The organism is Chitinophagales bacterium (genome assembly GCA_041392475.1).
GTDB lineage: Bacteria > Bacteroidota > Bacteroidia > Chitinophagales > UBA2359 > JAUHXA01.
In genome coordinates this window covers 784,212-899,554 of the sequence record JAWKLZ010000003.1, presented here as the reverse complement: position 1 = coordinate 899,554, position 115,343 = coordinate 784,212, and the positions used below count along the sequence as shown (strand labels likewise).

The window sequence follows — 115,343 nt, the reverse complement described above, 5'->3', positions numbered from 1 at the left end:
AAAGACAAGTATGGCTACGTCAAAGGTTTTACCATTGCAGCGAAAGACAAAGCCTTTGTTTGGGCAAAAGCACGCATTGAAGGAAATGAAATTGTGGTTTGGAGTGATTCCATTGAAGCTCCTGTTTCAGTTCGCTATGCTTGGGCAGACAATCCCGATGATGCCAATTTATACAACCAAGAGGATTTACCTGCTTGCCCGTTTAGAACAGATGATTGGGAGAAATAGCTTAAATTGCTCATTATGAATCATTCAGGACAAAGACTTCGGTAGTTTCGTTTCATAAAAAAATTAATGTACAACAAAATGTCTATGTAATCTCCTCAAAAGATAGACTACCGAAGTCTCATTTCACATGATTTTATCAAAAAACCAACTTTCTTCAAAAAAAATTATCCTCAAGCAACCTTTCCCTTCAACCCTGCACCACTATCAGTGAAAGCCAACAAAAAGGACGCAAATAATTTTTTTTTTGAAGAAAAAAATAAATCCAAAGCAACCTTTCGCTTTATAAACGCACCACGATTAGTGTAAGCCCAACAACGAACATTTTGAAGAAAAACCAATTTAATTCAAACATTATCAAAAGTTTGAACTCACTAAAAATATATCTATAGGCTTCAAAAGTACATTTCAAATTTAATCATGTTGCAACCTCGTTTAAATAAATAATTTTTATTTTTTATCAATAACAAATTAACAATGAAGAAGTATATTTTTATCTTAATCAGTATTTTGACAACAGGATTTTTCACAGCTTGTCAGCAAGATGAAATCCTCTCAGAAGAAGCAACTTTGACAGCAGAAGTGTATGAAGCTTCCAAAACAGGTGATGATGTGGCAGATACAGATTTGCCAGAAGCAATCACTGCCTACGTTGCAGCTAATTACCCTGAATCGACCATTGAAGGCGCAAAAGCTACTGACAAAGGTTATGGAGTAAAATTGGATACGGGGGAATTTTTGGTATTCGACTTAGAAGGCAATTTTGTAGGAGAACACACAGGTAACGGTCATGGCGGACATGGAAAGCCCAATGGCCACGGCAAGCCCGATGGTCACGGAAAACCCAATGTAACAGAAATTGACCCAAGTGAACTTCCTACGGCTGTAACCGACTATATAACAGCTAACTATCCTGACGCAACCATTGAAGGGGCAGGTCAAAGTGACAAAGGATTTGGCGTAAAATTGGACGATGGAACATTGGTGATTTTTGACACTGATGGAAACTTTATCAAAGAAGGTGACGGACACGGCAAACCTAATGTGACAGAAATCGACCCAAGCGAATTACCAACGGTTATAACCGACTATATAACAGCCAACTATCCTGACGCAACCATTGAAGGGGCAGGTCAAGGTGACAAGGGATTTGGCGTAAAATTGGACAATGGAACATTTGTGATTTTTGATACTGATGGAAACTTTATCAAAGAAGGCAACGGACACGGTAAACCTGATGGAGATGTTCATAATCACGGAACAGAAATTGACCCAAGTGAGCTACCAACGGTTATCACCGACTATATAATAGCAAACTATCCTGATGCAACAATCGAAAGCGCACGTCAAGGTGACAAAGGATTTGGCGTAAAATTGGACAGTGGCGTGATAGTTATTTTTGATGCAGACGGAAATTTTGTAACCGAAAGAGAAGGTCACGGAGGTTAATCACCGTCTTTCATAACAAAGTAATTAACATTAACATTTTATAGCATAGCGAGGAACTAAACTCTACATTACTCTAATTGGGTTGTGGAGTTTTTTTTATTTTGAAACCTATTTGATGCCAAAATTCTCTCTAAAATCCGCTTCAATATTTGTTTCCCTACGCATTTCTTCAATAATCGTGCTTACCTTATCAAAAGCATCATCTCCTTTGACCACATAATTGTATGCTCCACTATACAAAACCTTGGCAAGTGTACTTGTATCGTCTTCACCCGAAAGCATAATCACAGGAATATTCGGTTTCAAGCGTTTGATGATCTTCAAAGTGGTCAAACCATTTGCAGCTTGGCGGTTGAAGCTATCCATATTGTAGTCCATTATAATCAAATGTGGCTCGACTTCCAAGTTGGCAATACATTCTTCTCCACAAGAAACCATCATCACATCGTATTCGGGATTCTGCGAAAGATGGTCTTCGAGCATCGTCCGAAACAATAAATCGTCTTCTACCAATAAAATTTTAAATGTATTCATAGCCTTTGAGTTGATTGGAAAGGATTGTATTTGATAGGCTGCTTTTGCGTTTCCAAAGTTAAACATCTTTTTTTAAATTTTGGTTTGAAAATGTGGGTTGCTTGTTAATAATGTCTAAAAAGGAATTGTAAACCATCTGCAAAGATTAACATATAAATAGTTAAAAAATAGCTTTACAAAATCAATTTTCTAGCTATATTCCCAACTTTGAATTTGTATTTGAAACTCATATTTGAGTTTTTTCATTTTCATTCTAATTTTAATTTTCACTATCCATGACCGTTTACACCATTCTCTCCATTTACCTCCTCCTCACCCTACTCAGCGGCTTCATCGGCTACCGAAAAAGTGCCGCAACGCCTGAAGATTATTTTTTGGCAAACAGAGGATTGGGCAGCATTGTGGTATTTTTCACCTTCATTGCTACCAATTTTAGTGCCTTTTTCTTTTTGGGATTTGCAGGAGAAGGTTATCGGACGGGATACAGCTATTATGCCTTGATGGGATTCGGAACTGCTTTTGCAGCATTGTCTTTCTACCTAATTGGCTTCAAAGCATGGCAAGAAGGCAAGCGAAACCGCTACATTACCCCCGCCGAAATGATGGGCGACAAAACAGGCAGTAGTTCACTCAAACTTTTGTATTTGTTGGTGATGGTCTTTTTTACGCTGCCCTATATGGCAGTGCAACCGATTGGCGCAGGCATCATTTTGGAAACGCTCACAGGCGGTCAGATTCCCTACTTTTGGGGTGCAACGGGATTGACCACTTTCGTGGTAGTTTATGTGTTTATTGGTGGAATGAGAACCGTTGCGATTACCGATATGATACAAGGAGTGTTGATGTTCGGATTGATGTTTGGGGCGGTTTGGGTGGTTGCAGACAGTTTGGGCGGCATCACCGCAGCCAACGAACAAGTGTATGCCATCCAACCAGATTTGTTCAGTCGAGCAGGAGGTGGCGGGTATTTTACTTGGCAAAAATGGATGAGTTTGATGTTGTTGTGGGTCTTTTGTGTGCCAATGTTTCCACAGATGTTCATGCGCTTCTATGTGTCCAAAGACCTCAAAGCCTTCAAATTTGCTACGGTAATGTATGCATTCGTTCCTTTGATTTTGTTTATTTGCCCTGTCATGATTGGCGTTTGGGGGCATTTGTCTTTTCCCGATTTGGTGGGTAAGGAAGCCGACAACATCCTACCCATGATGCTCAATCTACACGCTCCGCAATGGTTGGCGGCAATGATTATGACAGGTGCATTGGCGGCTTTTATGTCCACTTTGGATTCGCAATTGTTGGCACTCAGCACCATGCTGACCCGTGACTTATTCGTTTCTTTTGTGCGCCCCAAAGCGAATTTTGCTCTGCAAATTTGGGTCGGGCGTGTATTGATTATTGTTTTGGCAATCATCGGTTTAGCCATCGCTTTTCAACCGCCTGCCACGATTTTTGTGATTGTCAAAAATGCCTTCACAGGATTGTCCATTCTCTTTCCCGCCACTTTTGTTGTCCTACACTTCAAAAACCCCAATCCAACAGCTTGTTTTTTATCCATTGCAGTCGGAGAGGCTTTTTTGTTGGCTTACTTGTTAGGTTGGATTCCTGCAGGGGTTTTGATGGGTTTTGAGCCTGTTTTGCCACTTGTAGCTTTGGCTGGGGTGATTGCTGCTGGGGGGAGTTTGCCGAAGAAGTATGGGAAATAGTAACGGTCAAAAAATAAGTTGTGCATTTGAAAAAAACGATGGCATTTTCCACTCCACCATATTGTCTGACACAATGACTGAATCGAAAATTTCAACCATCCTCAATTTTTTTTCCACAAAATACCACAAAACCGATTTACCTTTTTTTGATTTTGCGTTATACCAACAGATGTTTATTTTTTCAACACAAAATCAACATTGTATGAAAACCTTAACAATACTCTTTTGCCTTATTTTTAGCGTTCAATTGTTCGCACAAGAAGAAACCTACTTCAATGAGTGGATAGATTATGAACAAACCTACTACAAATTTCGCATTGCAGAAGATGGACTCTATCGCATCCCTTACAGCACATTGCAGCAAGCAAATTTAGCCGAAAAAAGTCCCGAAGGTTTTCACCTATTCAGTCGTGGCGAAGAAGTACCCATTTTCCTTTCCTCCAATGAAACATTTGGTAGTGAGGATTTTATCGAGTTTTATGGACAGAAAAATGATGGCAGTTTTGATACCCAACTCTTCCAAAATTCCGACTGGCAATTGACCGACCGCAAAAGTTTATTTACCGATTCAATTGGATATTATTTGATGTGGGATGATGGGTTTGAAGGGGAACGGATTGAAGTGATAGAGAATGATTTGAGTGGTGAATTGCCTGAAAAGGACGAGTTTTTTATGTATGAATCAGCACTTTTCCACCGCAATATTTTTAATGTTGGAGAACCACTCCAAATTACTTCAATAGCATATTGGGATAATGACCCAATGTTTCTAAGACCATTGAATTTTAATTTTGCGGATTTCGAAAAAGGAGAAGGTTTGGTTGGCTCAATTATTTCGGGAGAAAAAAATAAAACCTATAAATTACCTACACTTGGTGTGTATCGAGAAAGTAATACCCCTTCTTCTTTTCTTCAAACAAAAATGGTAGGAAAGTATAGTTCCTCAGAAATAGAAAACATCCATCATTTCAAATTACACATCAATAATGAAACTTACATAGATACTACTTATGAAAAGTATGAAGCCCTTATTTTTGATATAAGTATTTCTACAAGTGACCTCAATGATATAAGAACAGACATTATCTATGAATCTGTAGGAAACTTTTTTGACCCTCCTTCTTTTGATTGGCAATCCGTATCTTATACTTTCTTAACTTACCCTCGCCAATTTGATTTCAGCGTTTACGCAAGTGGAGAAGTCAAAGATGCGACCGAATTTTACTTTGAATTGCAACACCTCGATGAAGCCTATTTTGAAGGTTCTCACTTCAATGGCGGAAGTCAAACCGTCTTATATGATTTGAACAACAATCAGCGAATGGACATTGCAGTAGCAGATACTTTGTACAAAATTCATTTACCTCAAAGTGCTTCAATGGGAAATGAAAACAGAAAATTGTTTTTGGCAAATACGGATGAAGAGTTGATAAGAACAATTGATTCACTGCAATCTATTGAATTTACTGACTATCAAAAACTGGCAAATCAAGGAAATTACATCCTCCTTTCCCATCCTTCTTTGCGAGAAGGAAATACAGATTGGGTAGAAACGTATGGAAATTACAGAAGCACTTCACACGGTGGAAATCATTCCGTAGTCATTGCAGATATTGAAGAACTGTACGACCAATTTGCTCATGGCATTCTCAAACATCCCCTGGCAATTCGCCATTTTGTGAATTTTGCTGTGGACAAATGGGCAGTGAATCCTGAATATTTGTTTTTGATAGGCAAAGGAATTTCTTATAGAACTGCTACTACATCTACGACCTTCAATGACAATTTGATTCCAACTTTTGGGTATCAACCTTCTGATATCATGCTGGCAGTGCGAAATATTTTTGATTTTCGTCCACAATTGGGTGTTGGACGGTTGAGTGCAAGAACGCCTGAAGATGTCAAAAACTACTTCAACAAAATGGTGCAATACGAGAATATTGAAGCTTGTACGATAGCAGATAGGGCTTGGCGAAAACACGCTTTGTTTCAAAACAATGGAGATGATGACTTCCAAGTTATGCAAATCAGTGCTTTTTTAGACGACTATGAAGATGCACTCACTGCAAAGCCTTTTGGAGCAAAAATACTGGACCAACAATCTCATAAAAACTATTCCGAAGATTTCCATACTACTCCATTTATAGAACAAGGAATCAGTGTCTTTCAATTTTCTGGACAGGCTAGTGGCATAAATTGGAAGACCGATATTTTGGAAGACCCAACTAATTACAATCAACCTGCTCCTCGATTTCCCGTCATCTTTTCAGCCGCTGCTTTTGTGGGTAATGTTTTTAAGTCAACTAGTTCCACTAAATCTTTATCAGAATCTTGGGTATCTGCTCCAAATAAAGGTGCGATTGGATTTTTGGGTGAATTGAGCTTTGATTTTTGGGAAGGATCGGATGCCTACTTGACCGAACTTTACAAACAATTCAGTAAAAACAACTACCATCAGCCTATTGGAAAATGCCTAAAGGAAACCATCGAAAATATTTACATCGCCAATCCAAATGACCAAAACCACGATAGAATCAAAGCGGCTATTCAAACATTTGTCTTTGAAGGCGACCCTGCCCTCATCATCGGAGGAGGGTTTGACCGCCCCGAATATGTCATCGACAACAATTACGATTATTCTTTCATAGACAAAGCAAACGGTTATGTCCGCAAAACCGAAAAGCGAGATGATATACAGATTTTCACTACAGACAACCTTTTATTGCAGCCTCAAAACGAAATCATTGAAGTAGAAGACAAGGAAGGAAATCTTCAATTGAAGGTGAGAGTGACAAATCTTGGCAAGGCGATTGAAGAAAATTTTACCCTTCAAGTTTCGAGGCGAATTTTAGGTGAAACCGAAATGGAATTGATTGCAGAAAAGAGTGTGGTCAGTCCATTCTACGAAAAAATTTATATCATTGATTTGCCTTATTTGGAATCAACCATTGAAGGAGAAGTATATGAATATTTTGTACAAATTGACCCCAACAATACCATTGCAGAAGATTGTGAGGACAACAATGAAGTAGTTTTGCAAGTTCGATTTTCGACTTGTTTTGCGATAGCCCCTCTATATGAAAATTTGGAAATCACCAACCTTCAATCCAATTATTGTATCACCGACCCTGCTATTCAGTTTCAAGCAAATATTGGGGGAGGAATGTTTGCGATAGAACAAATTGGAGGGCCAACTTACCATGTCAATGTTTTCCAGCCCTCGCAATTGGGTGGAGGAGATTTTGTGATATATTATACCATTACGGACAACGAAACGGGCTGTGTTTTTACCGTAGAAGTTCCTACAACGATTCATCAACCCATTGCAGCCATCGAAAGCATTGATTTGACAGAAGTTTGTGTAGGAGATGCGATTCAAATAAATGCTGCGCCAACAGAAGGAGATTATATTTGGAATTTTAGCGGCGGCAATTTCAATGGAACGCCTCAAAACCCTATTGTTTCATGGGATACACCAGGTGAGAAGCACATCACATTGAAGGTGTTGGAGGATGGTTGTGCATCCACTACGATTAGTCAATTGATTCGTGTTTATGCACAAATTCCCGAAAATTTTCCTATCAGTTGTGAATCCGATGCAAACAGTATTCGCTTTGATTGGGAAGTGAACGAATCGGATGTGGAGGCTTATTTGATTTATGGCGATGGTGTTTTGTTGCACCAATTGGAGGGCAACGTAAGCGAGTTTACCTTTGAGAATTTGTCGCCCGAACAAGTGGTCAGTATAGAAGTAGTAGTCGTTCCCAAAGGCTCTTGTGAGCAAGTTTCTTCCTCGTTGACTTGCAAAACAGTTTGCGCTGGCGAAATACCTGTTTTGGACATTATTGATACTTATTGTGGAAGCAATCCAATGTTGATTGAAGCCCCTGTTGCGAATGGTAGTTTTACTATCTACAATCCAGATGGAAGTATTACGAATGTTGAAGGCAGCAGCATCTTTAGCTCTATTTTTCAAGACGGAATCAGTACGATTGTCTTTGAATATTCAGACGGTGAATGTACTTACACTTCCAACGAATACGATGTAATTGTAAGCAATCCAGAGGTGCAAATTGAAGGCAATACGGTTTTGTGTCCAGATGATTTATTGGTCTTAGAAGTACCCGAAATTTTTGCAGCTTATCAATGGAACGTTCCGAATGCCAACAGCCATATTTTAGGGGTAAGTGAAGCAGGTGTTTACTCGGTGATAGTGACGGACTACAATGGCTGTACGGCAACGGATGAAATTGAAATCGTGGAAGCCGAAGACCCCAAAGATATTATTTTTACTTCTAGCACCAATACGATACTTTGTGATGGTGAAGATATGATTTTGCTAGCCCCTTCTGGTTATGTGTCTTATATCTGGTCGGGGAATACCTCTATTAAACAGACTTTAACCATTACAGCAGCAGGCAATTATTATGTGGATTATGAAGATGAAAACGGCTGTATTTGGCGAGCCGAAATTGCCATTAAAGCAGCCGAAGTTCCCAAAATTGAAGTAAGTTCCAGTGAAGAAATGGCAGTGTTATCGGTGGCAGGAAATTTTGTGGAATATGCTTGGAACACAGGTGAAAACACTCCTTCTATCACCGTCACTGCAAACGGTACTTACACCGTCACAACTACCGATGAATATGGCTGTATTTCAACAACTTCTACACAAGTGCTTATCACCAACATTGCTTCAAATCCTCAAATTCCAATTATTGAAGTCTATCCCAATCCTTTTGAGGATGAATTGGTGATTGAAGGATTAAAGGGTGGTTTACTGCAATTGTATAACATTCAAGGTAAATTGATTTTTTCTACACTCCTACAAAAAAATACAGAGATATTAGACTGGAAAACCCTACAAAGTGGTGTGTATGTACTGCAATTGAGCGGTAAAAAGGGGGGTTGGACAAGGAAAGTAGTGAAGAAGTAGAACAATAATCGTACTTTTGCAACTCTTAATAAACAATCCACTATTATCAAAATTTTATCTTCTTGATATGTTAAACCTCAATGATTCTGTTCCCTTCAATCCCCCAGTCACCCCTTCCCAACCCATCATTGACGAACTACATGGCACACGACTAACCGATTGTTACCAATGGCTCGAAGACAAAAACGATGAAACGGTTATCGAATGGACTGCCGATCAACACGATGCAACCCTTGATTATTTGGATGCCAATTGTCCACCCATTGAAGGTCTGGAAGAAGAATTGGAGGCATATATCAATCGAGACATAACCAGTTCCGTCTTTTTTCGAGGCGACAAGCAGTTTTTCTACCGCCGCAAAAAAGGAGAAGCCCAACACACGTTGTTTACCATCATTGAAGGAAAAGAAAAGGTATTGTTTGACCCGACCAGCATAGATCCTGAGGGGCAAACCGCCATTTTGAGCCTATCTATCAACCATCAAAACGATACAATAGCGATTGGCTGCCAAACAAAAGGCGCAGAGATTCAGACCTGTTATGTATTAGATATAGAAACAGGCAAACAACTTTTTGACCCCATTCCCAATCTTCGAGGCTTCAATTGGTGCAGAGATGGCAAACACGCCTACATCACAAAAGGTAGCATGGAAATGCTCGAAAAACAAATACCACTCCGAACATACCGCCACCAACTCGGCAGACCTCACAGTGAAGACATTTTCCTCATTGCACCCAAAGATGCCAAAGATTTCACGAGTATTTGGGATGCTAAACACAGCGATGTCAGTTTCATTTCGGAAGCCGACTTCAATTCCAATACCATACGCATGTTACCTTTTCGCAATTCTGCCGAACAAGCAAGCATTGAGTTGTTTAGCAGCAAAGAATCCCAAGCACACCCCAATGCCATTGGCGACAACATTTACTTTTTCACCAATCACGAAGCCCCCAACTTCAAGCTGATGGTGGCCGACAAATCACAGGCTACTTTTGAGCATTGGCGGGAATTGATTGACGAAAAAGCGGACATCGTACTGCAAGGTTATCAAGTCACCAAAGACTTCATCATCACACAAGAAAAAAAGGATGTATTGAGTCGTCTCTTTGTCTATTCCAAAGAGGGAAAGTTGCTGAAAGAATTGCCGTTACCCATTGAAGGAAATGTATCTTCTTTGGGTTATCACCATTACTCCAATACCGTTTTTGTTCATATTTCGAGCTTCACCAATCCAGCAATTATTTACAAATTGGATGGCAGCACTCTGGAGTGGACTTTTTTCCATCAGCAGGAGACACCTATGGATATGAGCAACATAGAATCCAAATTGGTGTTTTATCCTTCAAAGGATGGCACAAAAGTGCCTTTGTTTTTGGTACACCAAAAAGACCTTCAATTGGACGGCAACAATCCTGTTCGACTGACTGCCTACGGCGGCTTCAATGTTGGGCGGTATCCTGTTTTTGTGGGAGCTTATGCGCCATTTATCAATCGAGGAGGCATTTTTGCCTTAGCTTGCATCAGAGGCGGTGATGAATATGGCGAGAATTGGCACAAAGACGGAATGCAGTTCAAAAAACAAAACTGCTTTGATGATTTCATTGCAGCAAGTGAATATTTGATTGAACAACAATACACCAATACCAAAAAATTGGCCATTGAAGGGGGCAGCAATGGCGGTTTGTTGATTGGTGCGGTCATCACCCAACGCCCAGATTTGTTTCAAGCAGCAATATGTTCCGTTCCTTTATTGGATATGATTCGCTACCATAAGTTCTTGATTGCCCGCTATTGGATTCCAGAATATGGAGACCCTGATATAGAGGCCGATTTCCGCTATCTACTCTCCTACTCTCCTTACCACAACATCCGAATGGGAGTGAATTTGCCGACTACTTTATTCAAAGCGGGTGAAAATGATACTCGTGTAGATCCACTTCACGCCAAAAAAATGGTAGCTGCCCTTCAAAACAATACGGGACAAATCAATCCGATTATGCTCTATATCGACTACGATAGCGGTCATGGTTCGGGCAAATCGGTACAACAAACAATTGACGATTTGGACTACGAAATGCGGTTTTTGATGCGGACTTTGGAGATGGAGGTCTAAACCAAATTTCTGTTTGTTTTTTATAAATCGAGTTCTTGTCTTATCTTGGTGAATTTTGCAAACAAGACAAATGGCTACAATATCTATTGACTCGATGGTAGATATTCACCTAAAAGCACCTTTTTTCTTAACTCAAAAAATTCTGCCACTGATGAATGATGGCGGTAGTATTGTCAATATTTCTTCGGGACTTACTCGTTTTTCATTCCCTGGATACGCAGCTTATGCTACTATGAAAGGCGGGCTGGAAGCACTTACCCAATATTAAGCTAAAGAATTGGGAGAAAGGAATATAAGAGCCAATATTGTAGCTCCTGAAACGATAGAAACTGATTTTGGTGGTGGTGCAGTTAGGGACAATCAAGATTTGAACAAAAGAATTGAAGTATTAGGAGGGATATTTGTCTAATGCTCCGTTTTTAAGCTAAAATTTGACTTTTCGCTTGATTTGGCGGTAGTATTGATTCGCTCCCAAGTTTCCGTTTCAAAGTTGTATTGCTTTATGGGTTTGGCAGGATTTCCAGCTACAATCGTATAAAACGGTACATCTTTTGTAACCACACTTCCCGCTGCAACGATAGAGTTTTTACCGATGCGAACCCCTGCTGTAACAATGGCATTTGCCCCAATCCAAACATTGTCTTCTACCACAATTTCGCTGGTTGTGCATTTTTGTTGGCGAATTGGGGTTGTGATGTCTTCATAACCATGATTCAATCCCGACAAAATCACATTTTGGGCAAACATGACATCATTGCCGACTCGAAGCGGGCCAATCAAGGAATTGGACAAACCAATGAGGGTATCTTTGCCGATATGTACATCGCCCAAGCCATTATTGACCACTGCAAAGGATTCAATCAGCGAACGGTCGTCAATGGTGAACTGGTTGAAGGGCAAGACATCTAAACGAGTATCCCTTCTAATGATCACATTCTTACCACGCTTGTGTTTCAATGGATTCCAAAAATTACGCACCCACCAGCGAGGACGAAAATCGTTTTTGGGAATCAACAATCGGAGTAAAAATCTCTTCAATTGGGGGTTGCCTTTCGCCAATGTTTTTATCTTCTGAATCATTATTTGCAGGGTTCAAACAATTAAAAAAAGAGACTGGAGAGGTGGATGTGGTTGAGCCTAAAAAAAAAATGCTCAATAGCGGTGGATTTCGAAACCCACCGCTATTGAGCAATTCCTGCGAATTTTATGCCAAAACCATCCTGTCTTGGTTCTTGCATCTGTCTTCTATATGTCTTACCTCTAACTCAACTCCTTACCGACTCTCTCCAACAAAGCCTTAGTAGCTCTAATCCCATCCTCTGCTGGCATCTCTCTACCTTCATATTCTACTCCAACATAACCTGTATAACCCGCATCCTTCACGATTTGCATCATTTTTTTGTAGTCTGTATGGGTTTCATTGCCGTTTTCGTCAAAATCGTGGGTTTTTGCGCTGACCGCTTTTGCCAACGGCATCATTTCACGCACCCCTTTATAGCGGTCGTATTCGTCCAAACACTTGCGGTCTTGCCAATTTTCTTCTTGTGTTTGCTTCAAGCAGAAATTGCCAAAATCGGGCAATGTGCCGCAGTTTGTTCGGTGAATTTCATTCATAACATTGGTGAGCCACATACCATTAGAAGAATATCCTCCGTGGTTTTCTACAATCACATTCATTCCTGATTTTGCAGCAAATTCAGCCAAACTCCCCAAACCATCTACTGCAGCTTTTGCAACATCAGCAGCCGTTCCTTCCCCATAAGCATTGACCCGAATCGAATGACAGCCCAAAAACTTGGCTGCTTCCACCCATTTGTAGTGATTTTCAACCGCTTGCTTTCGTTTGGCATCATCCGTATCGCCCAATCCCCCTTCTCCGTCAATCATAATCAAAAGGCTTTTTACACCATTATCGGCTGCCCGTTTTTTCATCTCAGCCAAATATGTTTGGTCTTCAGCTTTGTCTTTGAAAAACTGATTGACATACTCAACCGCTTCAATGCCAAAGTCGTTTTTGGCTTTTGCAGCAAAATCAAGGTTGTCCATTTCTCCTGCAAAAAGGCTTTTGTTCAAAGACCACTGTGCCAAGGAAATTTTGAAGAACAATTCTCCAGTACTTGCTTTTTCCACTTCTTTTTCAGCTCCTTTTTCCAACTCTTGATCCACATTTGCAGAAGGACTACCACAACTTGAAATCAATGGAATACCTGATACCAAGCCTAAACCTGCAACAACTTGCCCTGTCTTTTTGATAAAAATGCGTCTTGTTTGTTTCATTGTATTTGTTTGAAATATGAAAGAAGGTCATAAAATTAAAAAAACTAAGCGATGAATGGGATTATTTTTTACCCACAAAAAAAGGTGTTGAACTTCATTAAGCCCAACACCTCACAAATTTTAATTTTCCAATATCAATTCTTACAGCCCAATCTTATCAGCCGTTTCGTCCTCCAATCCCATTTTCTTCGCCATCGCCAACAACTGCTGCAAGATGCCCTTTTGTGATTTGTCGTCCGTCATATTGCTCATTTTGTAAATCAAATTCGCAATACTCAAGTTTTTGATGTCCTCACTGCTCACATTGAACTGCCCCACAAAATTGCGTAACTGCTCGATAATCGGCTCACTGCCATCACCCAACAAGTTGTTTTTCAAGCTCGTCAAGTTTTTGCTATTGTCAATGAATTGGTCAAGCGTTTTGCCACGTCCAATGGCTTTCATCACATTTTCGTAGAACATGGTTTCACCACCCACGATGTCAATTTTCGTAGATTTGAAGGCTTCTGCTAAAGCTTTAGCTTGTGCTTCTGCAACGGCTTTTTGGACTTCAATTGCAGCCAATTCGATGGCTTTTTGTTTCTCCAACTTCAATTTGAATTCCTCATGCTCTTTGCCCACGCCGTCCAATTTTTTCATCGCTTCCGCTTTTTGCTCAATGCCAGCCGCTTCTGCCAATCCCATTTCCTTCACGCCCAATGCCTCTGCCAAACCTTTCTGTTCCAAGCCTTTCGCTTCTGCTAAGGCCTTTCTTTCCATCCCCTTCGCTTCCGCTACTGCCAAACCTTCAATCTTCATTGCTTCAGCTTTACCTTGTTCTTCAATCACCTTTGCCTCTGCCAAGCCCTGTGATTCAAACACTTCGGCTTCAATCATTCCTTGTTTTTTGTGAGCAGCAGCTTTTGATTCAATCGCTTTAGATTCTGCCAATGCTTTTTGCTCAATCAAAATGGCTTCTACCATACCTTGTTTCTCAGCAGCATTTGCCTTCGCTTCAATCACTTGCGCCTCAGACTTGCCAATTGCAGCCTCCTCATGAGCCTTTGCATCCGCCAAAATTTTGATAGCCTCCGCATCTTTCACCGACGCATTTTTTGCAGCCTCGGCATCAATCATTCGTTTTTGAGCCTGCACTTCTGCCGCCAATTTATCCGCTTCTGCTGCTTTCGTTGTGGTCAATAAAGCCTCTTCAGCCAACTCCGATGCCTTGGTCAAAGCCACCTGTTTGCTCCTATCTGCATCTGCAAAAGCTTTGGTATCTTTGATTTTCTCCTCTTCTTCCACCACTGCTCGTTCCACAACTACCCTTTCTCTGATAACATCTTGAATATTTTTACGCTCCTCCTCCACTGCTTTCTCCTTTGCAATTTGTGCCAAAGTCACTACTTTTTCACGCTCAGTCACCTCCAATTCGCGTTCTTTAATGACCTTTTCCGTTTCGATTGCCTCTACTTTTTCTTTCTGCTTCTCTGCTACAATCACCTGGCGTTGTTTGTTTTGTTCTGCAATTGCTACTTCTTCTTCCGTGGCAATCCTTGCACGTTCCGACTTCAATTTTTCCTCTTGTTCTATCTTCTGACGTTCTGCGGTTTCTCTCGCTTGAATCGCTGCAATTTCTCTTTCCTGAACCGCCTCTTTTCCAGCCAATTGTCGCTCTAATTCCAAAATTGCTTCTCTAGCTTCTACATCTTGTTTTTTGATGGTCTTTTCTTCTTCCCTGCGAATCAAGTTGGCTGCAACATGCTCTACGGCAGTTAGATCCGCAATTTTCTTGATACCTTGGGCATCCAAAATATTGTCTGCTTTGAGGTAAGAAACAGGTGTTTGTTCCAAAAAGTCAATTGCAGAATCGTCCAATACATAGCCGTTCAAATCTTCAGGTCCAATCACTTCCACAATTTCTTTACGAAATTCTTCCCTAGAATTGTAGAGTTCTACAAAATCAAACCGCTTACCTACACTCTTCAATGCCTCCGAAAACTTGGCTTCAAAAAGACTAATCAAAGTTTCAGTATCAGAAGCACGTTCACAACCAATGGTTTGTGCTACTTTCACTACATCCTCTTTGGTTGGATTGACCCGCACAAAAAAGACGACCTTGATGTCTGCCCGCATATTGTCCTTACAAATCAAACCCTCCTCGCCTATGCGTTCAATTTCTAATTTCTTCAAAGAAATATCCATCCATTCTTTTTTGTGGAAAATCGGAATGACCCACATGCCGTTGAAGGACACTTCTGTTCCGCCACGTCCTGTTTTGACAAGGGCTTTTCCTTGTGGCACTTTTTGATAAAAAGCTGCTGTTGCAGCAAATACAGTTACCAAAATTAGGATAAATAACACTATTGCAGCAATGACATAAATCATAGTGATTAGGTTTTATAGAATAAAAAAATGTTTTTCGTTTTCAATACAGACATGGGAAGTTTTGGGTTTTCAGTTATTTCACAAGGTACTTTCTTCAAACCTCTTGACGATATAGTAACCTTTTTCTTCCACTTTGTCTATCAAAATCGCCTGTGTTCCTTTCTGTAAATCTTGCCCTTCAATGGCTTTCACATTGATAGTCAAATAGATATTTTCTTTGGTAAAAATTGTGGCTTGTCCAAAACTCGTCTGTGTAGTTCGAACAGTAATTTTACACAATTCTCCAATCAAATCGGCATCTACATGCTTTTTTCGGAGTTCTTTGAAGTAAGAAATAAAAGGAGTTGTGACGATTTTGGTGAGAATCAAACTGACAAAGAAGTTGGGAAAAAGGAAAAGCAATCCCATTCCCAAAGATTGATTGTTCAAGTTGCCATTGACGACCATCGAAATCAACCACATAATCGAAATCAAGAAAAAGAGGTGTATCATCAAAGGTATTTTGCCTACATTTAAGAAGGATAAAAAACCACTAAATCCACCTATTCCTCCAGAAATATCAACATCTGTGTCTATATCCACATCTCCGTCCATATCAATATCTAATGAATCCATGTCTATCGCTCCTGCAATGGTCAGCAGTGCATACAGCAACATAATAATTAATAAAATGGTCATGGGAATATTGGAAGCCCAGAAAGCTTCTTGCAGTAATTGGGTCATAGGGATGGGTAAGTTTACATAACAAAACTTTGACTAAGAATAATTTGCAGTATTCTTTGTATAGTATCAATACATCAAAATAATGCTCATTAGTTCCCGATTACCCAAAAAAACGAATAAATTTTGAATTATGGTAATGTTTGGAACTTAAATGTGGGATTTTTTGTAGGTAGGTCATTTTCAATCTTGGTTAATCAATGCTCCACTACCCTATATCAATAAATCAAATTCGCTTGTTAAAGTACCAAAATATTTTATCATCGTTTGTAATTCGTCGAGAGTCCAAGTATGTTTCATTGAAGCTTTTATTTCCTATCCTTTCAAAAATATCCACATTCTTTTTGTATTGACTATCACATCACATGATTGCTCTCTTAAACTAAGTACAAATTTTTTCCACAGCTATTTTATTTCCTGAATAAAACTCAAAGTCAACAGTTAAAGGTTTTTCCTCATTAAATCCAGAGTTTAACCATAACTTTCAAACTTCTTCGGCATCTTCAGTTAGTTCGGGTCTCTAAATCCGCTGCCATTTCTGTATATTTTTTTGTAACTCATTCAAGGATAGATAATGTATGGCAATTACCAACTTTGTTCTTTCATCAGTCATATCAAATTTTTCATGGTGACGCAATATATCCCAAATCATTGAAGGAGATAAACTTAAAGACAAGTTAAATTTTTCGTAATAGGCATTTACCCACGGTTTGTTCTTTCCAAACTCATGCAAGAATTTGAGATATTTTCCCTTAGAATTCAATTCTATTGCTTCAAATGCGACTGATTTTTTACTATTTTGAAGGCTTTTTGTCCAAATTTGATTGAATGTGGGAGAACCAATTTTTTGAAATAAGTTTTGTTGTCTTTGACCATCTATTCGAATATCAACATTCATGTCTGTAGAAGTTTCATCCATTCTCTTGAAGTATTTCTCGTAGGCTTCCAATACATTACTTTTTTCTACATTCTCAGACTTACAGACAACATCATCAAAGAAATTCAATATTATTCTGAGGTCATTGATTTCGGCTTGATTAAAAACACTTTGAATCTCTCCGTAAGCTCCAATATCTCTATCCATTTTGATAGTTTCACACCCAATCAACAGAACGAAAACTATTAACAACAAACAGCCTTTTTTCATAGTACTCTTGTATTCAATCAGTTTCAACTATTGTTAAAGTTTTAGCCTATCGAAGTGTGCTACATCAAAATCCACTCCAATACCTCCGACATCCTCTCTACGTACTTAAATTCTACCCCTTTGATAAAGTCAGGATTGATTTCTTCCACGTCCTTTTGGTTCATTTTGCAGAGCATCACATGCTTGATACCCGCACGTTTGGCAGCCAAGATTTTCTCCTTGATGCCACCCACAGGAAGCACCTTGCCACGTAGGGTAATCTCCCCTGTCATTGCGGTATAAGGTCTGATTTTTCGGCCAGTGAACGCAGAAGCCAAAGCCGAGAGCATAGCAACACCAGCCGAAGGCCCATCCTTAGGTGTTGCGCCTTCGGGAACATGGATGTGGAAGTCCGTTTCGTCAAAACGTTCGGGGTCAATGCCCAACTTGCTGCCATGCGCTTTCAAGTAGCTCAAAGCCGTTGACACCGATTCCTTCATTACATCCCCCAAATTTCCTGTTAGCAATAACTTGCCTTTACCTTTGCTCAAGCTCGTTTCGATGAACAAAATTTCACCGCCTACCGAAGTCCACGCCAAACCAATCGCTACACCCGCAGGATTGTCACTTTCATACAACCCACGCTCATAAGTATATTTTCCCAAAATACGCTCTACATCCGCTAAACTGACCCGCACATTGTATTCCTCCTCCATTGCCACCGATTTCGCAATCGCTCGCATGACCGAAGCAATTTTGCGCTCCAACTCTCGTACACCCGATTCACGGGTATATTTGTTGATGATACGTTCGAGGATGTTTTTGGAGATTTTCACTTGATCGGCCTTCAAACCATGAACTTCACGCTGTTTGGAGACCAAGTGCTTGCGAGCAATTTCCACTTTTTCTTCCATCGAATAACCGCTGATTTGTACAATTTCCATACGGTCACGCAAGGCAGGCTGAATTGTAGAAAGAGAGTTGGCTGTTGCAATGAACATCACTTTCGACAAATCGTATTCGACCTCCAAATAGTTATCGTGAAAAGTACCGTTTTGCTCAGGATCTAAGACCTCCAACAAGGCCGAAGATGGATCACCTCTATGTCCTTGCCCCACTTTATCTATCTCATCTAAGATAAAAACGGGGTTGTTAGTTTCCGATTTTTTGATGCCCTGAATGATGCGGCCAGGCATTGAACCGATATAGGTTCGCCGATGTCCTCTGATTTCTGATTCATCATGCACACCTCCCAAAGACATGCGTACATATTTGCGTTTCAGTGAATTAGCAATGGAACGCCCAAGTGAGGTTTTACCCACACCTGGAGGGCCTACAAAACATAAGATGGGTGATTTCATGTCTCCTTTGAGCTTCAAAACCGCTAAATATTCCAAAATTCGGTTTTTAACTTTACCCAAACCGTAGTGATCTCTTTCGAGAATTTTTGCAGCACGTTTCAGATTGAAGTCATCCTTTGAAGAATCCATCCAAGGCAAATCCAACAACAAATCTAAGTAGTTGAGCGACATTGAATATTCCCCCACAGCAGGGTTCATTCGTTGGATTTTGTGTATCTCTTTGTCAAAAACCTTCTGTACTTTTTCGGGCCATTGCTTCAATTTTGCCCTCAGTTTGTAGCTTTCAAGTTCGGAAGTTGGAGTTTCACCCCCCAATTCTTCTTGAATGGTTTTGATTTGTTGGTGTAGAAAGTAATCTCGCTGTTGTTTTTCGAGATTGTGGTTGACTTTGGATTGGATTTTGTTTTTCAACTCCAACAATTGAAGTTCTGTATGTAGGTGGTGCAAAACCCTTTCGGCTCGTTTGGTAATATCATTGATTTCGAGAAGTTTTTGCTTTTCTTCTAGGTCTATATTGAGATTGGAGGAAACGAAGTAAATGAGAAATTCGGGATTGTCGATGTTCTTCAACATGATGGTAATCTCCGAAGGAAGGTTAGGGGATATTTTGATAATTTTTGAAGCCATATCTCTAACCGAAGATATTAAGGCTTCAAACTCTTTGTCATCAGGCGTATCTGAATCCTCTAAGATTTCAAAAGTCGCTTCAATAAAAGGTTCTTCCATAAGAAATTCTTGCACTGCAAATCTATCTCTACCATGCAAAATAACCGTTGTATGGTCATCGGGCATTTTCAATACTTTCACAATCCGAGCAATCGTACCCACTAAGTGCAGGTCTTTGCCTTCTGGTTCATCATCTTGAGACATTTTCTGAGCAATCACTCCAATAAACTTATCTCCTGCTGCGGCTTCTTTTATCGCTTTCACCGATTTATCTCGCCCAACAGTCACTGGAACTACTACACCGGGGAACAATACTGTATTTCGTAGGGGAAGTATTGGGATGGTTTTGGGATAATCTGCAACTTGCGCTTCTTCATCTTCTTCAATGGATACCAAGGGTAAAAATTCCACATCTTCATTTAGTAGTCTCAATGGATTGAACTTTTCAAACATATATGTTAGTTGTTTTTTCAGAATCAAGAATAAAAGTCAATGACTGTGCCAATAGTAATGTCAAATACTGTTATCAATAGCCTACAAATTAACAAAAATTAATTTTAGCACCTTCCATCTATCGCAAATAATTTTTGAACAAACATAGTTTTTCTTTGCTTGATTATTAAAACAGCCTAAATGCCTACCTAATTGACAAACAATCAAAGAATAAGCATTTTTTCTTCAAAACTTTTGAAGTCATATCTCCCTTGACAAATTTCTTACGAAACTCCAGTTTTTTCTTTTTTATTATTTTTGTAGTTCTTGACTCTCTTTTTAACCCAACTGACTCATTGGCAGTATTCGGAGAAATTTGCAGTTAATATTTGATAAAACTGTCAGAGAAATCGTCACTAATTTTAGTATAATAACTCAAAATAGTTTCGCCATTTTTGTAATCTGCCCTTGCTTCAATTCAGAAAGATGGTAGAAAAAATAACAGCGAGAATTTTGAAAATTAGTTTAATTCAGAACGTACTTGTCTAAGCCAGGTTATTCCTGTGTAGTTGCTCCCCAGCAGAACTACATTCCGCTTCATCTGACTTGGTTTTTTGTAGCTTAGGGTAAGCTTATTTTAGGACGGTTTTTTGAAGTGTCAACCTTATTTAGGACGCTTTTTTGACCATAAATCTATTTCGGTACATATTTTTTAACTGTAAACTTTTTTCAGGACGGGTCATTGCCTCAGTCCCACTGTCCTCTCAACTTCAATATTTTTTCAATCACATCCCTCACACACCCTTCTCCCCCCTTCAATGGAGAAACATATTTGCTCGCCTTCTTAATTTCAGGAACAGCATCGGCAGGACAAACAGGCATCGCCACTTGTAGCATAACTTCCTGATCGGGAAGGTCATCACCCATATACAAAATTTGAGATTTTTGAAGGTCGTAGGTCAAAATAAACTCATCAAAAGCATCTATTTTGTGCTGAATACCTGCATAAATATCTACGACTCCCAAACCCTTCAAACGACTGGTCACGCCTTTGGAATTACCGCCTGTGATGATGGCAATCCTCAAACCCGCATCCAAAGCACGTTTCACTGCATAGCCATCACGGGTGTTCATGGTTCGCAGCAGTTCACCTGATTCGGTAATCAACAAATTGCTGTTCGTAAATACCCCATCTACATCAAAAATAAGGGTGTCAATCCCTCGAAAATTCGCCAAAAGATTCATAATGAAATTTGTATTGGAAATAACTCACTAATCATCTTACTATTTATTTTCCTCTCGCCATTCATACACCCATGCTGCCTGTATCTGCTCCAAATGCCCTTCACTACAATCCTCTCTTTCTCCTTCAAAATTTGGAATTTCTAAAACCCATTCTATCAACTCCGTAAAGCGTATTCGATAAATATTGCTTTGTGTAAACTCATCTCCGAAACGCTCATACAGTTTCATTGCAATATCCTCATGGTCTTTCCAAAAAATCGGTAAATTATCTACATCTTCGAATCTCATATTGCTATTATTTTATTTGTTTTTTGATTTTTCAACTTCCGTTATTCTATAAGTGAATAATAGAGTTGAATGATACATTAAAGTTTGATATTAGATATTTTTAATGTTCGTGTCCAATAATATTTCTTTGGTCAGGAATCGTAATTTCAATTTCACCACTTCCTTCTAACAATATACACTGACAACCCAAGCGAGACTCCAATCGTGGCTGAATGGCCCTATCTACATAGTCTTCTTCCTTATCGCTTATTTCCTCCACAAAATCGTCTCCTTTGGTCAAATAAATATGGCAAGTTGTGCAAGCACAAACACCTCCACAATTGTGGTGCAAATCTATATCATTCATCAACACACCTTCCAAAATCGAATAATCAGGTTCCACTTCAATTACTTGAGTTTCTTTATCTGACTCTTCAAACTTAACAGTTATTTTATACATAATTCTATTTTATCTTTCAATAAATTGAAGCCCAAAAGTACGAAATATCAATGGATTATTTCGCAATACTTTCAGAAATCAAACGGTATAACAATTGCCTATCGGGATGGTTTTGAAGCAATGCTAAATGCTTCTGTTGAGTAGCTTTATCACCTCTTATTGCAGGGCCTGTTTGAGCAATTTTTGGAGATATTGATTGAACTTTTTCAAAAGTAGCCCGAATCAAAGGCTGCAATACATCAAAAGGGACACCAAAATCTTGACAGATTTGCTCACCCAAAGTCAAGAGATGATTCGTGAAATTATTGACAAATACCGCTGCAACGTGCAGGGCTTGTCGCTGCTCGTCATTCATCAAATGCATTGTCGGAGAAAGGGTTTGGGCAAGTTCCGAAAGCCTGAGTTTCACCCTTTCCGTATTTCCATCTATACAAAAAGGAATAGATGACCAATCCACTATTTTGGATTGACTGAAAGTTTGAAGGGGATAAAAAATGCCATATTCAGCATGTTGCTTCAAAACCTGTATAGAAGTAGCTCCAGAAGTATGTACTACAATACCTTTCACCCCAATTTGCTGCAATTGAAGGCTTACTTCTTCAATGGCTTGGTCGTTTACTGCAATGATGTAAATATCTGATTGTGTGTTGATTTCATTCCAATCCGTCACACCTTTTTCGGCTAAAGCGGTGGAAAACGCTTCGAAGCGTTGGTCGTTTCTGCTGAACAATTGAAGTATTTGGTGAGGGGTTTGCTGCAAAGCATTTGCCAAATGAAAGCCGACATTGCCTGCGCCTATAATCGTAATGGTCATTTGAAGCAGTTTTTAACTTTGACTACACCCATTGAAGTACAAAAGTTCTGCAAATCAAAATTTTCATCCTTGTTAAAACAAAAAAATGAGGGAGTGTTGTACTCCCTCATTCAATAAAAACAGACCAATATATGATAAGAAATGATTATTTTCTAACCGCTTTAAAAGTCCCACTTACTGCCACTTGCGGACCACTTGGTGTAATTTGCTTGATTGCTTGACCAGTGAATGTACCTCGAATAATATCTCCCACATTCTCGCCAAATTGAGTCACTTCCATTGTGGTCATGGAAGGAACAAGTTCATAGCTTTCTGTTGATTCTTCCCCAAAATATCCATTCACAATGCTATAAGTACCCACACCTGTCACCATATCTGCACTAATATTTGCATAATAGTAACTGCTGACATTTTCATCAAATTCATTTCCACTGATAGACATCATATCTCCTCCAACTTGACCATTTTGATTGCCAAAAAACACATCTACATTCAAAAATAAGTGGAAGGCTGCTCCCTTCACTTTTATTTCAAAGAACATAGGGAGTTCATCACAAGCCTGCAAAATGCCCGAATTTACAGGACTGCTTGTGAGGTCTATGGTTTGCACTGGACTTGCTTTAAAATTGGGAATGTCAATCACATTTATATCCCCTGAAGTATCATCACAAACATTAACCGAAAACTCAAAGGTGCCATCAGCCTCCAATGGATAAACAAAGTGAAGGTCGTCTAGCTCAAAATCAACATATCCTTCTGTTATCGCATTGTCATTGCAGTCAATTCCCGAACCTGTCACTAGCACAAAATCATTGTCATTGGCTTGAACCACAATTGTTGCCAAATCGGTATCATTGGAGTAAGGCCCGTATTGTTGCTCAAAAATCACATTGTCGCATCGGTCTAAGATGGTAATGGTGAATACCTCATTGGCTGGAAAATTGTAAAACTCAAACTCGCCATCGCTACTCAAAAATCCGCCACGAGTCAAGATACCTTCAACAGTGACATACACTTGCAGAAAAGGCACAACTATTTCACTACCAGCATTATTGCGAGAAATAACTTTACCAGACAATTTAATGCGTTCGCCCTTGTAGTCGCAATTCCACGAGCTAAAATGCGCCACATCACCAACATAAAATCCACCTTGCAAAGTAGCTCTTCCTTCTTCAATCCAAATGCCTTTGTCCTCATCATAAGACCAAAGCGGAATCGTGGATGGGGCTTGACTGCGAATTTCGGTAGGAACGGGAAAAGAAAGCGTGGCATGGCTTCCGTCTTTTAGCTGCAATTCATTCCCATTGTCCGCCAATAGTTCAACGTTCAACATTCCGTAAGTTCCTAAATAAACTTCCGTTCCTTGAATGTCGATTCCACTCAAATCTCCCACCATTCGTGCGGGTAAATCGCTGGCAGTTGGGTCTATCCATGACATTGCTACATGTACTTCTCCAGTATATTCACCGCCATTTTCGTAGCGAACACTGTTGGCAGGTAGCTGCAAAGAGGCACTACTCGAATGACTGACTGAGCCACCTGTTGTTGAAGCAACTGTACCAACGATGGTTTTATCCAAGAGTTTGATTTTGGTGTAGTTGTAGCTGTTTGGAGTCACATTCATTTTGCGAAAACCTTCAAATTTCCCTGCTTCTCGTACTTTTAGAAATGCACCCTCTCGCACAACTTGCACATCTAAATAAAGGAAATTTCCATTTTCGTCCGTTGTAGTAACTTCAAAACCTTGGTCGGTTTGCAAAAAGACTTCGCTATTGACTACTGGCAAATCGTTTTCGTCCACAACCAATCCAAAAATATTAGTGCGAATCAATTCTTTGGCATCAGGCAACAAGGTGGTTTCAATTGCAATGTCTTCGTCTTTGACACAAGCATGAAAGAATGTAACTAAGGATAGCATAAACAATAAGGCAAATACTCTTTTTGAGGAAAAATGTGGGATGTTTTTCATACGTTTATTTATTTTGTTGTTTTATGCTATTATAAAAGAGTGGATGAAGAAAACGCTGCATGAAATTATTTTTTTATATTATTGCCCAATCCCAATTCTCAAACAGTTCTTAGCCTATCATCTGATTATTCACTACATTTAACCCTTACAAAAAATGCCTATGATTTGTAGAATAGTTACCCTTTTTGTTTTCCTATTTTCAGTGTTACCTGTGTTCTCACAAAATTGTGGAGTAAGCCACGAAAATCAATTGCAGTGGCTTCCCAAATATCTAAAACACTTAAACAATCCAAATGCCAATTTGCCAAGTCTTTCTATGGCTGAACACAAAGTGCCAATTGTATTCCATTTGGTAGCACGCAATAACGGTGTGGGGCGAGCAAAAGTAGAAACAGCGCTAACAGTGCTTTGTGAGTTGAATGAATTGTTTGCAGCAAGCAATATCTCATTTTACCTTACTCCAAATGGCTTGAATTTTATCAACCATGATGGTATTTTCACCAACAGTCATTTTGTTGTGAATCAATTGGCGATGCAGAGTGAAAGGCGTGATTCGGCTTTGAATATTTTTGTGGTCAATTCAGTTGGAGGCGGCAATGTGGTAGGTTTATATGATGCGAACAAGGATTGGGTGCTTGTTCAAAGAAGTGTTTTTACAGAAGGTAATAAAACTACAGCCCATGAAATCGGGCATTTTTTCTCTTTGTTACACCCTCATTTTGGATGGGATGGCTCGGCTTGGAACCCTGCTATCCATGGAAATCCCGCCCCAATAATTTCACCAGATGGACAAACTCCTACCGAACGCATGGATGGTTCTAACTGTGAAATAGCGGGAGATTTTTTGTGTGATACGGCTCCAGATTATAATTTCGGCATTGGTTGGCAGCAATCTTGTAACTATGATGGAATGGCATTGTCGCCTGATAGCATTGCAGTTAATCCTGATGAAAGTTTAATTATGTCCTACTTCAATGACAACTGCCGTCAAAAATTTTCTGCCGAACAAAGTGTACTCATGTCTTTGGATTTGGAAGATGAATCGAGGGCCTATTTGCACTCAAATTCTATTCCCAACAACGATGCGGTGGCATTTCCGATTGTGTTGACAACTCCTTCAGGTACTACACAAATATCGAGTAATAGTGTGGCTTTTGAATGGGAAAGTGTGGCAAATGCAGCGTACTATTATGTGGAATATGACCGTTCTTCAGCCTTCAATTTAGATCCTAAAGGAGAGGTTGTCACACAAAACTCCGTTTCTATCATACATGATTGGCTACCCAATTTGACGTATTATTGGCGGATTTTTGCATGGAATGAAACTTCATTTTGTAGTCCTCCATCTGCTGTAAATACCTTTTCTTTAGATATTGTTTCTTCAATCAATTCGGTTTTGGTAAATGAACCAAATTGGGTTAGGTTGATCAAAAGTTCTGATAATTATGCGATAGATTATCAACTTACTGAACCTCAAAAAATGAAGTTCGAAATATACAGTTTGACAGGCAAAGTGTGTTTTTCAGAAATTGTGGATTTTTCTGTGGGAAAAGGAGAACGTAGTGTAAATTTGCCTTACTTACAACAAGGAATTTACATCGCTGCTTTTCATGGTCAAACAACTTACACTCAGCGTTTATTGATATACTAAAACGATAGACATCATACTATTTTCATAACCTTAATAACACATTTCAAGATGAAAAAAATTTACTTATTATTCTTACTATCCTCTCTCTTTTGCTTCAATAAAGCACAAGCGCAAATATCGGTACTTTTTGTAGATGACTCAGGTGATGCGTTTGGAAACGCAGAACTCTTTCATTCTGCACTGGAAGCAGTGGGTTTTCCCGCAACTTACTACAATGCAGTAGATAGCGCATCAGGTCCTACGGATTTATACATGAAAGACTTTGACTTGGTTGTTTGGACTACTTCGACTGATGATAATGGATTGCTTTTTTGGAATGGCTTGGAAGAAGACAATGCTTCTATTAAGGCCTACCTTAATGGAGGAGGAAAATTGTGGGTAACGGGGCTTGATTTTCTTTTTGACCGATACGGGGAAGCTCCTGATACCTTTGCTGCGGGAGACTTTGTGTATGACTATTTAGGCATAGCTTCTTATGATGTACAAAGCTATGGGGATGATGGTAATTTAGGAGTTCCAATTCTGAATCCAAGCGAAAATTCAGTCATTGCAGGTTTAACCGATTTGACTTTTATGTTTTCTACCGTTTGGTGGGTAGATGGGGTCACTTTGGTAGAGAATGCTTCTGCTGTATATGAAATGGGAGATGCAAATTATATTTTTGCAGACAGAATCTGTGGTTCTTATTACGATAGTGGTGTATTTCAAACTCTTACCTACTTTTTTGACATGTCACTTGTTGCTGATTTTGACATGTTGAAGGCTAACGTACTACCTGTGATGAGTCATTTTAATGACTTGGTGTCTGGAATTGAAGATGTGGTTGGCTTTGATGTGGAAGCAACATTATTTCCAAATCCAAGTTTGGGTCAAATCAACCTTCAATTGGAGTTGGAAAAACCCGCAGATGTTTCGGTTTCTATATTGGATTTGCAGGGGCGAAATGTTGGTGAAATATTCACAAAAGATACGCTCGGTGAAGGCATTCATACTATTGAGTACAGTTCAACAAATGAGTTGCCTAATGGTTATTATAGCCTAAGAATCAATATAAACGGTGCGCCATTTATGCGTCCTCTACTATTGCAGAGATAAATTTTTGCCGAGAATTTGATTGAAGAATAATAGACTTTGGACGAAAGATTAAACGCATAAGACAAAAGGTTTTAAATCATTAGGAATAATACAATTTAATCATATCCAAATATTTAACTCTTTTGTCTTTCTACTTATGTCTTTTGTCCAAAGTCCAAAAGGCATTGGAATTTTGTTTTTCCAAAAGGTAAATTGATCATTGAACAAATGTCAAGTTTGAAGGAGAAGAAACTTCCAATGTTTCATTTTTTAGCTTCAAAAAAGCTTGTATAACACTTTTTTTTGCAGCACTATTCAAATCCAATGTGAAAAAGAGCATCACCTTGATTGACCATGCAAGCGAGGTTGGAACACAAAACATACCCCTCTTGCGTATTTTTAAATGTTTCTTCAAAATTCCCGAATGGATCGGAAATACTCCCCAATTTTTCACCTTTCATGACCTTTTCCCCTATCTGTACGATAGGGCGATACATTCCCGAATGTTTTGCACGAATCCATTTAGAATTTTTGATAATAACGGGTGAAACATTTACCGTATGATTTGTCATTTCAGAAGAAAAATCCCTCATTCCCAATTCGTGCATTACATTGATAGCCCCTTGAACTCCAGTTTCTGTGATGGTTTTATCCAAAAAAAGTGATTTTCCTCCTTCATATAACAGCACTTTTTTGCCCAATTTAGTCATAGACTCTCTAAAGGTTTTTTCCCTGTTTTTGGCAAACATGATATAGGGCGCACCAAATACCTTTGCCAATTGCAAGTTTTCCTCATCCGTTCCGTTGATTCTCAATTGAGCACAATTGAAGCGTTCTGCTCCACCTGTATGATAGTCAATACAATATTCCACATAGGGTATGACATCTTTCATGAGGTGGTAGGCAAATCTACTCGCAAGTGAACCTGATTTAGCCCCAGGAAATACACGGTTCAAATCTCTTCCATCTGGAAATTCTCGTTTTTGGTTTAAGAATCCAAATACATTGACAAGTGGAATACAAATTACGGTTCCTTTATCTGGCTTGTTCAAACCTTTGGTAATGATTTGGCGTACAATTTCCACTCCATTTACTTCATCTCCATGAATTCCTCCACTCAACAATATACAAGGCCCTTCTTCTTTGCCACGAGCTACAAAAATGGAAACTTCAACGGTCGAACGGGTATATAACTTGGCGATGTCCATTTTAATCTGAACAGATTCACCCAATTTAATTTCTCGACCGAGAATCTCCATCATACTACACATTACGTTCTACATATCGAATAATTTTTTTGGCAATATCACTGCCTGTTGCCTTTTCAATACCCTCCAATCCTGGAGAAGAATTAACCTCCAAAATAAGTGGGCCCCTTGCAGATTGCAGCATATCTACTCCTGCTACACCTAAACCCATGACTTTCGCTGCTTTTATCGCTGCATTTTCCTCATCTTCTGTCAATTGTATAATTTCAGCAGTGCCACCACGATGCAGATTGGAGCGAAATTCTCCTTTCTTACCTTGTCGTTTCATCGATCCAACAACTACACCATCTACCACAAAAGCCCGAATATCGGCGCCCATTGCTTCTTTGATAAACTCTTGTACAATTACCCTCGCTTGTAGGCCATTGAAGGCTTCCAATACAGATTCTGCTGCATTGTCATTTTCCGCTAATACAACTCCCAAACCCTGTGTACCTTCCAATAGTTTGATAACCAATGGCGCACCTCCTACCTGTTTGATTACATCTTCTACGTTTTTCGAATAGTTGGTAAAAACCGTTTTCGGCAAACCCAAGCCTGCTCTTGATAAAACCTGCAAACTTCTCAATTTATCCCTTGAACGCATCAAAGCTTGTGATTCTACGGCTGTAAATACTTTCATCATCTCGAATTGACGCACTACTGCTGTGCCAAAGAAAGTTACCGAAGCCCCGATTCTGGGAATAACCGCATCTACACCTGTCAGAAGTTCATGTTTATAAATAATGGCAGGTTTTTTCTTTTCAATGATAATATCACACTTGGTATGATCCACAATCACCATTTCATGTCCTCTGCTTTCTCCAGCTTCAATAACTCTTTTAGTAGAATATAAATGGGGATTTCTTGATAAAACAACAATCTTCATGTTTGTTTGAGTTTAATTTTTATGTTTTTAAATGATAAATCCTTTTTGGAAGTATCAATGATAAACTTTCTTGTTATGAACTTTCTACCCAATAACACAGGAAACCTCATAGAGCCTCTTTCGGTTAAGGTGAGTTCGATGCGGTAAGTTTTCTTGAAAATTAATATCTCCGTTTTGATGGCAAAACGTTTTTCGGTGATACCATTGGAGCTTTTCACCATCTTAGTGGCAAATTCATTGAAATGCAGAATAATGGGAGGATGTTTGTCGGATTCCGAATCAACAAACTGACATTGCAAAACATTGTCTATTACTTTAATACTGTGACAATGAATACTGGACGTATATGCACCTGTATCTATTTTTACTTCAACCCCAAATAAATCAAGTTTCGGGAAATCCACTATATCTGTTCGCCCCAATAATTTCTTCACCTTACCTATTTTGAAAACCAATTAAAAATTTGACTATAATAACATGGTTCAAAGTACAAATTTATTTATCGGCGACAAAATACAAGGTCATTTACTTCAAATAAACTTCAAATTCACAAATTCTCCCACTTTATAGTACCCAACTTCTTGATAAATTTTGTTGGAAGTTGGGTTTGATAGGTCTGTAAACAAAGCACAAAATTGGTAACCTCTATCCAGCATCATTCGACTAATTTGAGCCACACAGCTACGGGCGTAGCCATTTTTTCGGTATTTGGGCGGCGTGTAAACTACCGAAATGGTCATACAATGATTTGTAGGTCGTGTACCGGATGCCATTGAAACAGGAACTCCGTTTGTTTCCCAAATATACTGCCGTCCACTTTGCAGCTTTACTTTTGCCAGTTTTCGAGCAGATTCGAGCGTTTCCTCTTGAAATGTTTCACTGTCAAAACCCAAAATCCAATCCGTCAACAAATCTTCGTCCGATTCATTCACCAAACGAAGGTTTCCTTCTGCAATGTCCAACTCTGTCACCTTATCCAATTGGAAAACACCCATTTCCATGAGAGATTTGAAGCCTAAATTTTTTCGGCTACACCACTTCTGAGCAAATATATGCCCCAGTGATTTTTCTCCAATAACACCTGGTATTTCCATCTCCTCATCTTCCAAAAGCTTAATGATTGCTTCACTACCCTTGTCCATATATTCCGCTTTTGCAGCTATTATCAGACTATGAGGAGCTGTCTGAATTGCCACAAAAACCACTTCTTTTTTCTCTTCAACAACAATCAGCAAAGCTTTGGCAGCTATTTCCGAATTATCAGGTTGAGCAAGTCGAAACGATGTTCCCAATAAAAGGTTGTTCATTGCCTCATTTCTTTCTAAAAAAGGGCATACCTTTTGGAGAAATTCTTGTGGATTGGAGTATTGAGTTAGGAGCATTTGTAGGTAAAATTGAAGTGAAAGAAAGTATTCACTAAAACTGACTGATAAACCGCACCAAAGACCGCTTAGCAATTGGCAGCAGCGTTTCCTGCAATGGAAAAACCTGTTCACTTTTAACCAAAAAAGTGGCAGGATTGGGTAATGCCTGGTTGTTTTTGATCAAATCCAGTTTGATCGACTCGTAGGTATTTGTGAATCGGCGTACATAGGAGCGCAAATAGTGTGTGCGAATCGCTCTGTATTTTTCCGATGCACTTTCAAAAATAGTTAATTGATAGTTATACACCTGTGTATCTGTTTCACTGCCATTGCTGAGTAACAAATATCCCTCATCTGACTTCAATGGTACAATGCCAATCGGTTCTATTTGTATTTTGGCCTCTACAAAATCATACAGTTCTCGTCCATTTTCCATTTGCACCTTTATTTTTGGAATCGCAAAAGCTAAAATCGTTTCTATTTCATCCATGTATTCATCATCGTGCATGAGTTTTTCATACTCAATTCGGAAATTATCTAAGTCAATTTTTCGGATGCGCTTGGTCAATTGTCCGCTGACCTTTTGTTTTTGCTCTTTAAAAATGACCAAATTCTGATAATGAAAAATCAAATCTGACAGAAAAGGGTACACTTTTTGGTCATCGAAGTTCTTGCTAACGTGCTGTAAATACCCAAGCAATAAATATTTTTTATGTTCAAAATCAATTATGCCTTCTACGACCCAATTTGTGGTTAGTTGATTGCTCATAATAATAATATGTTTTTGTGCTGAATACAAATCTTCTTGATAATTTTGTATTCCTACATTTAAAATGTATGCTAAATTTATCCTAAAGTACCGAAAAAAACCAATACCAAAAAAAATATCTATCTTCAAATATAAATTTTTACACAACATGAAATTAACAGTGCTTTTATCATTTGTTTTACTGATACTTCCTTTTTCAGTGAATTTTTCACAAACGGAAACTCTTACAAACAAAGACGATGCAAGTCGTTTATGCGATGATGTATTGATGCACTTAGAAAAATCTGAAACGCTCCCTGCAATGAAATTATTGAGGGGAAAAACCATAGAAGAAGAAAAAGTGTTAACTGATTTGATTGTTTTTATAGAAACCTCTTCTATCAATTATGGGGCAATACAAGGCAGTAATCTCGCAAAAACGCAAGCAATAGGAGAAGATATTTTTCGATTTACCTATGCTTTGCGGTTCGAAAAACATCCTGTATGGCTTCAATTTTATTTCTACAAGGTCAACGATGTCTATCAATTGCAGAAAATAGATTGGGGTAAAAATATAGAAGAATTATTCTAACCATATACAATATATTTTCTATGCCTTTATACCAAACCATTCATACTCTACAAGCTGCTACTATAGGTATATGGCGCATTGAAGAAAGCGTGGATGATTTGAAGCGGGGGCTTCCGCCAAATCTTTGGCAGCAAAACCTCTATCGCAGCATTACTAGCATTCGTCGACAAAAAGAATGGCTCGCTACAAGGGCTTTGGTACGACAATTGATACCAAACGAGGAATCTGGTGAAATCGTTTACAACTCTTTTGGCAAACCGATTCTTCACCAAAATACCCGCCAACTTTCTATCAGTCATTCCCACCATTTTGCGGCGGTAATAGTTCATTCACATAAAGCCCTTGGAATTGACATAGAACCTATTCACCCGAGAATTTTGCGCTTGCAGCACAAGTTTCTTTCTGAAAAAGAGGCAACTCAAATACCCCAAAATGACTTGTTCATGCTTACCCTTTATTGGAGTGCAAAGGAAACGCTTTACAAGTTGTATAGTAAAAAAGAGCTCCGATTCAAAGAAAACTTACTGATTCACAGGCACTACAAGATTGAAGATTCTACCATTGCAGCAGAAGGTTATTTGGAAGCAAGCATTTGTAAAGATGATTTCCAATGGAATGTAAAGGTTTATTACCAACAAATTGAAGACAATATTTTGACCTATACTTTTGAGAATGTCTAGCAAAATGCTGATTTTTTGTTATATTAGTGCCATCAAAACATTACCTATCCCGCCTCAAAAATTACTTTACCAACCACATCCACCTCCAAATCATTTTTTGTGATTTGAAAAAAAATTATGTGGACCATGAATAGATTATTAAGCTTAGGTATTTATTGTCTATTATTTTCATGCACTCCCCAACTTCATGGTCAAAGTGATCATGGTGTTTTTGAGAAGGCTTATGAACACTATATACATCAAGAATACGAACAGTCCATTTTATTATTGGAAGGTCATTTGCAGCAGTGTAATAAAAGTGGATTAAAAAAATCTTTAAACCCATCGCATTTTCTTCAACTTTCTCAAAGAGATTTCAATCAAGGTTTATTGTTGTTGTTACAATTGAAGCTAAATCCTGATTTGCCTATCTTCAAAAAAATGTTGCTTTTTTCTCCAACTGAATTAAGCCATTGTTTTGGGAATGAATCTCGGACAGCCTTTTGGCAGAAAGCACACAAAACTCTGGTAAATAAAGACTCACTTCCTCTACTGCAAAAGATTATTGCAAAGGGTTTTATGCTTGCAGGAATGACTGCTATTCATATCAACCAAACAGAGCAGGCAAGTTTGTATTTCAAAAAAGCTTTAGAATTTGACCAATACAATCAAGAAACATTGCTTGGCTTGGCATTGGTCAAATTTGACGAGGGGCAAGCAGAAGCAGCATTGCTAATGCTCAAAGAGTTCGCAGACAAGTTTCCTGACAACCATTTGGTCAATCTTTGTGAAGCAGAAATATACCTTTCTCTACAGTATTACGATAGGGCTGCAAAATCATTGGATGTTTTTTTGGGACACCTTCCAAATGAACAGCAACTTTTGACCTTCAATCACTATGACTTGTTGATGAAAAATGGTCAAACCAAAATGTTTTTGCGAAATTATGCTGTGGCAGAAGGATGTTTTAGCCAAGCCATTGAAGTGAATGATGCTTCTGTGGAGGCTTTTATTGCACGGGCAGAGGCACGCGCATATATTTTAAAATTGAAGGAAGCAGAGGAAGACTTATTCATTGCAAGGAGTTTGGATAGTGAAAATTCTCATGTTTTTCACATGCTCGGTTATGTAAAAATGCTGCAATGGCAAAACGAGGAGGCATTGTCTTATTTTTCTAAAGCGATTGATTTACAAGGTGATATTAAAGAGGCTTATATTCACCGAAGTTCTGTAAAATCGGTTTTAGGTGATATTGAAGGAGCTATTGAAGACTTGGATCAAGTGATTCGAATGGATGACAATGCAGACAAATCTTATGCGGTTCGTGCTTATTTGAAATCCCGAAAAGGGGATATTAAGGGCGCATTGAGCGACTACAATCAAGCTATTGTGCTTGCGCCCAACAATGCAAGCCATTTTATCGGACGGGCAGCAGTGAAGGAGCAACTCGAAATGGAGGAAAGTTATTTGGATGATTTGGATAGGGCAATCACTCTAAATCCTAAAAATTACTATCCTTACCATGCAAAAGGTGCTTGGTATCAACGAAAAAAGGAAAATGACAAGGCTCTGGAAGCCTACAATCAAGCCATCAAAGTCGCTCCTGATGTGGCTGATATTTACATAGATAGGGGCAGTATTTATCTCGCAAAGGGCAACCCTAAGGGTGCGCTTCAAGATTTGGATACGGTTATTTCACTCGAACCTAAAAATGGTCAAGCCTATTTTCTGCAAGGGATTCTCTACTTTTTATTAGAAAAAAACTTAAAGGCTTGTGCCAGTATGTATAAAGCCAAAAGTTTGGGTTTTGAAGAAGCGGAGGAGTCTTTGGTGAGTTTATGTGGGAAGTAAACCAACACCTTATACAAATTTATCAAACCCACCTATCTTACTGCAACCTCGAATACTCTCTAGGATCAAACGCCTGACGAACCCCCTCACCAATAAAAGTAATCGTGGTCAGCGTCAAGAAAATCATGAACAAAGGTGTGACAATCAACCACCAATTGCTGATATCCTCCGTTACTCCTTGTCGAATCAATTCCCCCCAACTTGGTGTAGGCGGACGCAAACCGAAGCCCAAGAAATCCAATGCCACCAAAGAGGAAATATTGCCGATGATGGAAAAAGGGGCCAAGGTAATAATAGGTGTAATCGCATTGGGTAGAATGTGCTTGAACATTACCATCCTATCAGAAGCCCCCATTGCAATAGCAGCAGCCGTATAATCACGTGATTTTTCACGGTAGAACTCTCCACGCATATAGTAAGTCGCTCCAATCCAACCTCCCAAAATAATCAACATACCTGCCAACATCCAAAAACTCGGATTGATGAAAGAAGAAAGAATCATCATCACAAACAAGAAAGGAATCATGCTGAAAATCTCAATGAATCGAAGCCCATACAAGTCCAACTTCCCTGCATAAAATCCCAGTGAGCCACCAATCATAATCCCAATCAGGAAAGAGAAAAAGGTGACAACCAATGCAAAAGACAGTGAAATCTGAAAACCATAGACCAATCGAGCAAAAACATCTCGGCCTCGATTATCCGTTCCCATAATATGTTTGGAGTCGGGCGCAGTAGGTGGATTCGACTTCAATTCGCTCAGTAAATTTTCAACAGGGCTGTAATCATACAAAGGCATCAAGACCCAATTGCCTGCATTTTGTTGTTTGAACTGTTTTTTAAGTTCTCGGTAATGTGGCTCACCATAACGTTTTTCGCCAAACACTTCTTCCTGCCCATAAAATATCGCATCTTTATGTTTCACCACACCTTCGCCCAACAAATCACCCATTGCAGGGAAATAATAGGAGCCACTGTATTTCACTACCAACGCTTTGTTGTTGACAAACAAAGGGGCTAAAAAAGATAGAAAATAGGCTATAGTGATGATAATAAGCGAATAATATCCACGCTTAATGCGTTTGAAGTTTTTAATCCGCTTCTGTAATATAGATTCTGATTTAAAAGTTGCTTTAGTATTAGTAGTATCAGACATATTTTGATTAGATTTTCAAACAACCTGATGACAAGGTTATTTTTTTAATTTTCATTGTTATTTTAAATCTTGATTCCTTACTTTTAATCAAACTTGATTCGTGGATCTACTGCAACATAACACATATCCGAAATAAGATTCCCAAACAATCGGACGATGATAAACAGTACCAAGAAACCCAAGAATACAGGATAGTCCACACTCACAATCGCTTCAAAACCCAGCTTACCGATTCCGTCAATATTGAAGACCAGTTCTATCAAGTAAGAACCTGCCAAAAATAAACCGATAATACCTCCAATACCCGTTGCCAATGGAATCAAGGAATTTCTAACTGCGTGCAAATAAATCACCTTCTTCTCGTCCAGTCCTTTCGCAAAGGCTGTTCGGATATAGTCTTGCCCCAAGTTGTCCATCAAAGAGTTTTTCATCAGGATCGTCAAAAACGCAAAACTGCCCAACATATACGACAATACAGGCAAAAATGTGTGGTGCAATTGATCGGCAACCTTTTGAATAAAAGTCATTTTCTCCCAAACTTCGGTAGGTGAATGGAATCCCCCTAAAGGAAAAATATCCATAAATGTACCCCCTCCAAACAATACCAACATCAATGCACCAAAAGCATAACCAGGAACAGCATATCCCATAAATACAATAGCACTCGATACAAAATCAAAGGGCGTATTGTGCCGCACCGCTTTCATAATCCCCAAAGGAATACATATCAGATAAGTCAAGAGAAAACCAATAATCCCAAAATACATAGAAATAGGTAGTCTTTCACGAATCAAACTCAATACAGGTTGATCATATACATAAGAAGTACCAAAATCTCCCGTGAAAATTCCGCTAAACGCCGTTTGTGTAGGATTCGCCAATTTTTCAGTTACTGCAATCTGCCAGTTGTTCGCAGGTTTCCATTCCGTAATGTAATCGTATAATTGTTTATCTCGCTCATAAGGTACTTTTTTAATGCTCCCATCTGACTGTACCAAATGCGTTGATACTTTCTCACCATCTCTACTGATGCGAGAAGTCACCACTCCTTCTTCGGTCTTCAATTTCCCATTCTCACGAGTTACCCTCACCCATGTCACCTTATTGTAGCCTTCTGCCTTTCCGTCTTCTTGAATTTCAAGAGTTTCTGTGGACTTGGTAAAGAAAGACTTTTCAAAATCCTTATTTACTTCAATGTTCTTACTCACATTTACACTCGTATCTTTCACCTCATATACATCCATCACTTCCCTGATTTTCCATTCATCATTTGGATACCAGTTAGGAATAGCATCTGCAAAAGGCAATTCAGGGAACTTACTATAAGGTCCTTCCGATACCTTAAAATCTGTTCCCACACCACTAACTTCTATTATCTCCTTATCACCTTCTTTTCTCACCCGAACCCATCGTTGAAGTTCATAAGTACGGCTGCGCTCACCAGTTTTGAAGTACTCCAAGTTTTCCCGAAAAGGTTTGTTGTAGGCTATTTTCTTGCCTTTGATTTCACGAGGATACAGACCCAACCAAATCAAATAGCGAACCATCAAAGGTTTATCCAAACCATACTGTCGTCGAAGTTGATCCAATACTTCCGTTGAAAGCTGATTGCTCCCTTCCACACTACTCGAACCACCACCACCTTCACCCGACGACATTTGTGCAGCTTGCAATTGAAAAACAGCCTTTTCAAACGGACCACCAGGCACCAACGCCAATATCAAAAATACAAGCAATGTTGCACCAATAAAGGTCGGAATCATCAATAACAAACGCTTGAGTATATATTTGAACATTTTTTTTAATTTTTATTTTAATTTTCGCTTTTGTTTTCATTCATCCATTATGGATTTGGCTGCGAAACAGCCCCACTTTTTCTCCCCCAATAATCCACTTCAACGGGCTTCGTTTCCATTTTAATGCTTTTGTCCTCCATTGCTTGCTTCAATTTTGCAGCCTTCGCCTCGTCAAACCACCACGATGCAAATACATATTCGTAGCTCAAGTTGGCTTGATGAGGTAATCCCCATTCAGGCGTATCAAACTTGTTCCAATAAGCACAACGATAGGTATAAGGCGCTCCCCATCCAAACGCATAATACTGTCCCGCATATGCAATGCTATCAATCTGACGCAAAATTTGTTGGCGTTCAGCAGGATCCCAAGATTCATCATATCGCTCGCAAAGTTTATCCACCTCAGGTACTTTCATCCCTGCAATATTGTTGGTCTGTGGAGGATCGGCATATTTGGAGTGCATTGAAGTTTCGGGATTCGGAATGTTTAATCCTCCCCAATTCATGTAACTCACTTTGAATTGGCGTTCCAACACCTTAGAAAACTGTGTTTGCGGATCCGTAATCACCAAGTTAAACTTGATACCTGCTTTTTCGAGGTCTTGTTGGAAAGGAGTAAAAATACGTTCAAAACTTTGAAGAATGTGCATGTCCACTTCAAAAATTTCTCCTTTTGCATTCGCCAACCATTTACTATCTGACGCTTTTTTCCAGCCTGCTTCCTCCAATAATTTCACCGCTTTGTCTGGGTCATAACTTGGTTTGGGGTTGCTTGGGTTGGCAAAAGGCGTTCCTTCAAAGTAAGACGAACATTTGGCATATTCATTGAAGAATAATTTCTCATTCAGTTCATCAATATTCCACAAATAACCAAAGGCTTGTCGCACACGAAGGTCATTGAAGGGAGCTTCACGGGTATTGAAGCCCAAACCTGAAAAACCAGATGCTTCAAAGTTATAAATTTTGCGTTTTTGAATCAATCCACGTTCTATCTCCTCCAATTTTTCGGCGTTCAATTCTTCTACCCACCACTGAGCTCGTGCAACTGTGTAGAGGTCAAACTCTCCTTTTTTGAATTTTTCAAAACGCAATTTATCATCAGCAACCTTGATAAATTTGATTTCATCAAAATTGTATAAGCCCTCATTTGCAGGATGGGCATAGCCCCAATAATCATCTCTACGTGTCAATAAAACTTGTTCATTACGAGGCGATCGCTCCAAATCCAATTGATAAGGACCAGAACCAGGAATCATCTCCCATTGATATTTTTTGATAAAACCAGCACCACCTTCCACACGCTTCAAATAGTGAGCAGGAAAAATAGGCATTCCACTGAAATACAAAATACTGCGCCAGTTTTCTTTCTTCAATTTCAGCTCCACCATGTACTTACTCAAAGCCTTCGGTTCTTCGTAGTTTTCTTCATACGTCCCATTGGTTGAAGGGGATTCAATACCTGGGTCAATTCTGATTTTCCAACTTTCCACCACATCTTCTGCAACAACTGGCTGTCCATCAGCCCAACGTGCACGAGGATCAATACGGAACCAATAGGTCATTTTATCCTCCGATACCTTCCAATGTGAAGCCAATGCAGGCAAAAATTCTTGTGTTTTGGTATTGTTATTCAACAAACCTTCATATACCAAACTACTCACAATCCAGTTTTCACTTGTATTTGCATCTTTACCAATGTACCGAAGCGTTTTGGGCATATCCACCCAAGCCATTGTAATGTTTCCCCCTTTTTTGGCATCAGGTGAGCCTGTGAGGTTATAATCATCGCTGGTCACAAATCCCAAAGAATCAGCCAATTCACCAAAACCTTTTCCACCTAATTCTGCTGTTACCGAAGGGTCTGCACCACTCTCATCTATTATTGTCGTTTTTTTTGCACCTACTTGATCGGTAGCAACAGGCTCATATTGACTACCTCCACTGCTACAAGCAACAAGCATGGCTATAGATAAAAGTAACATCCCTACAAATTGGATCTGAGTCTTTATTATCTGCATGTTCTTACACTATTTTATTTTGAAACCATCGAGATTAAAGGGCAATAATACAGAAAAAAAATGGAAAATTACCCTGTAAGAAAATTCGCTAAGTAAAAGTATTAAGTACCAAACCCAAATCAAAATTGATTTGGGTTTGGTACTTAGATATTTAAAAATAATTAGGGATTAGGTTGTGAGACCACTCCACTTTTACGCCCCCAATAATCTATTTCGACTGGCTCAATAGGCATGGTCAAACTTTCGTCTTTTCGTGCTTTTTCGAGCATCGCCGCTTTTTCTTCATCAAACCACCAAGAGGCAAAGGCATATTCGTAATTCAAATTTCCTTGGTATGGAAAACCCCATTCTGGCATATCAAATTTGTTCCAATACGCACAACGGAAGGTATAAGGTGCGCCCCATCCAAAAGCATATTCATGCGTATTAACAGCGATGCTGTCAATATCTCGCAAGATTTGTTTGCGCTCTTCTGGATCCCAAGACTCATCATATCGAGCGCAAAGTGCATCAATTTCAGGTGATTTCAAGCCTGTGATGTTGTTGGTTTGTGGAGGGTCAGCATATTTAGAGTGCATTGAAGTTTCGGGATTCGGAATGTTCAAACCACCCCAACTTTGATATCCAAGTTTGAATTGACGTTCCAATACTTTGTTGAAGCGGGTTTGTGGGTCGGTAATAACCAAATTCATTTTGATACCCACTTTTTCCAAATCCTGTTGAAGAGGGGTAAAAATTCGCTCCAAACTTTGAAGAATATCCATGTCCACTTCAAAGATTTCTCCTTTGTTGTTAGACAACCATTTGTCTCCAGCTTTTTTCTTCCAACCAGAAGCTTCCAGTAGTTCTATCGCTTTATCAGGATTGTAAGTAGGTACTGGGTTGTTGGGATTTGCAAAAGGTGTACCTTCAAAATAAGACACACATTGGGCATATTCGTTGAAAAACAATTTTTCGTTCAGTTCGGGTATATTCCAAAGATATCCCATGGCTTGTCGCACACGAATATCATTGAAGGGAGCTTCTCTCATATTAAAGGCCAATCCCGAAAAACCAGAGGCTTCAAAGTTGTAAATTTTGCGTTTTTGAATCAATCCACGTTTGATTTCATCCATTTTTTCAGGGTTCAATTCTTCTACCCACCATTGCGCTCTGCCTACTTGATAGAGGTCAAATTCTCCTTTTTTGAATTTTTCGAACCGCAATTTATCATCAGCAACCTTGATAAATTTGATTTCATCAAAATTGTATAAGCCCTCATTTGAAGGATGGGCATAGCCCCAATAGTTTTCTCTGCGCTTCAATACAACTTGTTCATTGCGAGGAGACCGCTGCAAATCCATTTCATAAGCTCCTGAACCTGGAATCATCTCCCACTGGTATTTTTTGATAAAACCAGCACCACCTTCCACACGCTTCAAATAGTGGGCAGGAAAAATAGGCATTCCACTAAAATAGAGGATACTGCGCCAGTTTTCTTTCTTCAATTTGAGTTCTACCATGTACTTACTCAGTGCTTTTGGCTCTTCATAATTCTCTAAGTATGTTCCATTGGTAGAAGGGGATTCGATACCTGGATCTACCCTGATTTTCCAACTTTCCACCACATCTTCGGCTACTACTGGCTGATCATCTGCCCAACGTGCTCGTGGGTCAATGCGAAACAAATAGGTCATTTTGTCTTCCGACACCTTCCAGTGAGAAGCCAACCCTGGCAAAAACTCCTGAGTTTTGGTATTTTGCCCCAACAAACCTTCATATACCAAACTGCTTACCAGCCAATTATCCAAAGTATTTGCATCCTTTCCTATATATCGTAGTGTTTTGGGCATATCTACCCAAGCCATGGTAAGATTACCTCCTTTTTTGGCTTCTGCTGCTCCTACTTTATTAAAGTCACTGCTTGTCACAAAACCAAGAGAATCTGAGATTGCGCCAAAACCTTTGCCTCCCATTTCTGCTGTTACAGAAGGGTCTGCACCACTTTCATCTACTTCAAAAGATTTTGTAGTTGTTTTGTTATCATCTGTTTCTACTACTTTGTAGTCGTTCGTACCGCCACCACATGCTATCAAAAAGCCAAGTGCGAAGACCGATAAGCACATCAGCCGAAATTTTTTGTTGAATTGTTTCATAAAAGACTCTATTTAGTGAATTATTTTATTGTTTTTGGAGTACAAAAACCTCTACGCTTGTTGCGATAAGGCTTTATTTCAACAGACAATAATACCAAAAGAAATGAGAAAAATGAAAATCGCCCTGTGAAATTAATTTTTTTGACGACATTTTCACACTCTTTAACTCTAATTAGGTATCGTTTGAAGGATGACATTTTATTCGCAATAAAAGAAAAAATTATTTATTTTCCATACAAAACACTCTCCTTCAAGTTTTTTTCTTCCTTCAATGGCATCCTACTTTCTCCCCACCAATGCCGATAACGCCTAAAAATAGGTGCAGATATTCCCTGCAATTTGGTGCGTGTGCCATTTCGCAATACCACCAATTGCATTGAAGTACGAGGGAGTGGGTCGTATAGTTGAGGAAGATAGTCGTTGATGTTGGAGGTTTGGATGGGTGTATTGTCTATGGTTACGATTACATCTCCATCGGCAATGTTGAGTTCGTTTTGAAGCACTTTGTGAAAACGGATTTGCCCTTTTTTGTAGTCGGGAAAAACCGAAAAACGACCAAAAGTTCCCGCTTCTTCAATGTATTCTTCCAAATAGCTCATACCAATACTTGCAGCCAATTGAGAAAAAGGTACTCTTTTTTTTCCTTCAATGTATTGCGCTATAAAATCTGCAATCTGAGGATGAGAAAGACGTACGATTTCGTCAAATAGATTTTCTTCTTCAAAAGATTGATGAACACCGTATTTGGCAGCCAATTGACGAATGATAGCAAGAAGACTGGTTTTACCATTGGTCAACCGTTGAATTTCTATGTCCAACGCAAAGGCAACCAACGCACCTTGCTGGTACAAGTAAGCATGTTTGTTTTGATTTTTTTCAGCAAAAATGTATTCACTCATATTCGTAAGAGAACGCTTGGAAAAGGCATCTGTCATTTTGAGTTTTTTACTGATTTCTGCAAAAAACGTTTGTTCATCCATCAGCTCGCTCCGCAGCATCGAAAGCAAAGTAAAATACTCTGTTACACCTTCATATAGCCAAAGATGTTTGGACATTTCTCGATGCCCAAATCCTGCTAAGTGTACTTTTTCGCTGTGCAGACTGTAAGGAGTCAATAGGTGCAAAAGTTCGTGGCTTGCAATGCGTTGTACGATTTTTTTGAGACTTTTGCCATTTTTGATTTCGGGTAGTAGATAGAAGGAAGAACTTCCGCACATCAACCCGCCATACTGAGCCAATCCACTATTTGCAGCAAGCGAAGGGTCGGCAAAATACAACACAAAGGTGTATTCTGATAAAGGTAAATCACCCATAAAATCGGCTACGGATTGCACCACTTTTTTTAAGTCATAATAAAGCGTGCGGGTAGTAATATTTCCGCTTTCGGAATAAGCTGCAATGTGAATACGGGTATTGCCTTTCAATGAAAAACTAATGGTATCGGGTTTGGCATATAGAATGGGATTTTTGAAGAGGTCGAGGTAATTTTTCACTTCAAAAACATCCACGCTATCAGACTTCGCTTTGGCTTTCAATGAGGTAGCACCATATAGGTGTTTCGGCTTTTCTATACTTACTTCAAAGGGCAACTGATGAAGTCCATGAAAATAAGCATAGAATCCACGGTGACTGATAAGGTAAGCAGGTGTTTTACTTTTAGAAACACTCGGAAAATCGGGTTTTAACCAATAGTCTATTCGCTTCAATTTATGGGCTTTGCTGATTTCAATGCCATCGTTTTGTACATATTTGAAGGGCAGTATTTTACCGTATTCATCTAACGGTTCAAATCGTTCTAAACGGGCTTGTATGGGTACGGATGATTGTGTGCCAAACTCACCACTGGGAAAAACATAGGTGGCAAATTTGGCTTCAATTTTTGGAGGAATTACACTTACTTTTATTGAAGTATTGGGTTGGTCATTGAGGTGAATGGTTATTTGGTATCGTTGCTGGTTAGCAAGCACTTGCATTTCCCCAACAATGACCATTACCCATAAAAATAGTAGCTTTGACCATGTCCTTTTTCGAAGTAAGTTCATGGCATAAAGATAGTGTTTTAATCAGGAAGTACAATATCAGCCACTGAATCAACGATAATGTCTGGAACGAAAGCTGAGTTTTCCAAATCCTTTCGTTTGGATACACCTGTCAAGCACAAAATGGTACGATAACCCATCTGAATACCGCCCAAAATATCCGTGCCCAAAGTATCTCCAATCATTGTTGTTTCTTCTGTGCTTAGTCCCAATTCTTTACGAGCAGCACGCATCATAACAGGGCTGGGTTTTCCTACTGAAAAAGCTTTTCTACCCGTTGCTTCTTCTATCATAGACACTACTGCTTTGATACCCAAGTTATTCCAACCTTTCTTTTTTGGAGAGGGGTCGAGATTGGTTGCTATGAGTTTTGCACCTGCCAAAATCATATCTACGGCATTGTTGACCATTTCGAGGGTGAAATTGCGCCCCTCTCCTACTACTACAAAATCGGGATTCTGCAAAACCAACTCGTAGCCATTTTTATGCAAGCTAGTCAATAATCCACCTTCTCCCAACACATACGCTGTGCCATGTGGTTTTCGATGTGCTAAAAATCTTGCTGTGGCCATTGCACTGTTGAATACATTCTTTTCTTCTACATCAATGCCCAAACGTGCCAACTTATTGACTACATCCCGGCGACTTCTTTGACTGTTGTTGGTCAAAAAAAGATAGGGGATGTTTTTGGCTTCTAGTCGATCAATGAATTCCTTTGCTCCAGGAATAAGTTCTTCTCCACTGTAAATAACGCCGTCCATGTCTATTAAAAAACCTTGTGCCATGTTTAATATTTTTTAGGATTAAAAAAAATCTACTTGTTTCAGGCAGAACAAATTTACGCTACTTTTAGCGTTTCAGGTCATTATTTTGTCTCAAATGCTTTTAAAAATGTTGCTTTTGTAATATTTGGCAGCTATTTTGTGAATGTCTTTGTGTTTTTTTAAAGCTTTAGCATATTATTTCTTCAATTGTGCTTTAAATTGGAAGCTTTCTTTATATCTTGTATTTTTGTTTTTTCAATCACCAAAATATTAAATAGACAATTTAAAAATGACTAGGAGAGTAAAACTCGGTACAGGTATCGGCGACATTAAGTTCGGTATGGTTTCTTCTGACATTGTGAATATATTGGGACAGCCCGATGACACTGAACAAGAAACACACGACGATGGTAGCACTACCCAGACTTTAGTCTATGAGGAATTAGGCTTACTTTTTGATTTCGGTTCTGTCGATAATTTTAAACTAACCAGTGTTTCTATTAACGCAGAAGACATTACAGTAGAAAGACTTATACGTGTTGGCTTAAGCAAGCAAAAAGTCTTTGATTTTGTCGAAAACTTAGAATGGGGAGAACCAGAACTGGAAGACATTAGTCCAGAAGATGACGATGTCGTTATTGAAGTTATCTGGTTCGACAAAGTCAATGTGAGTATTTGGCTCGAAGATGACGAAGTCTATGAAATAGAATTTGGCCCTTTCTGGAAAAACGATGATACTTTTATATGGCCTAAACTGTAAACTCATCCCAACTCGTATGTTCTTGGTTTGAAGAACAGTTAATTAACACTTTGCTGTAAACATAGAATTTTAAAAATATTCTACGCTTAGAGCAAAGTGTTTTTTTTTATCGGAACGCTTCAAAATAAATGCCCAAATCAATTTCATAAAAAACTGATTTTTAAGTACTTTATATGTTTCTTCTTATTTTAGTTTTCATTCCTCACTTATTTCTTTGCAAAATAAAATATCGTAATAAGTGCTAGTACTGTGTGCAATATGCCTGGAGCAAATTCGCTTGCACCACCTCCACTGTATGCAATAAATATGGCCACAGCTACTCCTGTATGAAACAAGATAAAGGTATTCAAGAAAGCTTTCTTCAAATCGTGGCTGTCAAAATTTCGCCATACTTGTACGGCAAAATAGCCGATTGCCAGGGCTGCTGCACCGTACATTCGTGCCATGGTGTAACCCATTGCAGTAGATTCCGCCATAGTTGGAACTATCTGAGGTACAAATAATAGGATAATCCCCGCTAATATTTCTAAGATAGCTGTCAGTAGTACAAAGTTTTTCATAGAATTATCTGATTAAATGATGATGAAAGCAAATGTAAGTTTTAACCTAATATTCTTCAAAAAATTTAGTATTTTTGTACTAAAATAAGAAAGCAAGTATTTGCTTTGCAATATGAGTAGGTTCTTGAATGGCTGACCAATGCAAAAAAGTGGTATGCTTGCACTGAATTCCTTTGTATTTCTCGTTTATCAGTCGCTCGTAATAATTGTGATACATTTGATTCCATTTTTCAATCAACTGTTTTTGAGCGTGAATATCTACAAATTCTTGAGGGCGTTCTTTTGCTTGTTCACTGTGCTGTAAGCGATTCAATGCAACCTCAGTAGGAACATCTAAAAAAATATAATAATCGGGGTCAGGCAATTGAAATTCGTCTGTTTGGTCTAACATACTAAATGCTTCATACGCTGCAATGGTAATGTTGTCTTGCTGGAGATGGTAGTCCATAAACATCCTATCATCCAAATGACAACGTTCAACAATAATGTGATATCCCAATTCTAACCAGCGTTTTATCAAGAGTCTTCGCTGAATCATGAAATTCAGCTGAAGTAGATAAGCGTATTCCTTGGGTTGACGAAATTGAAGTTTCATTAGAGGATGATGCAATACTCTTTCATTGATACACATTAATTGCAGTGAATGATGGCGGCTCAAATGGCGAATGGTATTGAGAATGGTGGATTTTCCTGCGGCAGTATTTCCATTAATAGCTATGTATTTACCCCGTTGTTGATTGATAGGAGGATGAGATTCGGTGTTCCAATAACTATCTATAGATAATGTGTCGTTATAAGTCATATTTACAAACCAGTATGAGAAAAATTATCAATTAATATATTTCACATATTCTAAACTGACAAAATTCGCAAGCAAACAAAATCTTTGGTCAAATTACAAAATATTAATCATCTTGCAATGACTGAGTGTTAAACCTTCCAAAAATTAACGTTATTTAAGCATATAAAATTTTTAAGCGACAAAAATTTCTACATAATTGAAGGGAAATCAAACAATAAACTTCTCTTCTTAAACATAAATTTCACAATGAACAAGCAATTAAAATTAGCAAAACGCCCTGTTGGGCTTCCAGAAGCAGATACGTGGGTCCTGGAAACTTCTCCCATTCCAACGCCCAAAGAAGGGGAAGTTGTAATCAAACAGATGTATATTTCTTTAGACCCTGCTATGCGTGGTTGGCTCAATGATGTGCGTTCTTACATCCCTCCAGTACAAATTGGGGAGGTTATGCGTGCAGGCTCTGTTGGTCAAGTGATTGCATCCAAACATCCTCACTACAAAGAAGGGATGTATCTGGCTGGCTATGGCGGTGTACAACAATACGTTGTGACAGACGGCAGTGGTGGCTGGTATCCTGTTGATCCAAACCTTGCTCCTTTGCCTACTTATATTGGTACTTTAGGAATGCCGGGTATGACTGCTTACTTCGGTATATTAGAAGTAGGTGCTATCAAAGAAGGAGAAATTGTTTTGGTATCTGGAGCAGCAGGTGCTGTTGGCAGTATTGTGGGGCAAATTGCCAAAATCAAGGGCTGTTACGTGGTAGGTATTGCCGGAGGAGCGGATAAATGCAAATACATTATTGACGAATTGGGTTTTGATGGTGCGATTGACTACAAAAATGAAAGCGTTCGTGATGGTTTGAAAAGGGAGTGTCCAAAAGGAATAGATGTGTATTTCGATAATGTTGGTGGGGAAATTTTGGATCTTGCTCTGGCAAAAATTCGCCGTCACGCAAGGATTGTTATTTGTGGCGCAATTTCACAATACAACAATACGGGTGCTCCCAAAGGGCCGAGTAATTACTTGTCCTTGTTAGTGAATCGTGGTCGTATGGAAGGAATGGTTGTGATGGACTATGCCAAAGATTACAAAAAAGCGGCTATGGAAATGGGTACATGGATTGCCCAGGGCAAATTGAAGTCAAAAGAAGATGTTTATGAAGGCATCGAAAATTTCTACGATACTTTTCTACGCCTTTTTAGTGGTGATAAACTTGGGAAATTGGTCTTGAAGGTTGATGAATAAACCTTCATGATTATTCCTAATTACCTTCTAGCCATTTTTTGATTTTAGCCATTTCTATTGCAGTTAGTTTTTTGAATTCACGGTAAAGAGTTGGAATTTTGTCTAAATGCTTCAACTGAAATGTGTATTCATCTATCTGCAAAATAATTACCTCTAAATCTGTTAAGTCAATCAATTGAATGGTTGATTTGATGTTGTGAGCTTCACTATACAAACTATCCCAATCTTCATTGGCGATTGCCTGTTCCATTCTTTGAAATGTAGTGGGAATTTGATTCAAAAAAAGTTGTAAAACTTCCCTTATCGCTATCTGATTTCCTCCCATTCTTTCAGTAATTGTAGAAAGATAGGTATTGGTTTCTTGTTTTATAGGTGTATTTCCCTGAATGTCTTGCTGAAAAATACTTCTAAGATGAGAAACCAATAAATTGGGATTGAATGGTTTACTCATATAGGCATGAATCTTTAAGTTCTTAGCCTCATTTCGTTCTTCTTCGGCGGTAGCTGCTGTAAGTACAATCACTGGCGTATGCTGATTTCGGTGTCCTTCAGTATGTTGAATGGTTTCAACAAAGTCAATACCATTTCCATCTGGCAAACGTACATCTGCTAATAGACAATCAAAGGTTATTTCTTGCATTTTCTGGTGAGCTTCTGCAATGTTATCCGCCAAATCCAATTGAAAACCATATTTGCCCAACAGCTTGATAGCATATAATTGATTGATTTTATTATCTTCAAGAATTAATATCTTCTTATCCCCCCAATTATCTGACATTTCTTTTACTTCAATCGTTTTATTTTTCTCTGCTTGTATATGTTCGTCAGAAGCCAACAAAAATGAAAGTTCAACAATAAAAGTGCTTCCAACTCCTAATTTGCTTTCTACTTTAATATTGCCGTTCATCAACAATACTAATTGTTTTACGATACTCAGCCCAAGGCCTGTTCCTTCATAATGAGAGCCATCCTTGTCAATCACTTGATCAAAACTACTGAAAATTTGCTCAATTTTATTTTCTGCAATCCCAATACCTGTATCTCTGATTTCAAATTGAACTCGTATTTCCTGCTCTGTTTTTTGAAGTAGCTTGGCAACCAGAGATACTTGGCCTTTTGGGGTAAATTTGATGGCGTTGTTCAAAAGGTTTATCAAAACCTGATAAGTTCTAACCTTATCCCCTACTACAAATTCAGAAAGCTGTATCTCAGATTTAAACAGTAGCTTCAATCCTTTTTCTTGTGCCTTTGTTTGCAGCAGCATCTGCAAATCTCTAAGTAATTGGGAAAGAGAAAAAAGTTTGTTGACAATTTTTAATTTCCCAACATTTATTTTGGCAATATCAAGTAAATCATTGATAATAATGAGCAAATTATCAGCAGAATTTTTAACTACTTCAACATAATTTTTCTGTTCTGCATTGAGGTCTGTGTCCAACAATAGGTTAGTCATCCCTGTAATACCGTTCAATGGAGTCCGAAATTCATGACTCACATTGGAAAAGAATTGTTCTTTATTCTCCAAACGCCGCTGAATCAATTGACGTTGTTCTTCAATTTTTACATTCTGTTGCTCAATTGCTGCTTTTTGTTTTTGAATCTCTTGTGTCCGTTCAGTTACTTTCTGCTCCAAGTTGTCGTATAGAATAGCATTATTGAGCGATATTGCTGCCTGATTGGCTAAAAGATTCAACAGGTCTACTCGACTTTTTGTAAATACATTACTTGCCTGATTATTTTCTAAATACAACACTCCCAATAACTTACCTTGATTAAGGATAGGAGTACACAATATAGATTTGGGGTGATTTAACCGTATGTAAATACAATTGGCAAACTCCTCACTCGTGACAGCATCATCTATAACAATAGTTTGATGGCTTCTTGAAACATAGTAGGCTATTTTGTCAGAAAGAATTTGCTTGGAATTGTCTGTATTCTCTACCAAATGAGAGTCAATCAACAAAATACCGTCTTCCATTTCGTAATAATCAGAAGGATTTGAAGGAGGCTGGTAGTTGTAAGCAACTTCAATGTAGAGTGATTTACCCTTTGATAGCATAAAAAATCCTCGCTCCGCACCTGCATTTTCCGTAATGATTTGCATCATTTGCAGCATAAGCCGTTGAAGGTTTACTTCTCTTGAGAGAGTCTGCGATGCTTTCACAAAGCTTTGTATATCAAACGAATCAAAACTGCCCGAAGAAGATGTCGTGATGGTATTTTCGGAAGAAGCGAACAAAGGCATTTTTTCAAAATAATGTGGGAACTCTCTCCTCAAATTAATAGACAAAGCATCTGCTCCCCATCTACGGTAACTTTCATAAGCCCCTTGCATGTACATTCTCAACAAATGTTTCTCTCCTCTCTGTTGGAAATATCTTCCTGCCAATTCATAAGCCAATGCTTCTTCTTGTACATATTGATTTTTGAAGGCTAGGTCAATGGCCAAATCATAATGAATTCGAGCTTTTTCGGTATTTTCCAATATTCTAAAACACTCTGCTTCTACTAAGTAATATTTATGTAGAAAGTTCATTGGAGCAGAATCAGCCCATTTTTTCATTTTTCGCTGATTCATCTCTACTTGCTTGAGTACCTCATTTTGTTTTGACTTTGACAATTGGTGGTAGCATCCCAAATAGGCTAGGGAATTGTAGAAATGATATAGTGGAACAATTGGCGTACTAATTGCAGCCTCCAAATATTCCTTCATCTTATCTGTACTTTCGAGTGCTTGTTCGTATTTTCTAAAATAAAGTGCCAACTGTGCATCGAAAAGATAATGTGTACATAGCGCATTTATATCATTGTTATCTTCAAAAATAGGCAACATTTCATTTTGATGATAAAAAAGCCCTGTCAGTTTTTCTGGACTTTTCAGTGGCATGCTCAAATTTTGAAGTACCTGTTTGAGCATCACAACTAAGTACAAAACTCTTGTTTGCTTGAGTTCTTTTATCCATTCAATATGGTTTTCCGTTTCAATTTGCAATGTCTCAATAGGTGAACCCGCTACAAAACCATGTGATAGGTGAAAAAATGCAATTAGACTTGCCATTTCTACATCACCATCTTTGATAGCTATTTTTGAAGCTTTTTTGAGGGGTTGAATGCTTTTTCTTAGATGCTCTTTCCATGGTATAATCATTTGATTGACAACCATAAGAGTACGCGCCCTATATGCGGGATACTTGTATTTGTCCATTAATTCAAGTGCTAACCGACCAAATTCATATCCTTTTTCAATTTTCCCCAGTACACCACAAAGTATAATACCATAAGCAGAATAAGCAAAAGGGGCAAATCTACTATTTCCATATTTCGTGGATAGATGTACCATTTGCATAATGAGCAAAGGCATCAAATTGGGTTTTGACCAATAAGCTGCCGTTGCAGTAGGTCCCAATACTTCCATTGCGGCCAATAAACGCTGATTTTTCATTTCGGGATGATCGAGGAGAGAGGCAGTTGGATATGACATCAAGCGTATCTGTGACCGAATGACATTAAAAATTATTTGAACTTGATTAGGGTTAGCAGGAAATTTAAACCCCAATTCTTGCAAGACCGTTTCTCCAAGATTTACTGCGTTTATTAGTTGGTTGTCTTTTATATAAGATTGTATCTGAATATTACGTACTCTAATGGTATCTGTTACGATTTCCACTTTGGACAATACCGTAGAAATCAATTTTTGAGCAATCTCACTGTTATTGCTCATATAAGCCGCCTCTGTTGCAGATTCGTAGAGGTCTATTGTCATTTCATAATTGTTCTCAAAAGCATTTGTATCTAAAATATTAACAGCATTTTGTAAGTAAGTATGTGCTGCTTGATAAGCAGCCGAAGCTCTTGCTTTTTTTCCTGCAATGAGGTTCAATTGAGCAAGCTCATCTTTATCATTTCGGTCTATTACAAAGTATTTTCCGATATTTAAGTGCTTAACTATTTCAAAGATTTGCTCGGTAAGAATTTTGTTATTTACCAGTATCTCAGGAGCATTTTGCTTTGCTTTTTTGAGCAGTAAGCTACCAATTCTAAAGTGTGTATGTTGCTTATCACTATTGTCAATAAAGGAGTAGAAAGCATTTTGAATATGATCGTGTGCAAATTGATACACGACTTCCTTTGAAGAAGGTCTATTTACATTGAAATAGAGATACACATTAATTGGTAGAATCAGTCCATCAAGGATGGCTGGCAATAATTTTTCAATAATTACATCGTCTGGTTCATTTTCAGATAGAATTGAAAGCGTGGCAACGTCAAAAGTGCTACCAATACAAGCCGCTAATTGAAGCGTTTCTAAGGTGATTTTTGGCATTTTTTTCACTTTCTTCAACATCAGTTCCACAACATTATCTGTGAAATCCTGCTGATAAATTACCTTTAAATCACCTTCCCACTCCCTTGTATTACTGTTGAATGTTAAAAGTCCCTCTTCATACAGTACCGTCAAAAATTGTCGTACAAAAAAGGCATTACCCCTTGTCTTTTCATACACTAAAATTGCTAACCTCTTAGAAAAATGTTCCTCTGACCTCAAGGTCTCACTGACCAATAACTGAACTTGATCAAGCGTGAGGTTTCTGAGCAAAATGCTGTTAATGGATTTTCGTTCTCGTTGCCCCAATACATCATCTATCTCATTGATTGTAATAGAGAAAGGATGATTTTTTGGTGTTTCATTATTTCGATAAGCACCTATGAAAAGTATATATTGCCCCTTAGAATTGGTCATTATGCTTTTCAATAAATCGAGCGATGCTTCGTCTGCCCATTGCCAATCGTCAATAAACAACACCAATGGATGTTGTTGTTGTGCAATGGCTACTATGAATTTTTGCAGTACATAATTGAAGCGATTCTGGGCTTCAATACCTGTAAGTTTTTGTAGTTCAGGTTGTTCTCCAATAATAAGTTGCAAATTAGGCATCAATCCAATGAGTAATTTACCTAAATCGCCTACTGCTTCTAATATTAGATTTCTCCAATAAATAATGTCCTTCGAATTTTCTGAGAGAAGTAGTTTTACAAAACCATTAAAAGCTTGAATAAAGCCATGGTAAGGTTCATCTCTCTGAAATTGGTCAAATTTTCCTTCAATGAACAATCCTCTTTTTCCTACAATAGATTTGTGAATTTCGTGAATCAAAGCAGATTTTCCGACACCAGAATCACCACCTACTAAGAGTATTTCTTTTTTGCCAGCACAAATTTTCTCAAATGCATAAAGCAATTCTTCTGTTTCTGCTTTCCTGCCATATAATTTTTGAGGTATTTCAAAATTGTAGGAATAATCATTTTGAGCCAATTGAAAAGGTAAAATCATTCCATGCTTTTGATATTCTTCCAAACATATTTTCAAATCTTGCTGCAATCCGTAAGCGGATTGATAGCGATCTTCTGCGTTCTTTGACAATAGTTTAAGAATAATATCTGATATGATTTCTGGAATATCTTCACGAATAAGATGTGGAGCATTAGGGACCTTAGATATGTGAGCATGAATCATTTGCATAGAATCCTCATGATCAAAAGGTAACTCTGATGTAATCAGTCTGTAAAGCGTTACACCCAAAGAATAAATATCTGTCCGATAATCAACAATACGGTTCATCCGTCCTGTTTGTTCGGGAGAAATATAGGCAAGTGTCCCTTCCAGTTTTTCTGGATTTCCTAAGTGTCGGGTTTTTAAATTCACTTTGGTCGAAATACCAAAGTCTATAAGATTCACTTTCTCACATTTATCATCAATCAACACATTGTTATTGTTGATGTCCTTATGAATAATTCCTTTTTGATGAAGTTTTGTGAGGATAGTTGCCAATTGAATAGCAATATCTAAAAAAGAAGCAATGCTGGGACGTTTGTCTTTAAAGGCCTTTTGAAGTGTCTTCCCTTCAATGTACTCCAGTATGATTCCATATTTATTATCAGTTGTAAATAAGTCATAAGCTTTCCTAACACCTTCAATATCAATATTTTTCAGAAAATTATATTCATTCTGAAATTGAGCTATTTTGTCCGCATTAGGATACTCCTCTGTAAGTACCTTCAGTATTGCAGGCGTTGGGTATGCTCCAGTTGTATAAAGGTAAATGTTTGATTTATTACCTTTATGCAGTAACTGTTTGTAAGTATGGGCTTGAATTAAGGTCATCTAACACTGGTTCTATCATCTAAGCTAGCATATATGATGCCAATTTTGCCAAAAGATAAGGATATATTGCCTATTAATAGCGCATAAAACCCCCACAGTTAGTTCGTTTTTATAATGTTAATTTTCTATATTTGATCTTTTTGGTTGCTTTATAGGCAAAGTAATCAAAAAACTAGTTCCATTTCCTATCTCACTCTCCACTTCAATCGTACCGTTATGCTTGTTTATGATGTCTTTGACAATTGACAATCCCAATCCTGTCCCCTTTCCGACATCTTTGGTAGTATAGAAAGGCTCAAATATATGTTCCTGTACACCTGTACCCATTCCCCTTCCCGTATCTTTGATTTTGATTGTGATTACATAGTCCGAACCTTCTACCAACACCGTAGCAGTGTTGATAAATATCTGCCCTTTGCCTTCGATAGCATGAATAGCATTAGACAAAATATTCATAAACACTTGATTGAGTTTTCCAGGATAACACTCTATTTGCCGAATAGCTTGGTAATCTTTGTGTACTTCAATTCGGTACTTGTATTGATCTTTGAGAATAATGAGCGTAGCTTCTAACAATTCATGGACATCTGCAATGTGAAGCACATCTTTATCCAACCGAGAGAATATACGCAAGCCTTTCACGATTTCAGCAGTTCTTTTTGCACCACTTTCAACAGCCTTTAGAAGTTCGGTTGTTTCATCAATTAATTCCTCATAATAAACTTCCTTTTTCAACTCTCGAATTTCTACAAGCTTTTCTGTCACATTGTCACCTGATATTTCATCGTATTTATTGATAACCACTAAAATCTCATCAATATTTTGATTCAAGGCTTCTACCCCCGAAGAAATAAAGGTAATAGGGTTGTTGATTTCATGGGCAATTCCAGCACTCAGTTGCCCCAATGATGCCATTTTTTCTGAATTTATCAATTGTCCTTGTGTCCTTTGCAGCTTAAGTAGCGTATCCTCAAGTTTTTCTTTCTGTGCTTCTAATGCCTGATTTTTAGTCGCTAATCTTTTTTCTTGTTGCACAAGGTCTTGGTTTACCTTTTGGATATACTGCTGCTGTTCTTTGAGTTCTTCAATCGTCTTATTCAAAATCTGAATTGCGATTGTCTTGTCTTTCAGCGTTATATCTAATTGCCTTTCTGCATTAGCGACAATTATATCTACTTCATGAGCCACCTTCACCAACTGCTGTCGGCTGTGCTCATTCATCGGTATATCCGTTAATAATTGTAACAGGGTTTCAATTGGAGAATGCATGGGTTCTTTGGTTAATTAGGCAAGGGGCTTGGTATAAAATTCAAATAATTTGGAAATAAAAATAGTGCTTAATAATAAGATTGCCTAATTTTTCTGTCCAATATCCGTTTTATTTGAATTTCATCAATTACTTAAATTTTGTTAAGTAGTTCTATCTTGTGCCACTAAAACAAAATCAACCGAACTTGGTTGTTTAAATTTACTATTTTTGCACTTATATGGAATTTGTATATCCCACATTTTTATACGCATTGGCTGCATTGGCCATCCCCATCATCATCCACCTTTTCAACTTTCGCAGGTTCAAAAAGGTGTACTTTACCAATGTACGTTTTTTGAAGGAGGTCAAAGAAGAAACTGCTTCCCGCAACAAATTGAAGCATCTATTGATTTTGCTCAGTCGTTTGTTGGCGTTGGCATTTCTCGTATTGGCTTTTGCACAACCTTTTATACCCAATACCAATTCAGAATTTGTACAAGGAACGAAGGCCGTCAGCATTTTTCTCGACAACTCTTACAGCATGGAAGCCGAAAGTAGTGACGTATCACTGTTTGAAAAGGCAAAATTGAAGGCCAGAGAAATCGTAGAGTCTTATGGTGTTGAAGACCGCTTTCAGATCATTACCAACGACTTTGAAGGTAAACACCAAAGGATGTTGAACAAAGACGAATTTTTGAGTTATTTGGAAGAAATTGAAGTTTCGCCCAATGTGCAGAACCTTTCAGAGGTCATTAGCCGACAAAAGCAAGCTATGTCTTTGGAAAGTGCGGCACAAAACAATGTTTTTTTGGTGTCCGATTTTCAGAAAAACATTGTGGACATTGCAGCCGATTCGAGCATCAACACCTATTTAATTCCCCTTCAATCTGCCGAACAGCGCAATGTATATGTGGACTCGATTTGGTTTGAATCGCCGATTCGGATGCTGAATACCGTCAACAAACTCTTGGTTCGCCTCAACAATACAGGAGAAGCAGAGGTAGAAAATTCTCAATTGACCTTGAAAATCAACGACCAAATCAAGGCTCTAAACAACTTCACCATTGGCGCAAAATCGCAGTTGGTGGACACCGTAAGTTTCACCATCACACAAACAGGCTGGCACAATTCCGAGTTGAGTATTTCGGATTATCCTATCAATTTTGACGATACCTATTATTTCACCTTTGATGTTGCAGAAAACATCAAGGTATTGGCAATCAACCAATCAGGAGTCAATCCTTATCTCAATGCTCTATTCAAAGGCAGCAGTGAATTTGATTTTCAAAATCAATCTTATAGCCAATTGGATTATGACAAATTGCCTCAAAATCAACTCATCATCCTCAATCAACTGCAAAGTATTTCTTCGGGTTTGGCTTCAAAATTACAGCAATATGTGGAAGAAGGTGGTAGTATATTGGTATTTCCATCAGATGATATAGATTTGACGAGTTACAATAATTTTTTGAAGGCAGTTGGAGCGAATACTTTTACAGCGGTCAATCGGGAACAACGCCAAATAGATTTTATCAATACACAACAGGAAATCTTCAACGATGTATTTGAAAAAATTCCTCGAAATATAGATTTGCCTTTCGCTCGTTTGAGTTATGATATGACGAGTTTTTCCAATACAGATGAAGAAATTGTATTGAAATTCAAGGGCGGACGCAGTTTTTTGAGCAAATACAATGTGGGGAGCGGCAAAGTGTATGTGGCTTCGGCTTCACTGAATATCAAACAAAACAACCTGCCTTCGCACGCTATTTTTGTGCCAATGCTTTACAAAATCGCCTTGCTCGGTAGCAAATCAATGCAGTTGGCTTATACGATTGGCAAGGATGAAGTCATTGAAGTGGCGACCAAAGTTTCGATTGGGGAAACGCCTTTCAAGCTAAAAGGAGAAACAGAAGAATTCATCCCTGGACAAAGGGTTGTCGGTTCCAACTTGCTATTAACTCTCAACAATGCTTTAAAAAATGCAGGCATTTATGAGATTTATATGCAAGAAAATCAACCACTTTCCTACTTGGGCTTCAACTTCAATAGACAGGAATCTATCTTGGATTATTGGACTGAAAAGGAATTGAAAGACCAATTTACAGGCAAAAACATGCAAGTATTGGATGCCGCTTCAATTGGTACAACCGTAGTGAATCTGGATAAGGGCAAAGAATACTGGAAGATTTGTTTGATGTTGGTCTTGTTGTTTTTGGCGATTGAAATATTGCTATTGAGGTTATGGAAAAGTTGATGGCTCATTATTTCCTCCTTCAATACCGACGACTTTACCGACACCTACAAGCCGCAGGAATTCAACCTTATATCGGTATAATCGGAATCGTTCTCATCTTTTTCGCCCTTTCTGAAATACTGTTTCAAAAGTTGCAATATGCGGCTTATCTCTATCCATTTGTTGCAGTCAGTATGGTCAATTTATTGGGAGGAATAGAGCGGAATGCTTTTTTGAAAAATTGCTTTTCCATTGCAAATTACAAAAAAATCAGACTGGTAGAAAACCTCATTGCAGCCACTCCTTTTTTCATCTTCTTGATTTACAAACAACAATATGTCATTGCATTGAGCATTTACCCTCTTGGAGTTAGTCTTTCTTTCTTCAACCAAATCAACCGTTTTCGCATAGTCATTCCTACACCATTCTACAAATACCCTTTTGAATTTACGGTGGGTTTTCGTCAATACTATTGGCTATTTGGCATAACGTATTTAATTGCAGGCATTTCGGTCATTGTAGGTAATTTCAATATCAGCATTTTCACCCTATTATTTATCTTTCTGAGTTGTTTGAGTTTTTACGGTAAACCAGAACCTGAATTTTATGTATGGATTCATGCAGCGAAACCCACCTCTTTTTTGAAGCAGAAAGTGAAAATTGCAGTCCTATACAGCCTCGTTTTAAGTTTGCCACTTTTCGCTTTGTTGATGTTTTTTTACCCAGAAAATATCCAGATTATCCTGCTCGTTGAAGTGCTCGGAACCATGTATCTGCTCACTTTTCTATTGGGAAAATATGCGTATTATCCCTCCGAAATCAACTTAATTCCAGGTTTTTTGATTACAATAAGTATCTTCATGCCCCCTTTTTTAGTAATCGTCATTCCATTTCTTTACTTTCGAGCCAAACGAAACCTTCAATCTATTTTGACATGATCGAACTCCAATCTCTACGCAAATCTTATGGCAATAAACCTATTTTGAAGGGCATTGACCTCACTTTCCAACGGGGTGAAATCAATGGCATTGTAGGAGAAAATGGAGCGGGGAAAACCACGCTTTTTAAGTGCATTGCAGGTTTAGAAGAGTTTGAAGGAAAGATAAGTTACGACAATGGAATTTTGAAGAACACCTTGGGTTTTCTGCCTACGAATCCGTTTTTTTTGTCCAAAATCACAGGCTATGAATACCTTCAATTGGTCTGCAATGCCAGAAATGTAGTGGTTGAAAATTGGGACAACAACAATATTTTTGACCTACCTCTGAATCAATACGCCGATACCTATTCTACGGGTATGAGGAAAAAACTGGCAATTACAGGCACTTTACTTCAAAAAAATGAGGTCTTTATCCTCGACGAACCCTTCAATGGTGTGGACATTCAAAGCAATATGGTAATTCAGGAAGTTTTGAAGAAATTGAAGGAACTCAACAAAATCGTTCTCCTTTCCTCCCACATTTTCTCAACTTTGAGTGAAACCTGTGATTTTTTACACCACCTAAAAGAAGGAAATATAGTGCGAAGTGTGTCTAAAGATGACTTTAAAATGGTAGAAGAAGGATTGACCGATAGAGGGATTGGAAGTAAAATTGAGAAACTTCAACTTCAATAAACAGGAATTTTCATTTTTAACACACAATGGAGGAACATAAGCAGCTACTGCAAGCGATAGCCAAAGGAGATGACAATGCCTTTCAAAAACTATATTCAGCCTTTAGTTCAAAGATTTACAATACGGCTATTGGTTATGTTCAAAATCAAGAAGATGCCGAAGAAATTTTGCAGGATGTGTTTGTAAAAATCCACCGAAACGCTGCAAAATTTGAAGGCAAATCCGCTGTTAGCACTTGGATTTATAGAATTGCAGTCAATACTTCACTTAATTTTTTGAGGAAAAAAAAATACCTTAAGCTGCTGAGTTTTGCAGAGGTAAAAACGGATGTCCCAGATTTTGAACACCCAGGAATATTGATGGAAAACAAGGAGAAAGCCAAAATACTTTTCAAAGCAATTGACTCATTGCCGACCAATCAAAAAACTGCTTTTATTCTCAGTTTTGTAGAAGGTTTGCCCCGACAAGAAGTGGCAGATATCATGGAAAATTCATTGAAGGCAACTGAATCTTTACTGCAAAGAGCAAAAAAAAATTTGAGGCAAAAACTAGATTCTTTTTACCCAAACCGAAGGAAAAATTAGCAACTGATTGTCTAAAAATAAAACCTATACAACATGAGCAAAGAAAAGGAAAAATGGAAGGATGCGGTTCTCAATAGCCTTGAAGGAATCAAAAGGGCTGAACCCAATGCAGTTCTATTTGAGAAGATAACCCAAAGAATAGAAAGGAACGGTTCTCCAAGCCAAATTGTACCTATGAATAGGGTCAAAATGGCAGCAGCTGCGGCAATACTCCTGCTTGCCTTGAATGTTTTTTCCATCACCAACTACTTCAAAACAAATAAGTCAATCCAAACAGAAAATACTATCTATCAGGACGTTCCAAGTCTTATTTCTAACTACAATCTGTATGATTAACCCATGAGACAACTACAATTCTACAAAATTGCTCTACTTGCGCTTGTTTTCTTAAATATTGGAACCATTGCATTTATGGCCTTAAGCCCCCATCCTCCTCACTCCAACAGAGGCGGAAATCGTCATTCCTTTCTGCAAGAAACCATCCAAATATTGGACTTAGATGCCGAACAAGAAATCCTATTCAAAGAATCGGCCAACGCACACAACCAACAAGTACGGGTGATTGAAAAGCAACAAGCAGAGGCAACAAGGCAATATTTCACCACCATTTTGGAAGCTAATGATACACTCAAAGATTCCTTAATGCTCCAATTGCAGCAATTGGAGCAGAGTAAAATTGTACTGACTTACAAACATTTTGAAGAGGTGAAGTCGATTTTGAAACCCGAGCAACAAAATAACTTTCAAGCTTTTTTAGACAAAGCATTGCAGATACTTCTGATTAAGTAATGGTAAAAAATAACGGTTCACCGAAGACTTTAGAGGTATAAGGTATTTGAAAACCTGTGTTTCCTTGGAAGGAAGCTCCAAAAGTCGTAGCGAAAAGCCTATATGAGCCGTTATTTTTTCACCATTGCTAACTCTATTTTTCGATTTCGTCTAGGTGATAAATTTGCATAATATTTTCTAGTAATTTATCAAAATCAATCTTCAAGTCAATCAGTTTGCCACTATGAATGTCAAACACCCATCCATGAACAGTGATGCCTCGATCTCGGTAAGCAATCTGTACGTCTGCTGTTTTTAGCACATTGATACATTGCTCTTGCACATTCAATTCTACCAATCTTTTATAACGTACTTCTTCGTCTGTAATCGCATTGAGTTCATCTGCGTGTATGCGGTATACATCTCGGATATTTCTCAACCACGGGTTCAAAATACCCAAATCTTTAGACTCCATTGCTGCTTTGACTCCTCCACAGTAGTAATGTCCACAAACGACTACATGATCGACTTTGATGTGCGAAACAGCATAATTGATGACCGACATAGAACTCAAATCCAGATTTGAAACCATGTTGGCAATGTTGCGGTGCACAAAAACTTCTCCAGGGCCTGCGCCCATCAAATCTTCGGCAGTCACTCGGCTATCCGAACAACCAATGTATAATATATCTGGATTTTGACCTTTCGACAAGTCATTGAAGTAATTGGAATCAACTCCTAATTTAGATTTGACCCACGCTTCGTTGTTCTTAAAAATTTGTTGTATGTTCATTTTTTTTAATTGATTATTAGTTAATGAATAATTTATTTTAGGACGAGAGAACTAGGATGTAAGAAACAGGGACTTAGTTTATTGATAGTCAATGATTATTAACTAACCACATCAATGAATTAAAATTTTGATTATCATTTTTTTATATCTTACTCCCTACTTATTTCATACAAAGTTCAAATTTTATTAGATAGTAGGTACATCAACTTCAACAGGCTTGAGGTGATTTTTGATAATAGACGGGCCACCTAATTGCCCTTCGTATGCACCTTTCAGAATATTGATATCAATATTCCTATTGGATGCGTTCTCTCTAAAATCTATGACCATTTCTTTGATGTCTTCGTCTATATAAGTACAATCTCTTACGTCTATTTCTACAGAGGCATTATCAGGAATTCGCTTCAAAGCATCAAGTAGACTGGCTTTGTTCAAGAAAGTCATTTCTTGCGAAAACTTGATGTGAATAACCTCATTCTCTTTGTACTTGGTTTCATCAAAGAAATAAGAACTTCTGAAATTAGCATATAAAATGAACAAAATAGCAACACCCAGGCCTATCGCTATACCCATCAGTAAATCAGTGAGTACAATCGCTAAAATGGTGATAACAAACGGAGCAAACTGTGTGTATCCTTTTGCCCACATTTCTTTGAAGTAAGCTGGTTTCGCCAATTTGTATCCGACCAAAAGAAGTATTGCAGCCAAAGAAGCCAAAGGGATCATATTGAGAACCAAAGGAATAGCAAGTACACAAAGCATAAGGATGATACCGTGATAAATAGCCGCCATTTTGGTTTTACCTCCCGATTGAATATTAGCACTACTTCTCACAATTACCTGAGTGACAGGCAATCCTCCGATAAGTCCACTGACAATATTACCGACTCCTTGCGCCTTCAATTCTCGATTAGTTGGGGTAATGCGTTTGTAAGGGTCGAGTTTATCCGTTGCCTCCACACAAAGCAAGGTTTCGAGGCTGGCAACTACTGCAATCGTTGCACCTACGACCCAAACTTGTGGATTGACAATTGCAGTAAAATCGGGTAAGGTAAACAAGCTAGGCAATGCCGACAGACTTTCAAGAACAGGAATTTGTACCAAATGGTCGGCGTAAATACCCAGCGTTTCATGGTTTCCTAAGAACACCGTGTAAAGAATACCCAATACAACAACTACCAATGGGCCTTGTATGATTTTGAAAATAGGAATTTTCTTAATGAAATTTTGTTCCCAAAGAATCAATATAAACAAAGAAACAGCTGCTACAATAGTTGGCCCAATATTAATATAACCCAAAAAGTGAAACAACTCAGAAATGGTATTTTCACCATCGGGCTGTGTAAAAGTATACGAACCTTCATAATCCAAATCGTAGCCAAAAGCATGTGGTATTTGCTTCAAAATAATCAATACACCGATACCAGCTAACATACCTTTAATCACACTATTAGGAAAATAATACCCAATCAGCCCAGCTCTCAAATATCCCAAAACGACTTGTAAAATACCTCCAATAACCACTGCCAATAAAAACACTTCAAATGCGCCAAGGTCTTGAATAGCAGTCAAAACAATCACTGCGAGCCCCGCAGCGGGACCACTCACACCTAATTGACTCCCACTTAATGAGCCTACAACAATACCACCTACAACACCTGCTATAAGTCCAGAAAATAGCGGTGCACCAGAAGCCAATGCAATTCCCAAACACAAAGGAAGTGCCACAAGGAAAACAATTATACCTGCGGGTAAATCTGATTTCCAAGTTGAAAAAATATGATTAACTTTCATTTTATTTATGATTGATTTTTTTTTTAAAAATATACTAATTTCACAATAAGCGAACAAAATTTAGCATTGCAAATTGTTTAAAATTAAATATGCATCAATATCAGCATGTACGCTAATCAGTAAATCAAAATTTTAATTGTTAAGATAAATAAGAATAACTACTTAAACATCCAATCTTTTAGATTTTTTTAAATTATTACAATGTGATTATTTTGATTAGTCAATGCTTTAAACCATGTAAATGATTTAATTTCGCAAAGTGACATACATACTGTATGTAGTATATCTTATTAGTAGATAAAAAGAATAGAGATCAATAATCAGTCACTAATTTGACCAACTATTATCTATTATAGACTAACAATCCCACAAAATTATGGATATTAATAAAGGATTTTTGCTAAAAACACTATGGTCGATTTCAACAAAAGAAAACAAACATAGGCCGTGGCGGGGGAGTTGCCACTTCTGGATGATGAATAGATATAGTTTTTTCTGATAGTAGAATAGCTAAAATTCGCTTAGAAAGGTTGTACTTAATCGAACTAAAAAGGCAGTATTCCTTCTGATTCGACTTTTCTTTAACCGTTTTTTCTTCTTCTATTTCATTGATTTCATAAAAAGCAAATGACCGAGATGAAGCATAATTATAAATAAGAATTGGACTTACCCACAATAGAGCTATACAAGCTATTGATAAAATAGCTTTCCAGTAAGAAGTATATGTTAGGTCTTGCTTCAAATCGAATATTTGTTCTTTCAATCACTCTCAACAAAGGATCAATAAGAAAGTTTATTTTTATTTAGTTATTTTTTCTTGTTTTTCTTCAAATAAGTATTGATAACCAGCATTTTTTGAAGATACTTGCAGAAATATTTTTTATTAATCCATCACTTTAACTTCTTCGCCTTCCCATTCTTCAACTGCACACTCATGACTTTACTAGACACACTCTCACTGTGTTGCCGATTTACTGCCGTCACTGTATAGGTATAAGTGCGGTTATTGTAGGTTGTTAAATCTTCAAACAACATTTTTTTGTGTGTCTTGCCAAAAGGAGTCAAAGCCAAAATATCCTTTCCGTTCTTCAAATCAGGCTTTCGCTTGCCGTCCACCCGATAAACCACAAAATAATACGGAAGCGGCTCCTTCTTTTTCACCTTGTATTTCCACGACAAAGCTACCGAATTTTTACCACTTCCCTTGATTTTCTTCAAATCAGGCGTTTTCGGTTGGCGAATATTGAGGTAAATCATTTCAGGAATCAGTGTTGGATAATTGTAGTAGCGTTGCCCCAACGAATCCGCTACACCCAAAGGATTTTTCAATAACTGAGAAGAACTAAAGTGAATACTCCCCTTACTCATCACCGATTTTCGGCTCATGCGTATCTGTTTAGGAATCTCATCAGCTTCCAGCCAGTTCTTATCCATATTATCATTCACCTTATACACTCCATGTCCAATATACAAATGTTTGCCATGCGTTCTAAATCGCCACCAATCCAATAATTTTTCGTAATCCGCAGGCGCATAACCGATACTCCAATACAATTGAGGAGCCACATAATCAATCCAACCTTTGTCCAACCAACCCAAAATATCGGCATATAAATCATCATAACTCGTATAACCCGCTCTTGTATCCGAGCCAGCAGGATCATTGCTTTTGTTGCGCCAAACCCCAAACGGACTAATACCAAACTTTACATAAGGCTTCAATGCTTTGATTTGTTTTGACAACTGAGCAATCAACAAATCCACATTATTGCGCCTCCAATCGGCAATATTGGAGAACTTCGTTCCAAAACGGGCAAATTCAGAGGCATCAGGAAACTCCACACCATCCTCTTTGTAGGGATAAAAATAATCGTCAAAATGAATGGCATCCACATCATAATTTTTGACCACCTCCCCCACGACTTCACCCAAATGCTGGCGAACTTGCGGCAATGCAGGATTGAGGTAATACCGTCCACCATATTCCACACACCAATCGGGATGCTGATTCAACACATGATTAAAAGCTAACTTACTCTTATCCAAATCCATAGACAAGCGATAAGGATTCATCCATGCGTGAAATTCCATGTTACGCTTATGCGTTTCTTCAATCATAAACTGCAAAGGATCATAGTTCGGATTCGGGCCTCTACCCTGTTGCCCAGTCAAATATTCGGACCAAGGCACCAGTTTAGAAGGGTAAAAAGAATCACCCGAAGGTCGAATCTGTACAATAACCGCATTCAAACCCATCCGCTGATGTTGGTCCAAAATTGAAGTCCATTCTGCCTTTTGGTAGGTACTCGACATACCCATCCTCGAAGGATAATCAATATTTTTGACCGTTGCCACCCACACCGCCCGAAACTCTCGTTTTGGGGCAATCGTCTGAGATTGAAGAGATAAAGAAAAGAAAAGAAAGAAAAGGGAAATCTGTATGGTTCTTTGAGCTTTCATAGCCGAAAGATAAGGATTTTCAAAAATAAAAATTAAATTTGGTGAATTTTTAGAATTTGTCAACTTGAAAAATCCATAACAAAGAATAATTGTACACACCGATTCAACTTATTTTCTCTATTCAAACAGCCATGAAGTACTAATACCTAACCTCCTCAATCCCAATCACACTCGCATTTGGCACATACAAATTATAATCCGCCACCGTCACCCCTCTATCCATATTGACATCACTCGCAGAATAAGCATTGATACCCGCCAATTCAGAAGTAAACAAATTAAAATCGTCCACATTCACCACCCCATCGCTATTGAAATCCCCTGCAAACAAACCATAAGTGTTGCCGTTCGCCAAAAGCTGCAATTGGTTCGTACCCATCACATTATTAGGCAAAGTAAAATCATAAGGAATCGAGTTTTGGAGGTTGGTGGCAATGGAAGACATGACCGCCAAATGATGCCGGGTTCGCACAACGACAAAGTAATTTTCATTCGCTTCAATGTTGAAAAAATTAATTCCATTCGTCTGACCATCTACATCCACCACCAAACCATTTTGCAGCAAAATACCCGCCCGACTTGCTACAATTTGGTTCTTACTATTGGCATCTCGCAACTCCACCAAAACCCAATCCACTGCATCCGAAGGCAAGGCAGTGAGCGACTCCGAACCATTGTAGTTCCACGGAGTTTGATTGAAAGGTTGTTGAAGCGGAATCAGACTGCGGAAAGCATCGCCTACCTGCATTTGAAGGGTTGAAGAATTGTAAACACCTTCCAGCCAAAGTTTTGCACGAAGGGTAACAGGCGTGACTCCTTGAACCAATATGTTGTCCAAATACAAGGCATTGCCAAAACCTCCCACGTTCTCAAACATCAAATCCACCATCTGCCCATCAAAAGCCGATAAATCCACTGTTTCCATGCGCCAATCATTGCAGTCCAAAGGCACAAAATTTCCCGAATTGTCGTCCGTAACAGTTGCCAAATCCGAACCTGATTTGTTGTAAACCACCGTATTATTACCATTACAATCCACTACATAGACCTTCAAACCATCGTACAAACTGGCATTGAATCGCGCATAAGCTATGTCAAAAGTCAAACTACTACTCGAAAAATCGGTCAAATCCAATTCGTGAATCAATTGATCGCTTGTATTTGTATTCTCTTCAAAACGGTTGTTGATACGCATAACTTGCTCATTGCAAACATCACCCACTGCAATTTTCCACGCCACGCCATCCGCATCACTGTTTACAATCTGCCAATCGTCTGTATTTCCTTCAAAATTTTCACTAAAAAAAGCAGATGGTTCTTCCGTCAAATTGGCATCATAAGGAAACGCATCCTCCAAATCCACCGTACCATCGCCATCACTGTCCACCGTTTTGAGGTGTTGCAGCAAATCGGTGAGGGCATTGGGCGTATTTTGAGGCGAAGGCAAAGCAGCCTGATTTAAGCTGTTTTCGCCATGGCAAGAACTACACACCCGCACCTCCCCTTTTTTGAAACTTAGCCAAACCCGTTCACGCACCACCGCATCGCCTTCCTCATCCGTCAATTGCCAACTCAAAGACCGACCCGCAGGCACCAAAGCCGCTATCGAACCATCATCTGCAACTACTACACTTCCAATTGGTCCCATACTGCTAGGGTTATAGTGTATAGCCGTTGCATCGTGAAGCGGTTGGGCAATCACCCGACGACCAGGATTGGGCGTATTAATGCCACCAATTCCACGCACTTGATCACCTTGAAAAATCTGAAAATACGCCACATCATATATCAAATCCCCTCCCTCAAAATCGCTCGCAGTCGTTTGAGTAGTGCTACCAAACACCTTCAAATTGAAAGGTTGCTGAAGGTCGGCATCGTCACGACTCGTCACATTGCGGCTCACAATCAATGCCAAATTGTTCTTTTCCAAAAAACTTTTGAAATTCGCCACCTCCACATTTTCGGCTGCAAAAACATTGGCTTCAATGCTCGGCAAATTTTCGGCAGTTGCAGTGGGTTTGATACGCACCCGCACTTCCACAGGAAATGTTTCCCACAAGTCACCATTGTATTGTACCAGATTATCGGGGTCATAAAAAGACACCGCTTTGGTAATTGGTTCTGCAAACAAAGCCGTATCTGCCACCCAATACCCATTTTCTTCCTTCAAAACCTTCAATCGAAAATCATAGCGGCTTTCGGTAAAAGGCGCAGTTCCCTCTTCTTCATCATAGCGTGTTTCGGAAGTATGTACTGCAATGAGCGTACCATCAGACAAAACCAAAGGATTACGGTACAAGCCTGAATGATTGTCGGAAGGTGTGTCGCTAGGGCTGCTGGTGTCAGGATGGGTGAGGTCGACCACTTGAATCAAATCGGCTGCCATTGAAGGAGGAGCAGACAATTTCACCAATTGCCCAGCCGCATGGGTGCCAAATTCTCCAGCGTTTGTACCGTAGTAAGTCCCTACGTTGGTTGGGCTTTCGACAATGTGAAACAAATTGATAATCGAATTGGGGTTGGTCGAAATTTGGGTGTAATGATCGCCAAGAGAAGGGTCATTGTTAAAACTCGGTTCAAAATAACTCATCAGTTCGTGTCGCCCAATGTGGTTCAAAGTTTCCAATTCTGTGCCATCTTCGTTCAGTTGCCACGGCTGAAACACATTGATTCGCAAACCATTTTCGTGAGCCTGCAGCAAATCGGTGCGAACAGGGCGAGGTTCTGGAAAATACTCATTCGTGGTATTTATTTTGGTCGCATCTGCACATTCATCGCTATAATCAAACGTCCCATAAGTCGTTCCTTCAACTGCATCACCATCTGCTTGCTGATCTCGCTGCAAATGGTCCCAACGGGTGAATACAATGCGTCCATAACTGTCAATCATGGGCGTAAAATCTCCTGAAGGTGCATGGGTCAATAACTGCAATGTGTTTTCACAACCATAAGGATCGAGTCGCCATAGTCCTGTCACGGTTGGTGAAGATTCGTATTCATCGTGTTGTGGATAAAGATGTCGCTGCCCATTTCGGGTACGATCGGAAGTAAAAATGATGCGGTCGTCTGTTCCATAAATTGGGGTAATGTTGTTGTAGTTCTCAGGTTGATTGGGAACTTTGGTAATTACAGGAGTATCGTTTTTACCGAGTCCCGTAATTTCATAAATTTGCCAATAGTAGGTTTCCCAAACATACCGCTGTGTTGCATGACCCATGACCATGCTAAAAAGAGCTTTTTCGCCATCCCAATGAACGTGTGGATCACGCACTGCAATGGAAGTTGCGCCTTGCTGGAACGCATTCCCAAAACCATCTCCTGCATTGCCGTAGCCTGCTGTTTGGGTCAGGTTTTTCAATGTTCCATCGGGATACCATATCCACAAATCCCCTCCTCTTGGTGCACTTTGTACACTTCCTATGTGATTGCCAAAAGTGGACATGAGTGTCAAAAAATCATCAGGTTGTGGCACTTGCGTACAAAAAATAATAGGATTAAGCAGGCTTGTTTCTTGAGCGGCAACTTTTGAAGGAAATGCAGTGAGTAAAAGCAGACAAATATTTACAAAAGTCAAGACAGTTTTGAAAGGATTTTGAAAGGATTTTATTGAAGTAGCAGATGTTTCCATAGTTGATGGATTGTTTTTGATTCAAAGGTTTCTCAATTTGTTTAATGAATTGAAGGAGGAAATTGTTACCACTTGAGAGGTTTTTTTGTGATTTTTTTGTGGCTCTTTAGATGAAATAGGAAAGTAGATTTGGAAAGTGAGTTGTTAAGGTTTAACAGGATTTGGAAGTGGATTTTCTATCTTTATCCCTACAAACAATTTACGAGCAAAAAGAATACAACAATATGCAAACACGGAGTTTTTGGGGATGGGGCTACGATGAATATGAAATACCCAAAGAAGTTATTGTAGCCACTAAACAAAGCCTACAAATGGCTTTCGACATCCGAGAATTGGAGGAAATCGAACCGCCTAAATTGGAGGATTTACAATTGCGAAAGCCAAGATTTGCGCTGCCCGAAGATTTGCAGGGCATTTGTACGGATGCGACTTACGACCGAGCAGCACACAGTTATGGCAAGTCATTTCGGGATATTTGGCGGGGGCTGCATGGCCAATTTCACAATCCTCCAGATTATGTTGCCTATCCAAAAGACGAAGCAGAATTGAAGGAGGTCATGGATTTTGCGAGCCAAAACGACATCGCTTTGATACCCTTTGGCGGTGGGTCGAGTGTGGTTGGAGGTGTTGAACCTACCGAATCGGAAGATTTTCGTGGAGTGATTACCTTAGATATGAAACACTTCGATCAAGTTTTGGAGATTGACCACCATAGTCGATGCGCTCGGATTCAAGCAGGGATTTTTGGCCCTGCATTGGAGGCGGCTTTGAAGCCACACGGTTTGACGATGCGGCATTATCCCCAAAGTTTTGAGTTTTCGACTTTGGGAGGATGGATTGCTACGAGGTCGGGCGGACATTTCGCCACGCTTTACACCCACATTGACGAGTTTGTGCAAGGCGTGAGAATGTTGACTCCAAATGGGGTTTGGGAAACAAGACGTTTGCCAGGTTCTGGTGCTGGACCGAGTGAGGAACGTTTGATTTGTGGCTCGGAGGGCGTTTTTGGAGTGATTACCGAGGCATGGGTGCGGCTGCAAACGATTCCAACTTTCAAAAAAACTGTAACCGTTCATTTTGATGACTTTATGAAAGCATCGGAGGCTTGTCGTCAGTTGGCTCAAACGGGTTTGAATCCAACGAATGCCCGATTAATTAGCCCTTTTGAAGCCTTCTTCAATGGTTTGGGAAGCGGCAAAGACAGCGTGTTGATTGTGGGTTTTGAGTCGCATCACCACGATGTCAGCGAAAAAATGCAATTGGCTTTGGAGGTTTGCGGAAAATGTGGTGGTAATTGGAAAGATACTCCGAAAAAAACCGAGCTAGCTACTTCAAAATCTGCAACCAATCAAAAGGCCAATGCTTGGAAAGCCTCATTTTTGCGTGCGCCCTATATGCGGGATGAATTGATGCGTTTTGGGTTGATTTTGGAGACTTTTGAAACGGCGGTGACTTGGGATCAGTTTGAAGTTTTTCACAAGGCGGTAGAAAAGGCTGCTCGTGATGCGGTGAAGGAACATTGTGGTGTGGGTCTAGTGACTTGCCGTTTCACACACCTCTACACAGACGGCCCTGCGCCTTATTACACCGTCATGGCGAAAGGCAAAAAAGGGCAGGAAATGGCGCAATGGGATGCCATCAAAGCGGCTGTTTCGCAAGCGATCATTGACAATGGCGGTACAATTACCCACCATCATGCAGTCGGCAAAGACCATGCGCCTTATTACAAGCAGCAACAGAGTGAACCGTTTGAGCGGATTTTGAAGGGCATCAAGGCAGTGGTGGACGAAAAAGGGGTTATGAATCCTGGGGTGTTGTTTGGGGAATAGAATTGAACACAGCGACACAAAGGCACAGAGGTTTTTAAGTAAAAAGACTGACTACTTGCTGCCCTAAAAACCTTTGGGCTTTTCCTGGGTAATCGTTCCATCGGGTAGTTCATAATAGACGATTCCGTTTTTGCCGAATACTTCGGTAATACCTCCGAATCACATCTTCATCTGGAATATGATGTCCGCCCTTCAATACCCTTGCACGAACCCGTTGAATACAAGTTTCTGGGGAATCCAAGAAAATATACACCAAACTGATTTGATACCCTTGTGCTTTCACCCTTTGCACTACCTTCAATAAGCAATTTCCCGACAAAGTAGATTCTACCACAAGGCAGAGATTTGTCTTTGGTGAACTACTCGGCAAAGGTGGTTTTCCCTGCTCCATTTGCGCCTCTGATGATGGTGAGGTGGTTCATAATGGGAATGAATTTACTTCAAAAACCGATAGGTAAACTTCAATAAAAATGTATTCCTTGCACTTACATCGAACAAGTTGCTGGTCAATTTGCCAAAACTTCGATCGGTCAAAGTAGGGTTATCTCCACGGTTTTGTGACCACACCAAAAAGATAGTAGAACCTGGAATGTACTCCCAACGAGCCACAAAATTGGAGCGAAATTCAAGGTAATTGAAGTCAGGATTCCCAAAAGTATAGTCTGTTGTTCCGTCTTGATTTTCATCTACAACAAACTCTTCGTCTTCCGAATTGAAGTTGATTTCAGAAGGCGCAAATGTATAGAATCGGTTGCTGATGTCTGTCGCTAAATTATCGGTAATGCGTTTGAAGTCCGTATATTCTCCTTTTGAAATAAAGGGTTGTCCCCAAAACTGCAAAGTCAGGTTGGGTAAAATCGTGTAGTCCACTCTTGTCGTCAAACTGTAGGTATCTTGATTTACTTTTGCAGTTATGTATCGAACATCATTTCCATAGTCGACATTATCAACGTATTGTGTTTCTCTTACATTTTTGCCATACGAAGGACCTACCGAAATTTTGAGGGCATGAATGGGTTGATAATTCAGGTTCATACTCAATCCTGCACCAGAAATACTGCCATCATAAGAGCCATTTTTGTTCCATTCAATGCTCAGTTGCAGCTTTTTGCGTTGGTTGGTATTCAGATACCCCCACCAATTCATACCTGGTGACATGCGTAGATAAGGCCCTCCACGCAATTGCCTGTCACTTTTCCAATAATTTTCGAGGTAAATGCCCATACCTGCACTCCAAAAGTTTTTGAAGTTGGCGTGTGCATTGATATTGTTTGCTTGATAATTGAAAGTGCCGCCCATGTCCCAACCAAACCAGTGATTGTAGTTGAAGCGGATGTCGTAAAAAATGCCGAAGGGTTCGGTGATGCGGTATCCTGCCCAGAGAAAATGAATAAAATAGTCGCTATTTTGTTGAAAACCTATGTCATTCATCTCCAAAGAGGGCGAACGCCAAGTCAATCCGCCTTCATAAACCAAATCGCCTCCCACTTTTCCGAGCCTCAATGTGCCTGCCGTTCCTGTCATAGAAGTGCGGGTTGTGTCAATTTCAATGTAATCTGCATCAGGACGTTGGAAGTTGTGGATAAAAGATTCTTGAGTTTCTGTAATGGACTCTGTACTGCCATTGACATAACTCCCCAGCAAATTTCCTGAAATATAGCGAGATTGGTCTTTCCATCGGTGAATGAAATCCACTCCTCCTGTGTAGGCATTTTTTCGCAAAAAATTCAACTCGGAGTATTGGTCTATATTACTGCGATTCACTGCCGTAAAAATTCCTCCAATCTGACTGTTGCGCTCATTGAAGTCCTGCGCTACCCGTGCCACAAAATAATTTGTTAGTGGTTCTACCACCGTTTTGGTCTGTTCATCATCATTCGGCAAAGCGATCGTTGCCTCCTCTTTTGAAGTCACGCTCTCCAAAATGCCGATTGAAAGTCCTTTTTTGGTTTTTCCAGACAATTTAGCTGCGCCAATGATGGAAGTTTGCACAGGCTGATTGATATAGGCATCATCGTCCACATCGGGATAGTGATGGGGAGAACGGCCAATTCTGCGAGAATAAAAAAGATTGTCGCTGCTATAAGGGCCATCTGCTTGTGCGGGGGTGAGTTGGTAATCGAAAATGTTTCTACCTTCAATGAAAAAGGGGCGACGCTCTTGAAAAAACACCGCAAAACCGTCAATATTGACCACTGAAGGGTCGGCTTCAACTTGCCCAAAATCGGGATTGACAGTAAAATCAAGGGTCAAATCACTGGTTACTCCAATTTTGCCATTCAAACCCACATCCACATTGGAGTCGCTGCCTGTTGCAAAAGGATTACCCTCTTCTTTTTCAAAAGTTTCTGTTTGTGCGAGGATATACGGTTCGAGTTCGATTTGTTTTTGGGGTTTGATGCCTTCCAAACCGTGTAATTCACCAAAACGATGCACCCAACCCGATTCATTCAGAGGAACATACTGCCATGTTGAGCGTTCTTCTGCCCTGAATACCCGCCGAGTAGATTGCAGACCCCATACTTGTACCTCTTTGTTGGCAAAACGAAGTTGACTCAATGGAATTTTCACCTCTGCTGTCCAGCCTTTGTCGTCTATTGCAGTTTTGGTGTACCATATTGGGTCCCAACTTCCATCCCAATTGTTGCCATTGTTGGTGACGGCTTCATCTCCTTTTACACCTGAAACGCTGATAGTGAACGAAAAAGCCGTTTGTTTATCGAAATAGCTGTCAATGTTGATTTCTACCCAATCTCCTTCAAAACCATCTCGGCGAGACATCCGCCGCACGATTTTTTCGGGGTCGTCAAAACAGCGATAGGCAAAGTAAATGTACTTATCATCGTATAACACTTTGAATTGGGTTTGAGCCGTTGGGGCTTTGGCATTATAGGGTTTCCACTGTACATAATCCCCCGTCCATTCAACGGTTTCCCAACAGGCTTCATCAAATTTTCCATCAATGGTAGGTGATGCTCCTTCAATTCGTTTGGTGGTGTAAATGCGTTTTTCTTCACTTATTTTCGGTAGTGTATCGTTGTCTGATTCTGCAACCGTTTGAGCTTGAATAGTAAATGGTAAGAAAAAGAAGACTGAAAAGAATAATTGTAATGTTCGTTTCATAGCATACCTACTTGTTAATTGATGAAAGGCTTCTGACGTTAAAAATTACCCGCTTATGAGGTATAAGTTCATTTGAGGATTACCTTAGAACTGCTATTTTAGGCAAGATAGTTCACTTTGAAGATACATTAAATGGGCTTTAACTTTTTTTAACGGGATGTAAAAAATTTGGTAAAAATGAAAAGCATGTTTATTTTACAGTTTTGCAGTTTTACACTTTAACACAAAGACAATAATGGCTAAAAATCGAAACAAGAGAAAAAAATCCAGTGGTGGTGCACCTGTGAAGTTGCCTCCTCAAAAATACATTCAAACAAGGGCCAGAAAACTGCCTTTTTACAAATGTTTTGTAAATACAGACTGGGATGATACAGGAATGGCAATAGTAATCGTTTCCCGTCAGCAAGGCGGGGACAAGTTGGTAGTAGGTTTGTATTTGGTAGATACTTGGTGTTTAGGATTGAAGGATACGCATTATCATTTTCGAATGGATAACTTTGAATTTGACAATGACCTTCTGCTTGATATATATAACAGCAAACATTTAGAAGTGAAAGAAATAGATTCAGAGTATGCTCAAAATATAATTTATGGAGCGATTGAATATGCGGAGGATTTGGGCTTTTCACCTCACAAAGACTTCAAACTAACCGAATATATTTTAGACCCTTCGGACAGCATTGAGGTCATAGACTTAGAATTTGGTAAGGATGGAATGCCTCTTTACGTGAATGGGCTTAATGACAATGTGGAAAAAATAATTGCTACTTTGGAACGAAATGTAGGTTTGGGTAATTTCCATTACACCATTGGAGGACAAACTTTTGGAGAATACGACGACGATGATTTTGAAGAAGAAGAAGATTTTGAAGACAACGATGATGACTTTGCAGAAGACATTACTTATGAGGAAGTCTAAAAAAACAAAGGATACTGCTTAGGCAGAACTTCATGCATAATTCCATATACTTTCTCGACTACATCTTCAATGTTTGGTTTGGAGTAATAGTCTCCATCTGAACCATAAGCGGCTCTATGTGCTTTTGCAGTAAGGGTAGCAGGCGCAGAATCAAGCCATTTGAATCCACCTTGTACTTCTATGATTTGCTGCAAAATAAATGCAGAGGCACCGCCAGGTACATCTTCATCTACAATCAATAAGCGATTGGTTTTTTGAAGAGACTTCAAAATGTCATGTTCCAAATCAAAAGGTAGCAAGCTCTGAACATCAATTACTTCACAACTAATTTTCAGGCGTTCTTTTAAGCGTTCTGCTGCTTTTTCTACGATTCTGCAAGTAGAACCATAAGTGACAAGGGTAATATCTTTGCCTGCTTGAAGTACCTCTACCTTACCCAGAGGGGTTTGCATATCAGCGATATTTTCAGGTTTTTTTTCCTTCAAACGGTATCCGTTCAAACATTCTACAACCAAGGCGGGTTCATCCGATTGCAGCAAGGTATTGTAGAAACCTGCTGCTTGGGTCATATTGCGTGGAACCAAAACATGCACACCTCTTATTCCATTCAGAATCATTCCCATAGGAGACCCTGTATGCCATACTCCCTCCAAACGGTGTCCACGGGTACGGATAATCATTGGGGCTTTTTGACGGCCTTTGGTGCGGTAAGCAATGGTAGATAAATCATCTACAATTGGCTGCATTCCGTAGATAAAATAATCTAAGTATTGAATTTCTGCAATAGGTCGTAAACCTCTCATTGCCAACCCTATTCCTTGCCCCATAATGGTGTTTTCTCGAATACCTGTGTCAAAAATTCGCTCGATGCCATACTTTTCTTGAAGCCCTGCAAATGCTTGGTTAACTCCTCCAATATGTCCTACATCTTCACCAAAAGCCATCACTCTTTCGTCCCTTGCAAAAGCTGCATCAAAACACTGATTCAAAATTTCGTAACCACTTATCAATTGAAGAACATCACCGTAAGCAGGTTTTACTTCACGAACATTTAGAGCAGATTCTTCTGTTTGACTAAACAAATAAGAACTGTACGTTTCCTGATTGGCCGCTTGAAATTGGTTTTTCCAGTTACGGAGTTCATTTATCAATGGATGCTGCTCTTGGTACAGTTCCATCAACAAATTTCGAGCAGACTGTGCGATGTCTCTCAATGTTGGGTGAATTTCTGCCAGCAATGATTCTCTTGCATCCATGACCGCCTTTTTGTTGTGCACATTGGGATGCAATCGGTCGTATAAGTTTATCAAATTTGCAATATGTTTCTTCAAAGGCTCATTGAAGTCACTCCATGCCTTTCTCAAACCTGCCCTTGCTTCTGTCTTTGCCTCTCTTTCTTTCTGCAATAATTCTTCCTTCGTTGCCAAGCCATTTTGTAAAATCCACTCCTTCATTTTCTTATTGCAGTCCCATTCCTTTTCCCATGACAAGCGTTCTTTGGTTTTGTAACGCTCATGAGAACCACTGGTCGAATGTCCCTGTTGCTGAGTCACTTCCATCACATGAACGATAGCAGGGATATGCGTTCTACGCACTTTCTCGGCAGCCTCTTGATACACCTTACAGAGATTTGGATAATCCCATGCTTTGACTGTGTAAATATCAAAACCAGCCTTATCTTCCGTTCTCTGGAATCCACTCAAAACCTCCGAAATGCTTTCTTTGGTAGTTTGATACTTCTTAGGAACCGATATACCATAGCCATCGTCCCAAACAGAAATCAACATAGGAACTTGCATCACTCCAACGGCATTGATGCTCTCCCAAAAAGGGCCTTCACTCGTACTCGAATCTCCAATAGTCACAAATACTACTTCATTCCCTTTGTTGCTGAATTGACTCATAGAATGTAAAGCAGGAATCGAACGGTAGGTTTTTGAAGCCAATGCTAAGCCAACTGCTCGGCTCATTTGACCAGCAGTAGGCGCAATATCAGCAGAAGAATTGTACTGCTCCATTAGGTTTTTCCAATCTCCATTCTCGTCTAAACTATGCGTTGCAAAATGGCAATTCATTTGACGACCAGCAGAATGTGGCTCTTCTTCAGGATTGGGATTGGCGTATAACTGTGCGAATAAATGGGAGGGTTCTGACAGTCCTAAAGCAAGCATAATTGTTTGGTCACGGTAATAACCCGACCTAAAATCACCCCTTCGAAAAACTTTTGACAATGCTATCTGTGGTAATTCCTTTCCGTCTCCTAAGATGCCAAATTTTGCCTTTCCTGTAAGCACTTCTCGCCTTGACAATAGACTAATTTCTCTACTGAGTTGGGCAATAAAATAATCGTTTAGAAGGGATTTTTTATCTTTGAAATAAATATTTTCATCACTCGTAATAGGCTGTTTGTTATCTAAGAAAGATGAAACTGTTGGTAGCTCCATAGGTTTTCGGGAATGTGTTTAAGACTGTCTTTACAACTTTTTTGAGAAGGGTTTTGTTCAAAAAAGCAGAAAATTTTGAAGCTGCAAAGGTAGCCATTCTACCTGTTTTATCCTCCTATCAGTCCTAATTTAGTATAGTTTGACTGCTTACTTCACTGCTCACTTTTTTTGATCCTCCTTTTCGGTATTGGAATCGGATTGAAGTGAGCGAACCGATTACAGCAGACATCAAAGGCTACAAGTGGCTGTTTTATGGGAAACCCAAAAAACAGGACAGTGTTTGGCTGTGGAAAAGATCGGGTTTATTTACAAGAGAATTTGACTATTACCAAACCCAAAAACCTGCAAAACGCAACTTCAAGGACAATACTTTTGTGATGATATTGGTTTCCGCATTGATTGTTTATATTACTTAAACCCACCCCTTACCCCTCCCAAGAGGGGAATTTCCCACTTGGCACAAGTATTCCCCTCCTTGGAGGGGCAGGGGTGGGTTGCGATTTATTCCTTTTTAATGTGAAGACCTATAAATGGGCTTTGCTTTGTATGTCCTGTCCTCTTGTGCAGATGTAGCTGCCATCTTGGATTTCAACCAAAAGACAGTTTTTGTGGGAGAAGAAACCGGAGGAGGATATCAAGGAAATACAAGTGGATTGATCCCCGAAGAAGAGTTATCTTCTGGAATTGTGGTGGCCATTTCCCTACTGAAGTATGTCAATGTAGTGGATCAAAAAGCACATTTCGGACATGGAACAATACCCGCTTATCCCATTGTTCCTTCAATCAATATCATATTGAATAAAAAAGATTTAGTGTTGAAGAAATTACATGAGTTGATTGAAAAACAGAACAATTTGTAACTTTCTAAAAAGTCTTTGCGCTGGAGTTGTAAAATCTGTTTTTTTATCACATTTGTGAATATTCGCCCAAGAAGCGATACAACTTACCAACAACAGTATCAAAGACTTTGACCTGCAAATCTATTGAGGTTTTGATTTTGAATAAGTGAGGCGAGGATAAAGACGTGATATAAAATTATATTTTAAAACAAAAAGAAATGGTCTTCAAGTTGTAAATTTGCAGATCAAAAATTTTCCGTTTTTCATATCTAATCTTAAAGCCAAATGACTCAATTCTATCTTCAATTTCATCCAGTACTGAAAATATTTGGTCGTTAATCACCTCACAAAACTCTTCAAATATTGCTACTTGTTCATTGGTAAATGAATGGTTAATAATAGAGCCTTCAACCAAATTGCCTTCTTTTGTAGTAATTATGATTTCTGCTCTTTGAACACCTGTTTTATCTTCAAGTATTTGAATCATTTTTTTGTTTATATTAAAATATTTTAGTTTTTCACAGAGATATTTTTTAGTGACTGAATCCAATGTACCACTTTTTATAGCAAAAATCAAAGTCAGCAATCCCCGAAAGAATTGCTGACTTTGATTTTCGCTTCTTTGAGTTTATCTCGGTCAAATCCTTTCAACAACTCTGTTAATACCAATTTACTTTTTTCTTCTAAACCACTCAAACTCTTATCATCATCAATAATAAGGTAATTTTCGATAGCTTTTTCTACTAAAAAATATTCAATTTCCTCTCTTCTCGAAAGCCTGTATTTGTGAATGGGTAGAAAATCTATTATTTCCCCTTCAATACTGCGATTCTTAAAAATCTGGTTAAATTCTTCCAATGACTTTGTAGTCCTTCTTGCGGAACTCAACCATATTTCAAAATCTGAAAATTGCAGTAATTCATTGAGGTTCTGTACTACTTTCGGGTTGAAATCGGAATATCCATCTGCATGAATCCTATCTTGTTTCCAAGGTGGAGTCGTAATAAGCACACCATCTAAATCCAGTATCAAAATCGTCTTTTCCATTTCAAATTAATTATCAAACTACTGCAACTCCACAATCAACACTTTATTCGCTGCAATATCCCAATTACAACCCGCTTGGAAGTTATTTTAGATGCTTTAGGATTGTCAATAAAACAATGTCCCAATTTAGATTTTGGAAGTTTTTCTTCAATGATATGGCATGTATGAAAATCTGTATGCTTTCAAAAGAAAACTCCCAAAGGCTTCGTGTCATACAAGAAACATATATTCCTTCACCTCATCATTTACTCCACCTCACCCAAAAAATTCCCGCCAAAAAACAAATACTCCACCTTCGCCATTTGGTATTTTGCGGTCAATTCGGTGAGTTTGATACTTGATTCGAGGTATTTTTCCTGTCGTTTATTGAGCAGAAAAACCGAACTTTCGCCAAAAGAAAACTTCGTTCTTTCGGCATTCAAGAGAACTTCATAGTTGCGAACATTTTGGGATTGAAGGTTTACCTGCTGTTCCAATAGGACTTGTTTCGCCAAAGTCGCTTGCAGTTTGTTTTGCAGGGTATTTCGTTTGGCGACAATATCCAGTTCTACTTCCTTAATTTTGAGTTGGTTTTCTTGAACAGCTGCCCTTTCACTCCTCATTAGCAAAGGCATCGAAAAATCAAAACCCCATTTGTAGTTGGAAGTCGAATAATTGGGTGCAAGACTGTTTTCAGAAGTATTCAAAAGCGGATTGTATTTTACCTTCAATTTCGGTCTGAGTTTGTCCCTTTTCACCACTCCTTCAATTTCATATTGGGATATTTTCAGTTCCTTCTCCAAGATTTCGGGATGATTGTCCATCATTTGCATCAAAGGCACTTCTACGGGTAGGGTAAAATCTGTTTCATTGAAGTTTTCGGGGATGGTCGAAGATTGAAGTTCAAGCGGCACTTGGTCGTACCACAAAAAATTCTCCAATTGCTGTTGGGTACTCAACAAGTTTATTTCATTGCTTTGAAGCTGATTCACACGGTCTTGCACAATCAGAAAAGCCTCCAAAGTATCAATTGCAGGTTTGTCGCCATTCCGAAACAGTTGTCGGGTAGCTTCCAAATATTCTTCCGCCAAAACCCTGCCTCCTTCAATAATTTGCTGCGTATTGAAGACCAATTGCCAATTGAAGTAGGCCTGTGAAGCAGCAAACAGCAGCTCGTTGAGCATCATTTTACGCTCATTTTCTGCTGCCTTTTGAAATACTTCGGCTTGCTTCAATGCAGCCCTTCGCTCGTCTATCCGCAGTCCTTGCAGCAAATTGGCTTCAATACCTAGCGCCCAAAGTCCATTTTTATCGGTCTTATTTTCGGGATTCAAAAATACACCTTCCGTGTTCTCATACCCCCCTGCAATGGTCAATCCATACCATGTAGGAATCTGAAACCCCGCTTCAAAAATTTTATAGTAGTGCTTGTCGGCAAAGTATTTTTCGTTCCAATTGGAGGACAACTTGGGGTCAAACTTACCTTTGGCAGACAACCAGGCTGCTTCTGAAAAATCGGATTGAAGGTCTGCTTGTTGAGAGAGCGGATGATGCGCCAAGACATTTTTGAGAAAAACATTGTAGGTCAATACAATCGAATCGTTTTGTGCCGAACTCGAAACACTCCCTATTAAAAAACAGCCTATTGCAGCAATGTGATACAAAAATGATTTCTTCATTCCTAAATTTAGTCTTTCCGTAATTCCATGTTTTCTAATGTCTTGCCATGTGGCGTAGCGACTCCATTTTCATCTACTTTCACAAACACAATGTTGTCAATTGTGATGATGGTTTTCTTGCTGAATACATTTCTGACTTCACACGAGAAGGTGATGGAAGTCCGACCAATCGCCTTGAATGCCAAGCCAATTTCGACCACATCGCCTTGTTTGCCCGAACTTACAAAGTTAATTTCAGACATGTATTTGGTAACGACCTCTTTGGAGTCGAGTTTGGTCATCGCATAGATGCCCGCTTCCTCGTCTATCCATCTGAGGAGTGCGCCGCCAAAAAGGGTGTTTCGGGCATTGAGATCTCCTGGCTTGATAAGTTTTCGGGAATAAAATTGCATTTACTTCACAGATTTTAAGGGTGCCTTGCGTTTGATTTCGGATTCTTTCGCCCCTTTTTCATAAAAATCGGGGGGAAAGCCATTGAGTTGTCGCCACAGTTCGTACCACAAAGGTACATCATTGAGCAGAATAAAAGCCCTTGTGCCAGAGCCAACTCTCAACAAACTCGGCCAAGGCTTTTCAGAATCGTTGGGCGAAATAATCAAACGGTATTTGTTATTATCGCTGATAAATTGGTCAATCGCAAAGACTTCACCAGAGAAAGTGCCAAAAGAGGAATTGGGCCATCCACTGAATACCATTGCAGGCCATCCGTCAAATTGCAGTCGAACATTTTTGCCTTTTTCGAGTAGCGGCAAGTCTTGAGGTTTGACATACATTTCTACCGCTAAGTCATACACATCGGGCATAATCGTCACAATGTCAGTGCCTTCTTTGATGATTTCACCCAGTCCTTTTTTGATGGCTTTGGTGACATAGCCAGCCTGCGGAGCGGTGATGTAGTAGAGTTTTTGACGTTCGCTGTAATTGCTCAGTTGGTTTTGAAGTTTTGAAGTTGTTGCAGTAGCATCGAGTTGATTAGACAATGCCGAAAACTTATCCGATTGCGATTTTGCCAACTTGTCTGCATAGTCACTTTGGACTGCCGAAAGTTCAATTTGAAGGTTTTGCAGTTCATTTTTTTGAGCGAGCAGCTTGTTTTCTTGCACCGTCACTTTGGCTTGTGTTTCCTGCCATTTCAGCTTTTTGGTTTCCAAATCGGTCAAAGATTTCAAGCCCTTTTCGTAGAGTTCATTTGTCCGCACAAACTGCTTTTCGGCAATGTCTTGGTTTGTTTTGAAGGCTACCAAATCCATGCTGTCGCTCGTAATTTTCATGTAAGCCTGCCTGATTTTGTTTTCTGTTTGCTGCAATTTGAACTTACGGGCTTCGAGTAATGCGCCGTATTGTTCCTCCAAAGATTTGACTTTACCCGCATACGACCCCACACTTTCCGATTTTGCATTGACCTGTTCCTGTGTTCGTTCCACCAATTCGGGGTCAAAATACTCACTTTTCACCTCCGACACATACACAATGGTATCGCCAGCCTCAACGAAATCGCCTTCTCGGACAAACCATTTTTCGAGTTTACCTGAAATAACCGACTGAATAGCCTGCGGTTTTTGGGCGGGTGATAAGGTGGTGACATAGCCTTTTCCTTGAATATTTTGAGTCCAAGGAAGAAACAGACAGATGACTGCAATGGCGATGATTCCCAATGCAACGTACAGTGGCAATCTGCTTATTTTCTTCTTACGTAAGAGGTTAAATGCCTTAGAATTCTGCAAATTAACCAATGCGTTTATGCTGTTTTCCGAAATATTTAGCATGGGTTATTTTCTTCTAAGTGAGTTCAATAATTTGTGTACTTTTTTTCCTCCAATAAGGATAATCTCCCACCACCAAAACCGTCCAAGTGTGTCTTGGGTGCATGATATAGTCTATGATTTGGTTCTTTTCGCTATCCTCTACCGACTGCAATGGATCTTCCATAATCACAAGTTTGGGTTTGTGAACAATCGTTCGGGCAATCAAGAGTTTTTGAATGACGCTTCTAGGCAATTGTTTTCCCTCTGGTTTGATAGATGTATCTATACCTTTAGGCTGTTTGCCAATGTATTGCTTCAAACCTAATTGGTTGATGACTTCAAAAAAATCTTCGTTTAAAATAGACCTGCCCATAGTGATATTTTCATAAATCGTTCCTTCAAAAAGTTGATTGGAGGGAAAATAGAATCCAATGTTTTCAAATAATTTTTCCTTTTTGAAGTTGTGAATCGGCATCTCATTCATCAATATTTCTCCTTCGTCAAAATCGAAAAGTCCTGCAATAAGATGCAGCAAGGTAGATTTTCCGCTTCCACTGTTTCCTGCAATCGTCACCTTTGCGCCTGCTTCGATGGAAAAAGAAAGATCTTTGATAAGTTTCTGCTTCATGTCTGGATAACCAAATTCCAAATTGTTCACTTCCAAAGAAATGCCACTTTCGGAAGGTATGGATAGGTCTCCTTCTTGTTGGTCTAAGTCCAAATCGGTTACATAGCCTATTTTCTCCAAGGCGGTCAATACATCATAGATTGTGTCAATAATTCGGATGATTTTTTCGACAGAGTTGATAATCAAAATAATGATGATTTCGGCTGCTACAAATTGACCGATATTCATTTGCTCTTGAAAAACCAAAATACTCCCTAATACCAACAATCCCGCAGCAACAATGATTTTGAAGCCAATGAAATATTGAAACTGCCCCATTAAAACTTTGAAGTGTTTTTCTCTTGCCTCCAAGTAATTGATGGCAATGTCATCGGTTTTCTGCAAATGAAAATTAGTATCCGAAGCGAGTTTGAAGCTCTTATTGGTTCTTGCCGTTTCCTCCAACCAATGCGCCAATTGGTACTTGTATTTGCTTTCTTTCAAGCTCGTTTCCAAACCTTTTGGCCCTGTTATTTTAAAAATCAGCCACAGTATGAAACAAAGAAAAATTCCCAAAATGATGAAATAGGAACTGTAAACCGCTAACAAAAGGAGTCCGAAAATGACCTGAAAGGATGCCAAAGAGAAATCAATCAATATTTTAGGCAGTCCTTTTTGGATGGTTAGTGTATCGAAAAATCTGTTGACCAATTCAGGAGCGTGAATTTGATCCAATTCAGAAAGTTTGATTTTGGGAATTCTAAAGGCGAACTCAAAAGAAGAGCGGGCGAAAATATTTTGTTGAATATCTTCTACAATACGCAGTTGGAGTACCTGCAAAGTACCCGTAATCGCAATGCCAATCAATACAAAACTGACCAATATCATCCAAGAGGTGGAAACTTCACCTCCTTGAATAAGATTAATAATTGCCTGTATTCCAAGCGGGAGCGAAAGATTGACCAAACCATTCAAAACTGCATATAAATAGATTTGATAAATCTCTTTTTGGTAGGGGGTCAGCAGTTTCCAAAATCTCATTACAGGGCTTACACCTTCTCTCATAGTATTAAAAGTCCGTAATTTATGCTGTATATTGTCTTATGTTGATACAATAGAAGCACTAAACAACTTTTACCAAAAAATAGTTTAGCTCCAATAATTGAATAGGAGCTAAACCTAACACGAGTCTTTCTGCTTTCAGCCTATTAGGTTGAAGACAAATAAGTATTTCAATTTCAGAATTTTAGCAAAAATAATCTTATGGATTACTCTCCTTTGCTTTTAATTTGCGTTGCTCCAACATTTTCTTCAAATCATCTTGATTCATTTTGGTATTTCCTCTTGGAGGACTTTGAGGAATAGGAGAATCATAATTTTGAAGGAACTGGGGTAAGGTCATACTTGTATAATGGTTTTCGGCAATAAATCGGGTGATACCATCAAAACCATTTGCATCTTTGTAGCCTGCATAAGCGTCAATGCGTTTGAGGTTTTCGTCCAAAAACGCCACAGTTGGGTAGCCTACTCGACCGCTTGGCTTGTCACCCAAAATCAATTTGTAGGTTAGTTCATTCGTACCTCTCCTTCCTTTAGGTACAAACTTGTATTCTTTGCCACCAAAATTGATGCTCTCTTGTTGTTCGGCATCGAATTTTACTGCATGGAAATTTTCATTGATATATTCGGCTACTTCGGGATAAGAAAACGTGTTTTTATCCATACGTTTACACCATCCACACCAACTTGTGTATAAATCTACCAAGACTTTCTTGGGTTTGGCATCCATTGCAGCAGGCAGATCTTCCATGCTGATCCAATTTACCTTTCCATTCATTTCTACAGAATTAGCAGCCGAAGTAGGCTGAGAATCTGTTTTTTGTGTAGTAGTTTCCGTTTTATCACCATTTGTTTGTTCCGTTTCACCTGTACAGGCAGTTAATAGCCATGCACAACAGACAAACATCACTCCTATTTGACCTATATTTTTCATTGCTTTTATTTTTAGTGTGTTTGAAATAATAACAAAAATACAATGATTTAAGGATTTTACAAAACGAAGTATTGTCTATGCCAATTCATTTTTAAACTATTGGCAAACTCAATTTGTATCACCACATAATAACAATAGCACATCTTTTGCTTGTCCTCCTATAGGTATATTTGTATTGTAAAGCAGTTGAATCAATTGCTTGTCCATTTCAGAAAAAGAGGTAGAATAGGATTGCCCTTCATAAAAGATACTTTTTTCATATTGCCATGAATCGGTCAATAATCCAAGACTTTGGGTGATTTCCTCTCTTATTGTATGCACCCTTTTCATAGGGTCTTTGATTCGATTTGATATGAGTATATTAGCTTTATAGATTTGATAATTGGGGTAGTGGTAAACAAATGTAATCCCGTTGAGAATGGGGTTATCAGCATCTTTGAAGTAGGTTTCCGTGATCTGAAATGTTTGGGGGCTGGTAAAAAACAGATGTAGGTTGGGGTCTGTTTCGTCTAAATATATCTGAATTGGCTTGATTAAAAGATTCAATTCGTCGGTAAGCTGTCTAAGAATTGCGATGTCATTGACAGAAGGTGAACCGTGCACTGCAATGTGTATATCGGTCTGCCACTTGACAATGTGACTACTATTAGTTGAAGGATAATTGAGGGCAACTTCCATAAAGTAAGTCACCATTTCGGAAGAATATTCAGAAGAATTGCAAGGTATTAAAAAATTGGACTGACAACTATTGAAGGTAAAAAGAACAAAGAATAATATGAAAGAAAGCTTCAATTTACAGTTTTGACTTATGCTTGGCGAATCAGTTTTCGTATTTCTGTTTCAATTTCAATGGCTTGGTTTTCTTGTGTCAAATTGTTTACCAAGTCTATTTTAGCTCCATTTTGATTGACTCCTCTTACTTTATAAGTGGTAGTTCGTTGGTCTTCTCGTCTGGCAAATTGTAATTTTTCTGCAAAAACATCTCTCAGATAACGGTTGTCAATCACTTCACGCTGACCACCAAATATAGGCAGAATATTTTCCCAACTGTTTACCAAAAGCTTTTGAGAGGTTGCTTTTGGACTGCCAAAAAGAGCAGCTACTAAAAAGTATGTAAGATAAAAACCTATTGCAGTAATTACTCCCAACATACTAGCCAATACGATATAACCCTTGCTGGCACAGGTTATGGAGAAAATCAAAAAGCTAAAATTCCAAAATACCATAAATACCAACAGAAAGGTGTGAATGAATTGTTCTGATTGCATCATTCTGTTCAGAAAACCTTGTGTTTCCTCAATCGGCAGACCATTTCTCACTGTATCATTTGTAGAAAAGGTAAATACGCCATCGCAGTGACCACATACAGCCACACCAGCATCTCGGTTTACATTCTCTGACCCTACGTTTACACCACAGCTACTACACTTTAGGTCAAGGTCATCTATTAGATTCGTCATTACTTTCTTTCTTTGCGTTCTCAATCTGTTAATATCTGTTCTGTTGGTATTTTTCTAAAAAAGTCGAAAAAATAGTACTAATTACTAATGTACGCTTATTTTCTACAAAACAACAAGTATTTATCCAAAAAACATTCCATCTTTTTGTTCTGACGGATATTTTAATCATTAGGACACTTTTAAGTCCAAAAAGTTTCTTTAATTATGTTAATTATTTTCGTCCAATATACTCCCCCTTCACGTATCTATCCTTGATCTTCAAAAAATGCTCTATTTCTTTTTCTAAGTATTGTGCTTGATCTGCGTTGTTGATTCCTTTCAATATACAAACATGCTTGCCATTTTTCAAAATAACATTTAGTTGGTAAGAATACTGCGTATAGTTTTGACCTCTATTGATGTGTAGTGTACAGTACAACTGTGTGATTTCATCCCTTCTTAACTTAGGCACAGAAAACCAAAAAACAGGCTGATGTGTTACAGAAAGCTGAAAATCATCTACTTTAATCATAGTTGTATTCAAAAAACCCGCAATGCTCACATACTGCAATGCAATTCCACCAACGGCAAATACCATTCCCATTGCCATCATAAGGTAGGCATCATTCGCAAGAGTAATCACAAACCACATGATAGTACTTAGGTTCCATAAGGCACCCAAGAGTAATAAAAATAAATATCGAACCGTCCACCACCGATAAGTCAAAAACAATTCCTTATCTTGTAGGTGGATTTCGACACCTTTTGGACGCTTTTCCGGTTTGATAGGCACACTATATGCTTGAAACAAGCGAGGCTTAAACGGAAAAACACATCCACAGCTCGAACATTTTGCTGCCAAGCTAAGGATGTTGATGTCATCTGCACGAATAGGATGACCACAATTAGGACATTTTAGATGTATAGCTGAACTCATAGTTTAAGAATTGGTGGACACTGAAATATATACCCCTTATTAATTGATTCTGATGCAAATAAGTTCCCAATTGCTCAAAAAAATAAACGTACAATGCAAGCAGAAAGTGTAAAAATAGTGTCAAGTTGGGGAATAGACAAGAACTGGACACTTTTTTTAGATAGAGATGGAGTTATTAATCAAAGAATTATAGACAATTACGTGTGCAAATGGGAGGAATTTCACTTCATTGAAGGTGTTTTGGAGGCGATTAAAAAATTTAGCTTTATTTTTGATAAAATTGTGGTTGTTACCAATCAAAGGGGCATCAATCGGGGCTTGATGACACATCAAGACTTACAACATATTTTTGACCAAATACGTCAAGCGGTTATCAAATCAAGTGGCAGGATAGACCAGTTTTACTATTGTCCACACTTAGCCGAGGAAAACTGCAATTGCAGAAAACCCAAAGTAGGGATGGGTTTACAGGCAAAAGCCGATTTTCCTTCTATTCAATTTGAACAGTCCATAATGGTAGGTGATATGCTTAGTGACATGGAATTTGGAAAATCATTGAGTATGAAAACCATCTATTTAACCAATCATAGAGCCAATTATTACCCCAATCGTTCAGACATAATTGATGCTTATTTCTCGCAACTTTCCCACTTTGCAAATGTTTTAATGATATGATACTTGGAGAGAAAAGTTTTATTAAATACATTTGTGAGTCAATATTCAAATTTTTGGTTGCATTTTTTTTACCACTTCAACTGTAAAAAATCATGAAAAAGAAACAAAATAAAAAAAGAGAAATTGAAGAAGATGATGAATTCTTTGATTTTGAAGATGAATTCGAGGATGAGTTTGAAGATGATGATGCTCCCAAAGAAAAAAAGGGTGGCTTTTTCAGTAAGTTATTTGGTGGTGACGATGAAGACGAATTCGAGGACGAGTTTGATGATGAATTTGAAGAGGAAAAGCCTGTTGTAAAACACAAAAAAACAACAACTCCTCCACCTCCAAAGAAAAAGTTACGAAAACCGATTGTGGAGGAAGATGAATTCGAGGATGAATTTGAAGAGGAAGAACCTGTTGTAAAACGGAAAACAACAACTCCTCCACCTCCAAAAAAGAAGGTTGAAGAAGATGAGTTCGAGGATGAATTTGAAGAAGAAGAAATAGAACCTGTGGTTAGACGTAAAAAAACGACTGCCCCACCTCCTCCAAAAAAGAAAGTACGCCAAAAAGTCGTTGAAGAAAATGAATTTGACGAATATGATGATGAATACGATGACGATGAGATAGCATTGGATCCACAACAGAAAAAAATTGCCTTGGGAGTGTTGGGTATTTTAGCACTTCTATTTTTGGCCTGGATCATGTGGCCTAGTGGCAAGACTTCAAAACAGAACGCATCCAAGAACAATGCCAATGTAAGTGCTGCTGCAAGTTTAGACAATTTACCAGAACCAAATACTGCAAAGGGTTTTGCGGATCGTGCTCAGGCTTACTTCAATATTCAAGCATATGATAAATCTTTGGAATACCTGAACAAGGCTATTGCACAAGACCCTAACTATGTGGACATTCACCGAAACAAAGGTATGTTGTTCAGTCTGACCAATCGCCACGATTTAGCCATACCTGAATTTGATCTACATTTGCAATCCAAACCCGATGATGCCATTGTTTACCACTGGAGGGGCATTGCAAAGTTCAATGCTGGGCAATATGCAGAGGCCATTGCAGATTTCAGTGAAGTTATCAATCGGGATGAACCAAAAGGAGAGTATTTTGTTTACCGTTCCCAAGCCCACAACGCTTTAGGAAATAAAAAAGAGGCACTTGCCGATGCCCAACAAGCACAAAAAATGGGTATTGAACTTAAACCTGAATACCTCCAAGAATTACAAGGTAATTAATTGAATTCAAGACCAATACTCCAAAACTTTATGACTGTTGGAGTGTACATGAACTTATTTTATACAAAAGCAATCACAACCTTATTAATATGAATTGGGTAGTTAATTTTTTCAGTTCTTCCATTGGCAAAAAAGTAATCATGAGTTTAACAGGCTTATTTCTTTGCCTGTTCTTAGCGGTACATATGTCAGGGAACTTTTTATTGTTACAAGATGATGGAGGAGTTGCCTTCAATGAATACAGTAAATTCATGACTTCCTTTCCACTGATTAAGGTCGTTTCTTATGTAACCTATGCTTTCATTATTTTCCACATTGTAGATGGAATCATGTTGGCACTGAACAACCGAAAAGCAAGACCTGTGAAATATGCGGTGTCTAAACAATCTAATTCGTGGCAATCACGGAATATGGCTCTTTTGGGTATCGTTATTTTCTTCTTCTTGGTAGTTCACCTCAAAAGCTTCTGGTTTGAAATGAAGTTTGGTCACGTTCCTTTGGATGCAAGCGGCAACAAAGACTTGTACAAAATTGTCTATGAAGCCTTTTCTCAATGGTGGTATGTAGGGATATACTTGGTTTCCCTAGTTGCATTAGGGCTTCACCTATCACATGGTTTCCAAAGTGCTTTTCAGTCATTGGGTTTGAATCACAGCAAATACACTCCTTTCATCAAAGGTTTCGGGCTATTGTTCTCCATTGTCATTCCTTTGGGATTTGCCATTCAACCCATTTACGTTTTCATGAAAGCAAACGGAATAATGTAAGTGTAAGGAAATTCCGAATGACAATGCTGTGTTAATTATTTTTTTGAATACCTTGTTGGAAGAAAAGAAGTTATTCAAAATTCATCGTTCAAAACTTATAACTCACTAAGCATGAAGTTAGATGCTAAAATACCTGAAGGTCCCATTGCAGAAAAATGGTCGAATTATCGCTCCAATGTAAAATTGGTCGCCCCAAATAATAAAAGACGAATTGAAGTAATCGTTATAGGTTCTGGTTTGGCAGGTGGTGCAGCAGCTGCAACACTCGGCGAATTGGGTTATAGCGTGAAATGTTTTTGTTTTCAAGATTCTCCAAGACGAGCGCACAGTATTGCAGCTCAGGGAGGAATCAACGCTGCAAAAAATTATCAAAACGATGGGGATAGTGCCTACCGCCTATTTTACGATACGGTGAAAGGTGGCGACTACCGTTCGAGAGAGGCAAATGTGTATCGCTTGGCGCAAGTGAGTGTCAATATCATTGACCAATGCGTGGCACAAGGTGTTCCATTTGCAAGAGAATACGGCGGATTGCTGGCGAATCGCTCTTTTGGAGGGGTACAGGTTTCCCGTACTTTCTATGCAAGGGGGCAAACTGGACAGCAGCTATTGTTGGGTGCTTACAGTGCTTTGAGCCGCCAAATTGCAGCAGGAAAAGTGAAAATGTACAACCGTCACGAAATGCTGGATTTGGTGATGATTGACGACAAAGCAAGAGGTATTATTGCTCGAAATCTGATTACAGGAGAAATCGAAAGGCATGGCGCACACGCAGTTGTATTGGCGACAGGCGGATACGGCAATGTTTTTTACCTCTCCACCAATGCAATGGGTTCTAATGTGACTGCCAACATGAAAGCCTACCGAAAAGGGGCGTTTTTTGCAAATCCTTGCTACACACAGATTCACCCAACTTGTATTCCCGTATCAGGAAGCTATCAGTCCAAATTGACGCTGATGAGTGAATCCTTGCGGAACGACGGTCGGGTTTGGGTGCCTAAGAAAAAAGAAGACTTGGCGAAAAACCCCAATCAGATTCCAGAAGCAGATCGTGACTATTATTTAGAACGCATTTACCCTGCTTTCGGAAACTTAGTGCCTCGTGATGTGGCTTCAAGGGCTGCAAAAAATATGTGCGACAAGGGTATGGGTGTAGGAAAATCAGGCTTGGCCGTTTACCTCGACTTTGCATCTGCCATTGAGCGATACGGAAAGGCGGAAGCCAATACCAAAAATGTTCACAATCCGAGCAAGGCAAAAATTGAAGAACTAGGAAAACAAGTCATTGAAGAAAAATACGGCAACTTGTTTGAAATGTATGAGCGCATTACGGGCGAAAATCCTTACGATGCTCCGATGCGTATTTATCCTGCCGTTCACTACACAATGGGCGGACTTTGGGTAGATTACGAATTGGGAACTACCGTAAAAGGATTGTATGCCACAGGAGAATGTAATTTCTCTGATCACGGAGCGAACCGTTTGGGAGCTTCGGCGTTGATGCAGGGTTTGGCGGATGGTTATTTTGTATTGCCTGTTACGATTGGTTCTTATCTCGCCAACGAAATCCGAACACCTCAAATAGATACGAATCACCCTGCTTTTGCAGAGGCAGAGAAAAACGTGAAAGATGACATCAACAAACTGTTGAGTATCAAAGGTAATAAAACAGTAGATGAATTCCACAGAGAACTGGGTTTGATTATGTGGAACAAGTGTGGTATGGCCCGCAGTGCAGAAGGTCTGCAAGAGGCAATTGAAGAAATTCAGGCACTCCGCAAAGAGTTTTGGAGCAATGTCAATGTACCAGGAACAGCAGACGAGCTCAATCCTGAATTGGAGAAAGCAGGTCGAGTAGCAGACTTTTTGGATTTGGGAGAGCTGATGTGTAGAGATGCTCTGAACAGAAACGAATCAGCTGGCGGACACTTTAGAGAGGAATATCAAACTCCTGAGGGTGAAGCGGAACGTGATGATGAAAACTATACCTATGTGGCGGCTTGGGAATATGCAGGAAAAGACAAAGCTCCTATACTGAACAAAGAGGAACTGATCTTCAATGATATAGAACTCAAAACCAGAAGCTACAAATAATATGATATAAAAGACTTTGGAAGTTTATGTGTTTAGCAGAGGCATCAGCTAAAAGTCAGTCCTTTTAGGGCAAAAAACTTCCAAAGTCTTATTCCTATGAATCTCCAATTAATTTGTTTATATGAAATTGACACTAAAAATCTGGCGACAAAAAAACAGTCAGGATAAAGGACGCTTAGAAACCTATCCCGTAGATGGCATTGACACACACATGTCATTTTTGGAGATGATTGATGTATTGAACCAACAATTGATCAAAGATAAAAAAGACCCTGTGGCATTTGACCACGATTGTCGGGAAGGCATCTGTGGAATGTGTAGCATGGTCATCAACGGTCGTCCACATGGGCCTTGGGAAGGCACTACAACTTGCCAACTCCACATGAGGGCCTTCAAAGATGGCGATACGATTGTGATAGAACCGTGGCGAGCTTCGGCTTTTCCAGTGGTGAAAGATTTGGTGGTGAATCGTTCTGCTTTTGACAAAATCATTCAGGCTGGCGGATACATTTCCGTCAATACGGGTAATGCGGTTGATGCCAACTCTTTGCCAATTGACAAAACCTACTCGGACGAAGCCTTCGATGCTGCGGCTTGTATTGGCTGTGGTGCTTGTGTGGCAGCTTGTCCCAACTCTTCGGGTATGCTCTTTTTGGGTGCGAAAGTTTCACATCTTGCCCTACTACCTCAAGGTGCGCCTGAACGTGAAAAACGGGTATTGAACATGATGAAAACCCACGATGAAGAGGGTTTTGGAGGTTGTACCAATACGGGTGCTTGTGAAGCAGAATGTCCAAAAGGTATTTCATTGACCAACATTGCTCGACTGAATCGTGAATATATGCGGGCTGCAATTGGTTCGGAGGAAAAAGTGCTTTAGAAACAAAGACGTTAGATTCAAGACGAAAGACATAAGGCAATTTTATCCGCTATTTTCTGTTTTAGGGAGGTAGCGGATTTTTTTATGCTTCACCTTCAATATCAAACCATGAAATCACTCTTTCTTTGCCTTCTTATGCTCACCTCCACACTACAAGCCCAAAATCTTTTGGACAATCCTTCTACAAATGTAGAAACGGTTTTGCGAATTTTACACAACAATTGGGAATTAAGAGAAATATGTGTAGATGATACTTGCAGACAAACCTCTGGGTATTGGGGAATTGAAACGAATCATTTCAAAGACAAAAACTACAAAGAACAGCGTGGGATTTGGAGAAGATTTTTTGAAGGTATAAGCCCTTTTACCTATCAAAAAGAAGTATATAGAAATAGCTGTCCTTATTTTTTTGGAATTCAGGTAATAGCAGATAGCCTTACCCAAACAAAAATCTTTCAATTTGACCGAATTGGAGAAGGAGAAAGTATTGTTTTAAAATTGGTGGTATTACATGAAAAGATATTGGTTTTTGAAGGAATTGAAGATTCCTACAATGGCAAGAAGCAAAAAATCCGAGAAACTTATTTTTTGAGAAAAGGAATCATCAATAATTAAGGCCACCTTTCACATCCCTCACACACCGAAACCCAACAAAACCAACCCTTTCATTAGGCAAATTACTCGCTCGATCAGTCACCTCCAATTCATTGACACCACTGTCATAAGCACCACCACGAATCACTTTTTGCTGAGTCACCGAAGCCGTAGAATTACCGTAAGCATTCGCAGCATACCAATCCTGACACCATTCCGCCACATTTCCACTCATGTCGAAAATCCCCAATTCATTCGCCCGTTTTTTGCCGACCACATACACCCGCCCATTTGCGTTATCTCTGTACCAAGCCACCTGCCCCGCATCATTGCTACCAGCATATACATAATTTGAACCATTCTGCCCCCCCCTTGCCGCATATTCCCACTCCGCCTCTGTCGGCAAACGTTTGCCATAAAAACGGGCATACTCATTCGCTCCATACCAGGTAACGTATCGAACAGGTTGATTTTCTAAACCTTTCACAATAACCTGCGCCACTTTTCCTTCAGATTTCAAAAAACCTCTATCTCTTACACCCTCCACGTCTTCAAAAAGAGGCTGTCCCGAATACGTACCTGATTTTACTTTATCACTTCCATATTCCTTCAAAAAATTCACGAACTGAGCATTGGTGACTTCGTATTTCTCCATATAAAAATCACCCACATTTTCACGGTGAGCAGGCCTTTCGTCCGCTTCTCCTTCATTGCTGCCCATCACAAAAGCTCCTCCTTCCACATACACCATGCCCGCAGGCGCAAGTAATTGTTGGCGAGTATCTTGCTGTGTTACTTTCATTTGTTCGTACTGCCCAATATCGGACAATTCGGTTTCATTCAGTTTTGAATCGGCATTGGTTTGTTGTACCAATTCATTGATTTTGTTACCTTTTTGGTCAATCTCAAAAGTACGTCCATCCACTTTCACCGTCGCAATCCCATCTTTGAAGAGCGTCACTTCATCAAATTGTGGCTTTATCACCACTTCTCCTTCGGGATTGATGAATCCAATTTTTTCATTTTTCTGAACACCCGCCAAACCCTCGCTGAATATGCCAATTCCTTCATAATAAAGCGGCAACAATATTTGTCCTTTGAGGTTGATAATCCCCCAAAGTCCACTTTCGCCTTGCACCCGCAAAAGTCCATATTGATTTGGCTCACTCACATAGGCATAATCGTCCTTATTGAAGTTCGGCGCAGGCACATCTTCTTTGTAATACGTCTGTAAAATAGCAGGCGTTGTATCAAAAGTCCAGCCCCTCACCTGCCGATCCGTTTCTTCCTCCAAGGTCATCAGTCCTTGTACTTCAGCTCCTTCGAGAGTCGCAAACTGCTGTTCAATGATTTGATTTTGAAGATCAAAGAAATTTGTAAACAAATTGGTGATTGTCTTATTGAAGCTCCATTCCTCTTTTTTATACGTGCCATAAACACTTCTGCGAAACTCCAAACTTGCCGAACTCTTATTACCTTTCTCCGATGACCACTGTAAAACATCTATTCCTAGCTTTTCGTCAGGTAAATAAACCATGTTTTGAATCGTATCATTTCCGAGCCGCACCGTTCCATCTGCTGCAATGACCAACTTCGCAAAACTTCGCCATTTCTTGTCGTTGCTAAATTTAGAACTTGTCAAATACACACCCTTCCATTGTTCACCCAACAATTGCTTCAAACGTTGTTGTTCAGCGATTTGCTGCAATTTCTCCATGTCAATTCCCAACTCCTGCAAAGTTTTCGCCACTTCTTCTTGAAGCGTTCCTCCCGTTTTCAAATAGAGGTCTTGAAGGAGAGGTAAAATCGCCAAATTGAACTGGAAATACTCCTTATCCAAATCCAAAACGGCTGCAATATCCTTCAATCCAGCCTCTAACGAATCCATATACAATTGACTGACAGCACGAGCATACAAGATTGACGCATCTTGCGGGCTACTCACATGTGCTTGGCTAAAAAATGAAACTGCCTTTTGGTATTCCTTTTTTTCATATTGAATAACACCCATGTTATAGAGCGAATACGCCACACTTTGCAGGTCGGCCTTAGATACATACATCGTCTTCTGAAACGAACTCAGTATGTATTTACCTGATGGAGAATAGGCAATGGGCAATCTTCCATTCGACAAATTCCCTGCGAACTCATTTAGCTTGGGAAATTCGTATCTAACGACTGCCTCCTTTTCTGATGCAATTGCAGGAGAATTGGAAGTAGTCTGTGAAATAAACGTTGGTTTTGGAGTCAATGCAGATTTAACCAATCCCCAGTTTTCTATTCCATTCCAAGTCAATTTGATGTTCCAAATACCGATCTTCCCAGTTCCCTCATCTCTCACAAACAAATACCTGCCATTCTCTGAAATACTTGCTGAATAAGGTTTTATATCCAATTGAACCATCTTCATTTGCCCTTTCTGCTCGTGAACCGTCAATTCACCATCTTCCGAAATCGTCACTTGCAGCAAATCATCTAATACGAAAAAACTTGCAATAGCGGGTGCATTGTGGTCAATCGTTTGTATGATTTCCCCCGAATAGATATTTTGCTGAATCGTTTGATTGAGGTAAGAATACAAAATTTGCTGCCCATCTTTAGAGAAATTCGGATTGTAAATATGGTAATTCAATTGACTAATTTCTTGCGTTCCCATAATTTTTAAATCCTCACCTCCTATCATAATTTCGGTACTCAAATCCAATATACTTGTCGTTCCTTCATCCTTGTAAATCTGCCCCGCATCCGTGACATAAGACACTAATATTTGACGGTTATTCGGCACAAAACACGCATAGCGATAGTATTGACTCGGTTGTGCATAGCGGTAAATCTCCGCTCCATCCAAACTCCAAATCCGTACTGTTCCATCTAAAGAAGCAGTAATTACCCACGGTTCAACGTCCGAAAAATTCACCGACATTATCTTCTCTGTATGTCCGATACACTCTGACAAAACAGTTCCTTTCAGATTTCGTAGCCGCACCACATTGTCATCTTCAATGGTGGCAAAAGTGGTATCATTTGGAGCAAATTGTATCTCTTTAATCGTTTCTCTTTCCCCTTCCAAATACTTTTCCTCCAAAATATCGTAAGTCGCCACCGTCTTTAAAAAACCGTCTACTGCTTTCTGTATCAACTGACTATCCGCCACACTCTCATCTCCCACCAGTGCATCGTAGTAGGTCAGTGCCAAATTGTAGTGTGCTTTGGCGTACATCGTATCTACCGCAAGCGAGGTGTCCAAAAGGGCTTGTTTCTTGATAGGGTCTTCGTTGAATTGGGCTTTATAGTGGTAAAATCGAGCCGTGTCTCTTTTCGTAGCGAGGTAATAATATTCTCCTTCAAATTCGGCAAGATGCTCACCTTCTGGCACTTCAATGATCCATCCCAAAAAAGCCAAAGACAAAAGCACGATAGCTCCCGATACATAGTTTTTGAAGCCCAAAATCGGAATTCCACCTTTGAATAAATTCTCTTTCAACGACTCAGGCATCGCAAAAGCATCTTTGATTTTTTGGACAGAACGCTGGTATTTCACCCGCACAAACTGCAAAAGCCGTTCTCTATCCATCAACTCTGCCAATTCCTCTTGATGCGCTTTTTTTGCAGCCGCATCCTCCGCCAATTCCCATTCGTTCACCGCCAAATTCATGGCGTATTCATCGTAGGCATAACTGTTCGTTGGGGGAGGATTTTCTTTCAGCAAATCCACAATCGCTTTTCGAACCAAAGCCTCATATTCGGGCTGTAAATCGGCAATCAAAAGTTGGCGTTCGACATCGGGAATAAAGCCTTGTCGAAACCACACCAAACGTGCCAATTGCAGCAAATTTGCAGGTTGCAAAAGCGGTTTTTTACTCATTGCAGTAACAACTCCATTTGTAGCCGTTGCCACTTCGATAGCCGACATTTTTTTAGCCAAATGCAAAGTAAAATCCCAATGCAATTCTGGGTAAACTGCACAGGCACAAAGCAGTTGATAGGTTTTCGGAGTGAAATATTCTTTCAGTTTCCCCACTTCAATGGGTTCACTTATCGAAGCAAACTCATTAGAAGGTTGTGACAACCAATACTTCAATGGATATTGTTCGGGATGCAGAAGCGTGTCGTCCATTTTCTCCAAAGCCGAAATATTGGCGGGCAAAATGTGGAAAATGGTGCAGAGTTGGATTTCCACAAAACCCCAATCATCGATTGGTTTCGGTGTAACCAAAAAACGGGTTTGCCAGGCCGAAAACTGTTGTGTCCACCTCAAAACATCTTCGCTTACTGCATCCAAAAAAGCATCTCCACTACCCATCACCAACAGCCGATGATTCGGAAAACGCATCGCCAAATCGTACAAATTGGTTTCGATTTGGTACTCTATTTTCCAACAGTGTCGAGGGTCGTTTTGGTAAAAATAGCGTTCGATATAGACATCTTGCTGCGCCAATTCGGTGGTCAATCGTTCAAAAAATCGAGCTTGATGGTCTTTGGGTGTTTGTTCTTCAATCAGCACCAAATATTCGACAGGGCGAGAAGTATCGTCAAACTCAAAACTTGGATAACCACCTGATTCCAAAGTTGCTGCAATGGTTTTGTCCACATTCAATACTTGTGTATCGCCTTTCACTCTCACCCGCATCTCTTTGGCGGTTTGGTAAAAAACGGCTGAATCATAAAGCTTTTTGGGTGTATCGGCTACCTGCAATGGATTCCAATAATCGGGCGGGGCTTGATTGCGTTCCCTTTGAAGCAAGGCTTGTTTTTTATTTCGGCGATACAATTGATAGACCACAAAGGCAATGAAAATACCCAACAACAATGCCCACTTCGACAATTTGAGCCACCAACCCAAACGCTGATACCACTCGGCAATCAAATAGTCAATATTTTCTTCTATTGCAGGTTTAAGCGGTAATGAAATTTTTCCGCTTCCCTCAAGGTTGGTTCTTTGAGCATTAGGGTTTTCTGGTGGTTTTGGAGGGTTCTGACCTATTGCAGTAGAATCGGTATTGTATTGTTGGTCAATACTGATGATTTCCTTCAACCTACCCGTATATTCTTCTCGCCATCTGTCTAACTCTTCTCTTTGTGTCATCCATATAAAGGACAAACCCAACAAAAATACCAAGATACCAAGCAGCCAATAGTTTCGCTTTTTGGGTAGGATATCGGTCAATGGCGGTGGCTTGGGAAGGGGTTTTGAAGTAAGGTTTGGATTGTCTAAAGGAACGGTTTCAAATTGGTCGAAGTAGTTGTCAAAGGCTTGGTAAAACAGTTGCTGCTGCTTGGGATTGGTGACAAAAATGGGAGCAAGTAAATGCTTCAATTGCGACTTACCATAATCGCCTCCTATTTGATTTAGTAGGTTTTGCAAACGCAAATGCGTATCTATACCCACTACAAAGCCTTGTCGCTTGAGATAAGCAATGAATCCTTCAAAAAGCAGGAAATCGTTTGGGCTATGTGATTCGTTTGTTATTTAGTATTTATTTTTCTATTGATTTAATAAGCAATCACGTTGATTGTGTTGAGTAAAAATAACCTATTCAAATATCAAAACTTGGGCGAAATTATTGTAATCCCGAGCATTTGAGTTTGGAAACTCGAACAGGCTATCTTCAATAAAATCAAATTATTACAAAATTATTCTACCACTACTTTCTTCAATCCTGCTCCTTTATCGGTTTTTACTTCTACCATGTAAATACCTTGTGGAAAGCCTTTTAGATTGAGCGTGTGTTTGTCCGCATTGAAGTGAGCATCACTAAACTGAGTCACTACTTGCCCCACATTGTTAAACACACGAATGTCTAATTGACTTACTGTTTCCTTCAAGGTCAAGTTAAAAATACCTGTTGAAGGATTTGGAAAGACTCGGAAAGACAGGGTGTAGAAATCATCAATATCGGTGGATACTACAGAACCGTCAATGGGTTTATTGGAAAAAGTAATAAAATTAGCAGCAACTATCAATTCGGGATTGAAGCCATCATTGCAGTCCATGCAAGTAACTCCTGTGATGCAAGCTGGATTATTTGGGTGGCAATTGTCCACATAGTCTTCGTCAAAAACATATCCTATTTCGACTTGATCTTCTAAAATAAAAGAAGTCATATTGAAGTCAAACCATGGTGCAATTGCACCAGGACACCATCCTGCTCGGTCGTGAAACCATGTTCCATTCTGAGGCTGACAACTATCTGGATTGGGATTGCAATCCACCCAATTTCGCTGTTCAAAAGTTTGCACTCCATTTACCCATATATGGTGCGTGTCGTCGTGAAATTCTGCAGCATTGGCAGTATTGTTATCACCCCAACCATGCCCTGTAGAAACCAGTTTCAGCATAGCTCCAAAAACATCATCACTAAGTGGAATTGTTACAGATTCAACAGGTTGTAGGTTTGCAGGGTCGCCAAATGGGAAACTTTGGTTCCACAATATATCTATTTTACTGTAATTGTGTAGGGGTTTTCCTGCATGGTAATTGAAGGTTAAATTGTACAAGTATCCATTGTCGAATGTAGGATAATTGATGCGAAAAGCGACTTTTCCGTTCAAAATTGAAGCATAATCACTCAAGTCAATTGAAGAAGCACAAGCTGTACTATAAGGAGTGATGTATCGGATGATTTCTACCCATTTGCCATCGTGTCCTTTGGCTTCAATATGTACAACTCTATCCCATTCGCCACAGCCACCTGCGGGGCAGTTTAATTCCAAAGTAGCAATGATTTGGTCGAATGCTCCTACATAAGAGGGCAATTCTGCATCAACAGTGACACTTGATATGCTTGTGTTGAGCAAGGCATTTTCCACTGCTTTGACCTCTACATCAATTGCTTGTGTAACCAAATTGAAGTCTGTTGATTTGCTGCCTGCTGCACCATAATTGTTAGTTGCTACCACATTGAAGGTATAAAATCCGTGAGAAGGTGGTGTCCACCAAGCAGTATAATGATGGTTGTTCCAGTCTGTTGGGGTGATGGTTTCTCCATTGATTTCAAAGCGTACTTGATCTACATCAAACAATTCTCGGTAAGTGATGTCAATGATGGCAGAAAGCATGATGGGTGTTACATCTGGCGCATAGACAATTCCCCCCACTGGATTTCGTAATTCTATTTCTGGAACGTGGGTTTGTGGATCTAAAACGATGAAGGTATTTCGCAAAGGCTCGGCAGCATCAAAACCATCTCCTCCTTCCTGATTCGCTTCAATGACTACTTCTCCAGCCTCTCCCTTCAATGTAACCACCTTGCCTTCAATGGTTGCGGGGCCTGATACAATGGCGTAAGATACTGGCAAACCAGAACTTGCGGCTCCTTCCAACTCAAATGATTCACTAGTCGTCAGCTTGTTGGGAATTTGAGGGAAAGTGATGGCTTGAAAGCCTAAGTCCAATTCTCCTCCAAAATTGGAGGTGCTTCCTGTCAAAGCAAAACCAACCAAATCGGCATCTCTTTCACCGTTGCCGACTTCGCTTTTGAGCTTGGAAATGGATGTATTGTCTGCATCGGGTAGTCCTTGATTGAATTTGTAGTACAGTTCCAAATTGGCTTCATCTCCCTGCAATTCTGAAGCAATCATATTTTGAATTTCAGTGGCGTCCAAGGCTTTACTCCAAAGCGATACCTCATCGGCTCGTCCTCCAAAATAGAAATCGAGATTGCCCAATATGCTTCGTCCTACGGTGAAAGGAATCGTAGAATCGGTGATTCGTCCAGATGCGATTTTACTCCCTTTTTCTATTCCATTGACATACAATATGATTCGAGAGCCTGTATAGACCCACGCAAAGTGTTGCCATGTTTCGGGAACAATGGTAAAATTTGGAGCGACGTATTCATACAATGTTCCATTGGAATTTTGGAAACGACACTCTATTGTTCCGTTGTTCAACTGTATCATGTAAAAACCACTGTTCGCTCCTCGAATTCCCAACATTCCTTGTCCATACGCTGATTCGTCAGTGTAAAACCATCCTGCCATTGTAAAACCTGTGGCATTGGTGATGTAGGACGAACCATTGTCGAGTCTTACATAGTCGTTTTGACGGTCAAAATGCAGGTATTGGTCAGACTGTGCTTGTAGTAGGTTGGGGATTTGAAGTAAGAAAAATAAGAAGGTTGTTAGTTGAAGAATTGTGTAAAATTTTTTCATCATGAAATTGTGTTTTATATTAGGAGAATTGCAGTAATCAAACTTGCCATAAAGTTAATCATTCAGATTACAAATATTTTAGAAATTTTTGCAGTCTTCAAAGCCATTTTGATTTTTGCATTGAAGCGGGTTAAATAATTGCTTTCAATTAAATTTGAATCTTGAATTTGAAACTTTAATGCTTATTTTTGCGACCTAATGAAAGATAAATACAATTTTATAACGGTTGAGGGCAATACGGGGGCGGGTAAAACGACCTTAGCGCAAATGTTGGCAGAACAATATAAAGGCAATTTGATTTTGGAGGATTTTGTGGACAATCCTTTTTTGCCGAAATTTTATATTGATAGGGAGCGGTATGCTTTTCCTTGTGAGTTGTATTTTTTGATGGACAGACAGAAGCAGTTGAGCAAGGTTATTGAGTCAAAAATGCTGAACAAGGGCTTTAATATCAGCGATTACCTACTGAACAAGTCTTTGTTGTATGGACAGGTGAACCTAAAGGAGGAGGAATTCCAATTGTATGCTCGTGTTTTTCACAGTTTGTATCCTCAATTGCCTGAACCTGAATTGGTGATTTATGTCCATTCGACTGTTCCTCGATTGATTAAAAATATTCGGAAACGTGGACGTGGTTTTGAGCAAGGAGTAGATCCGAACTATTTGCAGAAAGTAGAGGAGTTGTATATGGAGTATTTTAGAAAAAATCCGCAATTGAAGGTGTTGATACTCCATGCAGATAACTTAGATTTTGTGGCGCATCCTGAGCATTACGAGCAGATATTGGACTGGGTGAATAGGGATTATGAGGGAGGAATTACGAATTTGTATTTAGAAGATTGATTTTCACTTTCTTTCCTTATTCAACATCCTCCTATCCATCAATACTTCCAACACATAATTCTTGTCTCTATTAACCACTGCTGCAATCTGGGCAATCTCCATGTCCGTTTGTTGGTACAAATTAACAATAATATCAGCTACGTTTGATCCATCTCTATTTGCAGACAATTCGGATTGAGCCTCAGCAATTGCTGTATTGTTGGTATGCGATTGACTTGAATTGGAGTAATTTGTAGTTGAAGCTTTGGCAATCAATAATCTGTCTTTTGCTTCGTTGATGGTGTCTTTCAGTTCTTTGGGATCGTGTATGAATCGATGAATAGTCATTCCTTCGCCTGCTGCGGTTTGGATTTCGACATCACCATACCCCAACATTCGCCCTAAAAAACTCTGCTGATAACTGATATTGTTGATTTTGTCGAGTGGGCTTTCTTTTGCTAAAATCGAAAAAACGCCTTCTTCTTCAATCACCCGATAGTTGGTGACTGCCCAGATATTGATGCTCCAATCATACCATTTATAGGCAGCATATAAAAAAGCAATGGCAAAACCCATCATACCTATCCACACATAAAAATAAGTATTCATCTCTTCTGCAAGTGTGTACATGAGAAAAGTAGCTATTCCTATAATGAGGACAAACGATATGGGTTTTGCCATTGTGAGCCAATGATGGTGTGTAATTAAATACACCTCTTCACTGTTTCGAAGCTTAGTTCGCATAAAATCTGCTTGGTTTTACTTTCTAAGATTGTTGATTTCGTGTACCAAACTATTCATTTGCTCTTTTACATGTTTGACCTGTGTTTTTGCTTGGTCGATTTGCTTGTCAAAAGAAATATCATGAGGCACGAAATCACTAACTTACTTTCTAACTTTCTTCATTTGTTTGTCAAAATCATGTGGTAAATAGTTATTTACCTGTTTTTTGACTTTTTTCATTCGTTGGCTAAAGTTAGGCTTTCCTACTATTAATCTACTCGTTTGACCTTTGATTTTTTTCATTTGATTGAAAAAAGACAAACTTCGGTAAGCAGCCATAATTTGACGGCGAAAAACCATACTTAATCCAACAACTACAGCTCCGAAAACCAACATTCCGATGCTTGTACCGTATTTATTCCAAAAAGTAGGAGTAGGTGTATATTCTTCAGTCAATTCCAATTCACTGGCAGTAATCACCAAGTTGGGCATCACCTTCGCTTGTTCTATAAAGTTTGTAAGTTGATCTTTTGAAGGAAGATGTTGAACTAACTCTTGATGTCCATTGATTTCGTTCAAGTGATTTAATAGTTTCTCTGCTTCCCATTCTGCCAATTCGTTTACTGAACATACTCCCGCTTCACAAAACAAAGTAGAGTACAAAGTACCAACGCCTTTGATGCGTATTAAGTCTATGCTGTGTAAGAAATGTAACAGTTTCTTTTCGTCAATACCTGTGCTTTCAGAAAGTCGTTTGCGGGTTTCGGGAGAAGCTACTTCATTCACCAATTCCTCTGTGGTATTGATTCCAACTTCCTGCAATTTTGGAGAATATACTTCTCCATTGTCTACAATATCATTCAAATTATACTTCATCGTGTTTTTAATTTTTGGGATTAAGGTTATGTTTTAAACAGTATTTTGGTAATAAAACGATTGGTTTGGGGAAATGTTTAGTTTTATGTTTTGAAACTCTCTTCTTCAAAACATTCCTCCACCTCCACTATCGAATAAACACTTTCCGACTCTCCACTCGCCTATTTTCACCATCCAAAACTTGCAGAATATACACTCCCGAATCTAAGTAAGGCAATGTCGTTTGAAGATTATTCACTTTATATTCTAAAATATTTTGTCCAAATACATTGTAAACTCGAATCGTGTAAACTTCCTCCGCATCACCCATCCAGTCCAACAGTATTTGCCGCCCATTGAAGTCCAAAACCCTATACTTCAATGCATTAGCACTTCTCAAACGCACCGACACCACTTTGGAGTAATCAAAACTTCCATCAATATCCACCATTTTCAAGCGGTAATACAAATTGTTTTCTCCTTCTATATCAGGGTCAATCATTTGATAGTGCTGCAATCCTTCCCCATTTCCTTGTGCCTGTACACTTTGGATTCCTTCAAAATCAAAACCATCACTACTGCGTTCTACTTCAAAAAAACTGCTGTTTGATTCTGCCAAAGTCCACCAATCCAACTGCACTTTGTTTCCTTCAATAACTTCAATTTTCATATCCATCAAATTCACGCCCAAAGGTTCGCCCAAATCTATGTCCAAATCATCCGTCACCGTATTGAACACCCGATTCGTTGCCACAGGCGCATTGAAGTCAAAGTAAATATCTGCCTTGTTTTCAATCTTTGTTCCCAAGTCCAAATCTGCTTTGGGTGAGATGCTAAATTGCACAAAACCATGACTTTCAAGTTCGTTAGTCGTGCTATCGGGCAACAAAATGTTGTCGAAAGTCCAAACCAAGAGGTTGCCAAATTTGATGTCAAAAGTATAGTCGTGACTGCTGCTACCGAGGTTCAAACTTTCGCCCTCCAATTCTCTTGGTAAGGTGTCGACAATCATCACCCGAAAAGCCGTATCGTTGCCCGTGTTTTGAAAGCGGACTTTGTAGGTCAGTTTCGTATTTGCTTCGATAAAGTGCTGTTCAGAAATGCCTGATGGATAGACTTGTATATCGTTGGGGTCAAAAGAACCGATGATTTCTTGGCAGTCGATGTCCACACTTGGCGGGCGGTCGTTTTGTTCCACACTGTTGATGTAACCATACGAAAAATTACCTTCGCCACAAGCCTCTACAAATGATTGTGGCTCATCATTGAAGGTGGGAAAATACGGACTTTGTTCTACCTTCAATCGCAGGGTTCTGCCATTGGGATTCAAATACAATTGCCGCCTTTCGTTGCCCTTCAATTGGATTTTACCCGTTTCGGTCAGCACGTCGTTTTCATAGACATAATAATTTCGTTCTTCGTTCATATTGCCACTTCCGATGTTCTTCAAAGTAAAACGAACTTGTTCACCCAAACATTCTCCTGTCACTTCCACATTGCTGCCATCCCAAAGTGCACTCGGTGCTTCGCAAGGGTCATCGGGTAAAACACTTGACTTCAAGCAAATTGTGCTGCCCAAATCGGCTTCACAAGAAATCGAATCCGTGACGGTAAAAAATCCACATTCTCCAATATCAACCTTTCCCAAGTCAAAGGTCCATTGCTGCCCTTCCTTCAATGTCGGGTTCATACTGCTCTCCAATGGAATCATTTCGTCGGGAAATTCGAGTGTAATCTTGGCATCTTCGGCAGCGATTGTTCCTTTGTTGCAGTAGCTGACTTTGTAGGTGTTTTTGAAGCATCGGCGGAGAAGTGGCGTTCCTATTTCAACTTCTAATTTGGGACATTCTACGATGGCTCGAAGGGGGAAATTGAGGTTGGTGAGGGTGTCGTAGTTTTCGGTGAAATTGACAAAATATTCGTTTTGACCGCAACCGAGTTCGACTAAATCATTGTCGAGGTTGTAGGAAATGGTGTAGTTTCCATTGGGCAATTGTACCGAAAACTTTCCATTTGGGTCGGCAGAGGCATAGCGGGTAATTTCGGGGGTGGCAATACTAACTACTACACTATTAGACCATCCATCTTCATTTTCCTCTTGTTCGCAATTGTTATTGGAGTCTAAAAACAACTGTCCGTTGATGAGATTGTTGTAGGATTTTCCTCCATTATTGGTGTTGATGATATACACTTGCTGAGTAAAGTCTTCGTTATTTTCAACTGTCGCTCCAATATAATATCCTTGATGAGAATTGGCTATGGTAGTACTTCCATAATACAAAATCAAGTCTGCAGCATTACCTAGGTCATAGTAGTTTACCCAATTTTCTGCTCCAGTACTCGCAACATAGGGAAGTTGTGAACATCCAAAGAAATCTGTAAAATTGCCAAAGTAATAATCCACGCCACTTATTATGTAAGTATCATCAGATATAGATTGTATGCTACTTACATTAGACTCACAGCTACAATCCCAACAATCGTCTAAAGTACTTGGATAATCTCCGTCAAACCCATAAGGATATTCTTTTGAAATTTCGCCCAAAGGCGATAACCATAAGTAGTGAGGGTGTCCGACTCCTTCACAACCATACGAACCTGTTAAAAAATAGTGTCCATTAACCGTTTGCTCTATTTTTCCAAAGTAATAATTACAATATGGAGCATAAGGACTTGAATATTCATATTCAACATTCCACTCTAAAACTCCTTCTTTATTGAATTTCTGAACCACTACAAAATTTTTTCCAGCCCCTGGATAAGGAGCATCAGAATCATCATAAGAATCGAAAAGCAATACAGAACCTTCATCTTGCGTGACCGCTGCATCCAATAAACTGTGCCATAGTAAATTTTCAAAATTCTGTTCGAACCCTTCAATTTCTTCACCTTCGCTCGAAAAATAAAAAGCAAAAAATTCTCGATATTCTCTTTGTCCAATTACTGCATAAGTTCCATTAGAAACATTCTTTTGGTCTATTATCTGCTCATGTTTTTCGTTTCCATACGATTTTGTCCACAAAAAACTGCCATCTTCGCCATCAATAGCCGATAAAACAACCTGTTTACTTTCCAATGTTCCATTCAAATCACCCGTAAAAACCTGCCAATAATCTCCCGATTCCATCTCCATCACTTCCTCATCATACTCCAAATCAACCACCCAAATTGTTTTGCCATAAGGGGTTAGTTTTGTCAGTTTGTATTCCACGTTGCTGTTTATTCGATAACGCAACAAATAGTTCCCATCTTTCAAGGCTTTAATTTGCTGAATACCTATCCCGTTTGTCGGCAAATCCAATTCTGCAAAAGAACGATTCATCTGTACCTGTCCCAAAACATTTATTTTGAGAAGTCTATATTCTCCATCTACGTAAGCCACCAAAATCAATCCATCATCGAGCGTTACGTCCATATCCACATAACTCCAATTTTGTCCTTCTTCCCCCAACAACAATTCCCACTGCCCCCTAACCGACTCATTCACAAATAAAAACAAGCAGACAGCAAACAAAAAAGCAAAACCAGATTGTGTAAAAGTTTTCATAGATATTCCGTTTTTGAAGTGAAGATAAAGGTCTCTGTAAGTATAAACGGAAAAGAAGGAAAAGGTAAATCGGGGAGGAAGAATTAAAGAAGGAAAAGATTTTTTACTCTCTTGTATTCAGTGTCAATTAAGCTGCTGAAGGTGCAGTACGCTCGACATTTGAGTATTGTTTTTTGATGGTAAAAAAAACAGTCGTGCCTTTTTCGGGCTCCGATTCTATCCAAATTTCGCCATCGTGTTTCTCCACAATCCGTTTGCAGATAGTCAAACCGATACCTGTACCAGAAAACTGGTCAATGCTGTGGAGTTGTTGGAACATCACAAAAACTTTGTCTTTATAATCTTGCTCAATTCCAATGCCATTGTCTTTGATGCTGAACAACCAATCTGCCGAACGTTCTTGATAATTCACTTCCACAATAGGCACAGCACTCTTGTTGAACTTAATGGCATTGTTGATGAGGTTTTGAAACAATTGCTGCATATATTGAGGGTCGGCCACAATTTTGGGAAGGTAAGCATGTCTAATTTCGGCATTGTGAATGTCCGTAAAATCGGACAATTCATCCAATACACTGCTGAGGGTTTCATTGAGATCAATCGTGTGCGGATTGTATGCACTCCTATCAATGACTGAAAATCGGAGTAAATCATCTATCAAAACCTGCATCCGTTTTACTCCTTTCACTGCAAATTCGATGTATTCTAAAGCATTGTCGTCCAATTTCTCTTTGTAGCGGTACTCCAATAGTTGTACATAACTTGCTACCGTACGAAGAGGTTCTTTGAGGTCATGTGAAGCGATGTAGGCAAATTCCTCTAATTTTTTGTTCGAGCGTTTGAGTTCTTGAACATTTTGCTTGAGTTCCATTGTTTTCTCTGCCACCATCACCGACAAACGTTTGCGCTGTTTTTCAGACAAGTTCATTTTCAGCCATAAGTACAAAACTGCAATAACAATCATTCCAATCAAGGCTCTGAACCACCATGTTCTCCAAATAGGAACATTGATTTCCAAGCCAAAAGAAGCAGTATTGTTGCTTCTAATACCTGACTTGTTCATTGCATACACTTCAAACTGATAATTTCCTGAAGGCAAAGCAGGATATTGCACACTTGTCGCTTCGGTTCGAAGCCAACCAACATCCAAATTCTTCATTTTGTAGAAGTAAGTAATTTGCTGATCGCTTTGATAAGAAAGTCCCACAAAATCTATTTTGAGGTTGTTTTCATCATAAGCTAAATCCAGTTTTTCAACCAGAGTCGTGTCCTTTTCTCCAATGCTGATATTGGTAATATAAACCTTTGGCGGCACATTGTTGATATGTATGGTTGCTTCGTCAAAGATAGATACGCCTCTACTACTTGCCGCATAGACTTTGCTACCGAGGGTATAAATGCTATTGATTTCATCACTCAACAATCCGTCACTTCTATTGAAGTGTTGAATTTCAAAAGTATTGGATTGAAAATCGTACCCGCTAATCTTGGCAACTCCCTGATTAGTAGCCACCCAAATACCATCTTCTCCAAAGTGAATCTGATTGCACACATTGCCAATCAACCCATTATCGGTACTGATATTTTGGACTTTTTCACCTTGTTTGACCATGATTCCGCCGCCATAAGTAGCTATCCAAAGTAGGTTATCTTCCTTTTGAAGGTGCATATCTGCAATGCTGAATTGCAGCATCGGATGCTCGCTTTTTTCAATAGCCTTTGCAGCCCCATTGTAGTACATCAGCCCAGCATTGTTACCCATCCATGCATTGCCATTTCCATCTGCTACAATACTGTGTACTCTCCCCTTATAAATACCATAATCACCCAATCTAATGTTAGCATCGATATTCATATTCAGACCTAAAAGGCTGTCAACAGGTAGTTTGTAGGCAAAGCTTGCGCCACCAATCCACAGGTATTCTTCATTTTCTAAGTACAGTGATTTTAGACTAGATGGAATGGTACTTACCTTTTTCAAAATGGATTGTTGGTACATATACAAGCCATTTTCGGTAGCAAAAACCAAAGATTTATTGGGTAACTGTACGATATCAGTTATCCGAAAATAACTGCCATCAAGATTGTTTAGAATGGTATCCAACACCTGATTTTGATAGGTATGAATGTGGGCATTAGCAGTACCTATCCACAATTTTTCGTTCATAGAATCTACCCAAACTCGGTGAATTTGTGGATCGGCAAGCCCATCTTCCAAGGTAATGTTTTGAACAGATTTGGCATTTTGGGTAATGAAATACACGCCGCTACCCATTGAAGAAAACCATAGGTTGCCTTCCTGATCCTTCATTATTTTACTGACCCTCTTGTCATTCAAGTATTGACGAGATTGATCCCCACACAAATCCAAAGCAGCAAAATATGTCAAACCATTGGACAAACTCGACATCCAAAAACTGCCATCTTTTTCTTCCAAAAAGGAATTGACATGGTGTGGAACAGTTCCCGAATTGGGAACAAATCTGGCTAACTTTTCATCATCTTCATCCTTCACCACCAAACCTACTCGGCTTGTGTACCAAGTTCGTCCATCACTGGTTTTCACGCTTTTGACCTGAGAGCCATAATCTGGGCGAAAATTCAGCTTTTCGCAGCGTATGGTATTTAGATTTAAATTGTAAATAACCATAAAGCCATTGCGGTAAACCCATACATCACCGTTTTCTTCTGCAAATTGCAGATAAGCCCCTTCCTTTGAAGTATTGCATTGTTCGAGAGAATGTTCAATAAACGAACCATCTGCTTTTAGGGTAAACAGTTTTTTGGCTGACGAAAACCACACATTTTCGTGAGCATCAATCAGTAGTGATTCTATGGGAGTTTTCATCAATCCAGGTAGCGTATCTACCAGATGGATTTCATCGTTTTGGTAATAAGCCAAAGTTCCCAAAGACATCATCCAAATTCTTCCCTTGCTATCTTCTGCCAATTCAAGTATATCGTTGCTCGGCAATCCATCCTTGATGGTATAATTTACAAAACGATACCCATCATATCTACTTAATCCAATATCTGTTCCGAACCACATATACCCTTCTGAGTCCTGCATCATGGTATAAACCGTAGAGCTGGGTAAACCATCTTCAATTTGCAAGTGCCTAAATTCCAATTCTCCATTGTTGGCAGATAGAATCTGGGTAGAGATAAATAAGGTCATTATCAATACCCACCTACAAAAAGAGGTGAATGAGGTGAATTCTGAACGTATGTTAGTGCTTTTTATCACAAAAAATGACTTTCTGTTTAATATTTAAGTAGATTGAGTACACAAATATATTCACATATATCTACGCAATTTCTCAAATGAATGTTACTAATGACACATTAAAAACACTCAAATGCAAGTATTTTGTAATCAATGGGGGATTTATTTAATTGTAGGCTTTTTAGAATGGGAGAAATACGATTAGGCTATTGTATTTCGGGGGCTTTAAAAGTATAAATCGGTGAAAGAAAATTTATCACCATCAAATAATCCTTTATCGCTTAGTTTGAGGCTTGGAATTACCAATAATGCCATAAAAGATAAGGTCATGTAGGGAGCATACAAAGTAGTTCCCATTTTCTTAGTCAGTTTATCGAGTTTAATGTACTGTTGAGCAACTTTGTAGGCATTGTCAGGAGTCATAATGCCCGCTATGGGCAGCGGTAGAACTTCTTGTGTCTCTCCTTGGGCTAAAGACAAGCCACCTTTTGTTTCAATCAACAAATTAACTGCATTACAAATATCATCGTCACTTACACCGACAGCTATAATATTGTGGGAATCATGAGCTACTGATGAGGCTATCGCACCTTGTTTAAAGCCAAAATTTTTGATGAATGCAATGGCTGGTGGAACGTCTTCATAACGATTGACAACCACTAATTTTAATACATCTTCTTCAACGTTTGACGACAATAAACTATTTTTAATCAGTTTTTTTGTATGTAAAACATTGGTAATGAGTTGTCCTTCGAGAGCTTCTATTACCTTTATTTCATCTTTGTTTAATATATCTTTTACGGTAAAAGTAGATAAATGTTTCGTTTTTGCATGAAAATTATTAGGGGTGTTGGCTGGAATATAGTCTAATAGGGTTTTCCCTTGTTCTGCAACCAATTCTCCTTCAATATAAGTTTGTAGTATTTTAAAGTCACTTAAGTTATTGACCACAATAAAATCTGCGGGCTGGTTTTCCTGCAATAATCCAACTTCCATGCCATAATGTAAAACCGGATTGATGCAAGCCACTTGAAGAATTTTCATCACATCAATGCCTTTCTTCAATGCTCGTTTCACCAATTCGTCAATGTGACCAACAAGTAAATCATTGGGATGTTTGTCGTCACTACAAAACATCATGTTTTCGTAGTATTCATCTAATAAGGGAATCAATGCCTCAAAATTTTTGGCAGCCGAACCCTCTCGAATAATGATTTTCATACCATATTGCAGTTTCTCCAAAGCCTCTTCGTAGGTGAAACACTCATGGTCAGTGCTGATGCCTGCTGCAATGTACTTTTTAGCATTTTCTCCCCTAAGTCCTGGAGCGTGACCGTCAATCGGTTTTCCATATTTTTTCGCCAGTGCAATCTTCGCCATCACCTCCTCGTCTTCAAACAAAACTCCGGGAAAGTTCATCATTTCACTCAGATATTTGATTTCTTTTTTTTGAAGCAAGTAGTCCACATCTGCCACATCAATCACCGCCCCTGCGGTTTCAAAAGTTGTTGCAGGTACGCAAGAAGGAGCCCCAAAGTAAAACTTGAAAGGCGTTTTCTGAGCATTTTCCAGCATGTATTCCACACCAGCTACACCCAAAACATTGCCAATTTCGTGCGGGTCGGAAACGCTTGCAACAGTGCCATGCGTGACCGCCAATCGTGCAAATTCGGTAGGAGTCAGCATCGAACTTTCGATGTGAACATGTGCATCAATGAAGCCAGGAACCAAATACTGATCGTATTTTTCTTCGGTTTCTTCAATACAAGTAATGATGCCTTTCTCGATGGTTAATTTGGCGGGATAGATGTGGTTGTTCAATACATCTACAAGATTTCCAGTGATTTGATTGAGTGTTACCATGTTGGAAGAATGAAAATTAAAATGAAAAACAAATTTAATTCTTTCTAACTGCAATATCGAACATTACAGCAACTTTCAAAACTTCCAAAACGCTTTCCTCCAAATACGTTTCACTATCTAAAGTTTCTATTCTTCAGAATCGTCACTATCTTCCAATGCTTCATTCATGGTTTCTTTTTTCGACTCCAATTCATTGATGGGATTTTTCAAAATATCAGAATACTTATCCAAATTACCTTTTTCGCTTTCTGGTACTACTTTGTCCAAAGATGTTTTCTCCTTGCTCATGTTCGTTATGTTTATGGGGTTATATAAATAAAAAATGCTTTTAGATAAAAGCTTAATAATTGAACTTTAAACGAACAAAAGAGGTTTTTGTTTATGATTTTTTTACGGGGGGATGCAATCTGATAAAATCCAATACATCGCTTGGACTATCTGTAATGTGTAGCATATCTCCATACACTCTATTCTCTGCAAACAATTGAAGGAGAGGATAAAGAGCGGTCTGATTTTTATAGAAATCTTGGTCTAAGAAAACCATCGGACTGAAATAGTCAAAGGTTCCGTAGTGATTTTGAGTAGCATCTTGAAAAATTTCTTGGCGGGTTCCTGCACTCCCTGGAGCAAATATGATTCCATACAAACAAATAGCCAACAAGCCATCTTCCCGTAAGCTATTGGAGAAATATTTAGCTATTGCAGTAGCAAATAGATTACTCGGTTCATGACCATAAAACCACGTTGGGATGGCTAAATTTTGATTGCCATGTGGAAAATGCTCAATGACAGTCATGGCAGCTTCTATATAACCTGCATCGGTATAATATGGTGCCACTGAGAGTGTTTCAATCGCCCATTGCAGGGTTTCAAAAGGTTCTTGAGAAAGATAAGCTCCCAAATTTGCAGCTTCCATGATGCCTGGGCCTCCACCACTTACAATGAAATAGCCATCCCTTGCCAGTAAATAAGCCGTTTCAGCCACTTTTTGATAGTTCAAATCCGTTCGGAGTGCACCGTGTGCCCCCATAATACCTACGGTTCGCTTTCGCCTACCTGTTTCTGCATCCACCAATATTTCACCCAAAGCATCATCAATCGCATGGTCGTGTATCCGTTGAGCCAAACCTTCAATAATATCAGGGCAGTGTCTATTGTGTTTCACAAAATGGTCATACAATACTTCGTCATAGGTAATACCTTCTGGAGTCATTTGCATCAACTCTCGCCAATTGTATAAAGTAGAACGATAGGGATTGTAAGGCAAATTTTCGATTGGCGGAAACAACAATGCGCCACCTGCTCGCAGCTTAAATTCAACAGCCAATGACGGAAATCTGCAGCCCAAAAATACTGTACCCTTAACATCCATTTTTTCCCACTCCAATTCGGTATCTTCAAAATTAAGACCTTGAACTACACATTCAGCCAAGCTGTATCCTTTGTTATGGAACATTAGAAGTGTGTCAATCTCATAAATATTTTGACTTATCATTTAGTATCCAATACTTTGTAAACCGATATTTGTTCTTTTTTTCCTTTTACAAAAAGCGGCTCAAAGGCTTCAGTTTCTATCAAATGTGAAACCTCATCATATACCACTTGACTGATGAGTATGGAATTCGGAAAATCTCTGGTTATAGATTCGATGCGTTTACCTGTATTGACGGTATCTCCTGTCACCGAATATTCTACTCTATCTTCCGACCCCATATTTCCTGCAATGACTTCTCCTGAATGAATCCCAATACCGATTTTTATTTCCGTATCAAATTTACCAGCAAAATCATGGTTGAGTTTTTCGAGGCAGCGCATCATATCCAAAGCACAAAAAACTGCATTTTTTTCATTGTCAGAATAGGCTATAGGCGCACCAAAAGTAGCAAATACTTCATCTCCTACAAATTGATTGACTGTACCACTGTGTTTTTTCACACATTCAGTCATAAGACTGTAATACATATTTAACAATGTCACTACTTCCTTAGGTGGTATTATTTCACTTAGAGGTGTAAAACCTCGAA

General features: G+C 39.1%; 84 protein-coding genes (2 of these 84 cut by a window edge). 30 read left to right on the top strand and 54 right to left on the bottom strand.

Translation table 11 applies throughout. The annotated features are described in order from the left end of the window. On the top strand, positions 1 to 228 hold the 3' portion of the coding sequence (locus R3E32_26365; GenBank protein MEZ4888282.1) for a sialate O-acetylesterase. It extends 1,734 nt beyond the left edge of the window; 228 of the gene's 1,962 nt are visible here — the last part of the coding sequence; its start codon lies off the left edge, out of view; its stop codon occupies positions 226 to 228. A gap of 474 nt (positions 229 to 702) precedes the next feature. Continuing rightward, positions 703 to 1,674, top strand: a complete 972-nt coding sequence (locus tag R3E32_26360) for a PepSY-like domain-containing protein (protein ID MEZ4888281.1) — start codon at positions 703 to 705, stop codon at positions 1,672 to 1,674. A gap of 108 nt (positions 1,675 to 1,782) precedes the next feature. Here the strand turns inward: R3E32_26360 and R3E32_26355 are convergent, their stop codons facing one another. Then, positions 1,783 to 2,208, bottom strand: a complete 426-nt coding sequence (locus R3E32_26355) for a response regulator (GenBank protein MEZ4888280.1) — start codon at positions 2,206 to 2,208, stop codon at positions 1,783 to 1,785. A gap of 275 nt (positions 2,209 to 2,483) precedes the next feature. On the opposite strand from R3E32_26355, the gene R3E32_26350 reads away from it, so the two are divergent. From R3E32_26350 to R3E32_26335, 4 genes are all read left to right on the top strand, one after another. Then, the gene (locus R3E32_26350) at positions 2,484 to 3,911 is read left to right on the top strand and encodes a sodium:solute symporter family protein (GenBank protein ID MEZ4888279.1); all 1,428 of its coding nucleotides are present in this window, start codon (positions 2,484 to 2,486) and stop codon (positions 3,909 to 3,911) included. Between the two features lie 202 nt (positions 3,912 to 4,113). Next, entirely contained in the window at positions 4,114 to 8,844 is a 4,731-nt protein-coding gene (locus R3E32_26345) for a C25 family cysteine peptidase (GenBank protein ID MEZ4888278.1), read from the top strand. 67 nt (positions 8,845 to 8,911) lie between these two features. Then, complete coding sequence (locus tag R3E32_26340; protein ID MEZ4888277.1) at positions 8,912 to 10,957, top strand: prolyl oligopeptidase family serine peptidase; 2,046 nt, start codon at positions 8,912 to 8,914, stop codon at positions 10,955 to 10,957. A gap of 70 nt (positions 10,958 to 11,027) precedes the next feature. Beyond that, on the top strand, positions 11,028 to 11,225 hold the full coding sequence (locus R3E32_26335; GenBank protein MEZ4888276.1) for an SDR family oxidoreductase: 198 nt from the start codon (positions 11,028 to 11,030) through the stop codon (positions 11,223 to 11,225). Positions 11,226 to 11,362: 137 nt separating this feature from the next. Here R3E32_26335 and R3E32_26330 read toward each other — a convergent pair whose 3' ends face one another. From R3E32_26330 to R3E32_26280, 11 genes are all read right to left on the bottom strand, one after another. Continuing rightward, positions 11,363 to 12,037: an acyltransferase gene (locus R3E32_26330; protein ID MEZ4888275.1), complete on the bottom strand. Its 675-nt coding sequence runs from the start codon at positions 12,035 to 12,037 to the stop codon at positions 11,363 to 11,365. A gap of 180 nt (positions 12,038 to 12,217) precedes the next feature. After that, positions 12,218 to 13,234: a sugar phosphate isomerase/epimerase family protein gene (locus R3E32_26325; protein MEZ4888274.1), complete on the bottom strand. Its 1,017-nt coding sequence runs from the start codon at positions 13,232 to 13,234 to the stop codon at positions 12,218 to 12,220. A 141-nt stretch (positions 13,235 to 13,375) separates the two neighbouring features. Then, a complete protein-coding gene (locus tag R3E32_26320) occupies positions 13,376 to 15,601 on the bottom strand; it encodes a hypothetical protein (protein ID MEZ4888273.1) in 2,226 nt (741 codons plus the stop codon). Between the two features lie 78 nt (positions 15,602 to 15,679). Then, positions 15,680 to 16,324: a DUF1449 family protein gene (locus tag R3E32_26315; protein MEZ4888272.1), complete on the bottom strand. Its 645-nt coding sequence runs from the start codon at positions 16,322 to 16,324 to the stop codon at positions 15,680 to 15,682. Between the two features lie 517 nt (positions 16,325 to 16,841). Then, positions 16,842 to 17,468: a hypothetical protein gene (locus R3E32_26310; GenBank protein MEZ4888271.1), complete on the bottom strand. Its 627-nt coding sequence runs from the start codon at positions 17,466 to 17,468 to the stop codon at positions 16,842 to 16,844. Between the two features lie 59 nt (positions 17,469 to 17,527). Then, positions 17,528 to 19,927 (bottom strand): endopeptidase La, encoded by a 2,400-nt coding sequence (lon, locus tag R3E32_26305; GenBank protein MEZ4888270.1) that lies wholly within the window; start codon positions 19,925 to 19,927, stop codon positions 17,528 to 17,530. 726 nt (positions 19,928 to 20,653) lie between these two features. Beyond that, complete coding sequence (locus R3E32_26300) at positions 20,654 to 21,151, bottom strand: HAD hydrolase family protein (protein MEZ4888269.1); 498 nt, start codon at positions 21,149 to 21,151, stop codon at positions 20,654 to 20,656. A 39-nt stretch (positions 21,152 to 21,190) separates the two neighbouring features. Continuing rightward, complete coding sequence (gene iscX / locus R3E32_26295) at positions 21,191 to 21,439, bottom strand: Fe-S cluster assembly protein IscX (protein ID MEZ4888268.1); 249 nt, start codon at positions 21,437 to 21,439, stop codon at positions 21,191 to 21,193. Between the two features lie 100 nt (positions 21,440 to 21,539). Next, positions 21,540 to 21,878, bottom strand: a complete 339-nt coding sequence (locus R3E32_26290) for a 2Fe-2S iron-sulfur cluster-binding protein (protein ID MEZ4888267.1) — start codon at positions 21,876 to 21,878, stop codon at positions 21,540 to 21,542. 55 nt (positions 21,879 to 21,933) lie between these two features. Further along, positions 21,934 to 22,692, bottom strand: a complete 759-nt coding sequence (locus R3E32_26285; protein ID MEZ4888266.1) for a DUF2520 domain-containing protein — start codon at positions 22,690 to 22,692, stop codon at positions 21,934 to 21,936. Positions 22,693 to 22,837: 145 nt separating this feature from the next. Further along, positions 22,838 to 24,661 carry a hypothetical protein gene (locus R3E32_26280; protein ID MEZ4888265.1) on the bottom strand — a complete coding sequence of 608 codons (1,824 nt, stop codon included), beginning with the start codon at positions 24,659 to 24,661 and terminating at the stop codon, positions 22,838 to 22,840. Positions 24,662 to 24,821: 160 nt separating this feature from the next. Between R3E32_26280 and R3E32_26275 the strand changes: the two genes are divergently transcribed. Continuing rightward, on the top strand, positions 24,822 to 26,312 hold the full coding sequence (locus R3E32_26275; GenBank protein MEZ4888264.1) for a hypothetical protein: 1,491 nt from the start codon (positions 24,822 to 24,824) through the stop codon (positions 26,310 to 26,312). Positions 26,313 to 26,360: 48 nt separating this feature from the next. Continuing rightward, entirely contained in the window at positions 26,361 to 27,407 is a 1,047-nt protein-coding gene (locus tag R3E32_26270; GenBank protein ID MEZ4888263.1) for a T9SS type A sorting domain-containing protein, read from the top strand. 290 nt (positions 27,408 to 27,697) lie between these two features. Here R3E32_26270 and R3E32_26265 read toward each other — a convergent pair whose 3' ends face one another. The 5 genes from R3E32_26265 to R3E32_26245 form a co-directional block, all read right to left on the bottom strand. Beyond that, positions 27,698 to 28,648, bottom strand: coding sequence for a succinylglutamate desuccinylase/aspartoacylase family protein (locus R3E32_26265; protein ID MEZ4888262.1), 951 nt, complete (start codon positions 28,646 to 28,648; stop codon positions 27,698 to 27,700). Between the two features lies 1 nt (position 28,649). Beyond that, entirely contained in the window at positions 28,650 to 29,522 is an 873-nt protein-coding gene (gene rimK, locus R3E32_26260) for a 30S ribosomal protein S6--L-glutamate ligase (GenBank protein ID MEZ4888261.1), read from the bottom strand. Further along, positions 29,519 to 29,956, bottom strand: coding sequence for a RimK/LysX family protein (locus tag R3E32_26255; GenBank protein MEZ4888260.1), 438 nt, complete (start codon positions 29,954 to 29,956; stop codon positions 29,519 to 29,521). Before R3E32_26255 ends, rimK begins: the two co-directional genes overlap by 4 nt. Before the next feature lie 96 nt (positions 29,957 to 30,052). Beyond that, the gene (locus tag R3E32_26250) at positions 30,053 to 30,904 is read right to left on the bottom strand and encodes a GNAT family N-acetyltransferase (GenBank protein MEZ4888259.1); all 852 of its coding nucleotides are present in this window, start codon (positions 30,902 to 30,904) and stop codon (positions 30,053 to 30,055) included. A gap of 34 nt (positions 30,905 to 30,938) precedes the next feature. Further along, positions 30,939 to 31,655, bottom strand: coding sequence for a hypothetical protein (locus R3E32_26245; GenBank protein MEZ4888258.1), 717 nt, complete (start codon positions 31,653 to 31,655; stop codon positions 30,939 to 30,941). Positions 31,656 to 31,803: 148 nt separating this feature from the next. Here R3E32_26245 and R3E32_26240 point away from each other — a divergent pair, with 148 nt between their 5' ends. The 3 genes from R3E32_26240 to R3E32_26230 all read left to right on the top strand — a co-directional run bounded on the left by R3E32_26240 (position 31,804) and on the right by R3E32_26230 (position 34,736). Next, positions 31,804 to 32,226, top strand: coding sequence for a hypothetical protein (locus tag R3E32_26240; GenBank protein MEZ4888257.1), 423 nt, complete (start codon positions 31,804 to 31,806; stop codon positions 32,224 to 32,226). 20 nt (positions 32,227 to 32,246) lie between these two features. Continuing rightward, positions 32,247 to 32,906, top strand: coding sequence for a 4'-phosphopantetheinyl transferase superfamily protein (locus R3E32_26235; protein ID MEZ4888256.1), 660 nt, complete (start codon positions 32,247 to 32,249; stop codon positions 32,904 to 32,906). A gap of 126 nt (positions 32,907 to 33,032) precedes the next feature. Further along, the gene (locus R3E32_26230; protein ID MEZ4888255.1) at positions 33,033 to 34,736 is read left to right on the top strand and encodes a tetratricopeptide repeat protein; all 1,704 of its coding nucleotides are present in this window, start codon (positions 33,033 to 33,035) and stop codon (positions 34,734 to 34,736) included. 37 nt (positions 34,737 to 34,773) lie between these two features. Here the strand turns inward: R3E32_26230 and R3E32_26225 are convergent, their stop codons facing one another. The 6 genes from R3E32_26225 to R3E32_26200 all read right to left on the bottom strand — a co-directional run bounded on the left by R3E32_26225 (position 34,774) and on the right by R3E32_26200 (position 44,665). Beyond that, on the bottom strand, positions 34,774 to 35,892 hold the full coding sequence (locus R3E32_26225; protein MEZ4888254.1) for an ABC transporter permease subunit: 1,119 nt from the start codon (positions 35,890 to 35,892) through the stop codon (positions 34,774 to 34,776). 83 nt (positions 35,893 to 35,975) lie between these two features. Further along, on the bottom strand, positions 35,976 to 37,688 hold the full coding sequence (locus tag R3E32_26220) for an ABC transporter permease subunit (GenBank protein MEZ4888253.1): 1,713 nt from the start codon (positions 37,686 to 37,688) through the stop codon (positions 35,976 to 35,978). A gap of 47 nt (positions 37,689 to 37,735) precedes the next feature. Beyond that, positions 37,736 to 39,670 (bottom strand): extracellular solute-binding protein, encoded by a 1,935-nt coding sequence (locus R3E32_26215; GenBank protein ID MEZ4888252.1) that lies wholly within the window; start codon positions 39,668 to 39,670, stop codon positions 37,736 to 37,738. 197 nt (positions 39,671 to 39,867) lie between these two features. After that, positions 39,868 to 41,841: an ABC transporter substrate-binding protein gene (locus R3E32_26210; GenBank protein ID MEZ4888251.1), complete on the bottom strand. Its 1,974-nt coding sequence runs from the start codon at positions 41,839 to 41,841 to the stop codon at positions 39,868 to 39,870. 224 nt (positions 41,842 to 42,065) lie between these two features. Next, entirely contained in the window at positions 42,066 to 43,883 is a 1,818-nt protein-coding gene (locus R3E32_26205; protein MEZ4888250.1) for a hypothetical protein, read from the bottom strand. Positions 43,884 to 43,900: 17 nt separating this feature from the next. Then, positions 43,901 to 44,665: an HAD-IIA family hydrolase gene (locus R3E32_26200; GenBank protein MEZ4888249.1), complete on the bottom strand. Its 765-nt coding sequence runs from the start codon at positions 44,663 to 44,665 to the stop codon at positions 43,901 to 43,903. A gap of 268 nt (positions 44,666 to 44,933) precedes the next feature. On the opposite strand from R3E32_26200, the gene R3E32_26195 reads away from it, so the two are divergent. Next, positions 44,934 to 45,404 (top strand): hypothetical protein, encoded by a 471-nt coding sequence (locus R3E32_26195; GenBank protein MEZ4888248.1) that lies wholly within the window; start codon positions 44,934 to 44,936, stop codon positions 45,402 to 45,404. 206 nt (positions 45,405 to 45,610) lie between these two features. On the opposite strand, the gene R3E32_26190 is transcribed toward R3E32_26195, so the two are convergent. Then, complete coding sequence (locus R3E32_26190) at positions 45,611 to 45,964, bottom strand: hypothetical protein (GenBank protein ID MEZ4888247.1); 354 nt, start codon at positions 45,962 to 45,964, stop codon at positions 45,611 to 45,613. 79 nt (positions 45,965 to 46,043) lie between these two features. Continuing rightward, on the bottom strand, positions 46,044 to 46,766 hold the full coding sequence (locus tag R3E32_26185; protein ID MEZ4888246.1) for a deoxynucleoside kinase: 723 nt from the start codon (positions 46,764 to 46,766) through the stop codon (positions 46,044 to 46,046). 246 nt (positions 46,767 to 47,012) lie between these two features. Here R3E32_26185 and R3E32_26180 point away from each other — a divergent pair, with 246 nt between their 5' ends. Continuing rightward, complete coding sequence (locus R3E32_26180; protein MEZ4888245.1) at positions 47,013 to 48,014, top strand: NADP-dependent oxidoreductase; 1,002 nt, start codon at positions 47,013 to 47,015, stop codon at positions 48,012 to 48,014. Between the two features lie 16 nt (positions 48,015 to 48,030). Here the strand turns inward: R3E32_26180 and R3E32_26175 are convergent, their stop codons facing one another. Both R3E32_26175 and R3E32_26170 read right to left on the bottom strand, forming a co-directional pair. Next, positions 48,031 to 54,180 carry an AAA family ATPase gene (locus R3E32_26175; protein ID MEZ4888244.1) on the bottom strand — a complete coding sequence of 2,050 codons (6,150 nt, stop codon included), beginning with the start codon at positions 54,178 to 54,180 and terminating at the stop codon, positions 48,031 to 48,033. A gap of 117 nt (positions 54,181 to 54,297) precedes the next feature. Continuing rightward, on the bottom strand, positions 54,298 to 55,449 hold the full coding sequence (locus R3E32_26170) for an ATP-binding protein (protein MEZ4888243.1): 1,152 nt from the start codon (positions 55,447 to 55,449) through the stop codon (positions 54,298 to 54,300). A 218-nt stretch (positions 55,450 to 55,667) separates the two neighbouring features. Between R3E32_26170 and R3E32_26165 the strand changes: the two genes are divergently transcribed. Genes R3E32_26165 through R3E32_26140 form a run of 6 tightly spaced genes read left to right on the top strand, consistent with a single transcriptional unit; the run spans position 55,668 to position 60,653 of the window. Next, positions 55,668 to 57,686 carry a BatA domain-containing protein gene (locus R3E32_26165; GenBank protein MEZ4888242.1) on the top strand — a complete coding sequence of 673 codons (2,019 nt, stop codon included), beginning with the start codon at positions 55,668 to 55,670 and terminating at the stop codon, positions 57,684 to 57,686. Beyond that, complete coding sequence (locus R3E32_26160) at positions 57,674 to 58,603, top strand: hypothetical protein (GenBank protein MEZ4888241.1); 930 nt, start codon at positions 57,674 to 57,676, stop codon at positions 58,601 to 58,603. The genes R3E32_26165 and R3E32_26160 overlap by 13 nt, the downstream gene beginning before the upstream one ends. After that, positions 58,600 to 59,280: an ATP-binding cassette domain-containing protein gene (locus tag R3E32_26155; GenBank protein ID MEZ4888240.1), complete on the top strand. Its 681-nt coding sequence runs from the start codon at positions 58,600 to 58,602 to the stop codon at positions 59,278 to 59,280. The genes R3E32_26160 and R3E32_26155 overlap by 4 nt, the downstream gene beginning before the upstream one ends. 26 nt (positions 59,281 to 59,306) lie before the next feature. Further along, complete coding sequence (locus R3E32_26150) at positions 59,307 to 59,864, top strand: RNA polymerase sigma factor (GenBank protein MEZ4888239.1); 558 nt, start codon at positions 59,307 to 59,309, stop codon at positions 59,862 to 59,864. Between the two features lie 33 nt (positions 59,865 to 59,897). Further along, positions 59,898 to 60,200: a hypothetical protein gene (locus tag R3E32_26145; protein ID MEZ4888238.1), complete on the top strand. Its 303-nt coding sequence runs from the start codon at positions 59,898 to 59,900 to the stop codon at positions 60,198 to 60,200. Positions 60,201 to 60,203: 3 nt separating this feature from the next. Further along, on the top strand, positions 60,204 to 60,653 hold the full coding sequence (locus R3E32_26140) for a hypothetical protein (GenBank protein ID MEZ4888237.1): 450 nt from the start codon (positions 60,204 to 60,206) through the stop codon (positions 60,651 to 60,653). A gap of 133 nt (positions 60,654 to 60,786) precedes the next feature. Here the strand turns inward: R3E32_26140 and R3E32_26135 are convergent, their stop codons facing one another. The 4 genes from R3E32_26135 to R3E32_26120 all read right to left on the bottom strand — a co-directional run bounded on the left by R3E32_26135 (position 60,787) and on the right by R3E32_26120 (position 69,307). Next, the gene (locus R3E32_26135; GenBank protein ID MEZ4888236.1) at positions 60,787 to 61,425 is read right to left on the bottom strand and encodes a carbonic anhydrase; all 639 of its coding nucleotides are present in this window, start codon (positions 61,423 to 61,425) and stop codon (positions 60,787 to 60,789) included. A 186-nt stretch (positions 61,426 to 61,611) separates the two neighbouring features. Beyond that, on the bottom strand, positions 61,612 to 63,219 hold the full coding sequence (locus R3E32_26130; GenBank protein ID MEZ4888235.1) for a SulP family inorganic anion transporter: 1,608 nt from the start codon (positions 63,217 to 63,219) through the stop codon (positions 61,612 to 61,614). Positions 63,220 to 64,110: 891 nt separating this feature from the next. Continuing rightward, positions 64,111 to 65,679 carry a family 10 glycosylhydrolase gene (locus R3E32_26125; protein MEZ4888234.1) on the bottom strand — a complete coding sequence of 523 codons (1,569 nt, stop codon included), beginning with the start codon at positions 65,677 to 65,679 and terminating at the stop codon, positions 64,111 to 64,113. 139 nt (positions 65,680 to 65,818) lie between these two features. After that, positions 65,819 to 69,307 (bottom strand): choice-of-anchor J domain-containing protein, encoded by a 3,489-nt coding sequence (locus R3E32_26120; GenBank protein MEZ4888233.1) that lies wholly within the window; start codon positions 69,305 to 69,307, stop codon positions 65,819 to 65,821. Between the two features lie 224 nt (positions 69,308 to 69,531). On the opposite strand from R3E32_26120, the gene R3E32_26115 reads away from it, so the two are divergent. Next, positions 69,532 to 71,136: an FAD-binding oxidoreductase gene (locus tag R3E32_26115; GenBank protein MEZ4888232.1), complete on the top strand. Its 1,605-nt coding sequence runs from the start codon at positions 69,532 to 69,534 to the stop codon at positions 71,134 to 71,136. Between the two features lie 109 nt (positions 71,137 to 71,245). On the opposite strand, the gene R3E32_26110 is transcribed toward R3E32_26115, so the two are convergent. After that, a complete protein-coding gene (locus R3E32_26110; GenBank protein MEZ4888231.1) occupies positions 71,246 to 71,527 on the bottom strand; it encodes a hypothetical protein in 282 nt (93 codons plus the stop codon). A 44-nt stretch (positions 71,528 to 71,571) separates the two neighbouring features. Beyond that, on the bottom strand, positions 71,572 to 74,259 hold the full coding sequence (locus tag R3E32_26105) for a DUF5916 domain-containing protein (protein ID MEZ4888230.1): 2,688 nt from the start codon (positions 74,257 to 74,259) through the stop codon (positions 71,572 to 71,574). Positions 74,260 to 74,494: 235 nt separating this feature from the next. Between R3E32_26105 and R3E32_26100 the strand changes: the two genes are divergently transcribed. Beyond that, complete coding sequence (locus R3E32_26100) at positions 74,495 to 75,178, top strand: hypothetical protein (GenBank protein ID MEZ4888229.1); 684 nt, start codon at positions 74,495 to 74,497, stop codon at positions 75,176 to 75,178. Here the strand turns inward: R3E32_26100 and R3E32_26095 are convergent. Then, the gene (locus R3E32_26095) at positions 75,175 to 77,622 is read right to left on the bottom strand and encodes a thiamine pyrophosphate-dependent enzyme (GenBank protein ID MEZ4888228.1); all 2,448 of its coding nucleotides are present in this window, start codon (positions 77,620 to 77,622) and stop codon (positions 75,175 to 75,177) included. The genes R3E32_26100 and R3E32_26095 overlap by 4 nt on opposite strands. Positions 77,623 to 77,825: 203 nt before the next feature. Here R3E32_26095 and R3E32_26090 point away from each other — a divergent pair, with 203 nt between their 5' ends. After that, complete coding sequence (locus R3E32_26090) at positions 77,826 to 78,038, top strand: hypothetical protein (GenBank protein MEZ4888227.1); 213 nt, start codon at positions 77,826 to 77,828, stop codon at positions 78,036 to 78,038. Between the two features lie 192 nt (positions 78,039 to 78,230). Beyond that, positions 78,231 to 78,482, top strand: coding sequence for a hypothetical protein (locus R3E32_26085; GenBank protein MEZ4888226.1), 252 nt, complete (start codon positions 78,231 to 78,233; stop codon positions 78,480 to 78,482). Between the two features lie 175 nt (positions 78,483 to 78,657). On the opposite strand, the gene R3E32_26080 is transcribed toward R3E32_26085, so the two are convergent. The 10 genes from R3E32_26080 to R3E32_26035 all read right to left on the bottom strand — a co-directional run bounded on the left by R3E32_26080 (position 78,658) and on the right by R3E32_26035 (position 87,887). Beyond that, positions 78,658 to 79,011 carry a hypothetical protein gene (locus R3E32_26080; GenBank protein MEZ4888225.1) on the bottom strand — a complete coding sequence of 118 codons (354 nt, stop codon included), beginning with the start codon at positions 79,009 to 79,011 and terminating at the stop codon, positions 78,658 to 78,660. Positions 79,012 to 79,040: 29 nt separating this feature from the next. After that, positions 79,041 to 79,508, bottom strand: coding sequence for an HAD domain-containing protein (locus R3E32_26075; GenBank protein ID MEZ4888224.1), 468 nt, complete (start codon positions 79,506 to 79,508; stop codon positions 79,041 to 79,043). A 245-nt stretch (positions 79,509 to 79,753) separates the two neighbouring features. Further along, positions 79,754 to 81,166 carry a TolC family protein gene (locus R3E32_26070; GenBank protein MEZ4888223.1) on the bottom strand — a complete coding sequence of 471 codons (1,413 nt, stop codon included), beginning with the start codon at positions 81,164 to 81,166 and terminating at the stop codon, positions 79,754 to 79,756. An 8-nt stretch (positions 81,167 to 81,174) separates the two neighbouring features. Then, a complete protein-coding gene (locus tag R3E32_26065; GenBank protein ID MEZ4888222.1) occupies positions 81,175 to 81,558 on the bottom strand; it encodes a hotdog domain-containing protein in 384 nt (127 codons plus the stop codon). Beyond that, positions 81,559 to 82,932, bottom strand: coding sequence for an HlyD family efflux transporter periplasmic adaptor subunit (locus tag R3E32_26060; GenBank protein MEZ4888221.1), 1,374 nt, complete (start codon positions 82,930 to 82,932; stop codon positions 81,559 to 81,561). It abuts the gene before it with no gap. A gap of 13 nt (positions 82,933 to 82,945) precedes the next feature. Next, positions 82,946 to 84,583, bottom strand: a complete 1,638-nt coding sequence (locus R3E32_26055; GenBank protein ID MEZ4888220.1) for an ABC transporter ATP-binding protein — start codon at positions 84,581 to 84,583, stop codon at positions 82,946 to 82,948. A gap of 196 nt (positions 84,584 to 84,779) precedes the next feature. Then, positions 84,780 to 85,511, bottom strand: a complete 732-nt coding sequence (locus R3E32_26050) for a thioredoxin family protein (protein ID MEZ4888219.1) — start codon at positions 85,509 to 85,511, stop codon at positions 84,780 to 84,782. Positions 85,512 to 85,619: 108 nt separating this feature from the next. After that, positions 85,620 to 86,303 (bottom strand): DUF2927 domain-containing protein, encoded by a 684-nt coding sequence (locus tag R3E32_26045; GenBank protein MEZ4888218.1) that lies wholly within the window; start codon positions 86,301 to 86,303, stop codon positions 85,620 to 85,622. A gap of 14 nt (positions 86,304 to 86,317) precedes the next feature. After that, positions 86,318 to 86,971: a hypothetical protein gene (locus tag R3E32_26040; GenBank protein MEZ4888217.1), complete on the bottom strand. Its 654-nt coding sequence runs from the start codon at positions 86,969 to 86,971 to the stop codon at positions 86,318 to 86,320. A 211-nt stretch (positions 86,972 to 87,182) separates the two neighbouring features. After that, positions 87,183 to 87,887: a zinc ribbon domain-containing protein gene (locus R3E32_26035; protein MEZ4888216.1), complete on the bottom strand. Its 705-nt coding sequence runs from the start codon at positions 87,885 to 87,887 to the stop codon at positions 87,183 to 87,185. Positions 87,888 to 87,980: 93 nt separating this feature from the next. Between R3E32_26035 and R3E32_26030 the strand changes: the two genes are divergently transcribed. From R3E32_26030 to R3E32_26005, 6 genes are all read left to right on the top strand, one after another. Further along, a complete protein-coding gene (locus R3E32_26030) occupies positions 87,981 to 88,562 on the top strand; it encodes an HAD family hydrolase (GenBank protein MEZ4888215.1) in 582 nt (193 codons plus the stop codon). 92 nt (positions 88,563 to 88,654) lie between these two features. Beyond that, complete coding sequence (locus R3E32_26025) at positions 88,655 to 89,794, top strand: tetratricopeptide repeat protein (GenBank protein MEZ4888214.1); 1,140 nt, start codon at positions 88,655 to 88,657, stop codon at positions 89,792 to 89,794. A gap of 89 nt (positions 89,795 to 89,883) precedes the next feature. Continuing rightward, complete coding sequence (locus tag R3E32_26020; GenBank protein ID MEZ4888213.1) at positions 89,884 to 90,561, top strand: succinate dehydrogenase cytochrome b subunit; 678 nt, start codon at positions 89,884 to 89,886, stop codon at positions 90,559 to 90,561. A gap of 111 nt (positions 90,562 to 90,672) precedes the next feature. Further along, positions 90,673 to 92,655 (top strand): fumarate reductase/succinate dehydrogenase flavoprotein subunit, encoded by a 1,983-nt coding sequence (locus R3E32_26015; GenBank protein ID MEZ4888212.1) that lies wholly within the window; start codon positions 90,673 to 90,675, stop codon positions 92,653 to 92,655. Between the two features lie 121 nt (positions 92,656 to 92,776). Continuing rightward, entirely contained in the window at positions 92,777 to 93,535 is a 759-nt protein-coding gene (locus tag R3E32_26010; GenBank protein ID MEZ4888211.1) for a succinate dehydrogenase/fumarate reductase iron-sulfur subunit, read from the top strand. A gap of 108 nt (positions 93,536 to 93,643) precedes the next feature. Then, positions 93,644 to 94,150 (top strand): hypothetical protein, encoded by a 507-nt coding sequence (locus R3E32_26005; protein MEZ4888210.1) that lies wholly within the window; start codon positions 93,644 to 93,646, stop codon positions 94,148 to 94,150. Here the strand turns inward: R3E32_26005 and R3E32_26000 are convergent. Further along, complete coding sequence (locus tag R3E32_26000; protein MEZ4888209.1) at positions 94,140 to 99,494, bottom strand: SUMF1/EgtB/PvdO family nonheme iron enzyme; 5,355 nt, start codon at positions 99,492 to 99,494, stop codon at positions 94,140 to 94,142. The genes R3E32_26005 and R3E32_26000 overlap by 11 nt on opposite strands. Positions 99,495 to 99,763: 269 nt before the next feature. Then, entirely contained in the window at positions 99,764 to 102,286 is a 2,523-nt protein-coding gene (locus tag R3E32_25995; GenBank protein MEZ4888208.1) for a LamG-like jellyroll fold domain-containing protein, read from the bottom strand. A 195-nt stretch (positions 102,287 to 102,481) separates the two neighbouring features. Between R3E32_25995 and R3E32_25990 the strand changes: the two genes are divergently transcribed. Continuing rightward, complete coding sequence (locus R3E32_25990; GenBank protein MEZ4888207.1) at positions 102,482 to 103,126, top strand: deoxynucleoside kinase; 645 nt, start codon at positions 102,482 to 102,484, stop codon at positions 103,124 to 103,126. A gap of 3 nt (positions 103,127 to 103,129) precedes the next feature. Here the strand turns inward: R3E32_25990 and R3E32_25985 are convergent, their stop codons facing one another. From R3E32_25985 to R3E32_25950, 8 genes are all read right to left on the bottom strand, one after another. Continuing rightward, positions 103,130 to 103,849: a PH domain-containing protein gene (locus R3E32_25985; GenBank protein MEZ4888206.1), complete on the bottom strand. Its 720-nt coding sequence runs from the start codon at positions 103,847 to 103,849 to the stop codon at positions 103,130 to 103,132. Positions 103,850 to 103,990: 141 nt separating this feature from the next. Next, a complete protein-coding gene (locus tag R3E32_25980) occupies positions 103,991 to 104,704 on the bottom strand; it encodes a DUF4332 domain-containing protein (GenBank protein ID MEZ4888205.1) in 714 nt (237 codons plus the stop codon). Between the two features lie 127 nt (positions 104,705 to 104,831). Then, positions 104,832 to 108,230 (bottom strand): T9SS type A sorting domain-containing protein, encoded by a 3,399-nt coding sequence (locus tag R3E32_25975; GenBank protein MEZ4888204.1) that lies wholly within the window; start codon positions 108,228 to 108,230, stop codon positions 104,832 to 104,834. A 127-nt stretch (positions 108,231 to 108,357) separates the two neighbouring features. Continuing rightward, entirely contained in the window at positions 108,358 to 111,408 is a 3,051-nt protein-coding gene (locus tag R3E32_25970) for an ATP-binding protein (protein MEZ4888203.1), read from the bottom strand. A 273-nt stretch (positions 111,409 to 111,681) separates the two neighbouring features. Next, the gene (gene ade / locus R3E32_25965) at positions 111,682 to 113,319 is read right to left on the bottom strand and encodes an adenine deaminase (GenBank protein ID MEZ4888202.1); all 1,638 of its coding nucleotides are present in this window, start codon (positions 113,317 to 113,319) and stop codon (positions 111,682 to 111,684) included. Positions 113,320 to 113,445: 126 nt separating this feature from the next. Then, positions 113,446 to 113,607 carry a hypothetical protein gene (locus tag R3E32_25960; protein ID MEZ4888201.1) on the bottom strand — a complete coding sequence of 54 codons (162 nt, stop codon included), beginning with the start codon at positions 113,605 to 113,607 and terminating at the stop codon, positions 113,446 to 113,448. 91 nt (positions 113,608 to 113,698) lie between these two features. Continuing rightward, positions 113,699 to 114,814 (bottom strand): hypothetical protein, encoded by a 1,116-nt coding sequence (locus R3E32_25955; protein ID MEZ4888200.1) that lies wholly within the window; start codon positions 114,812 to 114,814, stop codon positions 113,699 to 113,701. Then, positions 114,811 to 115,343, bottom strand: the end of a protein-coding gene (locus tag R3E32_25950) for an adenylate/guanylate cyclase domain-containing protein (protein MEZ4888199.1). Its footprint extends 556 nt past the window's final position; the window shows 533 of its 1,089 coding nt (coding positions 557-1,089); its start codon lies beyond the right edge, outside the window; its stop codon occupies positions 114,811 to 114,813. Before R3E32_25950 ends, R3E32_25955 begins: the two co-directional genes overlap by 4 nt.

What these genes read in the sequence shown, in the direction of transcription:
- R3E32_26360 (MEZ4888281.1), top strand. Translation starts at nt 703, where the DNA reads ATGAAGAAGTATATTTTTATCTTAATCAGTATTTTGACAACAGGATTT.
- R3E32_26355 (MEZ4888280.1), bottom strand. Translation starts at nt 2,208, where the DNA reads ATGAATACATTTAAAATTTTATTGGTAGAAGACGATTTATTGTTTCGG.
- R3E32_26350 (MEZ4888279.1), top strand. Translation starts at nt 2,484, where the DNA reads ATGACCGTTTACACCATTCTCTCCATTTACCTCCTCCTCACCCTACTC.
- R3E32_26345 (MEZ4888278.1), top strand. Translation starts at nt 4,114, where the DNA reads ATGAAAACCTTAACAATACTCTTTTGCCTTATTTTTAGCGTTCAATTG.
- R3E32_26340 (MEZ4888277.1), top strand. Translation starts at nt 8,912, where the DNA reads ATGTTAAACCTCAATGATTCTGTTCCCTTCAATCCCCCAGTCACCCCT.
- R3E32_26335 (MEZ4888276.1), top strand. Translation starts at nt 11,028, where the DNA reads ATGGCTACAATATCTATTGACTCGATGGTAGATATTCACCTAAAAGCA.
- R3E32_26330 (MEZ4888275.1), bottom strand. Translation starts at nt 12,037, where the DNA reads ATGATTCAGAAGATAAAAACATTGGCGAAAGGCAACCCCCAATTGAAG.
- R3E32_26325 (MEZ4888274.1), bottom strand. Translation starts at nt 13,234, where the DNA reads ATGAAACAAACAAGACGCATTTTTATCAAAAAGACAGGGCAAGTTGTT.
- R3E32_26320 (MEZ4888273.1), bottom strand. Translation starts at nt 15,601, where the DNA reads ATGATTTATGTCATTGCTGCAATAGTGTTATTTATCCTAATTTTGGTA.
- R3E32_26315 (MEZ4888272.1), bottom strand. Translation starts at nt 16,324, where the DNA reads ATGACCCAATTACTGCAAGAAGCTTTCTGGGCTTCCAATATTCCCATG.
- R3E32_26310 (MEZ4888271.1), bottom strand. Translation starts at nt 17,468, where the DNA reads ATGAAAAAAGGCTGTTTGTTGTTAATAGTTTTCGTTCTGTTGATTGGG.
- lon (MEZ4888270.1), bottom strand. Translation starts at nt 19,927, where the DNA reads ATGTTTGAAAAGTTCAATCCATTGAGACTACTAAATGAAGATGTGGAA.
- R3E32_26300 (MEZ4888269.1), bottom strand. Translation starts at nt 21,151, where the DNA reads ATGAATCTTTTGGCGAATTTTCGAGGGATTGACACCCTTATTTTTGAT.
- iscX (MEZ4888268.1), bottom strand. Translation starts at nt 21,439, where the DNA reads ATGAGATTCGAAGATGTAGATAATTTACCGATTTTTTGGAAAGACCAT.
- R3E32_26290 (MEZ4888267.1), bottom strand. Translation starts at nt 21,878, where the DNA reads ATGTATAAAATAACTGTTAAGTTTGAAGAGTCAGATAAAGAAACTCAA.
- R3E32_26285 (MEZ4888266.1), bottom strand. Translation starts at nt 22,692, where the DNA reads ATGACCATTACGATTATAGGCGCAGGCAATGTCGGCTTTCATTTGGCA.
- R3E32_26280 (MEZ4888265.1), bottom strand. Translation starts at nt 24,661, where the DNA reads ATGAAAAACATCCCACATTTTTCCTCAAAAAGAGTATTTGCCTTATTG.
- R3E32_26275 (MEZ4888264.1), top strand. Translation starts at nt 24,822, where the DNA reads ATGATTTGTAGAATAGTTACCCTTTTTGTTTTCCTATTTTCAGTGTTA.
- R3E32_26270 (MEZ4888263.1), top strand. Translation starts at nt 26,361, where the DNA reads ATGAAAAAAATTTACTTATTATTCTTACTATCCTCTCTCTTTTGCTTC.
- R3E32_26265 (MEZ4888262.1), bottom strand. Translation starts at nt 28,648, where the DNA reads ATGATGGAGATTCTCGGTCGAGAAATTAAATTGGGTGAATCTGTTCAG.
- rimK (MEZ4888261.1), bottom strand. Translation starts at nt 29,522, where the DNA reads ATGAAGATTGTTGTTTTATCAAGAAATCCCCATTTATATTCTACTAAA.
- R3E32_26250 (MEZ4888259.1), bottom strand. Translation starts at nt 30,904, where the DNA reads ATGCTCCTAACTCAATACTCCAATCCACAAGAATTTCTCCAAAAGGTA.
- R3E32_26245 (MEZ4888258.1), bottom strand. Translation starts at nt 31,655, where the DNA reads ATGAGCAATCAACTAACCACAAATTGGGTCGTAGAAGGCATAATTGAT.
- R3E32_26240 (MEZ4888257.1), top strand. Translation starts at nt 31,804, where the DNA reads ATGAAATTAACAGTGCTTTTATCATTTGTTTTACTGATACTTCCTTTT.
- R3E32_26235 (MEZ4888256.1), top strand. Translation starts at nt 32,247, where the DNA reads ATGCCTTTATACCAAACCATTCATACTCTACAAGCTGCTACTATAGGT.
- R3E32_26230 (MEZ4888255.1), top strand. Translation starts at nt 33,033, where the DNA reads ATGAATAGATTATTAAGCTTAGGTATTTATTGTCTATTATTTTCATGC.
- R3E32_26225 (MEZ4888254.1), bottom strand. Translation starts at nt 35,892, where the DNA reads ATGTCTGATACTACTAATACTAAAGCAACTTTTAAATCAGAATCTATA.
- R3E32_26220 (MEZ4888253.1), bottom strand. Translation starts at nt 37,688, where the DNA reads ATGTTCAAATATATACTCAAGCGTTTGTTATTGATGATTCCGACCTTT.
- R3E32_26215 (MEZ4888252.1), bottom strand. Translation starts at nt 39,670, where the DNA reads ATGTTACTTTTATCTATAGCCATGCTTGTTGCTTGTAGCAGTGGAGGT.
- R3E32_26210 (MEZ4888251.1), bottom strand. Translation starts at nt 41,841, where the DNA reads ATGAAACAATTCAACAAAAAATTTCGGCTGATGTGCTTATCGGTCTTC.
- R3E32_26205 (MEZ4888250.1), bottom strand. Translation starts at nt 43,883, where the DNA reads ATGAACTTACTTCGAAAAAGGACATGGTCAAAGCTACTATTTTTATGG.
- R3E32_26200 (MEZ4888249.1), bottom strand. Translation starts at nt 44,665, where the DNA reads ATGGCACAAGGTTTTTTAATAGACATGGACGGCGTTATTTACAGTGGA.
- R3E32_26195 (MEZ4888248.1), top strand. Translation starts at nt 44,934, where the DNA reads ATGACTAGGAGAGTAAAACTCGGTACAGGTATCGGCGACATTAAGTTC.
- R3E32_26190 (MEZ4888247.1), bottom strand. Translation starts at nt 45,964, where the DNA reads ATGAAAAACTTTGTACTACTGACAGCTATCTTAGAAATATTAGCGGGG.
- R3E32_26185 (MEZ4888246.1), bottom strand. Translation starts at nt 46,766, where the DNA reads ATGACTTATAACGACACATTATCTATAGATAGTTATTGGAACACCGAA.
- R3E32_26180 (MEZ4888245.1), top strand. Translation starts at nt 47,013, where the DNA reads ATGAACAAGCAATTAAAATTAGCAAAACGCCCTGTTGGGCTTCCAGAA.
- R3E32_26175 (MEZ4888244.1), bottom strand. Translation starts at nt 54,180, where the DNA reads ATGACCTTAATTCAAGCCCATACTTACAAACAGTTACTGCATAAAGGT.
- R3E32_26170 (MEZ4888243.1), bottom strand. Translation starts at nt 55,449, where the DNA reads ATGCATTCTCCAATTGAAACCCTGTTACAATTATTAACGGATATACCG.
- R3E32_26165 (MEZ4888242.1), top strand. Translation starts at nt 55,668, where the DNA reads ATGGAATTTGTATATCCCACATTTTTATACGCATTGGCTGCATTGGCC.
- R3E32_26160 (MEZ4888241.1), top strand. Translation starts at nt 57,674, where the DNA reads ATGGAAAAGTTGATGGCTCATTATTTCCTCCTTCAATACCGACGACTT.
- R3E32_26155 (MEZ4888240.1), top strand. Translation starts at nt 58,600, where the DNA reads ATGATCGAACTCCAATCTCTACGCAAATCTTATGGCAATAAACCTATT.
- R3E32_26150 (MEZ4888239.1), top strand. Translation starts at nt 59,307, where the DNA reads ATGGAGGAACATAAGCAGCTACTGCAAGCGATAGCCAAAGGAGATGAC.
- R3E32_26145 (MEZ4888238.1), top strand. Translation starts at nt 59,898, where the DNA reads ATGAGCAAAGAAAAGGAAAAATGGAAGGATGCGGTTCTCAATAGCCTT.
- R3E32_26140 (MEZ4888237.1), top strand. Translation starts at nt 60,204, where the DNA reads ATGAGACAACTACAATTCTACAAAATTGCTCTACTTGCGCTTGTTTTC.
- R3E32_26135 (MEZ4888236.1), bottom strand. Translation starts at nt 61,425, where the DNA reads ATGAACATACAACAAATTTTTAAGAACAACGAAGCGTGGGTCAAATCT.
- R3E32_26130 (MEZ4888235.1), bottom strand. Translation starts at nt 63,219, where the DNA reads ATGAAAGTTAATCATATTTTTTCAACTTGGAAATCAGATTTACCCGCA.
- R3E32_26125 (MEZ4888234.1), bottom strand. Translation starts at nt 65,679, where the DNA reads ATGAAAGCTCAAAGAACCATACAGATTTCCCTTTTCTTTCTTTTCTTT.
- R3E32_26120 (MEZ4888233.1), bottom strand. Translation starts at nt 69,307, where the DNA reads ATGGAAACATCTGCTACTTCAATAAAATCCTTTCAAAATCCTTTCAAA.
- R3E32_26115 (MEZ4888232.1), top strand. Translation starts at nt 69,532, where the DNA reads ATGCAAACACGGAGTTTTTGGGGATGGGGCTACGATGAATATGAAATA.
- R3E32_26110 (MEZ4888231.1), bottom strand. Translation starts at nt 71,527, where the DNA reads ATGGAGCAGGGAAAACCACCTTTGCCGAGTAGTTCACCAAAGACAAAT.
- R3E32_26105 (MEZ4888230.1), bottom strand. Translation starts at nt 74,259, where the DNA reads ATGAAACGAACATTACAATTATTCTTTTCAGTCTTCTTTTTCTTACCA.
- R3E32_26100 (MEZ4888229.1), top strand. Translation starts at nt 74,495, where the DNA reads ATGGCTAAAAATCGAAACAAGAGAAAAAAATCCAGTGGTGGTGCACCT.
- R3E32_26095 (MEZ4888228.1), bottom strand. Translation starts at nt 77,622, where the DNA reads ATGGAGCTACCAACAGTTTCATCTTTCTTAGATAACAAACAGCCTATT.
- R3E32_26075 (MEZ4888224.1), bottom strand. Translation starts at nt 79,508, where the DNA reads ATGGAAAAGACGATTTTGATACTGGATTTAGATGGTGTGCTTATTACG.
- R3E32_26070 (MEZ4888223.1), bottom strand. Translation starts at nt 81,166, where the DNA reads ATGAAGAAATCATTTTTGTATCACATTGCTGCAATAGGCTGTTTTTTA.
- R3E32_26065 (MEZ4888222.1), bottom strand. Translation starts at nt 81,558, where the DNA reads ATGCAATTTTATTCCCGAAAACTTATCAAGCCAGGAGATCTCAATGCC.
- R3E32_26060 (MEZ4888221.1), bottom strand. Translation starts at nt 82,932, where the DNA reads ATGCTAAATATTTCGGAAAACAGCATAAACGCATTGGTTAATTTGCAG.
- R3E32_26055 (MEZ4888220.1), bottom strand. Translation starts at nt 84,583, where the DNA reads ATGAGAGAAGGTGTAAGCCCTGTAATGAGATTTTGGAAACTGCTGACC.
- R3E32_26050 (MEZ4888219.1), bottom strand. Translation starts at nt 85,511, where the DNA reads ATGAAAAATATAGGTCAAATAGGAGTGATGTTTGTCTGTTGTGCATGG.
- R3E32_26040 (MEZ4888217.1), bottom strand. Translation starts at nt 86,971, where the DNA reads ATGACGAATCTAATAGATGACCTTGACCTAAAGTGTAGTAGCTGTGGT.
- R3E32_26035 (MEZ4888216.1), bottom strand. Translation starts at nt 87,887, where the DNA reads ATGAGTTCAGCTATACATCTAAAATGTCCTAATTGTGGTCATCCTATT.
- R3E32_26030 (MEZ4888215.1), top strand. Translation starts at nt 87,981, where the DNA reads ATGCAAGCAGAAAGTGTAAAAATAGTGTCAAGTTGGGGAATAGACAAG.
- R3E32_26025 (MEZ4888214.1), top strand. Translation starts at nt 88,655, where the DNA reads ATGAAAAAGAAACAAAATAAAAAAAGAGAAATTGAAGAAGATGATGAA.
- R3E32_26020 (MEZ4888213.1), top strand. Translation starts at nt 89,884, where the DNA reads ATGAATTGGGTAGTTAATTTTTTCAGTTCTTCCATTGGCAAAAAAGTA.
- R3E32_26015 (MEZ4888212.1), top strand. Translation starts at nt 90,673, where the DNA reads ATGAAGTTAGATGCTAAAATACCTGAAGGTCCCATTGCAGAAAAATGG.
- R3E32_26010 (MEZ4888211.1), top strand. Translation starts at nt 92,777, where the DNA reads ATGAAATTGACACTAAAAATCTGGCGACAAAAAAACAGTCAGGATAAA.
- R3E32_26005 (MEZ4888210.1), top strand. Translation starts at nt 93,644, where the DNA reads ATGAAATCACTCTTTCTTTGCCTTCTTATGCTCACCTCCACACTACAA.
- R3E32_25995 (MEZ4888208.1), bottom strand. Translation starts at nt 102,286, where the DNA reads ATGATGAAAAAATTTTACACAATTCTTCAACTAACAACCTTCTTATTT.
- R3E32_25990 (MEZ4888207.1), top strand. Translation starts at nt 102,482, where the DNA reads ATGAAAGATAAATACAATTTTATAACGGTTGAGGGCAATACGGGGGCG.
- R3E32_25985 (MEZ4888206.1), bottom strand. Translation starts at nt 103,849, where the DNA reads ATGCGAACTAAGCTTCGAAACAGTGAAGAGGTGTATTTAATTACACAC.
- R3E32_25980 (MEZ4888205.1), bottom strand. Translation starts at nt 104,704, where the DNA reads ATGAAGTATAATTTGAATGATATTGTAGACAATGGAGAAGTATATTCT.
- R3E32_25975 (MEZ4888204.1), bottom strand. Translation starts at nt 108,230, where the DNA reads ATGAAAACTTTTACACAATCTGGTTTTGCTTTTTTGTTTGCTGTCTGC.
- R3E32_25970 (MEZ4888203.1), bottom strand. Translation starts at nt 111,408, where the DNA reads ATGACCTTATTTATCTCTACCCAGATTCTATCTGCCAACAATGGAGAA.
- ade (MEZ4888202.1), bottom strand. Translation starts at nt 113,319, where the DNA reads ATGGTAACACTCAATCAAATCACTGGAAATCTTGTAGATGTATTGAAC.
- R3E32_25960 (MEZ4888201.1), bottom strand. Translation starts at nt 113,607, where the DNA reads ATGAGCAAGGAGAAAACATCTTTGGACAAAGTAGTACCAGAAAGCGAA.
- R3E32_25955 (MEZ4888200.1), bottom strand. Translation starts at nt 114,814, where the DNA reads ATGATAAGTCAAAATATTTATGAGATTGACACACTTCTAATGTTCCAT.